97 protein-coding genes and 2 pseudogenes (2 of these 99 only partly in view) are annotated in these 114,047 nt (G+C 72.3%); 54 read left to right on the top strand and 45 right to left on the bottom strand.

Annotation, left to right across the window (positions count from 1 at the left end):
* Together ACZ7HQ_RS14590 and ACZ7HQ_RS14585 are read left to right on the top strand one after the other, a co-directional pair.
* Window positions 1-1,085, top strand: the 3' portion of a protein-coding gene (locus ACZ7HQ_RS14590; RefSeq protein WP_470988754.1) for a wax ester/triacylglycerol synthase family O-acyltransferase. Its footprint begins 247 nt before the window's first position; only the last 1,085 of its 1,332 coding nucleotides appear in the window; its start codon lies off the left edge, out of view; its stop codon occupies window positions 1,083-1,085.
* Between the two features lie 231 nt (window positions 1,086-1,316).
* Window positions 1,317-2,819 (top strand): SDR family NAD(P)-dependent oxidoreductase, encoded by a 1,503-nt coding sequence (locus ACZ7HQ_RS14585; protein WP_470988752.1) that lies wholly within the window; start codon window positions 1,317-1,319, stop codon window positions 2,817-2,819.
* Between the two features lie 31 nt (window positions 2,820-2,850).
* Here ACZ7HQ_RS14585 and ACZ7HQ_RS14580 read toward each other — a convergent pair whose 3' ends face one another.
* Window positions 2,851-3,204 carry a hypothetical protein gene (locus ACZ7HQ_RS14580; protein ID WP_470988749.1) on the bottom strand — a complete coding sequence of 118 codons (354 nt, stop codon included), beginning with the start codon at window positions 3,202-3,204 and terminating at the stop codon, window positions 2,851-2,853.
* Between the two features lie 491 nt (window positions 3,205-3,695).
* Here ACZ7HQ_RS14580 and ACZ7HQ_RS14575 point away from each other — a divergent pair, with 491 nt between their 5' ends.
* Window positions 3,696-3,869, top strand: coding sequence for a hypothetical protein (locus tag ACZ7HQ_RS14575; protein WP_470988747.1), 174 nt, complete (start codon window positions 3,696-3,698; stop codon window positions 3,867-3,869).
* A gap of 62 nt (window positions 3,870-3,931) precedes the next feature.
* Complete coding sequence (locus tag ACZ7HQ_RS14570; RefSeq protein ID WP_470988744.1) at window positions 3,932-4,417, top strand: GNAT family N-acetyltransferase; 486 nt, start codon at window positions 3,932-3,934, stop codon at window positions 4,415-4,417.
* Window positions 4,418-4,424: 7 nt separating this feature from the next.
* Here the strand turns inward: ACZ7HQ_RS14570 and ACZ7HQ_RS14565 are convergent, their stop codons facing one another.
* Window positions 4,425-5,774, bottom strand: coding sequence for an amidase (locus ACZ7HQ_RS14565; protein WP_470988741.1), 1,350 nt, complete (start codon window positions 5,772-5,774; stop codon window positions 4,425-4,427).
* A 219-nt stretch (window positions 5,775-5,993) separates the two neighbouring features.
* Between ACZ7HQ_RS14565 and ACZ7HQ_RS14560 the strand changes: the two are divergent.
* Window positions 5,994-7,535, top strand: a pseudogene (locus tag ACZ7HQ_RS14560) (alpha-L-fucosidase); the annotation flags it as partial.
* A gap of 76 nt (window positions 7,536-7,611) precedes the next feature.
* Here ACZ7HQ_RS14560 and ACZ7HQ_RS14555 read toward each other — a convergent pair.
* Window positions 7,612-8,637 (bottom strand): LacI family DNA-binding transcriptional regulator, encoded by a 1,026-nt coding sequence (locus ACZ7HQ_RS14555; RefSeq protein ID WP_470989008.1) that lies wholly within the window; start codon window positions 8,635-8,637, stop codon window positions 7,612-7,614.
* A 258-nt stretch (window positions 8,638-8,895) separates the two neighbouring features.
* On the opposite strand from ACZ7HQ_RS14555, the gene ACZ7HQ_RS14550 reads away from it, so the two are divergent.
* The 7 genes from ACZ7HQ_RS14550 (at window position 8,896) to ACZ7HQ_RS14520 (ending at window position 19,901) form a co-directional block, all read left to right on the top strand.
* Window positions 8,896-10,182, top strand: coding sequence for an ABC transporter substrate-binding protein (locus tag ACZ7HQ_RS14550; protein ID WP_470988738.1), 1,287 nt, complete (start codon window positions 8,896-8,898; stop codon window positions 10,180-10,182).
* 7 nt (window positions 10,183-10,189) lie between these two features.
* Complete coding sequence (locus tag ACZ7HQ_RS14545; RefSeq protein WP_470988735.1) at window positions 10,190-11,077, top strand: carbohydrate ABC transporter permease; 888 nt, start codon at window positions 10,190-10,192, stop codon at window positions 11,075-11,077.
* Window positions 11,074-11,979 (top strand): carbohydrate ABC transporter permease, encoded by a 906-nt coding sequence (locus ACZ7HQ_RS14540; protein ID WP_470988732.1) that lies wholly within the window; start codon window positions 11,074-11,076, stop codon window positions 11,977-11,979. The genes ACZ7HQ_RS14545 and ACZ7HQ_RS14540 overlap by 4 nt, the downstream gene beginning before the upstream one ends.
* 26 nt (window positions 11,980-12,005) lie before the next feature.
* Window positions 12,006-13,262, top strand: coding sequence for a glycoside hydrolase 5 family protein (locus ACZ7HQ_RS14535; protein WP_470988730.1), 1,257 nt, complete (start codon window positions 12,006-12,008; stop codon window positions 13,260-13,262).
* A complete protein-coding gene (locus ACZ7HQ_RS14530; protein ID WP_470988727.1) occupies window positions 13,259-15,289 on the top strand; it encodes an endo-beta-N-acetylglucosaminidase in 2,031 nt (676 codons plus the stop codon). Before ACZ7HQ_RS14535 ends, ACZ7HQ_RS14530 begins: the two co-directional genes overlap by 4 nt.
* A gap of 38 nt (window positions 15,290-15,327) precedes the next feature.
* Window positions 15,328-18,357 (top strand): alpha-mannosidase, encoded by a 3,030-nt coding sequence (locus tag ACZ7HQ_RS14525; protein WP_470988725.1) that lies wholly within the window; start codon window positions 15,328-15,330, stop codon window positions 18,355-18,357.
* An 89-nt stretch (window positions 18,358-18,446) separates the two neighbouring features.
* Entirely contained in the window at window positions 18,447-19,901 is a 1,455-nt protein-coding gene (locus tag ACZ7HQ_RS14520) for a fascin domain-containing protein (protein WP_470988722.1), read from the top strand.
* A 78-nt stretch (window positions 19,902-19,979) separates the two neighbouring features.
* Here the strand turns inward: ACZ7HQ_RS14520 and ACZ7HQ_RS14515 are convergent, their stop codons facing one another.
* The gene (locus ACZ7HQ_RS14515) at window positions 19,980-20,681 is read right to left on the bottom strand and encodes a FadR/GntR family transcriptional regulator (RefSeq protein ID WP_470988719.1); all 702 of its coding nucleotides are present in this window, start codon (window positions 20,679-20,681) and stop codon (window positions 19,980-19,982) included.
* A gap of 163 nt (window positions 20,682-20,844) precedes the next feature.
* Here ACZ7HQ_RS14515 and ACZ7HQ_RS14510 point away from each other — a divergent pair, with 163 nt between their 5' ends.
* The 8 genes from ACZ7HQ_RS14510 to ACZ7HQ_RS14475 are packed head-to-tail and all read left to right on the top strand — an operon-like array spanning window position 20,845 to window position 28,657.
* Window positions 20,845-21,909, top strand: a complete 1,065-nt coding sequence (locus ACZ7HQ_RS14510; protein WP_470988716.1) for a sugar ABC transporter substrate-binding protein — start codon at window positions 20,845-20,847, stop codon at window positions 21,907-21,909.
* Entirely contained in the window at window positions 21,906-23,396 is a 1,491-nt protein-coding gene (locus ACZ7HQ_RS14505) for a sugar ABC transporter ATP-binding protein (RefSeq protein WP_470988713.1), read from the top strand. Before ACZ7HQ_RS14510 ends, ACZ7HQ_RS14505 begins: the two co-directional genes overlap by 4 nt.
* Window positions 23,389-24,417, top strand: a complete 1,029-nt coding sequence (locus ACZ7HQ_RS14500; RefSeq protein ID WP_470988710.1) for an ABC transporter permease — start codon at window positions 23,389-23,391, stop codon at window positions 24,415-24,417. The genes ACZ7HQ_RS14505 and ACZ7HQ_RS14500 overlap by 8 nt, the downstream gene beginning before the upstream one ends.
* Window positions 24,418-24,452: 35 nt before the next feature.
* Window positions 24,453-25,793 carry an L-fuconate dehydratase gene (locus tag ACZ7HQ_RS14495; protein WP_470988707.1) on the top strand — a complete coding sequence of 447 codons (1,341 nt, stop codon included), beginning with the start codon at window positions 24,453-24,455 and terminating at the stop codon, window positions 25,791-25,793.
* Entirely contained in the window at window positions 25,790-26,548 is a 759-nt protein-coding gene (locus tag ACZ7HQ_RS14490) for an SDR family NAD(P)-dependent oxidoreductase (RefSeq protein WP_470988705.1), read from the top strand. The genes ACZ7HQ_RS14495 and ACZ7HQ_RS14490 overlap by 4 nt, the downstream gene beginning before the upstream one ends.
* On the top strand, window positions 26,545-27,516 hold the full coding sequence (locus ACZ7HQ_RS14485; RefSeq protein WP_470988703.1) for an aldo/keto reductase: 972 nt from the start codon (window positions 26,545-26,547) through the stop codon (window positions 27,514-27,516). Before ACZ7HQ_RS14490 ends, ACZ7HQ_RS14485 begins: the two co-directional genes overlap by 4 nt.
* A complete protein-coding gene (locus ACZ7HQ_RS14480; protein ID WP_470988699.1) occupies window positions 27,513-27,827 on the top strand; it encodes an L-rhamnose mutarotase in 315 nt (104 codons plus the stop codon). The genes ACZ7HQ_RS14485 and ACZ7HQ_RS14480 overlap by 4 nt, the downstream gene beginning before the upstream one ends.
* Entirely contained in the window at window positions 27,824-28,657 is an 834-nt protein-coding gene (locus tag ACZ7HQ_RS14475; protein ID WP_470988696.1) for an amidohydrolase family protein, read from the top strand. The genes ACZ7HQ_RS14480 and ACZ7HQ_RS14475 overlap by 4 nt, the downstream gene beginning before the upstream one ends.
* Here ACZ7HQ_RS14475 and ACZ7HQ_RS14470 read toward each other — a convergent pair.
* The gene (locus tag ACZ7HQ_RS14470) at window positions 28,645-30,066 is read right to left on the bottom strand and encodes a lipase maturation factor family protein (protein WP_470988693.1); all 1,422 of its coding nucleotides are present in this window, start codon (window positions 30,064-30,066) and stop codon (window positions 28,645-28,647) included. The two genes, ACZ7HQ_RS14475 and ACZ7HQ_RS14470, sit on opposite strands and share 13 nt — an antisense overlap.
* A gap of 128 nt (window positions 30,067-30,194) precedes the next feature.
* Here ACZ7HQ_RS14470 and ACZ7HQ_RS14465 point away from each other — a divergent pair, with 128 nt between their 5' ends.
* The 3 genes from ACZ7HQ_RS14465 (at window position 30,195) to ACZ7HQ_RS14455 (ending at window position 34,339) form a co-directional block, all read left to right on the top strand.
* Window positions 30,195-31,271: a DUF6777 domain-containing protein gene (locus ACZ7HQ_RS14465; protein WP_470988691.1), complete on the top strand. Its 1,077-nt coding sequence runs from the start codon at window positions 30,195-30,197 to the stop codon at window positions 31,269-31,271.
* Window positions 31,272-31,345: 74 nt separating this feature from the next.
* On the top strand, window positions 31,346-33,427 hold the full coding sequence (locus ACZ7HQ_RS14460; RefSeq protein WP_470988689.1) for a SpoIIE family protein phosphatase: 2,082 nt from the start codon (window positions 31,346-31,348) through the stop codon (window positions 33,425-33,427).
* Window positions 33,428-33,475: 48 nt separating this feature from the next.
* The gene (locus ACZ7HQ_RS14455) at window positions 33,476-34,339 is read left to right on the top strand and encodes an Fpg/Nei family DNA glycosylase (RefSeq protein WP_470988685.1); all 864 of its coding nucleotides are present in this window, start codon (window positions 33,476-33,478) and stop codon (window positions 34,337-34,339) included.
* 9 nt (window positions 34,340-34,348) lie between these two features.
* Here ACZ7HQ_RS14455 and ACZ7HQ_RS14450 read toward each other — a convergent pair whose 3' ends face one another.
* The 3 genes from ACZ7HQ_RS14450 to ACZ7HQ_RS14440 all read right to left on the bottom strand — a co-directional run bounded on the left by ACZ7HQ_RS14450 (window position 34,349) and on the right by ACZ7HQ_RS14440 (window position 36,415).
* Entirely contained in the window at window positions 34,349-35,005 is a 657-nt protein-coding gene (locus ACZ7HQ_RS14450; protein WP_470988683.1) for a zf-HC2 domain-containing protein, read from the bottom strand.
* 173 nt (window positions 35,006-35,178) lie between these two features.
* Entirely contained in the window at window positions 35,179-35,694 is a 516-nt protein-coding gene (locus ACZ7HQ_RS14445) for a hypothetical protein (protein WP_470988680.1), read from the bottom strand.
* A gap of 151 nt (window positions 35,695-35,845) precedes the next feature.
* Window positions 35,846-36,415, bottom strand: a complete 570-nt coding sequence (locus ACZ7HQ_RS14440; RefSeq protein WP_470988677.1) for a sigma-70 family RNA polymerase sigma factor — start codon at window positions 36,413-36,415, stop codon at window positions 35,846-35,848.
* Between the two features lie 215 nt (window positions 36,416-36,630).
* Between ACZ7HQ_RS14440 and ACZ7HQ_RS14435 the strand changes: the two genes are divergently transcribed.
* Entirely contained in the window at window positions 36,631-37,776 is a 1,146-nt protein-coding gene (locus ACZ7HQ_RS14435; RefSeq protein ID WP_470988675.1) for a CapA family protein, read from the top strand.
* Window positions 37,777-37,787: 11 nt separating this feature from the next.
* Here ACZ7HQ_RS14435 and ACZ7HQ_RS14430 read toward each other — a convergent pair whose 3' ends face one another.
* A complete protein-coding gene (locus ACZ7HQ_RS14430; RefSeq protein WP_470988673.1) occupies window positions 37,788-39,212 on the bottom strand; it encodes an amino acid permease in 1,425 nt (474 codons plus the stop codon).
* Between the two features lie 50 nt (window positions 39,213-39,262).
* Window positions 39,263-40,210, bottom strand: a complete 948-nt coding sequence (locus ACZ7HQ_RS14425; protein WP_470988670.1) for a LysR family transcriptional regulator — start codon at window positions 40,208-40,210, stop codon at window positions 39,263-39,265.
* Between the two features lie 82 nt (window positions 40,211-40,292).
* On the opposite strand from ACZ7HQ_RS14425, the gene ACZ7HQ_RS14420 reads away from it, so the two are divergent.
* Entirely contained in the window at window positions 40,293-41,579 is a 1,287-nt protein-coding gene (locus ACZ7HQ_RS14420; RefSeq protein ID WP_470988668.1) for an MFS transporter, read from the top strand.
* Here ACZ7HQ_RS14420 and ACZ7HQ_RS14415 read toward each other — a convergent pair.
* Window positions 41,515-41,991 carry a universal stress protein gene (locus tag ACZ7HQ_RS14415; RefSeq protein WP_470988665.1) on the bottom strand — a complete coding sequence of 159 codons (477 nt, stop codon included), beginning with the start codon at window positions 41,989-41,991 and terminating at the stop codon, window positions 41,515-41,517. The two genes, ACZ7HQ_RS14420 and ACZ7HQ_RS14415, sit on opposite strands and share 65 nt — an antisense overlap.
* A 594-nt stretch (window positions 41,992-42,585) precedes the next feature.
* Between ACZ7HQ_RS14415 and lysX the strand changes: the two genes are divergently transcribed.
* Window positions 42,586-45,864: a bifunctional lysylphosphatidylglycerol synthetase/lysine--tRNA ligase LysX gene (gene lysX / locus ACZ7HQ_RS14410; protein ID WP_470988662.1), complete on the top strand. Its 3,279-nt coding sequence runs from the start codon at window positions 42,586-42,588 to the stop codon at window positions 45,862-45,864.
* Here lysX and ACZ7HQ_RS14405 read toward each other — a convergent pair.
* Window positions 45,818-47,305, bottom strand: coding sequence for an MFS transporter (locus tag ACZ7HQ_RS14405; RefSeq protein WP_470988659.1), 1,488 nt, complete (start codon window positions 47,303-47,305; stop codon window positions 45,818-45,820). The genes lysX and ACZ7HQ_RS14405 overlap by 47 nt on opposite strands.
* 168 nt (window positions 47,306-47,473) lie before the next feature.
* Here ACZ7HQ_RS14405 and ACZ7HQ_RS14400 point away from each other — a divergent pair, with 168 nt between their 5' ends.
* A complete protein-coding gene (locus tag ACZ7HQ_RS14400; RefSeq protein WP_470988656.1) occupies window positions 47,474-48,310 on the top strand; it encodes a polysaccharide deacetylase family protein in 837 nt (278 codons plus the stop codon).
* A 37-nt stretch (window positions 48,311-48,347) separates the two neighbouring features.
* Here ACZ7HQ_RS14400 and ACZ7HQ_RS14395 read toward each other — a convergent pair whose 3' ends face one another.
* A complete protein-coding gene (locus ACZ7HQ_RS14395; protein WP_470988652.1) occupies window positions 48,348-49,028 on the bottom strand; it encodes a class F sortase in 681 nt (226 codons plus the stop codon).
* A 333-nt stretch (window positions 49,029-49,361) separates the two neighbouring features.
* Here ACZ7HQ_RS14395 and ACZ7HQ_RS14390 point away from each other — a divergent pair, with 333 nt between their 5' ends.
* Entirely contained in the window at window positions 49,362-50,117 is a 756-nt protein-coding gene (locus ACZ7HQ_RS14390; RefSeq protein ID WP_470988649.1) for a hypothetical protein, read from the top strand.
* Window positions 50,118-50,207: 90 nt separating this feature from the next.
* Here ACZ7HQ_RS14390 and ACZ7HQ_RS14385 read toward each other — a convergent pair whose 3' ends face one another.
* Complete coding sequence (locus ACZ7HQ_RS14385) at window positions 50,208-50,972, bottom strand: bestrophin-like domain (RefSeq protein ID WP_470988646.1); 765 nt, start codon at window positions 50,970-50,972, stop codon at window positions 50,208-50,210.
* Window positions 50,973-51,004: 32 nt separating this feature from the next.
* Entirely contained in the window at window positions 51,005-51,571 is a 567-nt protein-coding gene (locus tag ACZ7HQ_RS14380; protein ID WP_470988643.1) for a hypothetical protein, read from the bottom strand.
* Window positions 51,572-51,858: 287 nt separating this feature from the next.
* On the opposite strand from ACZ7HQ_RS14380, the gene ACZ7HQ_RS14375 reads away from it, so the two are divergent.
* The 3 genes from ACZ7HQ_RS14375 to ACZ7HQ_RS14365 all read left to right on the top strand — a co-directional run bounded on the left by ACZ7HQ_RS14375 (window position 51,859) and on the right by ACZ7HQ_RS14365 (window position 56,071).
* Window positions 51,859-52,809: an SCO0930 family lipoprotein gene (locus ACZ7HQ_RS14375; protein ID WP_470988639.1), complete on the top strand. Its 951-nt coding sequence runs from the start codon at window positions 51,859-51,861 to the stop codon at window positions 52,807-52,809.
* Between the two features lie 308 nt (window positions 52,810-53,117).
* Window positions 53,118-53,930, top strand: coding sequence for an SAM-dependent methyltransferase (locus ACZ7HQ_RS14370; RefSeq protein WP_470988636.1), 813 nt, complete (start codon window positions 53,118-53,120; stop codon window positions 53,928-53,930).
* Window positions 53,927-56,071, top strand: a complete 2,145-nt coding sequence (locus ACZ7HQ_RS14365; protein ID WP_470988633.1) for a putative bifunctional diguanylate cyclase/phosphodiesterase — start codon at window positions 53,927-53,929, stop codon at window positions 56,069-56,071. Before ACZ7HQ_RS14370 ends, ACZ7HQ_RS14365 begins: the two co-directional genes overlap by 4 nt.
* A gap of 7 nt (window positions 56,072-56,078) precedes the next feature.
* Here ACZ7HQ_RS14365 and ACZ7HQ_RS14360 read toward each other — a convergent pair whose 3' ends face one another.
* Window positions 56,079-58,895, bottom strand: coding sequence for a hypothetical protein (locus tag ACZ7HQ_RS14360; protein ID WP_470988630.1), 2,817 nt, complete (start codon window positions 58,893-58,895; stop codon window positions 56,079-56,081).
* A 64-nt stretch (window positions 58,896-58,959) separates the two neighbouring features.
* Window positions 58,960-59,844: a LysR family transcriptional regulator gene (locus tag ACZ7HQ_RS14355; RefSeq protein WP_470988627.1), complete on the bottom strand. Its 885-nt coding sequence runs from the start codon at window positions 59,842-59,844 to the stop codon at window positions 58,960-58,962.
* A 120-nt stretch (window positions 59,845-59,964) separates the two neighbouring features.
* Between ACZ7HQ_RS14355 and ACZ7HQ_RS14350 the strand changes: the two genes are divergently transcribed.
* The 5 genes from ACZ7HQ_RS14350 to ACZ7HQ_RS14330 all read left to right on the top strand — a co-directional run bounded on the left by ACZ7HQ_RS14350 (window position 59,965) and on the right by ACZ7HQ_RS14330 (window position 65,123).
* The gene (locus ACZ7HQ_RS14350; protein ID WP_470989005.1) at window positions 59,965-60,636 is read left to right on the top strand and encodes a succinate dehydrogenase; all 672 of its coding nucleotides are present in this window, start codon (window positions 59,965-59,967) and stop codon (window positions 60,634-60,636) included.
* Window position 60,637: 1 nt separating this feature from the next.
* Window positions 60,638-62,587 carry a fumarate reductase/succinate dehydrogenase flavoprotein subunit gene (locus tag ACZ7HQ_RS14345; protein ID WP_470988622.1) on the top strand — a complete coding sequence of 650 codons (1,950 nt, stop codon included), beginning with the start codon at window positions 60,638-60,640 and terminating at the stop codon, window positions 62,585-62,587.
* Window positions 62,584-63,333 (top strand): succinate dehydrogenase/fumarate reductase iron-sulfur subunit, encoded by a 750-nt coding sequence (locus ACZ7HQ_RS14340; RefSeq protein WP_470988620.1) that lies wholly within the window; start codon window positions 62,584-62,586, stop codon window positions 63,331-63,333. The genes ACZ7HQ_RS14345 and ACZ7HQ_RS14340 overlap by 4 nt, the downstream gene beginning before the upstream one ends.
* 147 nt (window positions 63,334-63,480) lie before the next feature.
* Window positions 63,481-64,251, top strand: coding sequence for a GNAT family N-acetyltransferase (locus ACZ7HQ_RS14335; RefSeq protein ID WP_470988617.1), 771 nt, complete (start codon window positions 63,481-63,483; stop codon window positions 64,249-64,251).
* Complete coding sequence (locus ACZ7HQ_RS14330; RefSeq protein WP_470988614.1) at window positions 64,251-65,123, top strand: lysophospholipid acyltransferase family protein; 873 nt, start codon at window positions 64,251-64,253, stop codon at window positions 65,121-65,123. Before ACZ7HQ_RS14335 ends, ACZ7HQ_RS14330 begins: the two co-directional genes overlap by 1 nt.
* Before the next feature lie 28 nt (window positions 65,124-65,151).
* On the opposite strand, the gene ACZ7HQ_RS14325 is transcribed toward ACZ7HQ_RS14330, so the two are convergent.
* From ACZ7HQ_RS14325 to ACZ7HQ_RS14315, 3 genes are all read right to left on the bottom strand, one after another.
* Window positions 65,152-67,503, bottom strand: coding sequence for an ATP-binding cassette domain-containing protein (locus ACZ7HQ_RS14325; protein ID WP_470988611.1), 2,352 nt, complete (start codon window positions 67,501-67,503; stop codon window positions 65,152-65,154).
* Between the two features lie 28 nt (window positions 67,504-67,531).
* Window positions 67,532-67,726: an antitoxin gene (locus ACZ7HQ_RS14320; protein WP_470988606.1), complete on the bottom strand. Its 195-nt coding sequence runs from the start codon at window positions 67,724-67,726 to the stop codon at window positions 67,532-67,534.
* 74 nt (window positions 67,727-67,800) lie between these two features.
* Complete coding sequence (locus ACZ7HQ_RS14315; protein ID WP_470988603.1) at window positions 67,801-68,805, bottom strand: LLM class flavin-dependent oxidoreductase; 1,005 nt, start codon at window positions 68,803-68,805, stop codon at window positions 67,801-67,803.
* 79 nt (window positions 68,806-68,884) lie between these two features.
* On the opposite strand from ACZ7HQ_RS14315, the gene ACZ7HQ_RS14310 reads away from it, so the two are divergent.
* Window positions 68,885-69,376, top strand: a complete 492-nt coding sequence (locus ACZ7HQ_RS14310) for a phosphatase domain-containing protein (protein ID WP_470988600.1) — start codon at window positions 68,885-68,887, stop codon at window positions 69,374-69,376.
* 4 nt (window positions 69,377-69,380) lie between these two features.
* Here ACZ7HQ_RS14310 and ACZ7HQ_RS14305 read toward each other — a convergent pair whose 3' ends face one another.
* A complete protein-coding gene (locus tag ACZ7HQ_RS14305; protein WP_470988597.1) occupies window positions 69,381-69,596 on the bottom strand; it encodes a dodecin in 216 nt (71 codons plus the stop codon).
* A gap of 213 nt (window positions 69,597-69,809) precedes the next feature.
* Here ACZ7HQ_RS14305 and ACZ7HQ_RS14300 point away from each other — a divergent pair, with 213 nt between their 5' ends.
* Window positions 69,810-71,063: an extracellular solute-binding protein gene (locus ACZ7HQ_RS14300; protein ID WP_470988595.1), complete on the top strand. Its 1,254-nt coding sequence runs from the start codon at window positions 69,810-69,812 to the stop codon at window positions 71,061-71,063.
* 1 nt (window position 71,064) lies between these two features.
* Here ACZ7HQ_RS14300 and egtD read toward each other — a convergent pair whose 3' ends face one another.
* Genes egtD through egtA form a run of 4 tightly spaced genes read right to left on the bottom strand, consistent with a single transcriptional unit; the run spans window position 71,065 to window position 75,483 of the window.
* Window positions 71,065-72,024 (bottom strand): L-histidine N(alpha)-methyltransferase, encoded by a 960-nt coding sequence (gene egtD, locus ACZ7HQ_RS14295; protein ID WP_470988593.1) that lies wholly within the window; start codon window positions 72,022-72,024, stop codon window positions 71,065-71,067.
* On the bottom strand, window positions 72,021-72,800 hold the full coding sequence (egtC, locus tag ACZ7HQ_RS14290; protein ID WP_470988590.1) for an ergothioneine biosynthesis protein EgtC: 780 nt from the start codon (window positions 72,798-72,800) through the stop codon (window positions 72,021-72,023). The genes egtD and egtC overlap by 4 nt, the downstream gene beginning before the upstream one ends.
* Complete coding sequence (egtB, locus tag ACZ7HQ_RS14285; protein ID WP_470988588.1) at window positions 72,800-74,137, bottom strand: ergothioneine biosynthesis protein EgtB; 1,338 nt, start codon at window positions 74,135-74,137, stop codon at window positions 72,800-72,802. Before egtB ends, egtC begins: the two co-directional genes overlap by 1 nt.
* Window positions 74,134-75,483 carry an ergothioneine biosynthesis glutamate--cysteine ligase EgtA gene (gene egtA, locus ACZ7HQ_RS14280; RefSeq protein ID WP_470988585.1) on the bottom strand — a complete coding sequence of 450 codons (1,350 nt, stop codon included), beginning with the start codon at window positions 75,481-75,483 and terminating at the stop codon, window positions 74,134-74,136. The genes egtB and egtA overlap by 4 nt, the downstream gene beginning before the upstream one ends.
* Before the next feature lie 285 nt (window positions 75,484-75,768).
* Here egtA and ACZ7HQ_RS14275 point away from each other — a divergent pair, with 285 nt between their 5' ends.
* On the top strand, window positions 75,769-76,629 hold the full coding sequence (locus ACZ7HQ_RS14275) for a TIGR02452 family protein (RefSeq protein ID WP_470988582.1): 861 nt from the start codon (window positions 75,769-75,771) through the stop codon (window positions 76,627-76,629).
* Here the strand turns inward: ACZ7HQ_RS14275 and ACZ7HQ_RS14270 are convergent.
* Complete coding sequence (locus ACZ7HQ_RS14270; RefSeq protein ID WP_470988579.1) at window positions 76,614-77,060, bottom strand: type II toxin-antitoxin system PemK/MazF family toxin; 447 nt, start codon at window positions 77,058-77,060, stop codon at window positions 76,614-76,616. The two genes, ACZ7HQ_RS14275 and ACZ7HQ_RS14270, sit on opposite strands and share 16 nt — an antisense overlap.
* A 184-nt stretch (window positions 77,061-77,244) precedes the next feature.
* Window positions 77,245-77,658, bottom strand: a complete 414-nt coding sequence (locus tag ACZ7HQ_RS14265) for a cupin domain-containing protein (protein ID WP_470988576.1) — start codon at window positions 77,656-77,658, stop codon at window positions 77,245-77,247.
* Between the two features lie 147 nt (window positions 77,659-77,805).
* Between ACZ7HQ_RS14265 and ACZ7HQ_RS14260 the strand changes: the two genes are divergently transcribed.
* Together ACZ7HQ_RS14260 and ACZ7HQ_RS14255 are read left to right on the top strand one after the other, a co-directional pair.
* Complete coding sequence (locus ACZ7HQ_RS14260) at window positions 77,806-78,507, top strand: helix-turn-helix transcriptional regulator (protein WP_470988573.1); 702 nt, start codon at window positions 77,806-77,808, stop codon at window positions 78,505-78,507.
* A gap of 53 nt (window positions 78,508-78,560) precedes the next feature.
* Entirely contained in the window at window positions 78,561-78,989 is a 429-nt protein-coding gene (locus tag ACZ7HQ_RS14255; RefSeq protein WP_470988570.1) for a hypothetical protein, read from the top strand.
* A gap of 6 nt (window positions 78,990-78,995) precedes the next feature.
* Here ACZ7HQ_RS14255 and ACZ7HQ_RS14250 read toward each other — a convergent pair whose 3' ends face one another.
* The 3 genes from ACZ7HQ_RS14250 to ACZ7HQ_RS14240 form a co-directional block, all read right to left on the bottom strand.
* Window positions 78,996-80,417, bottom strand: coding sequence for an amidase (locus ACZ7HQ_RS14250; protein ID WP_470988567.1), 1,422 nt, complete (start codon window positions 80,415-80,417; stop codon window positions 78,996-78,998).
* Window positions 80,418-80,530: 113 nt separating this feature from the next.
* Window positions 80,531-81,505 carry an alpha/beta hydrolase gene (locus ACZ7HQ_RS14245; protein WP_470988563.1) on the bottom strand — a complete coding sequence of 325 codons (975 nt, stop codon included), beginning with the start codon at window positions 81,503-81,505 and terminating at the stop codon, window positions 80,531-80,533.
* Between the two features lie 235 nt (window positions 81,506-81,740).
* Window positions 81,741-82,304: an NAD(P)H-dependent oxidoreductase gene (locus tag ACZ7HQ_RS14240; protein ID WP_470988560.1), complete on the bottom strand. Its 564-nt coding sequence runs from the start codon at window positions 82,302-82,304 to the stop codon at window positions 81,741-81,743.
* Between the two features lie 98 nt (window positions 82,305-82,402).
* Between ACZ7HQ_RS14240 and ACZ7HQ_RS14235 the strand changes: the two genes are divergently transcribed.
* On the top strand, window positions 82,403-83,083 hold the full coding sequence (locus ACZ7HQ_RS14235) for a TetR/AcrR family transcriptional regulator (RefSeq protein ID WP_470988557.1): 681 nt from the start codon (window positions 82,403-82,405) through the stop codon (window positions 83,081-83,083).
* A 376-nt stretch (window positions 83,084-83,459) separates the two neighbouring features.
* Here the strand turns inward: ACZ7HQ_RS14235 and ACZ7HQ_RS14230 are convergent, their stop codons facing one another.
* Together ACZ7HQ_RS14230 and ACZ7HQ_RS14225 are read right to left on the bottom strand one after the other, a co-directional pair.
* On the bottom strand, window positions 83,460-84,605 hold the full coding sequence (locus ACZ7HQ_RS14230) for an FAD-dependent oxidoreductase (protein WP_470988554.1): 1,146 nt from the start codon (window positions 84,603-84,605) through the stop codon (window positions 83,460-83,462).
* A gap of 38 nt (window positions 84,606-84,643) precedes the next feature.
* On the bottom strand, window positions 84,644-85,312 hold the full coding sequence (locus tag ACZ7HQ_RS14225) for a TetR/AcrR family transcriptional regulator (RefSeq protein ID WP_470988551.1): 669 nt from the start codon (window positions 85,310-85,312) through the stop codon (window positions 84,644-84,646).
* Between the two features lie 163 nt (window positions 85,313-85,475).
* Here ACZ7HQ_RS14225 and ACZ7HQ_RS14220 point away from each other — a divergent pair, with 163 nt between their 5' ends.
* A complete protein-coding gene (locus ACZ7HQ_RS14220) occupies window positions 85,476-86,477 on the top strand; it encodes a LacI family DNA-binding transcriptional regulator (RefSeq protein ID WP_470988548.1) in 1,002 nt (333 codons plus the stop codon).
* A 15-nt stretch (window positions 86,478-86,492) separates the two neighbouring features.
* Here the strand turns inward: ACZ7HQ_RS14220 and trxA are convergent, their stop codons facing one another.
* Window positions 86,493-86,870 carry a thioredoxin gene (trxA, locus tag ACZ7HQ_RS14215; RefSeq protein ID WP_470988545.1) on the bottom strand — a complete coding sequence of 126 codons (378 nt, stop codon included), beginning with the start codon at window positions 86,868-86,870 and terminating at the stop codon, window positions 86,493-86,495.
* A gap of 118 nt (window positions 86,871-86,988) precedes the next feature.
* On the opposite strand from trxA, the gene ACZ7HQ_RS14210 reads away from it, so the two are divergent.
* Window positions 86,989-88,419 (top strand): dihydrolipoyl dehydrogenase family protein, encoded by a 1,431-nt coding sequence (locus ACZ7HQ_RS14210; protein ID WP_470988542.1) that lies wholly within the window; start codon window positions 86,989-86,991, stop codon window positions 88,417-88,419.
* Window positions 88,420-88,427: 8 nt separating this feature from the next.
* Here ACZ7HQ_RS14210 and ACZ7HQ_RS14205 read toward each other — a convergent pair whose 3' ends face one another.
* Window positions 88,428-89,072, bottom strand: a complete 645-nt coding sequence (locus ACZ7HQ_RS14205) for a peptide deformylase (protein ID WP_470988540.1) — start codon at window positions 89,070-89,072, stop codon at window positions 88,428-88,430.
* 132 nt (window positions 89,073-89,204) lie between these two features.
* Between ACZ7HQ_RS14205 and ACZ7HQ_RS14200 the strand changes: the two genes are divergently transcribed.
* The 3 genes from ACZ7HQ_RS14200 to ACZ7HQ_RS14190 are packed head-to-tail and all read left to right on the top strand — an operon-like array spanning window position 89,205 to window position 91,976.
* Complete coding sequence (locus tag ACZ7HQ_RS14200; RefSeq protein WP_470988537.1) at window positions 89,205-90,605, top strand: PepSY-associated TM helix domain-containing protein; 1,401 nt, start codon at window positions 89,205-89,207, stop codon at window positions 90,603-90,605.
* Between the two features lie 36 nt (window positions 90,606-90,641).
* Window positions 90,642-91,040: a BlaI/MecI/CopY family transcriptional regulator gene (locus ACZ7HQ_RS14195; RefSeq protein WP_470988534.1), complete on the top strand. Its 399-nt coding sequence runs from the start codon at window positions 90,642-90,644 to the stop codon at window positions 91,038-91,040.
* 6 nt (window positions 91,041-91,046) lie between these two features.
* Window positions 91,047-91,976 (top strand): M56 family metallopeptidase, encoded by a 930-nt coding sequence (locus ACZ7HQ_RS14190; protein WP_470988531.1) that lies wholly within the window; start codon window positions 91,047-91,049, stop codon window positions 91,974-91,976.
* Between the two features lie 114 nt (window positions 91,977-92,090).
* Here the strand turns inward: ACZ7HQ_RS14190 and ACZ7HQ_RS14185 are convergent, their stop codons facing one another.
* The gene (locus tag ACZ7HQ_RS14185) at window positions 92,091-92,438 is read right to left on the bottom strand and encodes a tetratricopeptide repeat protein (protein ID WP_470989002.1); all 348 of its coding nucleotides are present in this window, start codon (window positions 92,436-92,438) and stop codon (window positions 92,091-92,093) included.
* A gap of 121 nt (window positions 92,439-92,559) precedes the next feature.
* Here ACZ7HQ_RS14185 and ACZ7HQ_RS14180 point away from each other — a divergent pair, with 121 nt between their 5' ends.
* The 5 genes from ACZ7HQ_RS14180 to ACZ7HQ_RS14160 all read left to right on the top strand — a co-directional run bounded on the left by ACZ7HQ_RS14180 (window position 92,560) and on the right by ACZ7HQ_RS14160 (window position 100,425).
* Window positions 92,560-95,796, top strand: a complete 3,237-nt coding sequence (locus ACZ7HQ_RS14180) for a tetratricopeptide repeat protein (RefSeq protein WP_470988528.1) — start codon at window positions 92,560-92,562, stop codon at window positions 95,794-95,796.
* A 66-nt stretch (window positions 95,797-95,862) separates the two neighbouring features.
* Window positions 95,863-97,275, top strand: a complete 1,413-nt coding sequence (locus tag ACZ7HQ_RS14175) for an FAD-binding oxidoreductase (protein WP_470988523.1) — start codon at window positions 95,863-95,865, stop codon at window positions 97,273-97,275.
* Between the two features lie 174 nt (window positions 97,276-97,449).
* Complete coding sequence (locus ACZ7HQ_RS14170) at window positions 97,450-98,277, top strand: ZIP family metal transporter (RefSeq protein ID WP_470988520.1); 828 nt, start codon at window positions 97,450-97,452, stop codon at window positions 98,275-98,277.
* Between the two features lie 355 nt (window positions 98,278-98,632).
* On the top strand, window positions 98,633-99,640 hold the full coding sequence (locus tag ACZ7HQ_RS14165) for an NADP-dependent oxidoreductase (protein WP_470988517.1): 1,008 nt from the start codon (window positions 98,633-98,635) through the stop codon (window positions 99,638-99,640).
* Entirely contained in the window at window positions 99,637-100,425 is a 789-nt protein-coding gene (locus ACZ7HQ_RS14160; RefSeq protein ID WP_470988514.1) for an SDR family NAD(P)-dependent oxidoreductase, read from the top strand. Before ACZ7HQ_RS14165 ends, ACZ7HQ_RS14160 begins: the two co-directional genes overlap by 4 nt.
* 108 nt (window positions 100,426-100,533) lie before the next feature.
* On the opposite strand, the gene ACZ7HQ_RS14155 is transcribed toward ACZ7HQ_RS14160, so the two are convergent.
* The 9 genes from ACZ7HQ_RS14155 to ACZ7HQ_RS14115 form a co-directional block, all read right to left on the bottom strand.
* Window positions 100,534-100,842, bottom strand: coding sequence for an EthD family reductase (locus ACZ7HQ_RS14155; protein WP_351240651.1), 309 nt, complete (start codon window positions 100,840-100,842; stop codon window positions 100,534-100,536).
* A gap of 41 nt (window positions 100,843-100,883) precedes the next feature.
* Complete coding sequence (locus ACZ7HQ_RS14150; RefSeq protein ID WP_470988511.1) at window positions 100,884-102,539, bottom strand: alpha-keto acid decarboxylase family protein; 1,656 nt, start codon at window positions 102,537-102,539, stop codon at window positions 100,884-100,886.
* A 25-nt stretch (window positions 102,540-102,564) separates the two neighbouring features.
* Entirely contained in the window at window positions 102,565-103,392 is an 828-nt protein-coding gene (locus ACZ7HQ_RS14145; RefSeq protein WP_470988506.1) for an MBL fold metallo-hydrolase, read from the bottom strand.
* A 42-nt stretch (window positions 103,393-103,434) separates the two neighbouring features.
* Window positions 103,435-104,460: a sugar phosphate isomerase/epimerase family protein gene (locus ACZ7HQ_RS14140; protein WP_470988999.1), complete on the bottom strand. Its 1,026-nt coding sequence runs from the start codon at window positions 104,458-104,460 to the stop codon at window positions 103,435-103,437.
* A 2-nt stretch (window positions 104,461-104,462) separates the two neighbouring features.
* Window positions 104,463-105,377 (bottom strand): myo-inosose-2 dehydratase, encoded by a 915-nt coding sequence (gene iolE / locus ACZ7HQ_RS14135; RefSeq protein WP_470988503.1) that lies wholly within the window; start codon window positions 105,375-105,377, stop codon window positions 104,463-104,465.
* A complete protein-coding gene (locus tag ACZ7HQ_RS14130; protein ID WP_470988499.1) occupies window positions 105,374-105,898 on the bottom strand; it encodes a hypothetical protein in 525 nt (174 codons plus the stop codon). Before ACZ7HQ_RS14130 ends, iolE begins: the two co-directional genes overlap by 4 nt.
* Window positions 105,895-107,007 carry a ferritin-like domain-containing protein gene (locus tag ACZ7HQ_RS14125; protein ID WP_470988496.1) on the bottom strand — a complete coding sequence of 371 codons (1,113 nt, stop codon included), beginning with the start codon at window positions 107,005-107,007 and terminating at the stop codon, window positions 105,895-105,897. Before ACZ7HQ_RS14125 ends, ACZ7HQ_RS14130 begins: the two co-directional genes overlap by 4 nt.
* Entirely contained in the window at window positions 107,004-108,929 is a 1,926-nt protein-coding gene (locus ACZ7HQ_RS14120) for a GMC family oxidoreductase (RefSeq protein ID WP_470988494.1), read from the bottom strand. The genes ACZ7HQ_RS14125 and ACZ7HQ_RS14120 overlap by 4 nt, the downstream gene beginning before the upstream one ends.
* Window positions 108,930-109,004: 75 nt before the next feature.
* On the bottom strand, window positions 109,005-110,426 hold the full coding sequence (locus ACZ7HQ_RS14115) for a glycoside hydrolase family 15 protein (protein WP_470988491.1): 1,422 nt from the start codon (window positions 110,424-110,426) through the stop codon (window positions 109,005-109,007).
* A gap of 908 nt (window positions 110,427-111,334) precedes the next feature.
* Here ACZ7HQ_RS14115 and ACZ7HQ_RS14110 point away from each other — a divergent pair.
* Window positions 111,335-111,813, top strand: a pseudogene (locus ACZ7HQ_RS14110) (transposase); the annotation flags it as partial.
* Window positions 111,814-112,335: 522 nt separating this feature from the next.
* Window positions 112,336-112,848 carry a DUF2231 domain-containing protein gene (locus tag ACZ7HQ_RS14105; RefSeq protein WP_470988489.1) on the top strand — a complete coding sequence of 171 codons (513 nt, stop codon included), beginning with the start codon at window positions 112,336-112,338 and terminating at the stop codon, window positions 112,846-112,848.
* A gap of 214 nt (window positions 112,849-113,062) precedes the next feature.
* Here the strand turns inward: ACZ7HQ_RS14105 and ACZ7HQ_RS14100 are convergent, their stop codons facing one another.
* Window positions 113,063-114,047, bottom strand: partial view of a phosphoketolase family protein gene (locus tag ACZ7HQ_RS14100; protein WP_470988487.1) — the end only. Its footprint extends 1,397 nt past the window's final position; the window shows 985 of its 2,382 coding nt (coding positions 1,398-2,382); its start codon lies beyond the right edge, outside the window; the stop codon is at window positions 113,063-113,065.

Below are 114,047 nucleotides of genomic sequence, written 5' to 3'. Positions count from 1 at the left end.
TGAACCACGTGCGCCTGCACGCCCCGACGGCCGACTTCCACGCGGTCGCCGGCCGGCTCATGGAGCGCCCGCTGGAGCGCGGCCGGCCGCCGTGGGAGGCGCACGTCCTGCCCGGCGAGGACGGTGTCTCCTTCGCCGTCCTCTTCAAGTTCCACCACGCCCTCGCCGACGGGTTGCGCGCGCTGAAACTCGCCGCCGGCGTCCTCGACCCGGTGGACATGCCCGAGCGCGCCCCGCGCGCCATCGAGCCGCCCCGTGGCCTGCTGCCCGACGTCCGCAAGCTGCCTGGACTCATCCCCGGGCTGGTCAGGGGCGCGCTGTCCGACGTGGGCCGGGCCCTGGACATCGGGGCCTCGCTCGCCCGGTCCACCCTCGGCATGCGGCCCGTCCCGGCACTGACCTCGGCCCCGAGCGGCACCCGCCGCACCGCCGGTGTCGTCCTCGACATCGACGATGTGCACCGGGTGCGCAAGGCGGCCGGCGGCACCGTGAACGACGTGCTCATCGCCGTCGTGGCCGGGGCACTGCGGCGCTGGCTGGACGAGCGCGGCGACGGCAGCAAGGGGGTGGCGCCCCGCGCCCTCATCCCCGTCTCCCGGCGTCGCCCGCGCACCGCCCACCCACAGGGAAACCGGCTCTCCGGCTATCTGATACCGCTCCCCGTCCACGAGCCGGACCCGCTCGGCCGGCTGGACACCGTGCGCACCGCGATGCTCCGCAACAAGGACGCGGGTGCCGACCGGGGCGCGGGCGCCGTCGCGCTGCTCGCCGATCACGTCCCGGCCCTCGGCCACCGGCTCGGCGGACCGCTCGTCGGGCAGGCGGCCCGGCTGTGGTTCGACATCCTCGTCACCAGCGTGCCGCTGCCCGGCGTGGGCCTGCGGCTCGGCGGCCACGAGCTGGCCGAGGTCTATCCGCTGGCGCCGCTCGCCCCGGGCCAGGCGCTGGCGGTGGCCATCTCGACGTACCGCGGGCGCGTGCACTACGGGCTCGTGGCGGACGCGGAGGCCGTGCCGGACCTGGACCGGTTCGCCCACGCGGTGTCGGCCGAGGTGGCGACGTTGCTCTCGGTGTGCGAGGCCTGATCGGGCCGCCGGCCGGACGGGGCTCCCACGGGCACCACCCGCACCACACGTACCACTCTCGGCTCCGAGTGCGGGTGGCCCCCGTGGCAGCACATGCGCCGTCGGCGACCGCCGGTCCCCGGCCCCGGCGAGACGGGTTTGGCGGCGAGCCCCTGCGCTCCGTAAAATTCCCCGTTCGAAAGCGGGCGCGAGTCGGAGCGCTGCGCGGGTGATCAGGGAAGCGGCAGCGCGATGACGGTGACAGAGGACGGCTCCATGGTCTCCATGGCCACGGAAGAGGTGGTCTACGGGCCGGGTATCGACCCCGAGCGGCTGGCCGTCTGCCTGAGCGTGCTGGAGGAGCTGGACCAGCTCGAAGTCGACCACCCGGACGCGATCAAGGTCCGCCGGGCCACCTCGCACATCTACCGCACGGTCAAGCAGCGCCGCCGTCAGGAGCGCCGCGCCGCCAAGACGGCGCACGACCGCGCCGTCACCGAGGCCACGGCCACCGGTTCCGCCGAGCGCATCGACGACGAGACCGAGGGCCTGCTGCCCAGCTCCAAGATCGAGGAGGGCAGGATCGCGGGCATACTCCAGCGCCCCCGCTCCTGCTACACCTGCAAGCAGCGCTACGTCGAGGTCGACTACTTCTACCACCAGCTCTGCCAGGAGTGTGCCGCCCAGAACCGCGCCAAGCGGGACGCCCGCGCCGATCTCACCGGCAAGCGCGCCCTGCTCACCGGCGGCCGCGCCAAGATCGGCATGTACATCGCGCTGCGGCTGCTGCGCGACGGCGCGCACACCACCATCACCACGCGCTTTCCCAAGGACGCCATCCGTCGCTTCAAGGCGATGGAGGACTCGGCAGACTGGCTGCACCGGCTCGAGGTCGTCGGCATCGACCTGCGCGACCCCGCGCAGGCCGTGGCCCTCGCCGAGCAGGTCACCGAGGCGGGCCCGCTCGACATCCTGATCAACAACGCCACGCAGACCGTACGCCGCCTGCCCTCCGCCTACGCGGCCCTGGTCGAGGGCGAGAGCGCCCCGCTGCCCGCCGGTGAGCTCCCCGCCCACCAGGTCATCGGTGCTTTCAACTCCGGCGCCGTCGACGGCATCGCCGCGCTCCCCGTCGGCGTCGGCGGCCTGGACGCGCAGAAGGTCGCCGACCTCGCCCTCGTCGCCGGCAACGCGAGCATCGCCCGGCACATCGAGGGCACCGCCATCGACGCCGGCGGCCTCGTCCCCGACGTCGTCGACACCAACACCTGGGTGCAGACCATCGACCAGATCTCGCCGGTGGAGCTGCTCGAGACCCAGCTGTGCAACTACACGTCCCCGTTCATCCTGATCAGCGCCCTGCGTCCGGCGATGGCGGACGCCGCGAAGAAGGCGTCCAGCGGCCGTGCGTACGTCGTCAACGTCTCCGCGATGGAGGGAGTCTTCAGCCGCGGCTACAAGGGCGCCGGACACCCGAACACCAACGCCGCGAAGGCGGCCATGAACATGGTCACGCGGACCAGCGCCCAGGAGATGTTCGACACGGACGGCATCCTCATGACCTCCGTCGACACCGGCTGGATCACCGACGAGCGCCCGCACTACGAGAAGCTGCGCCTCGCCGAGGCCGGCTTCCACGCCCCCCTCGACCTGGTCGACGGCGCCGCGCGCGTCTACGACCCGATCGTCCGCGGCGAGGCGGGCGAGGACCTGTACGGCGTCTTCCTGAAGGACTACGCGCCCGGCAAGTGGTGAGCGGAACCGGTCCCTGACCTGCCGTCAGGGATCACTCGACGGCACCGAGCCTGGAGTTCCGGGCCGCCACCAGCTCCAGCACGGTGCGCCAGTCCTCCAGGACGCCCGCGTCGAAGCCCGCCGTACGGCTCTCCTCGCGGGCCTGGCGCAGCCGCAGCACATCGTCGTCGGCCGGGCCCCCGTCCCCGCGGACCAGCCGGAACACCCGCTCCCCGAGCAGACAGCGCACCGCCTCGGCCGCGCCGAGGCCCTGGACCAGCCCCGCCACCTGGAGCTCCTTGTCGGCGGGGCGGCTGCGGCGCAGCAGCGCGGCGGTGCGCAGCGCGTGCTGGTGCCGTCCGGCGTACAGCAGATCCATCAGCTCCTCGACGCTGCGCAGCTCCATGCGTCAGTCCTTCCGCGAGACAGCCGTTGCCGTTCATCAGCAGATCATGGCGAGCTTGCGGCCCGGCCAACGGCACTTGAACTGCGCCGCGTCCGGGCAGATGCCCGACCGGGTTCGAAGAGATGTTCGCATAGGTGGGCCGAGTGGGTGATTCGTCGTGCTGGTCGTGTGGTGCGCCTAGTGCCAAATAGCGGCATATTGAGGGTCATTGGGGGGTAATCGGCGTCCGATAGTTACACCTTGTTTGCACTCCCTATCGAGCGGCGGGCCGCTCATTTGGTTAATCTGGAGGGGACGGGCAGCAGCACGGGGTCCCACCCACACCCATCGTCCGTCCCGGGGTGAGCCGGATGACAACGGCCTGCTCTGCACGAAGACCGGCGCCACCGCGTCCGAACTGGCCTTCCATCCAGACCCGAGCGGGCGTCGAGTGCCGGGGCACAGGTTGTCCGGCAGGCCCTCGAGGGTGACCGACACATAAGGAGTGCGCGGTGACACCGGAGAAGACGAATCGCGAACAGCGCCCCAAGGAACGCACGGAGCGCGCGGGCAGGCAGCCCGGAGAGCTCGGCAGCCTCGACGTGTGGGCCCGTTCGGCCCCGATCCGCCTCGCGGGATACGAGGACGACCTCGCCGAGCCCCACATCCTGCCCAGCGTGGACTGACCCCCGGGGTCGGACCTTCGCGATCGCCGCACGCATGGGCGTGACCTGACAGACTCACGCCCATGCTGATCAGAGAAGCCGGGGCCGGGGACTGGCCGCGGATCTGGCCTTTCTGGCACCGGATCGTCGCCGCCGCCGAAACCTACGCCTGGGACCCGGACACCTCCGAGGAGGACGCCCGCGCCCTCTGGATGCACCCGGCCAAGCGCGTCTACGTCGCCGAGGACGCGAACGGAACCGTGGTCGGCTCGGCCTACCTCACCCCCAACTACGGCGGCCCGGCCTCCCGTGTGGCCAACGCCGGCTTCATGGTCGACCCGGACCACACGGGTGGGGGAGTCGGTCGCGCTCTCGCCGAGCACGTCCTGGCCGAGGCCCGGGCCCACGGCTACCGCGCGATGGTCTTCAACGCCGTGGTCGAGACGAACCCCGCGGTCGCACTGTGGACCTCGCTCGGCTTCACCGTCCTCGGCACGGTCCCCGAGGCCTTCGACCACCCCCGGCACGGCAGAGTGGGCCTGCACATCATGTACCGGTCACTCGCCTAGCCGGTGCTCAGGGGCCCGTCTCCGGTGCCGTCCGCCGCCAGGGGCGCAGCCGCTCCAGTTCCTCCGCCAGCTCCAGCAGGACGGCCTCCGTACCCGGGCGCCCCACGAGCTGCACGGCGCAGGGGGCGCCCGAGGGCAGGGTGCCGAGCGGGACCGACATCGCGGGCCAGCCGGTCAGGTTCCAGGCCGGGGTGAACGGGGAGTACGCGGTGTTGGCCAGGATGTTGTGCAGCCAGCCGCGTTCGTGCCAGGGGCCCGCCTCGGGGGAGCGCCGGGCCAGCGCCGGGGTGAGCAGCACGTCGTACTCGGTGAAGAAGGGCGTCAGCCGGGCGCGCAGCCGCTCCCGGCTGTCTCCGGTGCGCACCGAGTGCACGAACCGCCGGCCCACCGCCGCGTGCACCCGGGTCCGCCGGGCCAGCCGTGTCCGGTCCAGGCCCTCGGCGTCCACCGCGGTGCCCGCCGTCCAGTGCCGCAGCGCGGTCACGCCCAGCGAGAGCGGATAGGGCGGCTCGGCCCGCCGCACGTAGTGCCCGGCCCGCCCCAGCACCGCGGCCGCCTCCCGGACCGCGCTCGTGTACGGCCTGCTCACGGTGACTCCGGCGACAGGGCTGCGCAGGGCCACGGCGATGCGCCGGGGTGCCGGCTCCTCCGTGCGGGGGAGGCCGGTGCCCGCCAGGACGTCCAGCATCAGCCGAAGGTCCTCGACCGTGGTTGCGAGCGGACCGTTCTCCGCCATGCCGAACCAGTCGCCGTTGCCGATCCCGGCCGGCACCACACCCCGTCCCGGCTTCAGCGTCACCAGGCCGCAGTTCGCGGCGGGGATCCGCAGGGAGCCCATCCCGTCGTTGCCGAGGGCGAGGGGGACGAGCCCCGCGGCCACCGCGGCCGCGCTGCCGCCGGAGGAGCCGCCCGCCGTGCGGGAGGTGTCCCACGGATTGCGGGCGGTGCCGTACGGTCCTTCCGTCGTGCCGAAGACACACAGCTCGGGCACGTTCGTCAGGCCCACGACCACCGCGCCGGCCGCCCGCAGCCGGGCCACCGTGACATGGTCCTCGGCGGCCGGGGTGTCGCGGGTCGCGGTGGAGCCGTCGCGGTGGGACTCGCCGCGCACCGCCAGGTTGTCCTTCACGGCCACCGGCACGCCCGCGAGCGGCAGTTCGGCCACATCGGCACGGGAGGCCACCTCGTCGGCCTCGGCGAGCGCCGCCTCGGCCCGTACCTTCCGGAACGCCTCGATCCGCCCGTCGAGCCGTTCGATCCGCTCAAGGTGCTCGGCCGCCACCTCGCGGGGCGTCACCCGCTTCTCGCGTACGGCGGCGGCTATCTCGGCGGCGGTCCGCCCGGCCCAGTCACCCACGGGCACTCCTCGGTCAGTCATCGGCTACTCGCTGGTACGAATCAAGGCGCAGGGAGAACTGTGCCCGGCCGGGCCGCGCACGTCGAGAGGCCGCTCTCACTCATGGCCTGGTCGTCCGATCAATGTGTGAAGTTCACTCCTCCGAAGCCCCGTTGACAGGGGGTGAGCCGCCGCCCAATCATCAGAGATCCGATGAATCGGAGTTATGGGGAGCCGCTCATGAGCACGTATCCCAGACGTCTGATCCTGGGCGCGGCAGCGGGCGCCACCGTCGCGGCCGCCCTGCCACTCACCGGCACGGCCTCCGCCCGGGCCGCCGAACAGCAGGGACCCTGGACCGCCGTCCCCGACCCGGTGCCCGTCCCGCTCGACACCCTCTACGACAACGACGGCATCGACACCGCCTCCGCACGCGGCGGTGACTTCGACGGCTCCGGCTACACCTTCCCCGGCGAGGAACTCCCCACCGGCCGGACCGAGGTCGACGGCGTGCCCTTCCAGTTCCCCGCCGCGGCCGCAGGCGCCCGCAACAACGTCGTGGCCCTCGGCCAGCGCGTCGACCTGCCCAAGGGCCGCCATCTGTCGGCCTTCTTCCTCACCGCCGCCAGCTACGGCAACGCCGCCGGCACGGCCACCGTCCACTACGCCGACGGCACCACCACCACCGCGGGCCTGAGCGGCTCGGACTGGTACGCGGCGGGTGGCCCGCTCTCGGCGCTCTACCGCTACCGCCCCGACGGCGGCAGGGACGAACACGGCGTCGGCATCGGCGTCTCGGAGGTCTGGCTCGATCCGCGCCGGGAAGCGGTCGCCCTCACGCTCCCCGTCACCAGCCCGGCCGAGGCGAACAAGGCGTCCCTGCACGTCTTCGCGCTCACCCTGCAACCCGCCGCCGAGGGACGGGCGTTGAGCCTGCGCGACCCGCACTCCACTCCCTCCCTGCTCGAACCGGCCGGTGCGCAGAGCGTGGAGGCCACGGTCGTCAACGCGGGTACCGTCGCCGTCCTGGCCGCGGACGGCGTCTCCGTGACCGTGGACGCCCCGGGTGCCCGCACGGTCCAGCCGGCCCGCATCCGCCGCCTCGACCCCGGCGAACAGACCCGCGTCCGCATCGGCGTCCGCAACAACCCGGACACGCCCCCGGGCACCCACCGCGAGGGCACGGTGCGGATCACCGGACGCGGTGCCCAGGCAGCGGCGCGGACAAGCGCGTTGACCCTCGGCACCGCCGACTACCAGCCCACCGAGACCTCCCTCTCCGCCCACCAGGCGCCGTACTGGTTCCAGGAGGCCAAGTTCGGCATCTTCATCCACTGGGGCGTCTACGCGGTGCCCGCCTGGGCCCCGGTCGGCAAGCAGTACGCCGAGTGGTACTGGGACCAGATGCAGGACCCGGCCAACCCGACGTACGCCTACCACCGGAGTACCTACGGCGAGGACTTCGCCTACGACGACTTCATCCCCCGCTTCACCGCCGAGCGGTTCGACCCGCGGGCCTGGGTCGAGCTCTTCCGCGACGCGGGCGCCCAATACCACGTCCTGACCTCCAAGCACCACGAGGGCTTCGCGCTGTGGGACACCAAGGTCTCCGACCGCAACGCGGTCAGGATGGGACCGAAACGCGACCTCGTGCGCGAACTCTTCGACGCGTCCCGGCAGCACGCCCCCGAACTCCACCGGGGCCTGTACTTCTCCATGCCCGAGTGGTTCAACCCGGACAACCCCTGGATGGGCCACGCCCCACGCAACCCGTACACCCTCCACCGGGAGCTGCCCGAGGACCTGGCCCGCGGCGCCCGGGCCACCGCCGAGGAGGGGCGGCCGCCCGTCACGGCTCTCAGCCGGAAACCTCGGTGCCGCGGGCGGCCGCCGCCGTGCTGCCCCGCACCGTCAGGCGTGGCACCGGTACCCGGACGGCCCGCGCCGGACCCCCGTCCAGCAGCGCCGTCAGCTCCCGTGCCGCCGTGCGCCCGAACTCCGCGCTGTCGCGGGAGAGCGCGGACAGCCAGGGTTTGACCATGCGGCACAGGGCGGAGTCCTCCCAGGAGACGACCGAGACGTCCTGCGGTACGGAGCAGCCGAGTTCGGCCGCTGCCGATACCCCGGCCACCGCCATCACGTCGTTGTCGTAGATCAGGGCCGTCGGGCAGGGCGTGGCGCGCAGCACGCGGCGGGTCACGGCCGCGCCCTCCGCGTCGGAGTAGTCGGTGGTGACCGAGCGGACCTCGGTCAGGCCCCTGCGCTCGGCCTCGGCACGCAGGGTGCGGATACGGCGCTGCGTGTGGGCGAGGCCGGGCAGCCCGGCGATGTGCACGATCCTGCGGTGGCCGAGTGCCGTCAGCTCGTCGACCACGGAGGCCATCGCGCCCGCGTCGTCCGCCCAGACGGTGGACAGCCCGGGGTGGCGTTCGTCCGGTGCGCCGCCGATCACCACCGCGGGCAGCCCCAGTTCGTCCAGCAGGCCGGGGCGCGGATCGTCGGCACGCGGGTCGACCACCAGGACGCCGTCCACCCGGTGCTCGGCCCACCAGCGCCGGTACACCGCGCACTCGTCGGCCACGTCCTCCACCACCTGGAACAGCAGGCCCAGGTGGCGCTCGGCGAGCACCTCCTGGATGCCCGAGACGAGCTGCAGGAAGAACGAGTCGACGCCGAGCGTGGCCGCCGGGCGGGCCAGCACGAAGCCGACCGTGGCCGCACCCTCGCCGGACAGGGCGCGGGCCGCCGCGCTGGGCCGCCAGCCCAACTGCTCGGCGACCCGGCGGACCCGGGCCCGGGTGACCTCGGAGACCCCGGGGCGGCCGTTGAGCGCGAAGGAGACCGCGCTCTCGGAGACCCCGGCCCGCCGGGCGATGTCCTTCATCGTGGGCCGGCGCGCGGGGGACCGTTTGGTCGACACGCTTCGCCCCCTTCCTGACGGTGCTCGCTAATGCGCTTGAGTGTCAGGACCCTAAAGCGCATTAGCGAACAACGGCAAGTTCTCGACCGAACCTCTCTGACCTGCACTGATGAGCGGCGGTTTTCTTTAGTTCGGATGACCGCATTGACTTTCTCCGAAAAGCGCGGGCAAGGTCTCTGGCGCCACGCCAACTGCCCGGCACAGCAAGGGAGCCGTGTCACCGTGCCCATGTCCCGCAGAGCCCTCACCGCCGCTGCCGTCGCCCTCCTCCTGCCGCTGAGCGCCTGCGGCTCCGGCGGTGACGGCGGCGGCTCGACCGACGCCTCCGGCAAGGTCGAGGGCGACATCACCTTCCAGACCTGGAACCTGCGCGCCAACTTCACGTCGTACTTCGAGGGCCTCATCGCAGACTTCGAGAAGAAGTACCCCGGCACGCACGTGAAATGGGTCGACCAGCCCGCCGAGGGCTACCCGGACAAGCTCAGCGCCGACGCCGGCGGCGGCACCCTGCCCGACGTCGTCAACGTCTCCCCGGACCTGGTCGCCCCGCTCGCCAGGGCGGGCCTCGCCCTCGACCTCGACAAGGCGGCGGGCACGTACAGGTCCGAGTACCTCCCCGGCGCCTGGGCCGGCCACCAGGTGCCGGGCATGAGCGGCACGTACGCCTTCCCCTGGTACCTGAACACCGGCCCGCTCTTCTACAACAAGGCCCTCTTCCGCAAGGCCGGGATCGACCCCGGCCGGCCGCCGAAGACGTACGACGAACTCTTCGCCGACGCCCTGCGGATGGCGCGGAAGAGCGGCGGCAAGGTCGCCACCCTCGCCAACGTGCCCACCATCGAGGACTTCGGGCGCTACGGCGTGACCCTGATGAACAAGCAGGGCACCGCGTTCGCCTTCAACGACGCCAAGGGGGTCGCACTCCTCACCAGGTACAAGGAGCTGTACGACGCCAAGGCGCTCGACCCGCAGGCGCTCACCGCGACCCCGGAGTCCTCCGGCAAGAAGTTCCTCACCGGCGCCGTCGCCATGAACCCCGGCAGCGCCCTCGACCTCGACAACTTCAAGAAGAACGCACCGAGCCTCTACCGGAACATCGGCATCACCGACCAGATCACCAGCACCGGGCACGTCAACATGTACGTGATGGGGGTGATGGTCAACTCCCGCACCAGGCACACCCCGGCCGCCGTCGCCTTCGCGCACTTCGTCACCGACGCGCGGAACCAGATGGCCTTCGCCAAGAAGGTCGCCATCTTCCCGAGCACCGCCGGCTCCCTGGACGACCCGTACTTCACCAAGGAGGACGGCACCGACGAGACCCGGGTGCGCATCGCCGCCGCCAGGTCCCTGAAGAGCGCGGTCAACTACACGCCCGTGCTGTTCAGCGACCAGATGAAGACCGCCCTGCGCAACGAGGTGGCCAAGGCGCTGCAGGGCAGGGAGAGCCCCCGGCAGGCCCTCGACAACGCTGTCAGCGCCGCCAACCGGCTCCTGGCGCAGGGCTGACCGGGTCATGGCCACGCCCCTGCGCATCAGGCGTCAACTCCCCGCCGGTCCCTGGCTGTTCGCCGCACCCGGGCTGCTCGTCACCGGCGCCTTCGTGCTCTACCCGTTCGTCTCGACCCTGGTGAACTCCTTCACCGACCGCCGCACCCTGCTCCCGGGCCACTTCGTGGGCCTCGCCAACTTCCGCGAGCTGCTCCACGACGACATGTTCTGGACCGGCCTGCGCAACAGCACGCTCTACGTCCTCGGGGTCGTACCCGCCCTCGTCGTCCTGCCGCTGCTGCTCGCACTGCTGGTGCAGAAGAACATCCCCGGCATCACCTTCTTCCGCTCCGCCTTCTACACCCCGGTCGTCGCCTCGATCGTGGTGGTCGGGCTGATCTGGGTGTGGCTGCTGGACGAACGCGGGCTGGTCAACTCGCTGCTGGAGACCGCCGGGATCGGCCGGGCCGGCTTCCTCAGCGACCAGTGGCTGCTCCTGCTGAGCGCGATGGCCGTCACGGTGTGGAAGGGCCTCGGCTACTACATGATCATCTATCTGGCCGCGCTGGCGAACGTGCCCCGCGAACTGCACGAGGCCGCCGCCGTGGACGGCGCCGGGCCGCTGCGCCGCTTCCTGTCGGTCACCGTGCCCGCCGTGCGGTCCACCATGGTCCTGGTCGCCGCGCTCTCCTCGGTCGCCGCCTTCAAGGTGTTCTCCGAGGTGTACCTGATGGCCGGCCCGAGCGGCGGCCCGGCCGGCGAGGACACCACGCTCGTCATGCTCGTCCAGCGCACCGGCACCGGCCTGACCGGCCGGGTCGGCTACGCCTCCGCGCTCTCGGTCGTCGTGTTCGCCGTCACCGTCGTGCTGATGCTGCTCGTGCTGCGCGCCGACCGCGGGGACGAGTCGTGAGCGTCCTGGAGAAGGTACGGCCCGAGCGGACCGTCACCCCGCAGCGGGAGCCTCGTGTCACCGACGAACACGGCCGCCGTGTCCGCGCCGGCGAGCTGGTCTGGCGCTACCTGCTCCTCCTCGCCGTCCTCGCGCTGACCGTCGGCCCGTTCCTCTGGCAGCTGTCCACCTCCCTCAAGGGCACCACCGAGGACATCTACAGCTCGCCGCCGTCGTTCCTGCCCGCCCACCCCACCCTGCACAACTACACGCGGGTCGCCGACACCATCCCCGTCTGGGACTACGCCCTGAACTCCCTCAAGGTCGCCACCGCCAACGTCGTCACCAACTGCGTCGGCTCGGCCCTCGCCGGGTACGCCCTGGCCCGGCTGCGCTTCCGCGGCCGGCGCGTGACCACCCTGGTGTTCGTGCTGGCGATGCTCGTGCCCGTCGAGGGGATCGTCATCGCCCAGTTCACCACCATGCGCGAACTCGGCCTGAACAACACCCTCATCGGTGTCGTGCTGCCGGGCGCGATCGGCGCGATGAACGTGCTGCTGATGCGGGGCGCCTTCCGCAACCTGCCGTACGAGATCGAGGAGGCGGCCTACGTCGACGGCGCCAACGTCTGGCAGCGGTTCCTGCGCGTCGCCCTGCCCTCGGTGAAGGGCACGGTGGCCGTCGTCGCGATCTTCGCGTTCATGGGCGCCTGGGACGACTTCCTGTGGCCGCTGATCGTGCTGAGCGACCCGTCCAAGTTCACCCTGACCATCGGCCTCAACTATCTGCACGGCACCTTCGCGAGTGACGAACGCCTCGTCGCCGCGGGCACCGTGATCGCCGTTGCCCCGCTCATCGCCCTGTTCGCGTGCCTCCAGCGGTACTTCTTCCGCGGGGTCGGCGAGGGCGCCGTCAAGGGGTGACCATGTGTACGCCCCAAGGACACTCCATGCCTCCTGCCGCGCGCTTCGGCGTCAACTACACCCCGAGCGAGGGGTGGTTCCACCACTGGCTCGACTTCGACCTCGACTCCGTGCGCGCCGACCTCGACGCGATCGCCGCGCTCGGCCTCGACCACATCCGTGTCTTCCCGCTGTGGCCCTACTTCCAGCCCAACCGGACCCTGATCCGCCCGCGTGCGGTCGAGCAGCTGGTGGCCCTCGCCGACGCGGCCGCCGAACGCGGCCTCGATGTCAGCGTGGACGGTCTGCAGGGCCACCTGAGCAGCTTCGACTTCCTGCCCGCGTGGACCCGCACCTGGCACCGGCGCAACCTCTTCACCGACCCGGACGTGGTGGACGGCCAGGCCGCCTGTCTGCGGACCCTCGCCGCCGCCCTCGCCGACCGGCCGAACTTCATCGGCATGACCGTCGGCAACGAGGTCAACCAGTTCGCCGCGGGCCCCCACCCCGACCCGGACCGCATCACCTCCGAGGAGGCCGGGCGGTGGCTCGTACGGATGCTGGCCGCCTGCGCCGAGGGCGCCCCGGGCCGGCTCCATCTGCACGCCTCCTACGACGCCGCCTGGTACCAGGACGACCAGCCCTTCACCCCCGAGCACTCCGCCCGCCTCGGCGACGTCACGGCCGTGCACTCCTGGGTGTTCAACGGCACCGCCCAGCGCCACGGCCGTGCCTCCGTACCGGCCGAGCACCACGCCGCCTACCTGGCCGAGCTGAGCAAGGCATGGGCGGACACACCCCACCGCCCGGTGTGGCTTCAGGAGGTCGGGGCGCCCGCACCGCTCGTGCCCGCCGAGCACGCCGCCGCCTTCGCCGAGGCGACCGTCGCCCACGCCCTCGACTGCCCCGACCTGTGGGGAGTCACCTGGTGGTGCTCCCACGACGTCTCGCGCGACCTCGCCGACTTCCCCGAACTCGAATACGGACTGGGGCTGTTCACCAACGACCGGACGGCCAAGGACCTCGCACGGGTGCTGGCCGACGCCGCACGCCGGCCGCACCCGGCCCCCGCCCCCCGCACGACGGCCCTCGTCGTCCCCGGTGATCCGGCCCGGCGCTCCCGCTGCGCCCCCGGCGGAGCCGTCTTCGACGCCTACTTCCGGCTCGTCGCCGACGGCGCCCGCCCCACCACCGTCCTCGACACCCGCGCGGACGACAAGGACCACCTCGCCGCGCGCGGCATCACCGAAGTCGTCACTCCCGGCCAGGTACTCCCCACCCCCCACGGAGGCACCCGCTCGTGAACCCCGCCAGACGCACGGTCCTGACCGCCGCCGCCGCGGCCGCCCTCACCCCCGCCCTGCCCGCCGTCGCCGCAGCCCGCCCCGGAGCCGCCGCGACCCCGCCGTACGCCTCCTACTGGTACCCGGACTCGCTCCCCTCCGGCAGTCCGGGCGCCGGCATCACCTGGCGCAGCCTGAAGAGCTGGCGCGCCGCCGACGACCCCGACCTCGCCTGCAACGCCGCCTCCGTGCCGCTCGCCGCCCGCATCACCCCGACGCCGGCGAACACCACCGCCCGCCCGGGCGGGGCCCGTGTCCAGGCCCTGGTCTCCTTCGGGCCGACGTCGAGCAACCCCTCCCAGGGCTCGGCCACCGCCGACTACTACGCCCTCACCCACTGGGCCTACCTGGACGAACTCGTCTTCTGGGGCGGCTCGGCCGGTGAGGGCCTGATCCTCGCGCCCAACGCGCCGATCGTGGACGCGGCCCACCGGCACGGTGTCCCGGTGCTCGGGAACATCTTCCTGCCGCCGGTGGCGTACGGCGGGCAGCTGCAGTGGACGCGGGACCTGGTGCAGAAGGACGCCGCCGGGCACTACCCGCTCGCCGCACAACTCGTCGCGGTCGCCGGGGCCCACGGCTTCGACGGCTGGTTCGTGAACGCCGAGACGGGCGGCGGGAACACCGCGCTCGGCCAGGCCATGCTCGGCTTCGTCAAGGAGCTGAGGACGCTCGCGGCGGCCGAGGGGCAGCGGGTGACCTGGTACGACGCGATGACCGTGAACGGGACGGTCAGCTGGCAGGGCGCCCTCGACAGCCAGAACCAGGCCTTCTTCCAGGGGGCCGACGACATGTTCGTGGACTTCCGGTGGAGCGCGGCCACGCTCGCGGCCTCGGGTACGAGGGCCGACCGACTGGGCCGCAGCCGCTACCAGTTGTGGGCGGGCGTCGACGTCGAGTCGGACGGGTCCGGCACGTCCGTGGACTGGGACGCGATCGTTCCGGCCGGCAAGGCGCACGTCACCTCGATCGGCTTCTACCGGCCGGAGTGGACCCGCAACCACCTCCCCGCCGAGCAGCGCGGCCCCGAGGACTTCCACGCCGCCGACGACCGCTTCTGGACCGGACGGTCCCTGGACCCGTCCCGGCCGGACCCGAGTGATCCATGGCGGGCACCGGCGGTGTCGGTCGCCGACCGCTCGACGGTGACCTCACTGCCGTTCGCGACCGTGTTCAACACCGGGCACGGGCTGCGCTGGTACGAGGACGGGGCCGTCACCTCGGACGCGGCCTGGAACCACCTCGGGCTCCAGGACCGGCTGCCGTCGCGGCGGTGGGTGGTGCGCACGGCGGGGGAGCGGCCGGCGGTCTCCTTCGACTTCGCCGATGCCTGGCGAGGCGGGAGCAGTGTGCTGGTGGACGGTGAACTGGATCAACCCGTGGTGGTGGACCTGTACGCGACCCGGCTGCCGATCGGTGTGAACTCGGTTGTCGAGCTGACGTTCCGGACCGAGGCCGGTGCCGTGAACGTCGAGTCGGCGGTGGCGACGGCGGAGCCGAGCGGGGCAGGGGGGACTCCGCCGTACACCTATCTGCCTGTGAACCCGATCAACAGCCGCATCCGGGTGAACGCGGTCAACGGCTGGCGGACCGTGACGCTTCCGCTCACCGGCCTGTCCGGCACCCTGCACGCCCTCGGCGTCCGGCTCACCGCCGTCGAGGGCCCGGTGCGCTGGCGCCTCGGCGGCCTCGCCGTCCACGACTCCGCCACCGCCCCGGCAGCGCCCTCCGGCGCCCGCGTGACCGCCGCGAGCGGCGGCGACCTCCGCCTGGCCTGGAACGCCGCCCCCGGCGCCGTGCGCCACTACGAGCTGCACCGCCTCCTGCCCGACGGCACCCGTCGCTTCCTCGGCGGCACCTGCCAGCAGGCCACCCACCTCTCCGGACAGGGACCCGAACAGGGAGAGACCACCGCACGGTTCGAACTGCGCGCCGTGGGGGAGCTCTACAACGCCTCGGCACCCGTCATCGTCACCCACCCCTGGTAAAGACCGCGATCACCCGGAACCCGCAGGGAGCACCCCGTATGCATGACGACCGCACTCTGGTGGAAGCCCGCCTCAGGCGGGTCCTCGACGAACGCATCCGCCCCGCCGTGTACCCCGAGTCCGTGCCGCTGCGGGTCGCGGTGTGGCACGCGCCCGGCGAGCCCGTTCCGGTCGAGGAGGGACTCATCGCCGAGCCGGAGCCCATCCAGATCGGCGCCCGGTGGGGTGCTCCCTGGGGCACCAGCTGGTTCCGGGTGACCGGGACCGTGCCCGAGGCGTGGGCCGGGCGGACCGTCGAGGCCCTGCTCGACCTGGGCTTCGACGAGAACATGCCCGGCTTCCAGTGCGAGGGCCTGGTCTACCGGCCCGACGGCACCCCGGTGAAGGGCCTGAACCCGCGCAACCAGTGGGTGCGCATCGGCGCGCCGGTCGAGGGCGGCGAGGAGGTGGTCCTGCACATCGAGGCCGCCTCCAACCCGGTCATCCTCGACTACCACCCCTTCGTGCCCACCCGGCTCGGCGACAGGGAGACGGCCGGAGACGCGCCCCAGTACACACTCACCCGCATGGACCTCGCCGTCTTCGACGAGTCGGTGTGGCAGCTGGTGCTTGACCTGGAGGTGCTCGGCGAGCTGATGACCGAGCTGCCCGTCGACTCCGCGCGCCGGCACGACATCCTGCGCGCCGTCGAGCGCGCCCTGGACGCCGTCGACCTGCAGGACGTGAACGGCACGGCGGACCGATCCAGGGACCGGCTCACCGGTGTGCTGTCCGCGCCCGCCGTGCCGTCCGCGCACCGGATCAGCGCCGTCGGGCACGCGCACATCGACTCGGCGTGGCTGTGGCCGCTGCGTGAGACGGTGCGCAAGGTGGCCCGCACGGCCTCCAACATGACCGCGCTGATCGAGGACGAGCCGGAGTTCGTGTTCGCCATGTCCCAGGCGCAGCAGTGGGCCTGGGTGAAGGAGCACCGGCCCGAGGTGTGGGCGCGCGTGAAGAAGGCCGTCGCCAAGGGCCGGTTCGTGCCGGCCGGCGGGATGTGGGTGGAGTCGGACACCAACATGCCCGGCTCGGAGGCGATGGCCCGGCAGTTCGTCCACGGCAAGCGATTCTTCCTGGACGAGTTCGGCATCGAGAACGAGGAGGCCTGGCTGCCCGACACCTTCGGCTTCGCCGCCGGGCTCCCGCAGATCATCAGGGCGGCCGGCTCCAGGTGGCTGCTGACGCAGAAGATCTCCTGGTCGCAGACGAACACGTTCCCCCACCACACCTTCCAGTGGGAGGGCATCGACGGCACCCGGATCTTCACCCACTTCCCGCCCGTCGACACCTACAACTGCTCCATGAAGGGCGGCGAGATCGCCCACGCCGCCCGCAACTTCAAGGACAAGGGCCGGGCCCGGCACTCCCTAGCGCCCACCGGGTGGGGCGACGGAGGCGGCGGCACCACCCGCGAGATGGTCGCCAAGGCGGCCCGGCTGCGCGACCTGGAGGGCTCGGCGGCCGTCGTCTGGGACACGCCCCGCACCTTCTTCGAGAAGGCCGAGGCCGAGTACCCCGAACCGCCCGTCTGGGTGGGCGAGCTGTACCTCGAACTGCACCGCGCCACCCTGACCAGCCAGGCGAAGACCAAGCAGGGCAACCGGCGCAGCGAACACCTGCTGCGGGAGGCGGAGCTGTGGGCGGCCACCGCCGCCGTACGCACCGGGTTCCCCTACCCCTACGAGGAGTTGGACCGGATCTGGAAGACGGTCCTGCTGCACCAGTTCCACGACATCCTGCCCGGCTCCTCCATCGCCTGGGTGCACGGGGAGGCGCGGGCGACGTACGCGCGGATCGCCGGGGAGCTGGAAGGGATCATCCAAGCGGCGCAGCGGGCCCTGGCCGGGGAGGGGGCCCGGCACCTGGTCTTCAACTCCGCGCCGCACAGCCGGCACGGTGCTCCCGCGGGAGGGGCCAGGACGCCGAGCCTGCCGCAGGGAACGCACGTGACCCCCCGCGCCGCGGGCGGTCACGTCCTGGACAACGGCCTGCTCCGCGTCGAGATCGACGCCCACGGCCTCGTCGTCTCCGCGTACGACCTCGACGCCGAGCGCGAGACCGTCGCCCCCGGCCGGGCCGCCAATCTGCTCCAGCTCCACCCGGACTTCCCGAACATGTGGGACGCCTGGGACGTCGACGCCTTCTACCGCAACACGGTCACCGACCTCACGGACGCCGAGTCGGTCGAGACCGGCGAGGACGGCGCGTCGGTGCGGATCGTACGGAGTTTCGGCGCCTCCCGGGTCACCCAGGTGCTGACCCTGCCGCCGGGCGAGCGGACGCTGGTCATCGACACCGAGGTCGACTGGCACGAGACGGAGAAGTTCCTGAAGCTTGCCTTCCCCCTCGACCTGCACGCCGAACGGTACGCGTCCGAGACCCAGTTCGGGCACGTCTTCCGCCCCACGCACACCAACACCTCCTGGGAGGCGGCCAGGTTCGAGGCGTGCAACCACCGCTTCGTCCACCTGGAGGAGCCCGGCTGGGGCGTGGCGGTCGTCAACGACGCGACGTACGGCCACGATGTGACCCGCTCGGTGTGCACCGAGGGCGCCCGCGGTTCGACGACCACGGTCACCACCGTTCGGGTGTCCCTCCTGCGCGCCCCGCGCTTCCCCGACCCCGAGACCGACCAGGGTGTCCACCGCTTCCGGCACGCCCTGGTCCCGGGCGCCTCGATCGCCGACGCGGTCCGTGAGGGCTGGCGGATCAATCTGCCGGAGCGGCACCTGACGGGCGCCCAGGAGGTCGCCCCGCTGGTCACCGTCGACAACGACGCCGTCGTGATCACGGCGGTGAAGCTCGCCGACGACGGCAGCGGAGACGTGGTGGTCCGCTTCCACGAGGCCCACGGCGGCCGGGCCCGGGCCACCCTCACGGCCGGTTTCGCGGTCGCGGACGTCATGGTGACGGACCTGCTGGAGCGGCCCGGCGGCGACATCGAGCCGCCCGCGCGCGACGGCGAGCGGATCACCGTACGACTGCGGCCGTTCGAGCTGGTGACGCTGCGACTGCGGAGGCGCTGACCAGCGGCGATTTCCCCTTGCCGTACAACTGTTCGCCCCCTTAGCCTCGGCACCGCCTGATCTTCACTTTGTCGTTGAAAAAAGGGACTATGCGAAGAATAACTCTGCTCCTGGCGGCGGTCCTGGCCGCGGTCGTGGGCCTGGTGGTCCTGCCCGCCACGCCCGCTCTGGCCGCCTCGGCCCCGCCGTCGTCCACCGGCCAGCGCTGGGCTCTCAAGGTCAACGGGCTGTACGTGGCCGCCGAGGTCAACGACTCGGGCGACCAGAACGGCAAACTCCGGGCCCGCTCGACGTCCGTGGGCAGCTGGGAGACGTTCTCGCTGCACACCGATCACATCGACGGCGCCGGCTACGGCACGACGATCACGCTGCGCAACGAGGAGAACGGCCTCTACGTCACCTCCGAGTTCGGCACCAGCGGCGCTCAGGCGGGCATGCTGCGCGCCCGGGGGACCAACACCGGTTCCTGGGAGCGCTTTTACGTCGTGCCGCAGAGTGGCGGGCAGTACGCCCTGAAGTCCGCCGCGAACGGCCTCTACGTGACAGCGGAATTCAATTACACCGGCGGTGACGCCGGGCTGCTGCGCGCCAGGTCGAGCTCGGTCGGCAGCTGGGAGCGGTTCACCTTCGAGAAGGTCGGTGGCACGGGTGACACGGCCGCCCCGCCGGCCTCGCCGGTGACGGCCTCCGGCCGGCACGACATCGCCTCGTGGAACCTGTGCGCGAACAACAACCCCAGTGCGGAGTGCAAGCTCCAGTACGCCGACGCCGACACCGTCGCCTCCAGTGTCGCCGGCGACCTGAGCACCACCCCCGCCGGCTACCTCAGCCACCGCCCAGAAGCCGTCTTCTTCCAGGAGATCTGCGAGAAGGCGGTGAAGCCGCTCGAACTTCAGCTCGAAAGCCACCTGGGCGGCGGCTGGGACGTGCGGTTCGCCCCCACCTACTACAAGGTCATCGACGAGAACGGGTCGACGGACTCGGTCCTCATGGCCCAGAAGAGCTGCATGGACAGCAAGACCGGCGCGGACCGGGGTGCGTTCGGCATCGCTCTCGCGGTCAAGGACACCAACACCTGGTACCGGGGCTACACGCTCCCCTCGCCCGACCTGAAGGAGCAGCGGCCCGCGCTGTGCGCGACCGTTCCCGACGACGGCACGGTCTACTGCAACGCCCACTTCAGCAGCGGCTCCTACTTCGTCAACGGCAAGCAGGAGGGTGACGACCCGGACAACAAGTTCCGCCCCCAGCAGGCCGACAAGCTCCGTTCCATCGTCGACGGCCTGAAGACCTCCGGGTACACGCCTTTCTACGGCGGTGACCTGAACACGACCACGGCCGACGTCTCCGTGCTGTCGAGCCTCTACACCTCCCGCCAGGAGTGCGGCCAGGCCACCCCGGACGCGCCGCACACCGGTGCGCCGACCGACGGCAACAACAAGATCGACTACATCTTCGGTCCGGCCGGCCCGAGCTACGGCTGCGAGGTCGTGGACCCCGCGCTCTCGGACCACCGCCTCCTCCACGCGACCGTCACGTTCTGACCGTCACGTTCTGACCGGCACGTCCCGTTGTGGACGGCGCTCGCCGAGCCGTCGTCCACAACGGGACGTACCCCGCCCTCACCCCCCGAGCTGCGTCCGCAGCCACTCCTCCACCTCGCCCACATGGGCCGCTGCCGCCGCGCGCGCCGCCTCCGGGTCGCGGGCGGCCAGGGCGCGGTGGATGGCGGCGTGTTCGCGCCGGGTGCGGGTGAAGGCGCCCTCTTCCTGGTAGCCGCGCCAGACGCGCGCCCGGAAGGTGCGCGAGGACAGGCCCTCCAGGATGGCGGCCATGGTCTCGTTGCCCGCGGCGGCGGCGATCTCGCGGTGGAAGGCGAGGTCGTGCGCGAGGATCTCCTCGGGGTCGTCGGTGGCGTTCATCGCGGCCAAGTGCTCCCCGACGGCGGCGAGTTGGTCCTCGGTGATGCGCGCGGCGGCCAGTGCGGTCGCGGTCGACTCCAGGATCCGGCGCACCTCGAGCAGCTCCACCAGGCGCGGTCCCCGGGACAGGTCCGCGACCACGCCGAAGGTCTCCAGCAGGTCGCCGGCCTCCAGCGCGGTGACGTAGATCCCGGAGCCGTGCCGCGCCTCCAGCACCCCCATCACGGTCAGCGCGCGGATCGCCTCCCGCATCGAGCTGCGGGAGATGCCCAGCCGGGCCGCGAGATCCCGCTCGGTGGGCAGCCGTTGGCCCGGCTCCAGCCGGCCCTCGGCGATCAGCGCCTTGATCTCCTCGACGGCGCGCTGGGTCACCGTGCCCTTCTGTGGGGCTGCCTCGTCCACGCCGCTCCTCCAGTCGCCGGGTGCGTCGCAGTGTATCCACGGGAGTGGTCCGACCACTAAGCGCAATCTGGGGGACTTTCTCCTGCACGAGGGTGTTGTCACGCTCAAGTGGTCTGATAAGTATGCGGCGTCTGCTCGAACACCCTCGACGAGGAGCCGCGAAATGGCCGCCAGCACTGTCAGGAAGCGCAGCAGGTCCCGGATCATCGGCGCGGCGGCCCTCGCCGCCGGCGCCTCGCTCATGCTCGCCGCCTGCGGCAGCACCAAGGACACCGCGGGCGCGGGCAGCGGCGGCACCGGCAAGGTCGGTGTGATCCTGCCGCTGCTCACCTCGCCGTTCTGGCAGTCGTACAACGACTACGTGCCCAAGATGGCCACGTCCGAGGGCGTCGAGGTGCTGAAGACGGTCAACTCCAACAGCGACCCCTCGCAGCAGATCACCGACATCGACAACGAACTCACCCAGGGCGTCAAGGGGCTGGTCGTCGCCCCGCTGGACAGCGCCGCCATCGAGGCCGGACTCGACCAGGCCGAACGCAAGGGCGTCCCGGTGGTCGCCGTGGACGTCGCGCCCGACAAGGGGAAGGTCGCCATGGTGGTGCGGGCCGACAACGTGGCCTACGGCGAGAAGGCCTGCGACTACCTCGGACAGCACGTCGGCAGCGGCAAGGTCGTGCAGATCATGGGCGACCTCGCCTCGGTCAACGGCCGTGACCGCTCCGAGGCCTTCCGGTCCTGCGTGAAGAAGAAGTACCCGAAGCTCAAGGTGCTGGAGATCCCCGCCAAGTGGGAGTCCGACACCGCCGCCGCCAGACTCGACACGCTCCTCAACGCCAACCCCGACATCAAGGGCATCTACCTGCAGGCCGGCGGCGTCTATCTCGCACCGACCCTGCAGACGCTCAAGTCCAAGAACATGCTGAAACCGGCCGGGCAGAAGGGCCACATCGCGATCGTCTCCAACGACGGCATCCCGCAGGAGTTCGACGCGATCCGCAAGGGCGAGATCGACGCCACGGTCTCCCAGCCCGCCGACGCCTACGCCAAGTACGGCCTCTCCTACATCAAGGCGGCGATGGCGGGGAAGACGTTCGAGCCCGGCCCGACGGACCACGGCTCCACGATCGTGAAGCTGCCCGGCGGCATCCTGGAGGACCAGCTGCCCGCGCCGTTGGTCACCAAGGACAACGTCGACGACCCCAAGCTGTGGGGCAACACGGTCAAATGAGTACACCGCTCGTGCAAGCCGAAGGCGTCGTCAAACGGTACGGCCCCACCCTCGCCCTCGCCGACGGCCGGCTCACCGTCCGGCCCGGTGAGTCGCACGCCCTGGTCGGCCGCAACGGCGCCGGCAAGTCCACGCTGGTGAACGTCCTCACCGGCCTCCAGGCCCCGGACGCGGGCACCGTCCGCTTCGACGGCGAGCCCGCGCCACCGCTCGCCGACCGGGACGCCTGGCGCCGCAAGGTCGCCTGCGTCTACCAGAAACCCACGGTCGTCCCCGAGCTGACGGTCGCCGAGAACCTGTTCCTCAACCGGCAGCCGACCGGCCGCGGCGTCATCAGCTGGCGCCGGCTGCGCCGCGAGGCCGCCGGACTCCTCGCCACCTGGGACGTGCGCGTCGACCCTGAGGCACGCACCGCCGACCTGAGGGTCGAGGACCGTCACATGGTCGAGATCGCACGGGCGCTGAGCTTCGGCGCCCGGTTCATCGTGCTGGACGAACCCACCGCCCAGCTCGACAACCGCGAGATCGAGCGGCTCTTCACCCGTATGCGCTCCCTGCAGGACTCCGGTGTCACCTTCCTGTTCATCTCCCACCACCTCCAGGAGGTGTACGAGGTCTGCCAGGCGGTCACCGTGCTCCGCGACGCCCGCTGGATCACCACCGCCCCCGTCGCCGAACTGCCGAAGGCGGCGCTGGTGGAGGCCATGGCAGGGGAGTCCGTCGCCGAGCAGGCCGTGCGGCGAGGGGCAGCCGACGCCCGTGCCCCCGTCCTGCTGGAGGCCCGCGGGCTCACCTCACCGGCGTACCAGGACGTCGATCTCACCGTCCGTCGCGGCGAGGTGGTCGGGCTCGCCGGCTCCAGCGGCAGCGGCAAGACCGAGCTGGCCGAGTCCTTCGCCGGACTGCACGTTCCGGCCGGAGGCACCGCCCGGCTCGACGGCGAGGAACTGCCGTTCGGTGACGTACGGGCCGCACTGCGGGCCGGGGTCGGCTGTGTGCCGCGCGACCGGCACGAGCAGGGGCTGGTGTCCGGCATGAGCATCGGCGACAACGTCACGCTGAGCGTGCTGGACCGGCTCGGCCGGGCCGGTTTCGTCGCCACCGACGCACGGCGTCGCTTCGCCGCCGGCCTGATCGATCGCCTCGACATCCACGCAGAGGGCCCCGACCAGCCCGTCTCCGACCTGTCCGGCGGCAACGCCCAGAAGGTGGTGATGGCGCGCGCCCTCGCTTCCGACCCCCGCCTGCTGGTGCTGATCAACCCCACCGCCGGTGTCGACGTGAAGTCCAAGGAGTCGCTGCTCGCCCGCATGGACAGCGCCCGCGACGACGGCACCGCCGTCCTCGTCGTCTCCGACGAACTCGACGACCTGCGCCGCTGCGACCGCGTCCTCGTCCTCTTCCACGGCCGTGTCGTCGCCGAGCACCCGGCGGGCTGGCGTGACCACGAGCTGATCGCCTCCATCGAAGGAGTTGACCATGGCTGACACCCGGGCCGCCCCGCCGCTCGCGCCCCCGAAGACCCCCGACGCCCGCTCGGCCCGGGCCGTCCTGCTCCGCCGGGCCCGCGAACTCGCCCTGGTACCGGCCCTGTTGCTGCTCATGGTGCTCGGCACGGCGGTCAACGACTCCTTCCTGACCGAGCGGAACCTGATCTCGATCCTCGGCGCCTCCGCCGCGCTCGCGATGGTCGTCCTCGCCGAGTCCCTCGTGCTGATCACCGGCAGGTTCGACCTGTCCCTGGAGTCGGTGGTCGGCATCGCACCGGCCGTCGGCGCCCTGCTGGTGCTGCCCGCGAGCCAGTCCGGCTGGGGCACCGGCTTCCCGGCCGGACTCGCCCTGCTCGCCGTTCCCGTGGTCGGCGCGGCCATCGGCGCCTTCAACGGCGTCCTCGTCGTGAAGTTCCGGCTCAACGCGTTCATCGTCACCCTCGCGATGCTCATCGTGCTGCGCGGCCTGCTGGTCGGCGCCACCAAGGGCAAGACCCTGTTCGGCATGCCCGACAGCTTCTCCTCGCTGGCCACCACCACCTTCGTCAACGTCCCCCTGTCCGTGTGGCTCGCCGCCCTCGCCTTCGCGGCCGCCGGGTTCGTGCTGAAGTACCACCGCACCGGCCGCGCCCTGTACGCGATCGGCGGCAACGCGGACGCCGCCCGCGCGGCCGGGGTCCGGGTGGACCGGGTCATGCTCGGCGTGTACGTCGTCGCGGGCGTGCTCGCCTCGGTCGGCGGCCTGCTGCAGACCGGGTACGTCGGCGCGATCAGTGCCAACCAGGGCCAGAACATGATCTTCACGGTGTTCGCGGCCGCGGTGATCGGCGGCATCGGTCTCGACGGCGGCAAGGGCACCATGTTCGGCGCCCTGACCGGCGTCCTGCTCCTGGGCGTCGTACAGAACCTGCTCACCCTCGCCCAGGTGCCCTCGTTCTGGATCCAGGCCATCTACGGCGGGATCATCCTCGTCGCCCTCATGATCGCCCGTGTGACGACGGGCCGAGCCCAGGACTGACGGACAGTCAACCACCGCTGACCGAAAGGACTTCAGTGTCCCAGGCCCCCGCCCGCGTCACCGCGGTCGACACCCACGACATCCGTTTCCCCACCTCGCGCGAGCTGGACGGCTCCGACGCGATGAACCCGGACCCCGACTACTCGGCGGCCTACGCCGTGCTGCGCACCGACGCCACCGACGGGCACGAGGGACACGGGTTCGTCTTCACCATCGGGCGGGGCAACGACGTCCAGGTCGCCGCGATCGACGCCCTGCGGGACCATGTGCTCGGCCGCGACGTGGCCGAGCTGTGCGCCGACCCCGGCTCGCTCCTGCGGGACCTGATCGGCGACAGCCAGCTGCGCTGGCTCGGCCCCGAGAAGGGCGTGATGCACATGGCGATCGGGGCCGTCGTCAACGCCGTCTGGGACCTCGCCGCCCGGCGGGCCGGCAAGCCGCTGTGGCAGCTGCTCGCCGACGCCGAGCCCGAGTGGCTGGTCCGGCAGATCGACTTCCGGTACATCGCGGACGCGCTCACCCCCGCCGAGGCACTCGGCCTGCTGAGGCGGGGCAGGGAAGGCGCCGCGGAGCGCCGGGCCCGGCTGCTGGAGCGCGGCTACCCCGCCTACACCACCTCCCCGGGCTGGCTCGGCTACGACGACGACAAGCTGAGCCGGCTCGCCGCGCAGGCCGTCGCCGACGGCTTCACGCAGATCAAGCTCAAGGTCGGCGCCGACCTCGACGACGACATCAGACGCTGCCGGGTCGCCCGAGCCGTCGTCGGACCGGGCATCCGGCTCGCCGTCGACGCCAACCAGCGCTGGGACGTGGACGAGGCGATCCGCTGGACCAAGGCCCTCGCCGAGTTCGGCCCGTACTGGATCGAGGAGCCCACCAGCCCCGACGACGTCCTCGGCCACGCCGCGATCCGCCGCGCCGTGGCCCCGGTGAAGGTCGCCACCGGCGAACACGTGCACAACCGGATCGTCTTCAAGCAGCTCCTGCAGGCGGGCGCCCTCGACATCGTCCAGATCGACGCCGCCCGCGTCGCCGGCGTCAACGAGAACCTCGCGATCCTGCTGCTCGCCGCCAAGTTCGGCGTGCCCGTCTGCCCGCACGCGGGCGGCGTCGGCCTGTGCGAACTCGTCCAGCACCTTTCGATGTTCGACTACCTGGCGGTCTCGGGCACCACCGAGGACCGGGTCATCGAGTACGTCGACCACCTCCACGAGCACTTCGTCACCCCGGTCGTCATCCGCGACGGCCACTACACGGCACCCACCGCGCCCGGTTACTCCGCCGCCCTGCGCCCGGAGTCCCTCGCCCGGTACACGTTCCCCGGCGGCGGCTACTGGGCCGCCGACCCCGACACCCAGAAGGGACAGGCCGCATGAGCGACTTCGAGGGTCTCAGGGCCCTGGTCACCGGCGGCGCGTCCGGCATCGGCCGGGCCACCGCCGACCTCCTCGCCGCCCGCGGCGCCCGGGTCGCCGTCCTCGACCGGAACACCACGGGCGTCGACAAGCCGCTCCTGGCGTACCGCGCCGACGTCAGCGACGACGCCTCGGTGCGCACGGCCGTCGAGCGGGCCGCCGAGGACCTCGGCGGTCTGGACGTCCTGGTCAACAACGCGGGGATCGGCGCCCAGGGCACCGTCGAGGACAACGACGACTCCGAGTGGCGGCACGTCTTCGACGTCAACGTCCTCGGCATGGTCCGCGCCGCCCGCGCCGCCCTCCCGCACCTGCGCCGCTCGGACCGTGCGGCGATCGTCAACACCTGCTCCATCGCCGCCACCGCCGGACTGCCCCGGCGCGCCCTGTACAGCGCCACCAAGGGCGCCGTGTACTCCCTCACCCTCGCGATGGCCGCCGACCACGTCCGCGAGGGCATCCGCGTCAACTGCGTCAACCCCGGTACGGCGGACACCCCGTGGATCGGCCGGCTGCTGGACGCGGCGCCCGACCCGGCCGCTGAACGCGCCGCCCTCGAAGCCCGCCAGCCCACCGGCCGACTGGTCTCGGCCGCCGAAGTGGCGGGCGCCATCGCCTATCTGGCGAGCCCCCTGTCCGGCGCCACCACCGGGACGGCCCTCGCTGTCGACGGCGGCATGCAGGGCCTCAGGCTCCGCCCGGCGGGCGGCCGGTGACCGCCCTCGGGCGCAGCGGCGTCGAGGTCACCCCGCTGGGCTTCGGCGCGGCGGCGCTCGGCAACCTCTACGCCCCGCTGGACGACGAGCAGGCGGGGGAGACGGTACGGGCCGCCTGGCAGCGCGGCATCCGCTACTTCGACACCGCCCCGCACTACGGCCTCGGCCTGTCCGAACGCCGGCGCGGCGCGGCCCTGCGGCACTACGACCGCGCCCACTACAGCCTCTCCACCAAGGTCGGCCGCCGCCTCGACCCCGCCGACGGCACCGGCGACGACCTGGCCCACGGCTTCTGCGTACCCGCCACGTACCGCCGCGTGTGGGACTTCAGCGCCGACGGCATCCGCCACACCCTGGAGGCGAGCCTGACCCGCCTCGGCCTGGACCGGGTCGACATCGTCTACCTGCACGACCCCGACGACCACGCCGAGCAGGCGTTCCGCGAGGGCTACCCGGCCCTGGAGAAGCTGCGCGCCGAAGGCGTCGTCGGCGCGATCGGCGCGGGCATGAACCAGGCCGGGATGCTCACCCGGTTCGTCCACGACACCGACGTGGACGTGGTCCTGTGCGCGGGCCGCTACACCCTGCTCGACCAGAGCGCCGCCACCGGGCTGCTGCCGGCGGCCGCCGAGCGCGGGGTGCCGGTGGTCCTCGGCGGTGTCTTCAACTCGGGTCTGCTGGCGGAGCCGACGCCCGCGTCGACGTACGACTACACCCGCGCACCGGGCGAGTTGCTGGACCGCGCCCTGCGCATGAAGGCGGTCGCCGAGCGGCACGGCACCACCCTGCGGGCCGCCGCGCTGGCCTTCGCGTCCGCCCACCCGGCCGTCGCCTGCGTCCTGCCCGGACCTCGCTCGGCGTCCGAAGTCCACGACTGCGCCGACCAGTTCGCGGCCGGCGTCCCCGCGCCGTTCTGGCAGGAGCTGCGGGAGTGCGGCCTGATGCCCCGAGAGGAGGGCCCCTCATGAGGATCGCCCTGCACACCAAGGTCCGCGCCGACCGGATCGCGGAGTACGAGGCCGCGCACCGCGAGGTGCCGGAGGAACTCACCGAGGCCATCCGCGCCGCCGGTGCCACCTCCTGGACCATCTGGCGCAGCCGGACCGACCTGTTCCACGTCCTGGACTGCGAGGACTACGCCCGTCTGCTCGCCGAGCTGGAGAAGCTGCCGGTCAACATCGCCTGGCAGGCCCGCATGGCCGAGCTGCTCGACGTGGTGCACGACTACTCCGCCGGCGGCGCGGACGCCGGACTGCCCGTCGTCTGGGAGCTGCCGTGACCGTCGACGCCCACCACCACGTCTGGGACCTCTCGGCACGGGACCAGGACTGGATCCCCCCGCACAGCCCACTCAGGCGCGACTTCACGCTCGCGGACCTGCAACCGGAGGCCCGCGCGGCCGGAGTGGACCGTACCGTCCTCGTCCAGACGGTCACCGTGGCCGAGGAGACCCCGGAGTTCCTCGCCCTGGCGGCCCGGCACGAGCTGATCGCCGGAGTCGTGGGCTGGACCGACCTCACCCGACCCGGCATCGCCGAGGAACTGGCCCGCCTGCGCGAACTGCCCGGCGGAGCGTTCCTGAAGGGCATCCGGCACCAGGTCCAGGACGAGCCGGACCCGGAGTGGCTGCTGCGGCCCGAGGTCCGCCGCGGGCTCGCGGCCGTGGCCGACGCGGGCCTCGTCTACGACCTCGTCGTGCTGCCCCACCAGCTCCCGGCCTGCACCGAGGCCGCCGCGTCCCTGCCCCAGCTGACCTTCGTGCTGGACCACCTGGGAAAACCGCCGATCGCGGCGGGGGAACACGCACCCTGGGCCTCCGCCCTGCGCGCACTGGCCGCCCTGCCCAACACCGTCGCCAAACTCTCCGGCCTGGTCACCGAGGCCGGCCCCGCCACCTGGTCCATCGCCGGCCTGCGGCCCTACGCGGACACGGCCCTGGAGGTGTTCGGCCCCGGCCGCCTGATGTACGGCTCCGACTGGCCGGTGTGCACCCTGGCCGCCAGTTACGGCCAAGTCTGCGACATCGCACGGGAGTTGACGGCAGACCTCGACGCGGCGGAGCGGACGGCCGTGTTCGAGGGCACCGCCACCCGCGCCTACGACCTCTGAGCCACCCCCGCCAGCCGGGTGGGCGGCATGTACTCACGCACATACGTGCGCTCCCAGCACGCGCCCGACTCCCGCAGCTCGCGCCAGGTGGTGTAGCGGTAGCGGAAGAGGCGGGCCCGGACATAGCGGGGCGGGGTGTCCGGCGGGAAGGGGGAGCGGCGCAGCAGGCGCAGCGTGTCGCGGTCGTTCTCCAGCAGCCGCTCCACCAGACCGCCGAACCAGTCGCCGGCGTAGCCCGGGGACAGCGCCGCGAACCACATCAGCCAGTCCAGGCGCAGATGGTACGGGGCGAACTGGCGCGGCCAGTGCCGGGTGTCACCGGGCTTGCCCCGGAAGGCGTACTCCCGCCAGTCCGAGTCCTCACGCGGTACGTCGTCCAGCGTGCCCTCGACCACCACCTCGTAGCGGACCCGGCTGACGCTGCCGAACGCGCCGTAGGTGTTCACGAGGTGCAGCGGATCGAAGGAGCGGTTCATGATCTGGCGGCGGGAGATCATGTTCACCACCGGGCGGTGGCTCAGGAAGAGCAGGAACGCGCCGACCGCCAGCACCAGGACCTCGTACCACAGCGGCGCCGACGGCACGGACGGCGCGGAGGCGGGGATGCGCAGCGCGGACAGCGCCAGCACGATGGTGATCCAGTTCAGCCAGGAGAAGTTGCCCGACAGCACCAGCCACAGCTGGGTGACGATCATCAGGGCGGCGGCGGCCGACGCGATCGGCTGCGGCGTGAACAGCAGCACCGGCACCACCAGTTGCGTGACGTGGTTGGCGGCCACCTCCACCCGGTGCAGCGGTTTCGGCAGATGGTGGAAGAACCAGCTCAGCGGGCCCGGCATGGGCTGGGTCTCGTGGTGGTAGTCCAGGCAGGTCAGCTTCCGCCAGCACGCGTCGCCCCGCATCTTGATCAGCCCGGCGCCGAACTCCACCCGGAACAGGATCCACCGCAGCAGGAACAGCACCACGACCGGCGGCGCCACCTCGCCGTTGCCGAGGAACGCGGCCAGGAAGCCCGTCTCCAGCAGCAGTGACTCCCAGCCGAACGCGTACCAGGTCTGGCCCACGTTGACGATCGACAGATACAGCGCCCACGGCACCAGCCACAGCAGGATCCCGGCCCAGAGCGGCAGCAGCGAGTCCGCGCCGGCGAGCAGGGCCGCCGACACCGTGCAGCCGGCCCACGCGCAGCCCGCGAAGAAGCGGTCGGAGTAGTGCAGATGGAACAGGCTCGGGGCCCGCTTGAAGGGGACCCGCGCCACGAACCGGGGGATCGGCAGCATGCCGCGTTCGCCCAGCAGGGCACGGAACTGCAGGGCCGCCGTCAGGAACGCGACCACGTACAGGGCGGCCAGAGCCCGCTGGAAGACCAGCCGGCTCAGCCAGTAGTCGGGAGCGGTGAACCAGTTCACGGCTGTGCGCGCCCTTCGTCGCGGCTGAACGCCGGTGTCGTCCTCTCATGACCTTCCCCGAGTTGCCAGCCCCACGGGAGCGATGCACACAATGGGGAGAAGTCACCCACAGTGATGGGGAGTGTACGGTGCGGATACCCACCGGATCCATCGTCATGGTCTGCGCCCTCTCGGTGGCGCTCCTCGTCGCCGGCTGCTTCCGCCCCGGCGTCAGGGCGGTCCGGTTGGGTGAGGAGGTCTACCTCCTGCCCGCGGCGGCCAGGGGCCCCGATCCCTTCACCGGCTCCACGGTCACCGGGGCCACCGCGCCGGGCCCACCCGACGCGGGCAGCGCCACCGCCCCCGCCACACGGGGGGCCGGTGCCACCGGGCCACCCCTCGCCTCCTCCTCCGGGCCGGCGCTGCGCGCCGCGCTGGTCGCCGCACCCGGGGACGCGGTGCGCGTCCTGTCCGGCGCCACCCCCGGCCTGTACGGCGGTACGGCGGGCGTCGCCGGCTGTGACGTCGAGCGGCAGATCGGGTACCTGACGACGGACCGGGCCCGGGGTGACGCCTTCGCCCGCGCGGCCGGTGTCCCCGCGAGCGGCCTGCCCGGCTATCTGCGCGGCCTGACCCCGGTGGTGCTGCGCGCCGACACCCGGGTCACCAGCCACGGCTACCGCGCAGGGCAGGCGGTCGTCCACCAGGCGGTGCTCCAGGCCGGCACCGCGGTCCTCGTCGACGACCGGGGCGTGCCCCGCGTGCGCTGCGCCTGCGGCAACCCGCTGGGGCGGCCCGCGCCGGCCCGCGGCGGCCTGGGCGCCCGCGGCAGCGCGTGGAACGGCTACCGGCCCGGCCAGGTCATCGCGGTGACGCCGGCGCCCCGGGCCGTCACCACCCTCACGATCGTCAACGCCGAGACCCGCACCTGGATCCAGCGCCGGATCGGCCACGACGTGCGTAACGACCGGGTCGTACCGGCGCCTGCCGGCGCCACCGCGGCCCCGCCCCCTCCCCGGCGGAGCGGGCCGGTGTCCCCGCCGGGTACGACCGGCAGGCCGCCGGCGGCCCTCGTCTCCACGGCACCGGACCCGCTCGCCGCGCGGACCACCGCGCCCCGGCCCCTCCATGCCGGCCCCCTCGACGGCCCGGGCCCGCGCGCCGGCTTGAGCCCACCCGCCCCCTCCGACCGGGCCGCCGCCCCCACGGATCTCCCCGACGGCTGAGCCGGCCGCGTACGGCCTGGAGTCGATCGGACGATCAGGTCGAAGAATCGCACGAATCCTGGCAAGGTGGGCCCATGGCAGAGCGGGGAGCGAGTGCCGTGTCACTGCCGGCGGACTGGCCCGCCCACCCGGATCCGATCCTGGCGCTCAACCGCATGGGCACCTTCGACTGGGACCTGGACACGGGTCTGTTCCACATGGACACCCAGGCGTACGAGGTGTTCGACCTGCTGCCCGAGGAATTCGACGGTCGCCCCGAGTCGCTGGCCGTCCGGGTGCCGCCGCCCGAGGCGGCCCGGCTGGACGCGGCGGTGGCGCGAGCCATCAAGGACGGCAGCGAGAACTACGGCACCTACTTCCGCATCCGCTGCCGCGACGGCACCCCGCGCTGGACCCACACCCAGGGCTACATCCGCCGCGACGCCACCGGCCGCCCGCGCAGGGTCGTGGGCATCGTCCGCGACGCCACCGAGGAACTCGCCGACAGCGCGGAACGCAGCCTGCGGGCCGTCCAGAACGAGGCCTTCCGCCAGCAGACGAACGTCGTCCAGGCCGTCTCCGCCGCCCTCGCCCACGCCCGCAGCGTCCAGGACGTCATCGACGCCCTCAAGGACACCCACGGCATCCGTCACCTCGGCGCGGCCAGCCTGGTGATGGGACTGGTGGAGGCCGGCCGGATCCGGCTCGTCGCCGAGGGGCCCGCCGGTGCCTCCGTCCCCGGCACCCAGGTCACCCGGATCGACGAGCCGTACCCGATGAGCGAGGTCGTCCGCACGCTCGTCCCGCGCTTCATCGAGTCCCCGGAGGAGTTCGCGGAGGGCTACCCGATCCTCTGGCCGTACATCACCGACCTGCACATCACCTCGGCCGCCTATCTGCCGCTGATCGCCCAGGCCCGCCCGATCGGCGGGATGGGCCTGCTGTACAGCGATCGCCGCGGCTTCTCCAGCGAGGAGCGCGCGGTCCTGGTCGCGCTCGGCTCCAGCATCGCGCAGAGCCTGCAGCGCGCCATGCTCTACGAGCAGGAGAAGGACGTCGCCCAGAGCCTCCAGCAGGCCATGCTGCCCCGCACCATCCCCAGCGTCCGCGGCGCCGACACGGCAGTCCGCTACCGCGCCGGCACCGCCGGGGGCACCCTCGGCCGGGACATCGGCGGCGACTGGTACGACCTGATACCGCTGCCCGGCGGCCGGGTCGGCGCGGTCATCGGCGACGTCCAGGGCCACGACACGCACGCGGCGGCGGTCATGGGCCAGCTGCGGATCGTGCTGCGCGCCTACGCCGCCGAGGGGCACCCGCCGGCCACCGTGATGGCCCGCGCCTCGGTCTTCCTGCACGAGCTCGACACCGACCGCTTCGCCACCTGCCTGTACGCCGAGGCCGACCTGTCCACCGGCGTGGTGCAGGCGGTCCGCGCCGGGCACATCGACCCGCTGATCCGGCAGGGCGACGGCACCTGCCACCGGGTCCTGGTCGAGGGCGGGCTGCCGCTCGGCCTGTCCGCCGAGTTCGGCCGCCTCGAGTACCCCGTCTCCACCCTCGAACTCGATCCCGGCAACACCCTGCTGCTGTGCACCGACGGGCTCGTCGAGAAGCCCGGCGCCGACCTCGACGACGGCATGCGCCGCCTGACGGCGCTCGTCACGGACGGTCCCGAGGACGTGGGGGCGCTGGCCGACCGGCTGATCCAGCTGGCCGAGGAGCGGGGCGGTGACGACGACGTGGCGCTGCTCCTGCTGCGCCGGCGCGTCCCGCAGGCCCCGCGGGCCGGCGGACGGCTCCAGCAGCACGTGGGCTCGGGCGACCCCGAGGCCCTCACCCAGGCCCGGCACCTGATCCGGGCCGCGGTGCGCTCCTGGGGCTACCGGGACCGCGCCGACGAGATCGAGCTGGTCGCCGACGAGCTGATCACCAACGCGCTGATGCACACCGAGGGCTCCGCGATCGTCACCCTGCGGGCCCTCGGCGACGGCGACCGGCGGCTGCGGATCGAGGTCGAGGACTCCTCCAGCGCCCTGCCGCGCCGCCGCGAGGCGGGGGAGGAGGGCGTCTCGGGCCGGGGCCTGCTCCTCGTGGAACGCCTCGCCGACGCCTGGGGCGTGGAGGCGCGCGGCGGCGGCAAGGCCGTGTGGTGCGAGTTCCGCCGCGATGACTGACGCGGTTCACCACGGGGAGTTGTCAGTACCGGATGGCACTCTGGACGTATGCCGGAACTGCCCGAGGTAGAAGCGCTCAAGGACTTCCTCACCGAGCACCTGGCCGGCCGCCGGGTGGCGCGGGTGCTGCCGGTCGCCGTCAGCGTCCTGAAGACGTACGACCCTCCGGTCACCGCCCTCGAGGGCGGTGCGGTGACGGCCGTGCGCCGGCACGGCAAGTTCCTGGACCTGGCGGCGGACAGCGGGCTGCACCTGGTGACCCACCTGGCCCGGGCCGGCTGGCTGCAGTGGAAGGACCGGCTGCCCGACGGCCCGCCCAAGCCGGGCAAGGGCCCGCTCGCCCTGCGCCTGGCCCTCGACAACGGCGCGGGTTTCGACCTCACCGAGGCCGGCACCCAAAAGCGCCTCGCGGTGTACGTGGTGCGTGACCCTCGGCAGGTCGAGGGCATCGCCCGGCTCGGCCCTGACCCGCTCGCGGCCGACTTCGCCGAGGAGCGGTTCGCCGCCCTGCTCACGGACGAGAGACGGCAGCTGAAGGGCGCCCTGCGCGACCAGTCCCTGATCGCCGGCGTCGGCAACGCCTACAGTGACGAGATCCTGCACGCCGCGAAGATGTCCCCGTTCAAGCTCGCCGCCTCCCTGACCCCCGAGGAGACCCGCCGGCTCTACGAGGCACTGCGCGGCACGCTCACCGAGGCGGTCGAGCGTTCCCGGGGCGTGGCCGCCGGACGGCTGAAGTCCGAGAAGAAGAGCGGACTGCGGGTCCACGGCCGCACCGGCGAACCGTGCCCGGTGTGCGGCGACACCATCCGCGAGGTCTCCTTCAGTGACTCCTCGCTGCAGTACTGCCCCACCTGCCAGACGGGCGGCAAGCCCCTGGCGGACCGCAGACTGTCGCGGCTGCTGAAATGAGCCCCGGTGTCACCGCGGCGCCTCGACGGAGACCAGGCGCTGTCCGTCCTCGGTGCGCACGTCGTAGCGGGCGATCTCCTCGGGATGCATCGTGGACGCGCCGAGCGTGGTGAAGGTGCCGGTGCCGTGGCCGGGCTCCATCCAGTTGCCGGCGACCTGCTCGGTGCCGTCCTGACCCACGACGACGAGCCGGCAGGCATGGGGGCCGGTGCCGTCCTTCACCCGTAGCAGCAGCCGGCTGCCCGTGTCCCCGTCGTCCGCCGTGACCTCGGCCCACACGCCGGTCCTCGGATCGGTCGCGGCGGTGACGTGCTCGGCCGGCTCCTGATGGGCGGTGAAGGCCACGATCCCCGGGCCGGCGACCGCCAGCACCACGGAGGCGGCCAGACCGTACAGAAAGCGCCGGCGGCGCGCCCGCTGCCGGTGCGCGACCTCGCCGAGCAGCCGGTCCAGCAGCCGGGGGCCGGGCTGTGCCATGGGGTGCACAAAGCGCGGCGTGGCCCGGCGGTACAGCATCAACTGCCGGGTGGCCGGCCCGAATTCGGTCACCCGTGCCGCGCACTGGGGGCACTCCATGAGGTGGTCCTCGAAGCGGAAGGCCTCCGCCTCGTCCAGCACGCCGAGCGCGTACGCGCCGACGTCGCGATGCCTTTCCAGGGACCTCATGCCGAATCCTCGTGCCGATGGGTGCGGGTGGGGTTACTCCGTGCACCCATCCGTACGCAGCCGACAGCCGAATCACTCAAGCCACCGCAGAATCCCGGACAGGAGATTCGGAGCCGCGCGGCCCGCGGATTGGTCCGATCGCGGAAAACTTCGGAAAGGACCTGGGCGGAGGGTCAGAACAGGTGGATCGCGAGGTGCCCCAGGGGCAGCCCGAGCCGCCACGCCGGGGTCCACACCTTCGGCCCGTCGTCCTCGCCGGTCACCGCACCGCCGCCCGGGACCGCGTCCAGGTCCGGCGCGAGCAGCTCCGTCTCCTCCAGCCAGCGCCAGGCGTCCGCCGCGAGAGCCAGGTCGGGCGACCGGGTGCCGGACCGCCCGGCCAGGTCGGCGAGCTCGGCCATGCGCTCGCGCACCCAGTCCCGCCACGGCTGGTCGTAGGCGGTCAGCGACAGCCAGTGCTCCAGCTGGGAGATCACCCGGATGCCGGACAGCTCCCCGTCGGTGTCGGACAGGAAGACGGTGAGCGCCAGCGCGTCCCGGCCGGCCCGGAACTCGAAGGACGTAGGCGGCATCAGATCGCCCGTGCGCAGCAGCTCGTCGGCGATGTACTCGGCGTACATCCAGGCCATGGGGACGGCCAGTTCACCGCCGTCGGTGCCGTCCGTGCTCTCGTGCCCTCTGTGCAGCATCCCTTCCTGCCCTTCCTCCGGTGCGTGCGCGTCGCCCGGGCTCCGTCGGGGTCATGGCCCCGGCCCGCCCGGAACGCGGATGAGGACAGCCCATTGCCCGAACGGGGGCCACAGCAAGGCGCTTTGCGAGAGCTTTGCTCTGTTGCCGGTTTCAGTGCAGGTCGGCCGTATAACCCGGAAGGACCCGGCGCAGGGCACGCAGCGCGTAATACGCGCGGGACTTCACCGTACCGGGTGGAACGCCGAGGGTCTGCGCCGCTTCCGCCACACTGGCCCCGAGGAAGTACACGAGTACCAGAACGTCACGGTGCTCCGGCGTGAGTGTCTTCACAGCCTCCCGGACGTCGAGCATCGCGGCGGCCCGTTCGGCGTGATCGGCGGTCACCCGCGCGTGCTCGGGGATCTCGGCGCCGGTCTCCGCAGGCCGTGCCCGCCGGGCCCGCCGGGCGTCGATCGCGAGCCGCCGGGCGACCGTCAGCAGCCAGGGCCGTACGGAGTCGAAGCCGGCGGCGTGCAGCGCCTCCGGGTGCTGCCAGGCGCGCACCAGGGTCTCCTGGGCGAGGTCCTCGGCGCGCTGCCGGTCGCCGTCGCAGAGCCTGAGCAGCAGGGTGAAGAGCGGTCCGCCGTGCTCACGCTGGAGCGCGGCCAGTTCATGCTCGGCGGTCGTGGCCCTGGGGGGCGATGCCGCCGTCGCGTGGACGAGTGGGGTTCCGGCCGTCATGGCCGTATGGCAGCGCAGGGCGCGGCCCGGGAACAGGGCGTGCGCAGGGCTCTGCGACGGACGGTCGATCGCGTCGGCGAACGGTCGGACGAACGGTCCGGCACAGCACCGATCGGGCTAATGACAGCGCTTGGACTGTTTATTCGGCGTGCCAGATTCGTACCCATATGCCCGTCACGGCATTGTCGGTAAATACGACATTCTGGGGTGAGCTGATGTTCGGACGCAGACAACAGATGGCCCTGGCCGTCACCGCCGTCCTCGCGGTCGCGGCCGCCTGCCAGAACCATGACCGCCAGGAGGCCGGAAGCGGAGGACCGTCCGGGGCCGCCGCCGGCTTCACCCTCGTCGCCTCCGGGGACGTCCTGCCGCACGCCTCCGTCCTCGACCGGGCGGCCCAGGACTCCGGCGACGAGGGCTTCGACTTCCGGCCCATGCTCTCCGGCGTCGAACCGGTCGTCTCCCGGGCCGACCTGGCGCTGTGTCACATGGAGACCATCTACGGCACCGACGGCGAGTACTCCGGCTACCCCGCCTTCAGAACACCGCCGCAGATCGCCCAGGGTCTCGCCGCGACCGGCTACGACGGCTGCTCCACCGCCTCCAACCACTCCCTGGACGACGGCGCCGACGGTGTCCTGCGCACCCTGGACGCCATGGACGAGGCCGGTCTCAGACACGCCGGCACCGCCCGCAGCGAGGCCGAGGCCGGCTCGGTCACCCTCCTCCAGGCCGGGCCCGCCAAGGTCGCGCACCTGGCGTACACCTTCGGCACCAACGGCATCCCGCTGCCCGCCGGCCGGCCCTGGGCCGTGAACCTCATCGACGAGCGGCGGATGATCGCCGACGCCCGCGCCGCCCGGCGGGCCGGCGCCGACGTGGTGGTCCTCTCCGTGCACTGGGGCACCGAATGGCAGGACGCGCCGGACCGGCTGCAGCTCGGCCTCGCCCGCCGGCTCACCGCCTCCACCACCAAAGGCCGGCCGGACATCGACCTGATCCTCGGCACCCACGCCCACGTCCCGCAGGCCTACGAGAAGGTCAACGGGACGTGGGTGGTCTACGGCATGGGCCAGCAGATCGCCGGCGAGATGTACAACGGCAAGGGCGTCCCGGACCCGCGCGGCAACGAGTCCACGATCGGCCGTTTCACCTTCGCCCCGCCCACCGCCCCGGGCGGCCGCTGGCGGGTCACCAGGGCCGAGTTCATCCCGCAGCTGTACGACCTCACCACCGGGCGCGTGCTGGACCTCAACCGGGCCGTCGCCGACGGCACCGAGCCGGCCGGGGTGCGCGACCGGATCCGGGACGTGGTGCTCAGCCGCGGAGCCGCCAAGGACGGCCTGGTCATGGGGGAGTGATCAGCCGGACTTCACTCCGCGGGCCGGCGCTCGGCCAGCACCGAACGCCGGTAGGAGTACCCGAAGTAGATCACGCAGCCGATCACGAACCACACCGCGAACCGCACCCAGGTCTGCCACTGCAGGAACGTGATCAGCCAGACCGAGAACACCACACCCAGCGCGGGCACCACCGGCATCCCCGGCGTGCGGAAGGTGCGCGGCAGCTCCGGCTGCCGGTAGCGCAGCACGATCACCGCCGTGCACACCACCACGAACGCCAGCAGGATGCCGATGTTGGTCAGCTCGGCCGCCTCGGCGATCGGGATGACCCCGGCGATGACGGCCGAGGCCACGCCGACGATCCAGGTCACCCGGGTCGGCACGTGCCGCGTGGGATGGGTCTTGGCGAACCACCTGGGCAGCAGTCCGTCCCGGGACATCGAGAACCACACCCGGGTCACGCCCAGCATGAACGTGAACATCACGGTGAGGATGCCGATGATCGCGCCCACCGCGATCACGTCCGCGATGCCGCTCAGACCCACCGACTTGAACGCCGTGGCGAAGCCGCTCTCCTTGTCGATGTGCTGGTAGTTCTGCATGCCGGTCAGCACCAGACAGGCCGCCACGTACAGCACCATCGAGATCACCAGCGAGTAGATGATCGCCTTCGGCATGTGCCGCTGCGCGTCCTTCGACTCCTCGGCCGCGGTCGACATCGCGTCGTAGCCGAACACCGCGAAGAACACGGTCGCCGCACCGGTGAACGCCCCGCTGATGCCGTACGGGAAGAACGGGTGGTAGTTCGCCGTGGTGATGTGGAAGACGCCCACTCCGATCACCAGCAGCACCACCAGCACCTTCAGCACCACCACGATGGTCTCGAAGCGGGCCGCGCTGCGGATGCCCAGGTTCAGCAGCCAGGCGATCAGCAGACACAGCACGACCGCGAAGAGGTCGACCCGGTGCCCCGCCCCGGTGCCCGGCGCGCCCAGCATCCAGTGCGGCAGCTTCGCGCCCATCGCCTCGACCAGGAAGCCGAAGTAGCCGGAGATGCCGATCGCGACGACCGCCACGATCGCGGTGTACTCCAGCAGCAGGTCCCAGCCGATGAACCAGCCCGCGAACTCGCCGAGCACCGCGTAACCGTACGTGTACGCCGACCCCGCCTTCGGGATCATCCCGGCGAACTCGGCGTACGACAGCGCCGCGCAGGCGCTCGCCACACCGGCGATCAGGAACGACACCAGCACCGCCGGCCCGGCCGTGCCGTTGGCCACCGTGCCGGCCAGCGTGAAGATACCGGCGCCGATGATGCCGCCCACACCGATCGCGGTGAGCTGCCACAGCCCGAGCGAACGGTCCAGCCGGGCGCCCTCGCCGACTTCGGTCTCCTCGATGTGTTCGATGGGTTTGCGGCGGAGAATCCCCTCACCCGCTCGGAGCCTGGCCATGTGCCTCACCTCTTCGCCGACGGCAACGGCTGACGGCGGATCATGATCTCTCAGGGGCGCCCCGCTGGGAAGACGCCACGCACGGCCCAGGCCGGTGTCCAGGTGCGGAACGCGGACCGGGCCGGCAACCGGGCGGCGAGATGGGCCCGCAGCGCGGCCAGCCCCGGATGGGCGTTGGCCGCCGCCCAGACCAGGGAGTGCGGATACACCGGCGTCGGATCGACGAGCGGGATGCGCCGCAGATCGTGCCCCGCGGGCCGGGACAGCGTGGTCCGCTCGCTGACGAGGGTGGCGAGCGAGGCGGATCCGGCGACCGCGTCGAGCAGCGGCTCCCCGCCGAAGCCGGGGACGGCCGAGTCGATGGTCAGCCCGAACTCGGCCGCGAGGGTCGTGTAGTACGCGGCCCACTCGGTGCCGTCCACGAGGCCCGGCATCCAGATCCGGTGCCCGGCCAACTGCGCCGGCGTCACCGACCGGGCCCCGGCGAGCGGGTGCCGCGTTCCGGTGAGCAGCTGCACCGGCTCGTCCAGTACCCGGACGGCCCGCAGCCCTTCCGGAAGCCGTGTGGTGACCGCGCGGATGGTCGCGTCGATGGTGCCCGCCCGCACGGCGGCAACGGCCGTGCTCGCGTCGAAGAGCGTGACCACGTCCAGGGGCGTGCCGGGGTGTGCCTCGTGGAAGGAGCGCACCAGGTCCGCCGGGGCCAGCCGGGCCCCGAGCACGTCGACGCGCAGCGCCCGCCGGCCCGGCCGCACCGAGGCCAGCGCCCGCTCCTCGGCCGTCAGCAGCTCCCGGGCGTGCGGCAGGAACGCCTGGCCGTCGACGGTCGGCTCCGCTCCGCGTGCGGTCCGGGTGAACAGCCGCACCCCGAGGTCCTTCTCCAGGGCCGCGATCCGCTTGGAGACGGCCTGCTGGGTGACGCCGAGAACGGCCGCGGCCTCCTGGAACTGCCCGGCCTCCACCACGGTGACGAAGGTGCGCACGGCCTTGAGGTCCACCCGGCACAGCGTACGCGTACAACCGATGGTTGTGGCTGCCGTCCCGCCGGTTGTTTGATTCCGGCCCGGCCTGCCGGTTTTCATGTCCGGGGTCAACGGGAGGTTGTGCGTGAAGCTGGGTCGGCGGTTCGGGTGGCTGTGGGGCGCCTATGCGGTGAGTGCGCTCGGCACCTGGCTCGCCTTCGACGCGTTTTCGGTGATCGCGGTCCTCGCGCTGCACGCGGGGCCGGCCGAGGTGGCGCTGCTCGCCGCGACCGGGCCCGCGGTGGGGGCCGTGGCGGCGATGCCGCTCGGGCCATGGGTGGAGTTCCGGCGCAAGCGGCCGGTGATGGCGGCGATGGACCTGGTCCGCTGCGCCGCCCTGCTCACCCTCCCCGCCGCCTATGCGCTCGGCGGCCTCGGCCTCGGTCAGCTCCTGCTGGTCTCCGTGATCGTCGCGGCGGCCGACATCACCTTCAACGCGGCATCCGGCGCCTTCCTGAAAGGTCTCGTACCGGCCGACCGGCTGCTCGCCGCCAACGCCCGGTTCGAGTCCACGAACTGGACGGCACTGGTGCTCGGACCACCCCTCGGCGGCGCCGCGATCGGACTGTTCGGGCCGGTCACGACGGTCGCGGCGAACGCGGTCAGCTTTCTGCTCTCGGCGCTCGGCATCCGGGCCGTCGGCGGCGGAGAACCGCGCCCCGAGCGGACCGGCGTCGAGCGTCTGCGGGCCGCCGACCTGTTCGAGGGCTGGCGGCACATTCTCACCAGCCCGGTCCTGCGGCCGCTGTTCTTCAACAACCTCGCGGCCAACGCCCTGATCATGGTCGCCATGCCGCCGCTGGCCGTCCTCATGCTCGGCCCGCTCGGCTTCGCCCCCTGGCAGTACGGCCTGGCCTTCGCCGTGCCGTGCCTCGGCGGCCTCCTCGGCTCCCGGCTGGCCGGCCCGCTCGTCGCCCGCCACGGACAGCAGCGGGCGCTGCGCACCGCGGGCACCCTGCGCGCCGTCTGGCCCCTCGGGCTGGCCTTCGTCCGGCCCGGACTGCCCGGCCTGCTGCTGGTGATGGTCCTGGAGTTCGGGGTGATCACCTGCTCGGCCGTCTACAGCCCGGTGTACGCCACCCGTCGCCTGGAGCGCACCCCGGACGACCGGGTCGTCCGCACCCTGTCCGCCTGGTCGGTCGCCGGCAAGGCCACGACGGCCGCTCTGACCGCCCTGTGGGGCCTGCTGGCGAGCCTCACCGGCCCACGCGCCGCCATCGCCCTGGCCGGCGTCCTGCTCCTGGCGACGCCGGCCCTGCTGCTGCGCGAACCCCGGGAGGTCACGGCACCACCGTCACCGGCCAGCGCCCCGCCTTCACCAGCCGCACCGCCACCGAGCCGATAATCCGGTGCCCGGCCTGCTCGGAGGCACCGACGACCACCGCGTCCGCCTTCAGCTCGTCGGCCGCCTTCACCAGTCCGTTGTAGGGATCACCGCGGAAGGTGTGGAACTCCCAGCGCACCTCGAATATCCCCTTGACCCGCTCGGCCGCCTCCCGGATGTAGGTGACCAGGTCCTCGGCGATCTCGTCGGTCGTCTCCGCCACCGGTGCCCCGAGCGCCGCTCCGGCCGCGAGCACCGGCTGCACGTACACCACGGCCAGCAGCGCGTGCTGCCGCCGGGCCAGCCCGCCCGCGTACGCCGCGGCGCGCAGCGAGGAGTCGGAGCCGTCCACCCCGACCACGATAACCTTCGGGCCGTCCGTGCCCCGCTCGAACTGGTGCGAGGGCGTGTGCTGCTCGTGCTGTTCCGTCACGACGCGAGGCTATCGGAATCCCCGCTTCCCCCAGAGCCGCGGGGCCGCGGGCCGCTTCGCCCCCGGAGAGACGACCGCTCGGGCCCGCGCCCAGGGCCGGCTCGCCGGGTGCCGGAGCCCTGCGGCGTCGGCTGGGGCGCTCTGCCGTGGCAGGCAGTGGTGGGCGGTGGCGGAACCTGGCGACGCCGACGAGTTCGCCCTCGACGCGCTCGGCGTCGGAGACCTGCGAGTGCCGGTCCGGGCATGTTGGCGTCGGGGCCGTGGCCGGGCTGTGCGGTGTCGGGCGGGGCGTCGCCGCGTTGTCGGCGGTGGCCGGAGTTTCATGCGATGGGGCCGCGGCGCCTTCGCCTCGCGGGCGGTGGCGGAGACTTGCGAGTGCCGGTCCGGGCTCTCTCGCCAGGCCGTGGTGCCCTACCTGCGGCGCTGCCCGGGCGGCGCCCCCGCCCGGCTGCGGTGTCGTAGCTCTGTGGCGCTGGTCCGCCGGGGTGCCGGAGCCCTGCGTCGTGCCCCCGTGCCCAGGTGACCCGTGCCGGGGCGGGTCGGCTGCTTCGTCTCGACGGGCGAGGGGCGCGCCGTCTTCCTACAGTCGGAACCATGACCGCCAGCGCCGAGCCCGACGCCCGGAGGGACCCGACGGCCCCGATACGCCCGGCCGCAGGCGGGCGCCTCGGCTGGGTGCCCGAGGCCTTCGGGACGCTCTTCGCCGCCCTCGGCCTGCTGTGCGCCGTGCTCGCGCTCATCGAACCGCTGCGCCGGCTGCTCCGCCCGGTCGCCCAGGTCCTCGACCTGCTGCTGGTGCCGATCAGCGCCAATCTGGCCTACGCCGTCTTCCTGTTCCTGCTGGCCGGCGCCACCGCCGCCCGCAAGAAGATCGCCTGGTGGCTGGTCGTCGTCTATCTCGGTGTGCTCGTCCTCACCGACGTCCTCGGCGTGGCCCTCGGCCTGTACGCCCAGTCGCTGCCGTCCCTGGTGCTGTGCGCCCTGCTGCTGCTCCTGCTCGTCGTGGCCCGCGGGGAGTTCTACGCCGCCTCGCGCCGCGCCGCCCTGTGGCGGGCCCTCGGTGTACTGCTGGCCGGGCTCGCCGTGGCGATCCTGCTGGGCTGGGGTCTCGTCCTGCTGTTCCCGGGCTCGCTGCCGGCGAGCCAGCACCTGGCCTGGGCGGCCGACCGGGTGTGCGGCGGACTGGTCTCGGCCGGCTCCTTCTCCGGCCGCCCGCCCCGCAAGGTCACGTTCGTGCTCGGCCTGCTCGGCGCCCTCGCCCTGCTCAACGCCGCCACCACCCTGTTCCGCTCCCAGCGCCTGGAAGCCGCCCTCCACGACGACGAGGAGGCCCGCATCCGCGCCCTGCTCGCGGCCTACGGCGAACGGGACTCCCTCGGCTACTTCGCCACCCGCCGCGACAAGGCCGTCGTCTTCTCGCCCAGCGGCAAGGCCGCCGTCACCTACCGCGTCGAGGCCGGCGTCTGCCTCGCCAGCGGAGACCCGGTCGGCGACCCGGAGGCCTGGCCGCACGCCATCGCCGCCTGGCTGGACGTGGCCCGTCGCTACGCCTGGGCGCCCGCCGTGATGGGCGCCTCCGAGGACGGCGCCCGTGCCTACGCCCGCGCCGGACTCGGCGCCCTCCAGCTCGGCGACGAGGCGATCGTGCACGTGGCGGCCTTCGACCTGGACGGCCGCGACATGCGGGTGACCCGGCAGGCCGCGCACCGGGTCCGGCGCACCGGCGCCACCTGCCGCATCCGCCGCCACGCCACCCTCACCGAACGGGAGATGGAGGAGATCGTCGACAAGGCCGACGCCTGGCGCGACACCGAGACCGAGCGCGGCTTCTCCATGGCCCTGGACCGGCTCGGCGACCCCGCCGACGGTGACTGCCTGCTCGTGGAGGCCCTCGGCGAGGACGGCCGCCTCCTCGCCCTGCTCTCCTTCGTGCCCTGGGGCCGCGACGGCATCTCCCTGGATCTGATGCGCCGTGACCGCGCCGCCCCCAACGGGGTCATGGAGTTCATGGTCGCCGAACTGTGCGCGGCCGCCCCCAAGCTGGGCGTGCGCCGGATCTCCCTGAACTTCGCCGTGTTCCGGTCCGTCTTCGAGGAGGGTGCCCGCATCGGTGCGGGCCCCGTCCTGCGGCTCTGGCGCCGCCTGCTGCTGTTCTTCTCCCGCTGGTGGCAACTGGAGGCCCTGTACCGCTCCAACGCCAAGTACCGCCCCGAGTGGTATCCGCGGTTCATCTGCTACGGCGAGACCGCCTCCCTCGCCCGTATCGGCGTCGCCTCCGGCATCGCCGAAGGCTTCGTCGCCGTACCGTCGTTGCGCAAACTCTGGGGAAAGGGGCACCCGAAGGCCGGGCAGCGGCCCGCCACCACAGCCGGCCTGCCGCCCCTGACGGCGCTCGGCCTCGACGGAGGGGACCAGGCCGGGCCCGCCGCCCCGGACGCGGGCCTGCCCGAACAGGTCCGCGTCCGGCACCGCAAACTGGACCGGCTGCGCGCCACCGGCACCGACCCCTACCCGGTCGGGGTCCCCGCACCCACCCACGCCCTGGCCGACGTGCCCCCCGACACGGACGTCACCGTCGCCGGACGGCTCATGCTGGTGCGCGACTTCGGCGGCATCGTCTTCGCCGTGCTGCGCGACTGGTCCGGCGACCACCAGATCGCCCTCACCCGCAGCGCCTCCGGTAGCGCCCTCGACCGCTTCACCGCCGGCACCGACATCGGCGACCACATCACCGCCACCGGCCACACCGGCCTCAGCGACAAGGGCGAACCCACCGTCTTCGTCACCTCCTGGCAGCTCACCGGCAAGTGCCTGCACCCGTTGCCGGACAAACGCCGCGGCCTCACCGATCCCGAGGCGAGAGTCCGCCGCCGCCACCTCGACCTCGCCACCAGCCCGGCCGCCCGCGCCGTGGTCCGGGCCCGCTCCGCCGCCGTACAGGCGCTGCGCCAGGGCCTGCTGGACCGCGGCTACGTCGAGGTCGAGACCCCCATGCTCCAGCAGATCCACGGCGGCGCCAACGCCCGCCCCTTCACCACCCACATCAACGCCTACGACCTGGACATGTACCTGCGCATCGCCCCCGAGCTGTATCTGAAGCGGCTGTGCGTCGGCGGCCTGGAGAAGGTCTTCGAACTCGGCCGCACCTTCCGCAACGAGGGCGTCTCCTACAAGCACAACCCCGAGTTCACCATGCTGGAGGCCTACCAGGCCCACGCCGACTACGGCGTCATGCTCGACCTCACCCGCGAGCTGATCCAGGGCGCGGCGACCGCCGCCTTCGGCTCCCCGGTGGCCCGCAGGGACGGGCAGGAGTACGACATCTCGGGGCCATGGCCGGTCAGGACGGTCTACGGCGCGATCTCCGAGGCGCTGGGCGAGGAGATCGGCCCCGGCTCCGAACTGCTGCGGCTGCACCGGCTGTGTGACCGGGCCGGGGTGCCGTACACCGCCGACGACGGGCCCGGGGACATCGTCCTCGAGATGTACGAGCGGCTCGTCGAGGAGCGCACCGGGCTCCCCACCTTCTACAAGGACTTCCCCACCGACGTCTCCCCGCTGACCCGGCAGCACCGCACCGATCCGCGGCTCGCCGAACGCTGGGACCTGGTCGCCTTCGGCACCGAACTGGGCACTGCCTACTCCGAGTTGACCGACCCCGTCGAACAGCGCCGGCGGCTCACCGAGCAGTCACTGCGGGCCGCCGGCGGCGACCCGGAGGCCATGGAGCTGGACGAGGACTTCCTCCAGGCCCTGGAGTACGCGATGCCCCCGACCGGCGGACTCGGCCTCGGCGTCGACCGGCTGGTGATGTTCCTCACCGGGCTCACGATCCGGGAGACCCTGCCGTTCCCGCTGGTGCGCCGCCGCTGACGCCCGGGTCCGGGGCGGTCGTCCGGTCCGCGCGCCGGGGCAGCGTGAACAGGGCCACCGCCGCGGCGGCGGCACACAGCGCCGTCCCCAGTTCGAAGCAGTCGCGGAACGCACCCGACAGGAAGGTCTCGAACTGCTTCGTGCGGGAGATGTCGATCGCCCCCCATCGCTGCTGGGCGACCGTGACGATCCCGATGAACAGCGACGCGCCCAGGCCGGCGCCGAGCTGCCGGGAGGAGTTCAGGCCCCGGGGCAGCGCACCGCTCCCGGACCGCGCGAAGCCCACGGGCAGCGCGAGCACACCGCAGCCGAAGCCGATCAGCAGCAGCGGCAGCAGCACGTCCGCGGACCGGTAGCCCGCGCCCGGCAGAGCGAGCAGGACGCAGCCGACGGCCGCCACGGCCGAGGCCGCGGCCACCGTGGCGCCGAGCCCGACACGGACCGCGAGGCCGGGCAGTGCCAGACAGCCCAGCACCACCGCGGCGACGGCGGGCAGCAGGGCCCAGCCGACCTGTACCAGGGCGAGGCCACCGACCACCTGCAGGGCGTACGTGAGGACGAGGACGGCACCGGACAGGCACGCGGCCAGCAGCGCCACCACCGTGTACGCGCCGAACGCCGCCCGCTCCCGGTGCAGGCGGGACAGCAGCTCCGGCATGCCCTCGCCGCGGCCGAACCAGCCCAGCACGGACGGCACCAGCGCGCCGGCGACGGCGATGCCGACGACCGTGGTCGCGGACACGCTGCGGTCCCCGAGCCAGTCGGCGAACCAGGCCAGGAAGCCCAGCGGAACGACCGCCAGCGCGACACCCCCCACCCGGCGCCGGGCCGCGGGCTCGGGCGCGGACTCGGCCAGCGCCGGCGGGACCAGCAGCAGGAGCAGCGCCCCGGCGGCGGCCTGCACCCAGAAGATCGTGTTCTCCGTCTCCGCGGCGTCCAGCAACAGGGTGCACGGCAGGAGCGCCGCGGGAGTGGCGCAGGCCACGACCGTGAAGTGCACGTTGAGCGCCCGGTCCCGGCCCGGGCCGGCCGGATGCGTCGCGTCGATGAGGGCCAGCGCACCGGCCGTCACCGCCGCCGCCGCGATGCCCTGCAGTGCCCGCGAGGCCATCAGCACCCAGGCGGCGGAGAACACCGCGGGTGCCGCCGCGGCGAGACTCGACAGCGCGAGTCCGCCCATCAGCACCCGCCGCTGCCCGAAAGCCCTCCCGAGGGCCCCCGCGAGCACCGGCAGTGCGGCGAAACACACGCTGTACGCGGACAGAAGCCAGGTCAGTCCGGCGAGGGTCATGCCCCGGTCGGCCGCGACCAACGGCAGCGCCACCGCGAAGGCCGTCGTGTCGAAGACGACCAGGAACTGGGCGGCGGCCAGCAGCACCACCGCGAGCGCGCCGCGCGGTACGCCGCCCGGTCCCGTGTTCGTTCCCCCGTGTGCGGCCACTTCGGCTCGACCCCCGTGTCCCCGCTGGCAGTTGTTGTGGGGTGTCTGCCTATCAGAAGCGCGCGCGGCCGGCCACCACCGCCCCCGTGCTCCGCCGTCCGGGTGCATTCCTGCGACCGCGCCGTGGCGTTGCGGTGCGCCGGAGACCGGCGGGGCGACTGATGAGTCATGCAGAATGATCAGCTCTTCACGCGGCGCCGGATGCTCCTCGCCGGTGCCGCCGCGCTGGGGGCCGCGGGCACGGCCGGAGCCTTCCTGGCGAGCGGCGCCGGCGAGACCACCGGGAGTGCCGCCGCCCCCGTCGCCGGCCCGCAGGCCCGTCAGGTGCTCAAGTCGTCCGCCTTCCGGCTCCAGCCGCTCACCGGTGACGGACCGCCGCGTGCCGCGCCGAGCAAGCTGAAGGTCCGCAAGGAGCCCATTCTGCGGATCTCCGGGCGCGGCCGGCACATGATGCTGACCTTCGACGACGGCCCCCACCCGGACTACACCCCGCACATCCTGGACACCCTCGCCCAGTACGACGTGCGGGCGATGTTCTTCGTGTGCGGCGAGTGCGTCGTAGAGAACAAGGAGCTGGTGGCCCGGATGGCCGAGGAGGGCCATGTCGTCGGCAACCACACCTGGACGCACCCGCTGCTGACGACGCTCAACCGCAAGGAGATCCGCTCCGAGATGGAGCGCACGAGCGACATCATCGAGGACACCTACGGCCAGCGCCCGCAGTGGTTCCGCGCCCCCTACGGCGCCTGGAACCGGGCCGCGTTCCAGCTGGGCGCCGAGATGGGCATGGAGCCGATGGCCTGGACGGTCGACACCACCGACTGGGAGACGCCGGGTACCCGCGTCATCATCGACCGGGTGGAGAGCGGGGCCGCCCCCGGTGTCGTGGTGCTCTCGCACGACGCCGGGGGAGATCGCTCGCAGACCGTCCACGCGATCCGTGAATGGCTGCCGTATCTCCTCGACTCCGGATACCACCTGACCGTGCCGCGCAGACGCGTGTGAGCACGGCGGGGCGAACCGCCCGCCGGGCCACGGTGGTTCAGTTCACCGCGACCAGGCGGGCGAAGACGACGACGTTTCCGTCGTAGCCGTTCTGCTTGGAAAATCCGCCACCGCAGGTGATGACCCGCAGTTCCGGTGCGCCCTTCGAGCCGTACACCCGGTCGCTGGGGAAACTGGCCTTCGCGAAGACCTCGACGCCGTAGGTTTCGAACACCGCGGTCCTTCCGTCGTTGCGCAGGACCTCGATGCGGTTTCCCTTCTTCAGGGCGCCGAGTCCGTAGAACACGGCGGGGCCCTGTTTGTTGTCGACGTGTCCGACGATGACGGCGGTGCCGTTCTCGCCGGGCGAGACCGTACCCGTGAACCAGCCCGCCAGGTTGGGGTCCTCGGGCGGGGGCGCGGCGACCCAGCCGTTCGCGTCCAGGCCGACGGGCGTGACCGGGGCGTCCACCTGGATCGCGGGAATCCTGACCCGGTCGACGGCGGAGAAGGCGAGCGGCGTCGGACCCGCGGTGAACGTACCCATGCCGGTACGGGTGTCCGGGGCCGCCGCCGAAGCGGGTTGCGGAGGACTGACGTCGAACTCCCCTGAACCGTTGCGGATGAGCGCGAGGCCGGTCAGCACAAGAAGCGCCATCACACCCCACGGGGCGCGCCTTTTCCGCCGCTCCTCCGCTTCGGCAAGCTCGGACAGCTTGGACAGCTCGGACGCAGACATTGGCCATCCCCTCTCGACACGGTCGTCGCCACGCCCATCGCGCATGGGAAAACGCTAAATCCCGCGCAGGGGCCGGTCGGCGGGGCAAGTGGCGAACGGGTGGCTCGCGGGCCCTGTGGTGCGCCATCCGAGTTGCCGTTCCCAGGAATTTTCTGACGGTCCGTGACCTGCAGGAATATCAGATTGTGTGCTTTTGGTTCGGCGTGTCGCCTCACCAGGACGGACCATTCTCGACATGCGGGCGTGTTCCGCGCGCTTGAGGGTCTTCCCGGGAGGTGTTTTCTCGCCGATCCACCGGGGACGGGACCCGGGGCGCCTCCCGCGGAGGATCACATGCGAAACCAACGTGCCCTGGCGGCGGCGTGCACCGCGATCGCCGCTCTCGGGCTCGCCGCCCCTGTGGCCGTCGCGGACGGCATGGGCAACGGCGGCGGCCCGTCCAACCCCGGCGTGGGGGTGGCCCCAGGCACGGGCGTGGCGCCCGGCGTGGGGGTGGCGCCCGGCGTCGGCGTGGCGCCCGGCGCGGGCCTGTCCCCGGACAGCGGCTTCAGCGGCAACTTCAACATCAACGGTCACTTCAACAACGACGGTCGCCGCGGTGAGGGCCGGGGCCGCGGTGAGGGCCGCGGTGAGGGCCGGGGTGAAGGCCGGGGCGACGAATTCGGTGAGCATGGCGGCCGGGGCGACGACTTCCGGGGTCCCCGGGACATCTTCGCCACGCCCCACACGGTCACGGCCGGCGCCCGGCTCACCATCACCGTGGAGGGCTGCCGCGGCGGCACCGCCACCTCCCGCGTCTTCCCTCCCACCCAGCTCAACCCGTTCAGCGACGACACGTCGCGCGGCACGACCTGGATCGACCACGACGCCCGTCCCGGCCAGTACTCCATCACGGTGCGCTGCGACGGCAGATCCCTGACCCGCCCCGACGCGTTCACCGTCATCGGTGGCGTCCAGGGCGGTTTCGGCGGCAGCGTCTCCACCGGTGCCACACCGGCCGACATGGCCATCGGCAGCGGTCTCCTGGCCTCCGCCGTCCTCGGGGGCGGCACGTTCTGGTTCCGCCGGCGGAACGAGGGCCGGATCTGACAGGGCCGGCGCGGCCGTCGCCCCGGTCCCTCCAGGGAGCCGGGGCGACGGCGGTCAGTGACGAGCGGCCGGACGCGGCCCTCGCGGGGACTATCCGCCGATGCCCGGGAAGAGGTTCACGAACGGTTCCGCGGTCACCGCGATGCCCCGGCTGTAGGGGGCGTCGAAGTCCCAGATGAGGAACAGCATGAACGCGATGGTCGCGGAGAACAGCCCGGCCAGGACCAACTCGCGTCGGGTGCGCCGGATCTGCAGCGCGAACACCATGCCGATGGTGATCAGCGCCCCGGTGAGCAGGCCCCACCACACCACCGGCGGCATGGTGGCACCGGTGGAGTCGGCGCGTGCGTTGCGCGCCTGGTCGGCGGCGGTGATCTGGTCCAGCACCGGCTGGTAGGCCTGTGCCTCGAAGTCGTTCTTCGGCTGGTAGTCGGTGACGTCCTGGCGGACCTTCTGCAGCAGTTCGGCGCCGCGGTCGGTGACCCGCCCGTCGTCGGCCATCGTCTTCCACTCGTGGTGCACGACATAGGTGGCATAGGCGGTGACATCGTCCCGGATCCGCTCACGGACCTCGGTCGGATAGACCCGGACCCGCTCGGAGATCTCGTGCAGCGCCTGGGCCTCGGACTGCACGTGGTCCTGGGCGGAACTGCGGGCCTCCCACACGCCCGCGATGGCCAGACCCAGGACGATGGCGTACACGACGCCGATCCACATCGTCATGTACTCGATGACGTCAGGGGTCTCGTTGGGATCCTCGTCCTCGGGGGCCCGCTTGTGCCGTACGAGGGTGATGACGATCACCACGGCACAGGCCCCCAGCATCGCCAGGACGAGAACAAGCCAATCCGACAACAGGTGCCTCCAGAAGTGAGGATGCCGGCGCGTCAGCGCGGGCGCAGGGCCGCGACGGCGACGATCGCCGGGACGGTGATGAGCAGGACGTAGGTGACCGGCGTGGTGTGGTCGGGTGCGGTGTGCGCGGTCGGATGCGGACGGTACGCCGGATAACTCACCCGGGTCACCAGGGGCCGCGGGGTGGGCCTCGGGGGCGGCGTCGGCGTGGGGGTGGGCGTCGGCCGCGGTGCCGGCGGCGCCGGGGCGGGCCGGGCCGGCGGCTTCGGTTTCGGCCTGGGGTGCGGCGCCGGGCGCGGTGCCGGTTTCGGTGCCGGTTTCGGAGTCGGCTTCGGCGGGGGCGGCTTCGGCACCGGGGGCGGCGTGGGCGTGGGGGTGGGCGTGGGCGTGGGGGTCGGTTCCGGGCACGGCGGTGGGACCGGCCAGTGGCGGTCGCCGGCATAGGCCACCGCCGCCGTGCCGTCCGGGCCCGTGGAGGCGTACGCACAGGCGTCCGCCGACGCGCTGCCGGCCGGGCAGCCCACCAGGGTCCAGGTCAGCGTCACCAGGGCCAACGCCCGTGCGGCGGGCGCGCATCGGGTCACTTCGGGTCCATGCACGACGAAGATCATGGGCTGCCGAACCAGGTCGTACGCCGTAGTGCGACCGGATTGCTCCGAAGGGGGGACATCGGGCGATCAACGGTTTGAATCAGTGAAGTGTGCCGTTGGCGGACATGTACGCCCGTACGAGCCCCTGCCGCCGCACCAGTCACAGGATCCGGAAAGAAATTCCCGAAGAACTTGCCCTCCGCGTTGAACGCTGCGCCCCCCTCGGTGCGTACCCATGGCCGTGCGGGCGGCCCGGCAGGTCGCTGCAACATCCAGGCGATGATGGGGAGTTGGAAATGAAGACCTCATGGCGGACCGCCTCACTGGTGGCCACGGCCGCCTCGGTGCTGGCGCTGACGACGGCGTGCGGTCAGGGCAACAGCACCACCCCGGCGTCGGCGGCCCAGAACGTCGGGGCCACCGCGCCCGCGGGCAGCCCGACCACCGGTGCGGGCACCGGAACGGGCAACGGCTACGGTGCCGACGGCAACCAGGCCTCCAGCTCCCCGGCGCAGTCCGCCCCCGCGGGCAAGCTGACCGTGGCCGCCAACCCCGACCTGGGCAACGTACTGACCGACGGCTCCGGCCTCACCCTGTACCGGTTCGACCAGGACACCGCCGATCCGCCCAAGTCGAACTGCGCCGGCGACTGCGCCACCACCTGGCCGCCGGTGCCCGCCGACGACGCCAGCGCCGGCATCGACAAGGCGCTGATCGGCGAGGTCACCCGCGCCGACGGCACCAAGCAGCTCACCATCGGCGGCTGGCCCGCCTACCGCTACGCCAAGGACGTCAACGCCGGTGACGTCAACGGCCAGGGCGTGGGCGGCAAGTGGTTCGCGCTCGCCCCGAACGGCAAGAAGGCCTCCCTGGCCTCCCTGCCGGGCCTGTCCGTGCGCAAGGACCCCAAGCTCGGCGACATCGTCGTGGACAAGAACGGCAGGACGGTCTACCGCTTCCTGAAGGACAAGGCCTGGCCGAAGTCCGTCTCGAACTGCACCGGGGCCTGCCTGGAGAAGTGGCCGGCCGTCGGCATCGTCAAGCCCGAGGACACCAAGGGCGTCAAGAAGAAGGGCCTGATGGGCTTCATCCGTCCCGACGGCGTGAAGCAGATGACCGTCAACTGCTGGCCGATCTACACCTTCTCCGGCGACAAGGCCCCCGGGGACACCAACGGTCAGGGCGTCGGCGGCACCTGGTACGCCGTCTCGCCCGACGGCAAGCCGGTCGGCGCGCCGGGCAACTAGATCACCTCCCCAGGGTCGATCGCCCCGCCCGGCCCGGAGCGCCACCGCTGGTCCGCCCCCTCCGCACCGCACGGAGGGGGCGGACCTTTCCGCGCGTCCGAAGGGGCGCGCGGATGTGCGCGGCCGGCCCTCCGCGACGCCGCACTCGCAAGACGGGCAAACCCCGGCACACGCGACAGCGACTGCGCAGGCAGTGACCGGGAACGGACGGTCAATTTCCGGTTCGGGTCGCTCCTTTGCCGGGCGATCAGTAGCCTCTGCTCGAACACCGGATCGCCTGCCCCTGCCGTCTGCCTCTGGAGTGATACATGGAGCGCCCCGCCTGGGCCCCCCGCAGCATCGACATCTCGGTGCCGAGCGTCTCGCGGATCTACGACTACTACCTGGGCGGTTCGCACAACTTCGAGGTGGACCGGGAAGCGGCCCGCAAGGCGATGGAGTTCATGCCGGGCCTGCCGAAGATCATGCAGGCGAACCGGGCGTTCATGCGCCGCGCCGTGCGCTTCGCGGCCGGTGAGGGCATCACCCAGTACCTCGACATCGGCTCCGGCATCCCGACCTTCGGCAACGTCCACGAGGTGGCCCAGGCGGCCGTGCCGGGCGCACGCGTGGGCTACGTCGACCACGACCCGGTCGCCGTCGCGCACAGCCAGGCGGTACTCGCGGGCAACGACGCCGCGGACGTGGTCGCCGCGGACCTGCGCAAGCCCCAGGAGATCCTGTCCAGTCCCCAGGTGGAGCGGCTGATCGACCTGAACCGGCCGGTCGCGCTCCTCCTCGTTGCCATACTGCACTTCGTGGAAGACGCGGACGACCCCTACGCTGCGGTGGCCGGGCTGCGCGACGCGCTCGCGCCCGGCAGCCTGCTGATCCTCACCCATGCCTCGTACGAGGGAATCCCGGTGCCCGCCGAGCGGGCCGAGGGCGCGGTGGACGTATACAAGGACATTCGCAACCCGCTGATCATGCGCTCGCGCGACGAGATCGCGCGGTTCTTCGAGGGGTACGACATGGTGGAACCGGGACTGGTGCCGATGCCGCACTGGCGCCCCCAGGCGGCGCCGGAGGACGAGGACCCGTTCGCCTTCTCCGGATTCGCCGGCGTGGGGCGTACGGCGTGAGCGCCGAGCCGGACGGGCCGGAGGACAGACTGCGCCGGTTCACGACGATCTGGAGCCGCGCGGTCTACCCGGTGACCTCCACGTCGCTGACCCGGGCCGAGTTCGAGGAACAACTGCTGCCGCTCGCACGCCGGTTGAGCGAGCTGCTGCGCGCGCACGGCTTCGACGCCGACGGTGCGAAGACGGTCGGCGCCGCGCTGGTCGACGCGCACTGCACCGACCCCGAGGCGCTCGCCCGGACCCTGGACTGCGTCGACGCCTATCTGGTGCTGTACTGCGCCGAGGACGGCCCGCAGGACGAACCCCGCATGCGCTCCTCGCGGTTGCAGCACGCGATGGCCGCCGGGTACGCCGAGGCGCTGCGCCGGCGCACGCTCGCCGAGCAGGAGTCCATCGCCCAGGCCGCGTTGGAGGCGCAGGGCCTGGTCGCACAGGCACTGCACGCCAGCGAGGCCCGCTTCCGCGCGGTCTTCGAGGGCGCGGCCATAGGGATCGGCATCGCCGACCTCGACGGCAACGTCCTGCAGGTCAACAGGGCGCTGCTGCGCATGTTCGCGCTCTCCGAGCCCACCCTGCGCGGCCGCCGCGTCCAGGACTGGGTGCACCCCGAGGACGCGCCGCAGACCTGGAAGCTCTACGACGAACTCGTCCGCGGCGATCGCGAGCACTACCACCTCGAGAAGGCCTTCAACCGGCCCGACGGCACGGTCCTGTGGACCAACCTGACGGTCTCCCTGCTGCGGGACGCCGACGGCAGGCCGCAGTACCAGCTCGCGCTGATGGAGGACACCACCGAGCGCCGGCTGCTCAACCTCCGGCTGCGCTACGAGGCGACGCACGACGCGCTCACCGGCCTGCCCAACCGCACGCTGTTCTTCGAGCGCCTGGAGAAGGTGCTGAACGCGGGCGAGGGCCAGCGCTTCGGCCTGTGCTACCTCGACCTGGACGGCTTCAAGACCGTCAACGACAGCCTGGGGCACGCGGCCGGCGACCGGCTGCTGGTGGAGGTCGCCGACCGGCTGCAGTCCTGCGCGACCGCGCCCGGCGAGATGGTGGCCCGGCTCGGCGGCGACGAGTTCGTGGCCCTGACCACCGGCCCCGGCACGGCGCGCACCGTGGACGAGCTCGCCGAGCGCATCATGAACGCCCTGATCACCCCGATCAGCATCGACGGCCGGGACCTGATGGTGCGCGGCAGCCTCGGCATCGTCGAGGGCCCGGCCGGCGAGCGCACCGCCGCCGAGGTGCTGCGCAGTGCGGACATCACCATGTACCGGGCCAAGTCGGCTGGCGGCAACCGCTCCGAGCTCGCCGACCCCGAGGCCGACGCCCGCGCCATCACCCGCCACGGTCTGACCACGGCCCTCCCGACGGCCCTGGAACGCGGCGAGTTCTTCATCGAGTACCAGCCGCTCGTCCACCTCGGCGACGGCAGCGTGCGCGGCGCCGAGGCCCTGGTCCGCTGGCTGCACCCGCAGCACGGCGTGCTCGGCCCCGACCGCTTCATCCCGCTCGCCGAACACACCGGCCTCATCGTCCCGCTCGGCCGCTGGGTCCTGGAGGAGTCCATCCGGCAGGCCCGCGCCTGGCGAGAACGGCACGGCGAGGACGAGGCCGCCGGGCCGCTGCGCATCAACGTCAACCTGTCACCCTGCCAGCTCAGCCATCCGCGCCTGGTCCAGGACACCGTCGACATCCTGGAACGGGCCGGGGTGGCGCCGGAAGCCCTGTGCCTGGAGGTCACCGAGTCCGCGCTCATCGGCGCCGACGACGACCTGCTCAAACCCCTGCACCGGCTCGCCGAGATGGGCGTCGACATCGCCCTGGACGACTTCGGCACCGGCTACTCCAATCTCGCCAACCTGCGCCGCCTGCCGGTGCGCATCCTCAAACTGGACCGCTCCTTCACCCGGGGCATGCAGCAGTTCCCCGCCGACCCCGTCGACCTGAAGATCGTCGAGGGAATCGTGTCCCTGGCACACAGCCTGGACCTCGCGGTCACCGTCGAGGGTGTGGAGACCGGCGTCCAGGCGGAACAGCTTCGGATACTGGGCTGCGACACGGCCCAGGGCTGGTACTACGCGAGGCCGGGTCCACCCGAGCGCCTGCACGACCTGGCTCTGGTGGACGCGACGGGCTGAACGGGTCTCACGGCTGCGTGGTGGCGGTCTCCGACGGGGCCGGACGCGGCGGCGTCTGCGGTGTCGTCAGCTGGTCCGCCCAGGCGGTCGCGAGCACGGTCACGGCCGCCGTCACCGCGGCGACCAGTACCGTGCTGACCGGCGCGGCCAGGGAGGAGAGCCGGCGGAAGTTGCGGACGTGACCCCACAGCAGGTCCGCCCGGTGCACCAGGCGGACCTCCCAGTACAGCGCGAGCCCGAGCGCGAGCACCGCGGTCTGGGCGAGCAGCAGGAAGACGGTCAGCACCGCCTGGTCGAGCGGCAGCCGCAGCCGCGGCCACAGCAGCAGCAGTTGGACCGGGGCCATCGCGGCCAACAGCCGGCCCGCCTTGGCCACCGGCCCGCTGCCGCGGATCCACGGGTACAGGTAGCCGTAGACGAACCCGTGCGCCAGCCACACGCACGTCGTGCCGCCCGCGACGGTCACCACCTCCAGCAGGCCGCTGTAGCCGCGTCCCCGCCAGGACGGCCAGGCGGTCCACGGCAGCGTGAGCACCGCGGACGCGGCAGCGGCGGCAACCCCGTTCGACCAGGCCGGCCAGCCACCCGACCCGCCCAGCGCCACCGACCGCAGCCGGGCCGTCTCCCGGGCCGCGTCGGCCGCCGTCGGGCCGCGCAGGCTCCGCCAGGTCCGCTCCCACTCCTCGGGCCGCACACTGGCGTCCCCGAGGTTTCCCCGGGAGGCGGTGAGGAATCGGTGCCTGCCCTCGGCGTAGAGCAGGGACCGGGCGAGGGAGTGCGTCAGGCGCGTGTGCGCGGCGCCGGAGAGGGCGTGCAGCCGCTCGGCCCGGGCGCGGCGGCCCCGGGGGAGCAGGAGCCGGGTACCGCCCCAGGCGGCGAGCAGCGCACCCGCCGTGGTGGCGTGCGGGAGCTGGCTCTCGGGGTCGCCGACGACCGGGGCGGCGGCCGCGAGGAGCAGCAGGGCGGCACCCGAGGTCCGCGCGGAGGGCGCCCAGCGGCCCTGATTCCGGCCGCAGTTGCTCATATGGGCGATCAGGGCGACGGTGGCGGCCAGCCAGCACAGTTGCAGGGCCGGGGCCAGGACGCGGACTCCGAGCGTGACGTCGGTGCCCGGTGTCTCGCCGACGAGACCGATGAGCACGGCGGGGAAGGGGCCGCCGCCGTGGGGCGTGCCGTCGGGAGGCGTCGCCCACCACGGCAGCAGGACCGTGATCAGCAGGGGCACCAGGCCGATGAGCGTGCCCCGCGGCAGCCGGGCGACGGGGCGGACGAGCCGGCGCAGGAGCAGCAGGAGCAGACCGGCCCAGGGTACGAGCAGCAGGTACGTCAGGGGACCGGAGCCCAGGACGGCGCCGGGGGAGTACAGCAGGGCCGGGTCGTAAGGCCGCTCCGTGTCGAGGAGGAGCGACGCCGGCAGGGACTGCAGGCACACCGCCGCCGCGGCCGTCGCCCCGGTGACGACGGCCGCCGGGCCGGCCCAGCGGCGCAGCGGACTCCCGGCCGGCCACAGCCGGAGCGCGAGACCGACCAGCGCCGCGACCGCCGACGCGGCCGCCAGGCAGGCCAGTCCGGGCCGCAGCCACCGGCCGCCGCCCATCACCACGGTTGTCACCGGAAGGGCCGCCGCCGGCAGGGCCAGCAGCAGTGGCGGCCTCAGCGCCGGCGCGCCCGGCCGCCGCGGACCGTACAGCGCGTACGCGATGAGCAGGGGAAGGGTGAACAGGCCCAGGGCGAGGAGAGCTCCCTGCAGCAGCATCTCCCCGGCCAGGCCCACGTAGAACACGGCGGTGCTGTCGTACTGGCGGGCCACGTGCAACCAGGAGGCGCCGTCCCACACACCGGTGGAGAAGAACCACAACGGCAGGGCCAGCACCGTGCCGGCCAGCGGCAGGAAGGTGAGGCCGGCGGCCCACAGCAGCGCACGCCGTCGGGCGGGGCCCGTGGACGCCCGGGCACTGGCGTACAGGGCGGCGAGTGCCGTCGTGAGCAGGGCCGCCGCTGTGATCAGGGCCTTGCCGTCCGCCGGCCGGGCTCCGGAGGAATCGGCACCCGGCGGAACCAGGTACACGGGCTGTGCGCTGCCGGAGAGGAGCACGGCGGCGTGCGCGGCGGTGATGTCCCGGAACGTGACCGAGTGGTCGGTCTGCACGTCCGGGCGTCCCACCAACCGTAAGTACCAGCCGGCGGGCGTGCGCAGACTCCAGGACCAGGAACCGGCCGGCCAGGCCACCTTGTGGCCCTCGGCGTCCGTCAACGGGCCACTCAGGGAAAGCGTGAGGAGCACGTCCGCCGCCGGTCTGCTGCGGGCATCGGTGTGCTCGGCGCTGACCGTCACCCAGGGGCTGCCGGGCCGCTGGGTCAGCGTGCACCACGAAGGGTGCCCGTCGCCGGACCCGCCGAAGAGCCTGGAGTTGCGGCTCGTCTCGAAGCCGCCGGGCAGCATGTCGACCACCGATCCGATTCCTGGGGGGGGGGGGTACTTCCGCAGATGCTCGGTGAGCGGGTCCGAGGCCCGCAACCGCAGCCGGTAGACGGTGCTGAACTCCCAGCGACCGGCGCGTCCACGCCGGATCTGCACGGCGATCTCCCCACTGCTGCCCTTGCCGGGCCGGACGTCGGGGGCGAGGTCGTCCGCCCTCTCGACCAGCCGGGACGCCATTTTTTCCTGTTTGTCCGTGAGTCGCATGTACGCCCGGTCCTGCGTCACCAGTCCGTCGGCCCACTGCGCACATGCCCCCACCAGGCACACCACGGCAGCCCCGACGGCCAGCAGCGCACCCAGCATCCGGACGCGCCGGACGACCACCACCCCAACCCCCGGCACCGGCTTCCCCCTCCCATGCCCGCCGCGCCACTGTAGAGCCGACCGGCCTCCGCGGGAGGCGACTTCAGCGTTCCAGGAGCATCCGCTGAAGTTCCCGCGCAGCCCTCGGCGGAGCCACGTCGCTGCGGTGCGCGAGCGCGATCGTCCGGTGCAACCCGGGACGGGCGAGCGGCGTCACCCTGAGCCCCAGCCCGGCCCGCGTGGCCACCATCCGCGGTACCACGGCCACGCCCAGCCCGGCCCGCACGAACCCCAGCACCGCGTCCATCTCGCCCCCCTCGACGGCGAACTCCGGCTCGAACCCGGCGGAGCGACACGCCGCCACGGTCAGCTCCCGCAGGTCGTAGCCGTGCCGGAACATCACCAGCCGCGCGCCCTCCAGATCGGCGATGTCCACCGTCCGGCCACCCCGGCCGGGGGCCGGCGCCTCGGGCGAGGAGACCACCACCAGCTCCTCCCGCAGCAGCTCCACCGTCGACAGCGCGGGCGCCGGCGTGGGCAGCGGCAGGACGATCAGCGCGAGATCGAGGGCGCCGCGCGCCAGCTCCCGCACCAGGTCGTGCGAGCCGCCCTCCTCGATCAGCAGCTGGATACCGGGATAGCGGTCGTGGAAGGCCCGCAGCACGTCCGGCAGCAGGCCCGTGCACAGACTCGGCGTCGCCCCCAGCCGCACCCGGCCCCGCCGCAGCTGCACCAGCTCCTGGACCTCGTACCGGGCCGTGTCCGCGTCGGCCAGGATCCGCCGGGCCAGCGGCAGCAGCGCCTCGCCGGCGTCGGTGAGCGTGATGTTGCCCCGCGCGCGCAGGAACAGGTCGGCGCCCAGCTCCCGCTCCAGTGTCCTGATCTGCTGCGACAGCGACGGCTGGGCGACATGCACCAGCTCGGCGGCGCGGGTGAAGTGCCGGGTCTCGGCGACGGCGACGAAGTACTGGAGCTGCTGGAACTGCATACGGCAATGATAGCCAGCGGCTATGGAAACGAGCTGGACCATGTCTTGGACCGATCGGCTCCTCCGCCCCTAGCGTGCTGTTCCATGGCTCTGGCAACGCGGACGGACCGACGGCCGTCCATGGCGCGCACGATGTGGGACTCCTCCGTCGGCAAGAAGACCGTGATGGCCGTCAGTGGCCTGATCATGCTGCTGTACCTGGTGGCGCACATGATCGGGAACCTGAAGATCTACTTCGGGGCGGGCGAGTTCAACCACTACGCCCACTGGCTGCGCACCGTCGGCGAACCCTTCATGCACTACGAATGGACGCTCTGGCTCATCCGGATCGTCCTCGTCGTCGCCGTGGCCGCCCACGCCACCTCCGCGTACCAGCTCAGCCGCCGCGACATCAGGGCGCGGCCCAGCAAGTACGTGCACTCAAGGCCCCGGGCGAACTACGCCACCCGCACCATGCGCTGGGGCGGCGTCATCCTCGGCCTGTTCATCGTCTGGCACATCCTGGACCTGACCACCGGCACCGTGCACTCCGGCGGCTTCCAGGCGGGCCACCCGTACCAGAACGTGGTCGACACCTTCTCCACCTGGTACGGCGACGTCATCTACATCGTCGCGATGCTCGCGCTCGGCCTGCACATCCGGCACGGCTTCTGGAGCGCCGCACAGACCCTCGGCGTCGGCAGCCGCGCCCGCGACCGCGCCCTGAAGACCGTCGCCAACGTCCTCGCGCTGCTGCTCACGGCCGGTTTCATCGCCGTACCCGTGGGCGTCATGACCGGAGTGGTGAGCTGACATGACCGAATACGTGAACTACGCGACGGGCGAGCCGGTCACCGACTCCAAGGCCCCGTCCGGCCCGATCCACGAGCGCTGGGACAAGCGCCGCTTCGAGGCCAAGCTGGTCAACCCCGCCAACCGGCGCAAGCACACGGTCATCGTGGTCGGCACCGGCCTGGCCGGCGGCTCCGCCGGTGCCACCCTCGCCGAACAGGGCTACCACGTCGTCCAGTTCTGCTACCAGGACTCCCCGCGCCGCGCCCACTCCATCGCCGCGCAAGGGGGCATCAACGCGGCGAAGAACTACCGCAACGACGGCGACTCGATCCACCGGCTGTTCTACGACACCGTCAAGGGCGGAGACTTCCGGGCGCGCGAGTCCAACGTCCACCGGCTCGCGCAGATCTCGGTCGAGATCATCGACCAGTGTGTCGCCCAGGGCGTGCCCTTCGCCCGCGAGTACGGCGGTCTGCTCGACACCCGGTCCTTCGGCGGTGTCCAGGTCTCCCGCACCTTCTACGCCCGCGGCCAGACGGGCCAGCAGCTGCTGCTGGGCGCGTACCAGGCCCTCAGCAGGCAGATCGCCGCAGGCAACGTGGAGATGCACCCGCGCACCGAGATGCTGGACCTGATCGTCGTGGACGGCAGGGCGCGGGGCATCGTCGCCCGCGACCTGATCACCGGGAAGATCGACACGTACTTCGCGGACGCCGTCGTACTCGCCAGCGGCGGTTACGGCAACGTCTTCTACCTGTCGACCAACGCCATGAACTCCAACGCGACCGCGATCTGGCGGGCGCACCGGCGCGGCGCGTACTTCGCGAACCCCTGCTTCACGCAGATCCACCCGACCTGCATCCCGCGCACCGGCGACCACCAGTCCAAGCTGACGCTGATGAGCGAGTCGCTGCGCAACGACGGCCGGATCTGGGTGCCGAAGGCCAAGGGCGACAGCCGCCCGCCGAACCGGATCCCCGAGGACGAGCGCGACTACTACCTGGAACGCATCTACCCGTCCTTCGGCAACCTGGTCCCGCGGGACATCGCCTCCCGCGCCGCGAAGAACGTCTGCGACGAGGGCAGGGGAGTGGGCCCCGCCGGGCAGGGCGTCTACCTGGACTTCGCCGACGCCATCCGGCGGATGGGGCGCAAGGCGGTCGAGGCCAAGTACGGCAACCTCTTCGACATGTACCAGCGGATCACCGACGAGGATCCGTACGAGGTGCCGATGCGGATCTACCCGGCCGTGCACTACACCATGGGCGGCCTGTGGGTCGACTACGACCTCCAGACCACCGTCCCCGGCCTCTTCGCGATCGGCGAGGCCAACTTCTCCGACCACGGCGCCAACCGGCTCGGAGCCTCCGCGCTGATGCAGGGCCTGGCCGACGGCTACTTCGTGCTGCCCGCCACCATCAACGACTACCTGGCCCGCAATCCCCACCAGGATCCCGTCACCGCCGAACACCCCGTGGTGCAGGAGGTGTTGGCCGAGACCGAGGACCGGCTCAACCTGCTCCTGTCCGTCGACGGCGACCGCACCCCCGACTCCTTCCACCGTGAAGTCGGCGAGCTGATGTGGGAGTTCTGCGGCATGGCCCGCACCGACGCCGGGCTGCGCAAGGCCCTGGAGCGCATCCCGCAGATCCGCGAGGAGTTCTGGCGGCGCATCAAGGTGCCCGGCACCGGCGAGGAGTTCAACCAGTCGCTGGAGAAGGCCAACCGGATCGTCGACTACCTGGAGCTCGCCGAGCTGATGTGCCTCGACGCGCTGCACCGCGCCGAGTCCTGCGGCGGCCACTTCCGCGAGGAGTCCCAGACCCCCGACGGCGAGGCCGCCCGCAGGGACGACGAGTTCGGCTACGCGGCGGCCTGGGAGTTCACCGGCAGCGGTGCGGCACCCGTCCTGCACAAGGAAGACCTGGTCTTCGAGTACGTCCATCCCACCCAGCGGAGCTACGCATGAAGCTCACCCTGCGCGTCTGGCGCCAGAAGAACGCCGACGCCGACGGAGCGATGTCCACATACGAGGTGGACGGCATCTCTTCCGACATGTCGTTCCTGGAGATGCTGGACGTCCTCAACGAACAGCTCATCCTGTCCGGGCAGGAGCCCGTCGCCTTCGACCACGACTGCCGCGAGGGCATCTGCGGCGCGTGTTCCCTCGTGATCAACGGCGAGGCGCACGGGCCGGAGCGGACCACCACCTGCCAGCTGCACATGCGGTCCTTCGAGGACGGCGACACGATCGACATCGAACCGTGGCGCGCGGCGGCCTTCCCGGTGATCAGGGATCTCGTCGTGGACCGTTCGGCCTTCGACCGGATCATCCAGGCCGGCGGTTACATCACCGCGCCGACCGGATCCGCGCCGGAGGCGCACGCCACGCCGGTGCCCAAGGCCGACGCCGACTTCTCCTTCGAGCACGCGGAGTGCATCGGCTGCGGGGCGTGCGTGGCCGCGTGCCCCAACGGGGCGGCGATGCTGTTCACCTCCGCCAAGGTCAACCACCTCAATGTGCTGCCCCAGGGGGCGCCCGAGCGGGAGACGCGGGTGCTGGACATGGTGGCGCAGATGGACGCGGAGGGGTTCGGCGGGTGCACGCTCACCGGCGAGTGCGCGACCGCCTGCCCGAAGGGCATTCCGCTGGTGTCGATCACCAGCATGAACAAGGAGTGGCTGAGGGCCACCCGCAAGGTGGGGAAGAGGTAGGGACCCCGGCGTTCAGCATTCCCACATCCGCTCTCCTGGCGCCGGTCACGTGCAGGCCAACCGGCATCGGAAGAACAGGAGCGGCGGGCCGTGCCTCACCGGCCCGCCGACCCTGTCGCCGAACCGGCCCGTGACCAGGAGTGAGCCATGACCGGCGTTTCCACCCTCGACCGCCCCCCACAGCCCGCGGCACCGACCCGCTACACCGTCGCCCTCGCCCGCAACGAGGACGAGGTGCGGGCCGCCCAGCAGCTGCGGCACGACGTCTTCGCCGGTGAGATGGGAGCCCTGCTGGCCACGCCGCAGCCGGGACTCGACGTCGACGCCTTCGACGCCTACTGCGACCACCTGCTCGTCCGGGACACCGTGACCGGGCAGGTCGTCGGCACCTACCGGCTGCTGCCGCCGGAGCGGGCCGCGGTCGCCGGGCGGCACTACTCGGAGGGTGAGTTCGAGCTGTCCGCCCTCGACCCGATCCGTCCCGGGCTGGTCGAGGTCGGCCGCTCCTGTGTGCACCCCGACCACCGCGACGGCGCCGTCATCGGTCTGATCTGGGCCGGCATAGCCCGTTACATGGTCGACCGCGGGCACGAGTGGCTGGCGGGCTGCTGCTCGGTGCCGCTCGCCGACGGCGGCACGCTGGCGACGGCCACCTGGGAGCGGGTGCGCGCCAAGCACCTGGCACCCGAGGAGTTCCGGGTACGGCCGCTGCTGCCGTGGACCCCGAACGCCGGGGTCCCGGCCGGGCACAGCGAGCTGCCCGCTCTGCTGCGCGGCTACCTCCGCCTCGGTGCGTGGGTGTGCGGCGAGCCCGCGCACGACCCGGACTTCGGGGTCGCCGACCTGTACGTGCTGCTGCCGATGCGCCGGGTGAACGCGCGCTATCTGCGGCACTTCCTCTCCCTCGTGCCGGCCTGATGAGCGTCTGGCTGCCCAGCGCGCCCTGCACCCCGGGCGCCTGTGTGGAGCCGGCCCCGGCCGCCGCAGCCCTGCCCCGGGCCGTGCTGCGGCTGGCCGCGGTCGCGGTCCTGGTGCTGGCCGGGATCGCGCTGTCCCCGCTCGGCGGGAGGGTCCCCGCCGAGTGGGTCAGGCGGTGGTGCCGGGCGATCGTGCGGGCCATCGGCGTCCGGGTGCGGTTCACCGGTGCCGCCGCACCGGCGGGCGGGCTGCTGCTGGTCGCCAACCACGTCTCGTGGCTGGACATCCCGCTGCTGACCGCCGTACGGCCCGCCCGGATGCTCGCCAAGACCGAGATCCGGCAGTGGCCGGTGGCGGGCGCGCTGGCCGCACGCGGCGGGGTCCTGTTCATCGAGCGGGACCGGATCCGCGCCCTGCCCGAGACGGTCGCCCGGATCGCCGAGGCGCTGCGGGCGGGCGCGGCGGTGGCCGCGTTCCCCGAGGGCAGCACCTGGTGCGGGCGCGCCCACGGCCGCTTCCACCGGGCCGTCTTCCAGGCCGCGCTCGACGCGGGCGTGCCCGTGCAGCCGGTGCGGCTGCGCTACACACAGGAGGGCGGCACGACCGGCACCGTCGCCGCGTTCGTCGGCGAGGACACCCTGCTCGCCTCCCTGTGGCGGGTGGCCCGTACCCGTGGCTTGATCGCCGAAGTGGAGGTACGACCGCTGATCGCACCGGACGCCCACCCCGACCGCCGTGCGCTCGCCACAGTGGCCCAGCCGGTCGCCGCCGAGCCTGCCTGGACCCACGCCGCCCTGGTGGCGGACGCCGGGCAGGGGCGCCCCGCAGGGGCGCGGGGAACCGCGCGACCGGCCACCACGGTGCCGCGGTAGAGCGACGTCAAGCCGGCACTCACCCGTGTCAGGGCATCACCCGAGCCAGATAAGGCGCCGTGACACTCCCCGCCGCCCGCGCCACGCGCTCCGGCGGCCCCGACGCCACGATCCGCCCGCCCCGGTCACCCCCGCCGGGGCCCAGGTCGATCACCCAGTCGGCGCCCGAGACGACCGTCATGTCGTGCTCGACCACCACGACCGTGTGCCCGGCGTCGACCAGCCCGTGCAGCCGGTCCATCAGCACCTCCACGTCGGCCGGGTGCAGCCCGGTCGTGGGCTCGTCCAGCAGGTAGAGCGTGTGGCCGCGGCGGCCCCGCTGCAGCTCGCTCGCCAGCTTGATGCGCTGGGCCTCGCCGCCGGACAGCTCGGTCGCCGGCTGGCCGAGCCGCAGGTAGCCGAGGCCCACGTCGAGCAGCGTGCCGAGGCTGCGGACGGCGGCCGGGACGTCCGCGAAGAACTCCGCGGCCCCCTCCACGGTCAGGTCCAGCACCTCCGCGATGTTCCGTCCCCGGTACGTCACCTCCCGCGTCTCGGGGTTGTAGCGGGCGCCACCGCACTCGGGGCAGGGCGCGTAGGTGCTCGGCAGGAAGAGCAGCTCGACGCTGACGAAACCCTCGCCCTGGCACGTCTCGCAGCGCCCGGCCGCCACGTTGAACGAGAAGCGGCCGACGCCGTACCCGCGGGTCCGCGCCTCCTCCGTCTCGGCGAACACCTTGCGCACGACGTCGAACAGACCGGTGTAGGTGGCCAGGTTGGAGCGCGGGGTGCGGCCGATCGGCTTCTGGTCGACCCGGACCAGCCGGTCCACGCCCTCCAGGTCCTGCGTCAACTCGCCGATCAGCGTGGACTTTCCGGACCCGGAGACCCCGGTGACGGCGGTGAAGGCGCCGAGCGGGAACTCGGCCGTCACGCCGCGCAGGTTGTGCCGGGTCACCGGACCCACCTTCAACCAGCCGCGCGCCGGGCGGACTTCACGCGGCGGCCCCGGCGCCTCGTCGAAGAGGAAGGCGGCCGTCGCCGACTCCTCGACCGACGCCAGTTCGGCCGGCGGCCCGCTGTACAGCACGCGCCCGCCGTGCTCGCCCGCGCCGGGGCCCACGTCCACCAGCCAGTCGGCGCCGCGCACCACCTCCAGGTGGTGCTCCACCACGAACACCGAGTTGCCCGCGGCCTTCAGCCGCGCCAGCACGGTCAGCAGGGCCTCGGTGTCCGCCGGGTGCAGCCCGGCGGACGGCTCGTCCAGCACGTACACCACGCCGAACAGCCCGGAGCGCAACTGCGTGGCCAGTCGCAGCCGTTGCAGCTCGCCCGCCGACAGGGTGGGGGTGGAGCGGTCGAGGCTGAGGTAGCCGAGGCCGAGCTCGACCACCGGTGCGATCCGGGATGTGAGGTCCCGGGTGAGGACCCGGGCGGTCTCGGTGCCGCCCTCGCCGCTGTCCTCGAGCAGCGCGGCGAGGTCGGTCAGCGGCAGCGCGGCCAGTTCGGCGATGGTCCGGCCGCCGAAGGTCACCGCAAGCGCCTCGGGCCGCAGCCGGCTGCCACCGCAGACAGGGCAGGGCGCACTGGTCAGGAAGCGTTCCGCCTTCGCCCGCAGGGAGGCGGACCTGGTGTCCGAGAAGGTCTTCAGCACATAGCGCCGGGCGCTCATGTACGTGCCCTGGTACGGCCGTTGGATGCGGTCGGCCTCCCGCACCGGATGGACGGTGACGACCGGCTGCTCCTCCGTGAACAGGATCCACTCCCGTTCCCGTGCGGGCAGCTCGCGCCAGGGCCGGTCCACGTCGTGGCCGAGCGTGTCGAGGATGTCCCGCAGGTTCTTGCCCTGCCAGGCGCCGGGCCAGGCGGCGATGGCTCCCTCGCGGATGGACAGCGAGGGATCCGGCACCAGCAACTCCTCGGTGGTGCGGTGCACCCGCCCGAGGCCCTGGCACTCCGGGCAGGCACCGGCCGCCGTGTTCGGCGAGAACGCGTCGGAATCGAGCCGCTGCGCGCCCGGCGGGCGGTCCCCGGCGCGCGAGAACAGCATGCGCAGGGAGTTGGAGAGGTTGGTGACCGTGCCCACCGAGGAGCGCGAGGTGGGCGCCGAGCGGCGCTGCTGCAGCGAGACCGCGGGCGGCAGCCCGGTGATCTCGCCGACCTTGGGCGCCCCGACCTGGTGGATCAGCCGGCGCGCGTACGGCGCGACCGACTCGAAGTACCGCCGCTGCGCCTCGGCGTAGATCGTGCCGAACGCCAGGGACGACTTCCCCGAGCCGGACACGCCGGTGAACACGGCCAGTACGTCCCGCGGGATGTCCACGTCGACGCCCCTGAGGTTGTGCTCACGGGCTCCGCGTACGCGGATGCAGGGGTCCTGCGGGTCGTGGGGGCTGTGCATGAGGGGCAACTCTATCCGCCCCCGTGCGCTACGACTGCGGCGGGTTGTCCCGGTTCGGGCGGGTGCCGAACTCGTCCCTCAGCTTGTCCTGTCCGGTGTCGACCTGCGAGCGGTACTTGTCGCCGGTGCGCTGGTCGACGTAGTCGCCGCCCTTGTCGATGCCCTTGTCGGCCATGCTTTCATGGCCCTTGAGCATGCCCTTGATCTTGTCCATGAAGGACATGGCAGCCCTCCTCGTCGCTTGAGGCTTCCCTTCCCAGGGTCACCGGCCCCGGCCGGGTTCGCATCCCGAGCCCTTCAGCGGGCCCCGAACAGTGCGGCGAGCCGCCGGTAGGAGTCCAGCAGGGCCGTACGGTCGTAACTGCTGGTGGTGATCAGGACCTCGTCCGCGCCGGTCTCCCTGAGCACCGTCTCCAGTTCGTGGGCGACCTGTTCCCCGGTGCCGGCGAGGTGACCGGCGAGTGAGGCCTCGTAGAAGCCGCGCTCCTTGACCGTCATCGGGCGGGCCTCGGTCTCCTCGGCCGGCGCGAGGGGCGGGAAGGTGCCGTGGGTCCGCGCGTACGCCATCGCCCAGGCCTCCGGGACCAGCAGCCGCCGCGCCTGTGCCTCGGTGCCGGCGACCGCGACCGTGCCGGAGATCACGACGTACGGCTCGGACGCCCACGGGGACGGGCGGAACAGGGAGCGGTACTCCTCGATGCCGCGCAGCATCTTCTCGCGGCCGCGCAGGTCGCCGATCACCATCGGCAGTCCGGCACGCGCCGCGATCCGCGCGCCCTCGCCCATGGCCAGCACGAACGGCGGCACCCGCAGCCCTTCCGCCGGGCGTGCCCGCACCCCGGCCGGCGAACCGCCCTCGAACCAGCCCAGCAACTCGCCGAGCTGTCCCGCGAAGTCCTCGGCGACCTCCTTGTCCCTGCCGAGGGCCTTGCGCACCCCGTCGGTGAAGCCGACGGAACGCCCGAGCCCCATGTCGATCCGGCCGGGGAACAGGGACTCCAGGACACCGAACTGCTCGGCGACGACGAGCGGTTGGTGGTTGGGCAGCATCACGCCGCCGGTGCCGACCCGGATCGTACGGGTGGCCGAGGCGACCGCGGCGGCGAGCACGGTCGGCGCGGAACCGGCGACGCCCGGCACGCCGTGGTGCTCGGACACCCAGAAGCGGTGATAGCCGAGCGCCTCCGCCTCCCTCGCCAGCGCCACGGTGTCCCGCAGGGCCTCGGCGGGCGGGCGGCCCGCGCGGGTGCGGGAACGGTCGAGGACGGAGAACCGGGTCCGGGCGATCACTGTGCTGCTCACGCAGGGTTCAACGCCGTGGGACGCAGGGGATTCCCCGGGGCGTTGCCATGAGTCCCGGGTCCCTGGCTAGGGTGGGCCCGTGACCGACAGCAACGGGCTTCCGCTCGCCGTGTTCGACCTCGACAACACCCTGGCCGACACCGCCCACCGGCAGCACTTCCTGGAGGGCCGGCCGCGGAACTGGGGCGCGTTCTTCGCCGCCGCGCCCGAGGACGCGCCGCTCGCCGAAGGGGTGGCGCTCGCGGCGGACAGCGCCCGGGAGTGCGAGGTCGTCTATCTCACGGGCCGTCCCGAGCGCTACCGCCCGGACACCCTGGAGTGGCTCGCGCGGCACGGGCTGCCCGAGGGGCGGGTGTACATGCGGAGCAACGCCGACCGCAGACCGGCCCGGTTCACCAAGCTGGAGATCCTGCGCCGGCTCGCGCGGGACCGGGAGGTCCGGGTCCTCGTGGACGACGACGAGCTGGTGTGCGACGACGCCGAACGCGCCGGGTTCACCGTGGTGCGGGCCCGCTGGGCGGCCAAGTCCGCCGCGCTGGAGGAGGCGCAGGAACGCGAAGGGCGTACCTGACGGCTCAGTCGCCGTCCTCGATGCGGAAGCCCACCTTCAGGCCCACCTGGTAGTGCTCGATCCGCCCGTTCTCGATCTGGCCGCGGACCTGTGTCACCTCGAACCAGTCCAGGTTGCGCAGGGTCTGGTCGGCGCGCGCGATGCCGTTGCGGATGGCCTGGTCGACGCCCTCGTGCGAAGTGCCGACGATCTCGGTGACCCGGTAGGTGTGGTTCGTCATGCGGGTGCTCCTCTCGTGTCACGCCGTACTCCACGGTGCCGCATCCGCGCCCGGACCGCACGGCGGTCGGATGCCTACCGTGAGTAGCCCTTGACCCTTCGCGTTGGTCCATACCAAAATCCAGCACACCCGTACGAGCCTCGCCGCTCGTCCCCCCACGTCGGGTTCCCTCTCCCTGTCCGCACCGCCCTGCCAGACAGAACAGGACCCCTCGTGAGACGTCGTCTGCTCGCCCTCGTGTGTGTCACCGGTTCCCTCGTCAGCGCCTGCGGGATGCTCCCCGGGGAGCACGGGCGCAAGACCGTCACCGTGTGGCTGATGAAGGACAGTGCCTCCGACGCGTTCCTGCGGCGCTTCACCGCCGACTTCGAACGCACCCACAAGGACCTGCGCCTCGACATCCGCATCCAGGAATGGACGGGCATCGTCGACAAGGTCCGCACGGCGCTCAGGAGCGACGCCGGTGACGGGCCCGACGTCATCGAGGTCGGCAACACCCAGGTGCCGCTGTACGCGGACGGCGGCAAACTCGCCGACCTCACCCTGGAGTCGATGCGCGACTGGGGCCAGGACAGGTGGCTGCCCGGCCTCGCCGAACCCGGCAAGGACGGCAACCAGCAGTACGGAATCCCCTGGTACGCGGCCAACCGCGTCGTCGTCTACCGCAAGGACCTGTTCGAGGCGGCCGGTATCACCCGCCCCCCGAGGACCCGCGAGGAGTGGCTCGCCGACACCGAGAGGCTCAACTCCGGCGGCAACCAGGGCATCTACCTCGCCGGACAGGACTGGTACACCCTCTCCGGCTTCATCTGGGACGAGGGCGGCGACCTCGCCCGGGAACGGGACTACAGGTGGAAGGGCACCCTCGACACTCCGGCCGCGCTGCGCGGCATGGACTTCTACCGGCGGCTGCAGGCGCTGGGCCGGGGCCCGGTGGGCGCGGACGAGGAACATCCGCCCCAGGCCGGGGTGTTCGCCGGCGGCAAGGTGGCGCAGATCGTCGCCGTACCGGGGCTCGCCCAGTCGATCGTGCAGCGGAACCCGGACCTGAAGGGCAAGCTGGGGTTCTTCCCGGTGCCCGGGAGGACCGCCGGGCGCCCCGGCACCGTGTTCACCGGCGGCTCCGACCTCGTCGTCGCGGGCAACACCAAGGACCAGTTCGCCGCGACCGCCGTCGTCGGGGCGCTCACCGGCGCCAAGTGGGACACCGAACTCGCCCGCACCATGAACTACGTGCCCAACAAGACCACACTGGCGAGCGCCGTCGCGGGCGAGGAAGGGGTCGCCGCCATGGCCGCGGGCGCGGCACACGGCCGGGCGACCCCCAGCACCCCTCAGTGGGCCGACGTCGAGGCCGACAACCCGATCAAGGAGTACATGACCCGGGTGCTGACGGGCGCGGACCCGGCGACGGAGGCCCGCCGGGCCTCCGCCAGGATCACCCGGGCGCTCACCCCGGACGTCTGACTCACCCCGCCACGCTCAGCGACAGCGCGAACCGCCCCTGCGTGTCCGTCCACCAGTGGGTCAACTCCAGCCCCGCGGCGGCCAGTTCGCCGGTCACGCCCGCTTTACGGAACTTCGCCGACACCTCGGTGCGCAGCTCCTCGCCCGCCGCGAAGTCCACGGCGAGGTCCAGCGCGGGCACCTTCACGGTCTGCGCGGTACGGGAGCGCAGCCGCATCTCGATCCACTCGTGCTCGGCGTCCCACAGCGCCACGTGGTCGAAGGCGTCCGGGTCGAAGTCGGCGCCCAGCTCGCGGTCGACGACGGCCAGCACGTTCTTGTTGAAGGCGGCCGTCACCCCGGCCGCGTCGTCGTACGCCCGGACCAGCACCCGCTCGTCCTTGACCAGGTCCGTGCCGAGCAGCAGCCCGTCACCCGGTGCGAGCAGGGAGCGTACGGAGGCCAGGAAGCCGGCGCGTTCGGCGGGCAGCAGATTGCCGATCGTGCCGCCGAGGAAGGCCACCAGCCGGGGCCCGGGAGTCGCGGGCAGGGCCAGCGGGGCGGTGAAGTCGGCGATCAGCGCGTGCACCTCGAGGTCCGGGCGTTCCCCGACGAGCGCCTTGCCGGCCTGGGTGAGGGCGCTCTCGCTGACGTCGACCGGGACGTACGCCGCCGGCGCGAGCGCGTCGAGGAGATGGCGCGTCTTCTCCGAGGAGCCCGAGCCGAGTTCGATCAGCGTGCGGGCACCGCTGGCCGCGGCGATCTCACCGGACCGGGTGGCGAGGATCTCCCGCTCGGCGCGGGTGGGGTAGTACTCGGGCAGTGCGGTGATCTGCTCGAACAGCTCGCTGCCCCGGGCGTCGTAGAACCACTTGGGCGGCAGCCACTTGGGGTGGACGGTGAGGCCGTGCCGGACGTCGGCGCGCAGCGCGGCGTCCGTCGCGTCCTCGGGGAGGGTGCGGGTGACATGCAAGGGGCTCACGTACAGGGCTCCTTCGATGGTGCGGACGCCGGATCCTCCAGCGGTGCGAGCAGCACACCGGCGCGGCTCGCGGTGAGCACGGTGCGGTCGGGGACCTCCTGCCAGAGCGGGTCGTCGTCGTGGGGCTCGGAGGCGACGACCGTGCTCCGGCCGGGCTCCGTGCGGTACCAGAGGGTGTCGCCCCAGGTGGTGGCGGCGATCGTCGCGCCGTCCGTCAGCAGGAGGTTGAGCCGGGAGGCGGGGGCCGCCCCGGCCAGCCGGCGAACGGTCTCACCGAGCGCCTGGTCCGGCTCGTCGCCACTCCTGAGCCGGTGCAGGACCAGCGCCCAGACGAACGCCGAGTCGGTGCGGGCCTGCAGCGACAGCAGGTCGACCGGGGGCAGGGCGGACACCAGCGGGGCCGCCGCGTCGGGCCAGCCCGCGACGGCGCCGTTGTGGCTGAACAGCCACCGGCCCGACGCGAAGGGCGCCGCGGCGGCCTCGGCGTCGGCGCCCGCGAGCGTCGCGTCCCGCACGGCGGCCAGGACGGCGCCGGAGCGCACCACCCGGGCCAGGTCGGCGAAGGACAGGTCCGCCCAGATCGGCCCCGCCCTCCGGTAGCGCGCCGGGACCGGATCGTCCGGGGCGTACCAGCCGACGCCGAAACCATCGGCGTTGACCGTTCCGTACCGCTGCCGCCGGGGCGCCCACGACTGGCGCAGCAGACTGTGCTCGGGCTCCACCAGGATCCGGCCGAGCGGTACCTCGGGCCCCACGTAGGCCAGGTGACGGCACATCAGACGCCCTCCGAGCGGGCCGTGCGGAACCCGGAGAAGATCTGCCGCCGGACCGGGTAGTCCCAGTTGCGGAAGGTGCCCCGGCAGGCCACCGGGTCCACGGCGAACGAACCGCCGCGCAGCACCTTGTGGTCGGACCCGAAGAACACCTCCGAGTACTCCTTGTACGGGAAGGCCGCAAAGCCCGGGTACGGCAGGAAGTCGCTCGCCGTCCACTCCCACACGTCGCCGATCAACTGCCGTACGCCGAGCGGGGACTCACCGGCGGGGTAGCTGCCCGCCGGGGCGGGGCCGAGGTGCCGCTGGCCCAGGTTGGCGTGTTCCGGCGCCGGGTCCGCGTCACCCCACGGGTAGCGCCTCGAGCGGCCCGTGGCCGGGTCGTGGCGGGCGGCCTTCTCCCACTCCGGCTCGGTGGGCAGCCGGCGCCCGGCCCAGCGGGCGTAGGCGTCGGCCTCGTACCAGCACACATGCAGGACCGGCTCGTTCGGCGGGACCGCCTCGGTGACCCCGAAACGGCGCCGCAGCCAGCGCTCGCCGTCCCGGCGCCAGAACAGCGGAGCCGTGACCGAGTGCTGCTTGATGTGCGTCCAGCCCTCCGGGGTCCACCAGCGTTCGGTGTCATAGCCACCGTCCTCGATGAACGCCTGGTACGCCGCGTTCGTCACCGGCGTGGTGTCGATCCAGAACGGCGCCACCTCCCGGGTGTGCGCCGGGCGTTCGTTGTCCAGCGCCCACGGCTCGGCCGAGGTGCCCATGGTGAACGGGCCGCCGGGGACGAGGACCTCGGCCGGACCGGTGAACAGCGGGGCCGGCTGCGGATCCGGGGCGGTCAGGGCCGGTGGGCCCTTCCTGAGCTGATGGGTGATCAGCATCGTCTCGTCGTGCTGCTGTTCGTGCTGGGCGATCATCCCGAAGGCGAACCCGGCCTCGGTCAGCCGGGTGCCGTGGAAGTCCGCCTTCTCCAGCAGGTCCATGACGCGGCCGCGCACCTCGCCCGCGTAGTGGCGGGCCTCGGCCGGTGTCAGCAGCGGCAGCGAGGGCCGCTCGGCCCGCGGGTGCTCGAAGGCGTCGTACAGGTTGTCGATCTCGGGCCGCATGGCGTCCCGGCCGCCGACCGCCCGGAGCAGCCACAGCTCCTCCTGGTTGCCGATGTGCGCGAGGTCCCACACCAGCGGGGACATCAGCGGCGAGTGCTGGGCGGTGAGGTCCGGGTCCTCGACGCGGCTCGTCAGCAGCGTGGTGCGGTCACGGGCGGTGGTCAGCGAGGCCAGCGCGCGCTCGCGCAGCGCCTCGGCGTCCGCGTCTGTCGTCGCGGTGTCGGTCTCGGGGGCGGTCATGTGCGGATGTCCTTCCTCCCGTGGGCGGTGGGGGTGCCCCCGGTGCGGCCGGGCGGCGACGGGAGCAGGCCGCTGCCCTCCAGCCGGTCCAGCAGGTCGTGGGCCGGGCAACGGCCCCGGGCGACATAGCGGTCCCGGTACGCGGCCACCGCGCCGATCACCTCGGCGGTGGCGCCGAGCCGGGGCAGGGCCTCCAGCGCCGCCGCGAAACACAGGTCGGCGGCCTCGCGCAGTTCCGGGTCGGCGAGCCCGCGCCGGGCCGCGTCGGTCCACAGCGGATTGTGCGGCGCGGGCAGGTTCAGGGCCCGCTCCGCCAGGGGTTTCACGCTCCGGTACGCCGTTTCGGCGGCCTCCGGATCGTCGAACAGCGCGGCCGTCACCGCGAGCGGCACGATCCAGCCGTCGTCGCCGGGCTGCGCGTCGATCATCCGCAGTTCCAGATGACCGCGCGGCCGGACCGGCGGGAACAGCGTGGTCAGGTGATAGTCGAGATCGGCCCGGCTGGGCGGCCGGGGCGACCGGGAACGGGTCCACTCCCGGAAGGTGAGTCCCTCGGGCACGTCCCACGGCCCGCTGTCCCGGCGTACGCACATCACGGGCGCGTCCAGCACATGCCGGGCCCAGGCGGCCCGTGGGTCGCCGTCCAGCGGGGGAGCGCCCGCGTGGCCGGCGCCGATCTCCATCCACAGCAGCTGCCGGGTGGACAACCACCCCGTCGGCTCGCTGCCGAGCAGTGGGGAGTTGGCGAACGCGGCCACCAGCACCGCCCCCAGCTGATGGGCCAGCCACCAGCGCCGCTCGTGTCCGAGCGGGCCGGGTTCCTCATGGCCGGCGTCGATGCAGACCTGCACGGAGGCGGAGGTGCACATCATGTGACGGCCCGCCGGGCCGGTGCGGTCCAGGCAGGTCTCCATCGCGTCGTAGCGCGGCTCGTGCAGGAACCTGCGGGGGGTGTGCCAGGGGTCGTGTCCGATGCCGACCAGACCGAGACCCTGCTGGGCGAGTACGGTGCGGACGATGTCCAGGTCGGCGGAGACGGTGCCGATGCACTCCATCAGGGAGGCGGCGGGCGGCGAGCTCAGCTCCAGCTGGCCGCCGGGTTCCACGGTGAGCGGCGACCGCAGGGGCACGGCCCGCAGTGCGGCGTACACCGCTTCGAGTCGTTCGGGTGTCACGGGGAGCTGCGGCATGCGCAGCTCGTGTATCAGCCACTCCAGCTCGACACCCAGCGCGCGGGGTGGCCCGGTCTTGAAGCAGATGCCCCGGACCAGGGCCTCGACCTCGGCTTCGGTGACGGCGGTGCGGTGGTCCGTACAGTCACCACCGTCACTACGTGAATCGGACATGTCGGGATCCTCCTGAGATTCCACCATGCCACCGGCCCGGTTCGAGCGTAGGGGCGGGCCGGCGCGCGTTCCACCCAAGACCCTCGAGCCGATTCGCACAAGGGTGCCCCAGCGGACGTCCCGGATCGGTCATCTCCGTTTCCGTATGCGTTTCCAGGCTGTTCCGGCGGTCCGGGGGCGGGAAACTCCGTTGCACCGCATCACCAGCATCACCCAGGATGCGTGCATGAGCACGACGGGGGAGACCGCGCGGGCCGCGGTCACGGCGTCCACGGGGGTGGCGCCGTGAGCGCGCGCCTGCGCGGGATCGCCGCGGAGACGGAGCAGATCGTGGCGGCGGGCCGGTACCGCGCGCCGGACGGCCGGGAGGTGTCCCTCGCGGCGGCGATCGAGGCCGCGCGGAGTGGAACACGGATGTTCGGTCCGGAACCGGTTTCCGTACCGGAACCGCTTCCGGTGCGGCAGACGGCCACCGTTTTCGAGGTCACCGGGGAGAGCAGTCTTGAGGCCGCCCGCCGGCTGGCCGGTGCTCCGGTCGCCGTCCTGAACTTCGCGTCCGCCCGGAACCCCGGCGGTGGATACCTCAACGGCGCCCAGGCCCAGGAGGAGGCCCTGTGCCGCGCGTCCGCGCTGCACACCTGCCTGCTGGCGGCCCGCTCCTTCTACGACCACCACCGCGCCCACCGCGACCCGTTCTACACGGACCGGGTGATCCACTCACCGGCCGTCCCCGTCTTCCGTGACGACCGGGGCCGGACGCTGGCCGAGCCGTACCTCGCCGGCTTCCTGACCGCGGCCGCCCCCAACGCGGGCGTCGTACGGCGGACGGAACCGCAGCGCGCCGGCGCGCTGCCGGGCGCCCTCGCGATCCGCGCCGAGCGGGTGCTGGAGACGGCCGCCGCCCACGACTACCGCCGGCTGGTGCTCGGCGCCTGGGGCTGCGGGGTGTTCCAGAACGACCCGGCGCAGGTCGCCGGCGCCTTCCGGGGGCTGCTCGGCACCGGCGGCAGGTTCGCCCGCACCTTCGAGCACGTGGTGTTCGGGGTGCTCGACCGGACTCCGGGCACGGTGGTCCGGGAGGCGTTCGCACAGGCGTTCCCGAGGGCGCGGGCGGGCGCTGCGTACGCCGGTCAGGTCCAGCCGTAGCGCTCGTGCAGCCGCTGCCGGACGAGGCTGAACCGCATCCGGTCCAGCGCGCACGCCTCGCGGCGCATGCCCTCCTCGTGCAGCCGCAGCACACGGTCCACGTCCACCCACGAGTCCCGGCCCGACCGGTCCCACGGTCCGCTGCCGATCGCGACCCACTCCCGGTCGCCGTCGTGCCGCTTGCTGGACAGCTGTACGGCGAGGAAGGCGCCGGCCGCCTCCCGGGCCACGACCAGCACCGGGCGGTCCTTGCCCCGGCCGTCGTTCTCCTCGAACGGCACCCAGGTCCACACGATCTCGCCGGGGTCCGGGTCGCCGTCGTGGGCCGGGGAGTACTCGGTGCGCACCCGGCCGACCTCGCGCGGGTCGGCCTCGGCGGTCGCGTGGGGGCCGTACCGGCCGGGGACGTTCTCATCGGTAAACGTGGTCACGCAGGCACCCTAGTGGGCCGCGCCACCGGCACAACCGGCGCCCACCCCCCATGCGTTGGGCCGACCGGCCGTGACGGAGCGTCGCCGGTGACGTGGTGGCCGTCAGGCGTCCGGGGCGTCGCCGGCGGCGGCTGGCCAGAGGGGGGCCGGCGCTGGCCGCCGAGGCGGTGGTCCGTGCGGCCGGTCAGGCGTCGGGGCCCGGGCCGATCCGCATGCCCGGACGGCGCTGATGCACGGTCACATAGACCAGCCCCGCCGCACCGGCCGTGATGCTGCGCGGCGCGCCGTGCGGCAGCCAGACCAGGGAGCCCTCGGTGAGCGGCTGGGGCTCGTCGGCGGGACCCGCGCCGAGCACGCCGCACCCCGCCACGACCAGGAGCATCACATCCAGCTGTTGCTCGGTGTGGGCCGTGATCCGGCCGCCCGCCGCGAGCCGCACCACGTTGGCGTCGAGCTGTCGTCCGCTCTCGGCCAGCTTCCACAGCACTCCGCCCGGCACCGGCGGGGCCTCGGCCAGGGCCCGGGTGTCGCACAGCACGCGCGGATCCGCCGCCGTGGGGCCGTTCGGCCCGGTGCCGATCGCGGACCGCGACGTCATCTGGTGATCCCCTCGACTCTTCCGTATCCCGGACGTCTCCGGCCATCCCTGGATACCGGTACCGACTGCTCGCCCCCTGCCCCACTCTACAATTAATCCATGTAGGGTTCGTAAAAAATACGCGCAGGTGGGGGAGGAGGTCCGGAGATGGCCACACGCGACAGCCCGCGCCGCCGAGAAGTGCTGGACGTACTGCGCGCCGCACCCGCGCCGCTCGGCGTCGCGGAGACGGCCGAGCGGATGGGCGTCCACCCCAACACGGTGCGCTTCCACCTGGACGCCCTGATGGCCGAGGGTCTGGTCGAGCGCCGGGCGGAGTCCGCCCCCGGACCCGGCCGGCCGCGCACCGTCTACACCGCACGTCCCGGCATGGACCGCGGCGGCACGCGTGACTACCGGCTCCTCGCGCGCATCCTGCTCAGCCGGTGGGCGTCCGCCGATCCGGCGACGGCGCGGGCGGAGGCGATGGAGACGGGCCGGGCGTGGGGTGGATTCCTCGTGGAGCCGCCGGCACCGTTCGAAGAGCCGACGGCCGGCCGCTCGGTGGCCGCACTCCTCGCGCTGCTGGACGAGCTGGGCTTCGCACCACGGCCGGAAGGAGCGGACGGGACCGGCGGGCCGCCCCGGCGGATCCGGCTGCGGCACTGCCCCTTCCTGGAACTCGCCGAGGAGCACGGGAAGGTGGTGTGCCCGCTCCACCTGGGGCTGATGCAGGGCGCGTTGGCCCGGCTCGACGCGCCGCTGACGGCAACCGGCCTGGAGCCCTTCGCGGAACCCGGCTCGTGCGTGGCCCACTTGGCCGGGACCACCGCCGACCCGGCCCCCGCCCCCGCGGCCCCCGCTCACTGAACCCCACCGCCGAACCCCACCCGCCGCACCCGGCGGAGAAAGGCCCCACACCGATGAACGCCACGGTCGCCGCCACCGCGAGCGCGGTCACCTTCGTCTGGCTCGGCATGGTGCTGGCGATCTCCTTCCTGGAGGCACCGCTGAAGTTCCGCGCCCCGGGCGTGACCATCCCGGTCGGTCTGGGCATAGGCCGACTGGTCTTCCGCGCGCTGAACGCCGTCGAGGCGGCGCTGGCCGTCGTCGTGATCGCCGCGATCGCCGTGGGCGGCGCCCCGGCCGGGACCACGGCCCTGGCCGCGGTCGTCGCCGTGCTGCTCCTCGTCCAGCTGGCCGTCGTGCGGCCCTTGCTCAACCGCCGCTCCGACCGCATCCTCGCGGGCGAGGAACTGCCCCGTTCCCGCAGCCACTTCTGGTACGTGGGACTGGAGGTCCTCAAGGTGGTGGCCCTGATCGCCCTGGGAGTCGGCCTGTCGGCGGCGTGAGGGCCGTCAGGCGGCCCGCGGCGCGGGGGAGGGCTCCGGCGGCCGGTGTTCGTGCCAGCGCAGTTCCGCCTCCAGCTGGGCGGCGACGGACACCAGCAGCGGTTCGCTGTGGGCGGGCCCGAGCAGTTGCGCGCCCACGGGCAGCCCCTCACCGACGAACCCCGCGGGCACGTTGACGCCCGGCCAGCCCAGCACGTTCCACGGCCAGGCGTACGGGCAGGCGGCGATCATCGCGCGGTCCGTGGCCAGCCCGCGCAGCCCGTGCAGGGCGCCGATCCGGAGCGGGGGAGCGGCCGTCGTCGGCGCGAGGACCACGTCGTAACGCCCGAAGAACCGGCCGATACGGCGGTGCAGCACCGCCTCCGCGCGCCGGGCCGCGCGCAGTGGAGCACCACCGAGCAGCCGGCCGAGCCGGGCGGCGTCCCGGGTGCGGGGATCGAGCAGCGCCGGGTCCGGGGCCTCACGGACCCGGTCGGCGATACCGGCGGTGGCACGCGGCACGAAGGTCAGCCCGATCTGCCCGTACGGCGGATCGGCCTCCTCGACATCGTGCCCCAACGCGGCGAGCCGCTCGGCGAGTTCGACGACGCGGGCGCGGATCTCCGGGTGCAGCCGGGCCGGTACGGCGGTGAACGGCGGCTTCAGGGACAGGGCGATGCGCAGCCGGCCCGGGTCGCGGCCGACCGCGTCCGCCACGGTCAGCGCGGGCGGCCGGTGCGGGTCCCGGTCGTGGTTGCCGCTCGCCGCGTCCAGCAGCAGGGCGGCGTCGGCGACGGTCCGGGCGAGCGTGCCGTTGACCGTGATGCCGTGGAAGGACTCGCCGCGCGGCCAGGTCGAGATGCGGCCGCGCTGCGGTTTGATGCCGATCAGGCCGGTCCACGAGGCCGGGATGCGCACCGATCCCGCGCCGTCCGAGCCCAGCGCGGCGGGCACGAGCCCGGCGGCGACGGCGGCGGCCGAGCCGCCGGAGGAACCCCCGGGTGTGTGCCCGGTGTGCCAGGGGTTGCGGGTGTCCCCGAACGCCGGCCCCTCGGTGAACGGCCACTGCCCCAGCTCGCACGTGTTCGTCTTGCCGACGATCACGGCGCCTGCCGCGCGCAGCCGCCGTACCGCCTCCCCGTCCTCGGCGGCCGGCGGGAACGTACCCGCGCAGCCGAACGCGGTCGGCTCGCCGGCCACGTCCATGTCGTCCTTCACCGCCACCGGCACCCCGAGCAGGGGACGTCGCGTCCCGGCGGCCAACTCCCGGTCGGCGGCCTCCGCTTCGGCCAGCGCGGCCTCGGCCCGTACGATCCGGAAGGCGTTCAGCGTCCCCTGCGTGGCCTCGATCCGGGCCAGCGCCCGCTCCACCAGCGCACGGGAGGTCACCTCTCCGTGGGCGAGCGCACGCCGGGTCTCGACGAGACCGGCGGAAGGGTCGTGCGGCATGAGCGACCTCCGGGAGGTTCCGGGAACGGTGTCTACCGAACGGTAACCTCAGCGGGGCGGTGACCGTGGGGGTTTCGCGCGGTGGGTCAGGCGCCCCGGCGACGGGTCCCGTCTCACCGGCCCAACAGCCTCCGCAGCCAGGCGAGTCGTGCCTCTCGTGCCGCACGGGACAGAGCGGCCTGGGGGGCGAGGGTGTCGAAGCCGTGGAAGGCGCCCGGCCAGATGTGGAGTTCGGCCTCGCCGCCGGACCGCCAGATGCGGGACGCGTAGGCGACCACCTCGTCCCGGAAGGTCTCCGCGGAACCGGCGTCGAGGTAGGCCGGGGGCAGGCCGGAGAGGTCGTCGGCGCGGGCGGGGGCGGCGTACGGCGGGACACCGGGGCCGCCGCGGCGGTCGCCGAGCAGCGCCGTCCAGGCCGTCTCGTTGGCGGTGCGGTCCCAGACGCCGGTGCCGGCCATCTGGCGGCTGGAGACCGTGTCGTTGCGGTCGTCGAGCATCGGGGCCATCAGCACCTGGCCGAGCGGGCGCGGACCCTGCCGGTCCCGGGTGAGCAGGGTGAGCGCCGCGGCGAGACCGCCGCCGGCACTGGCGCCCACGACGACGATCCGGTCCGGGTCGCCACCGAGCTCCCGCGCGTGCCCGGCGGTCCACAGCAGACCCGCGTACACGTCCTCCACCGGTGCCGGGTGCGGGTGTTCGGGGGCGAGCCGGTACTCCACCGAGACCACCACCGCGCCCAGTTCGCGTGCCCACGCCAGGGGCTGGTCCACGCCGGCCCGGTCGGTGCCGAGCATCATGCCGCCGCCGTGCACGTGGTACAGCACCGGCAGCGCGGCCGTGGACTCGGTGCGGGCGGGGCGGCAGAGCAGCAGGGAGACGTCCGGGGCGCCCTCCGGGCCCGGTACCGCACGGTCCTCCGCCTCGAAGGCGCCGTCCAGGGTGGGGTCCAGCAGACCGAGCAGTTCGCTGCCCGTGGCCCGGGCGGACGCCAGCTCGCCCAGGGCGAATCCGGGCGCGGCGGCGTCCCCGAGCAGTTCGAGCGCGGCGGCGAGTTCCGGGTCCAGGGGTGGGGGGTCCAGGGGCGGCATGGGGTCTCCCGACGGGTCCTGACGTACGAGCCGGGGGGCGCGACGTGCGGCCGACCTCGCGCGGTGGTGCGCGGGCGCGGTGGCCGCGACCGTTCGCACGGCTCGTGGGCGCCGTGTGCGCCCCTCGGACGCGTACCCCGTGTCAGCGCCAACCGGTTCGACTTCCCCTCGGAAAAAGCGCATGGGGAAAGGGGGCCGGCCGCGAGCGGCCCGCCCCCTTTCACGGTGACACGGCTCAGGCGGCCGCGACCTCGCCCACGTTGCCGTGCAGACGGGCGACGACCTCGGTGAGCTGAGCGGCGACCTCGGCGTCGTCGACCGGGTGGGTCTCGGCGAAGCGGGTGACCGAGCCCGGGATGGACAGCTTGATGTCCTCGATCACCTTGCCGCCGGCGATGCCCACGGCCTTGCGGGTGTCGTCCTGTGCCCACACGCCGCCGTACTGGCCGAAGGCGGTGCCGATCACGGCGACGGGCTTGCCGCCGAAGGCGCCGGAGCCGTACGGACGCGACAGCCAGTCGATGGCGTTCTTCAGGACGGCCGGGATGGTGCCGTTGTACTCGGGGGAGAAGAGCAGGAAGGCGTCGGCTGCCTGCGCGGCCTCACGCAGCTTCGCGGCGGCGGCCGGGACGCTGCCCTCGACGTCGATGTCCTCGTTGTAGAAGGGGACGTCGGCCAGGCCCTCGTACAGCACGACCTCCGCGCCCTCGGGAGCGACCTTGACGGCGGCCTCGGCGAGCTGGCGGTTGTGGGAACCGGCGCGGAGGCTGCCGACGAGCGCGAGGATGCGAACAGACATGGGAACTCCAAGAGGCTGAAACATCGCTGTTACGATCCGGACCAGGGTCCGGTTAGTGTCTACCACCCTAAGCGGACCGCGGTCCAGTTTTGTTCCCGATGCTTTACGCTGTCTTCATGTCCAGCGCCCTGCCGCCGTTCCCGCCGTCCGGTGAACCCTTCGACGCGCCCCAGTTGCTGGAGGTCGGCACGGCGCCCGAGGAACCGTGCCTGCGCGCCGACGCGGCGCGCAACCGGGCCCGGCTGCTGGACGCCGCCGCCCGGCTGATCGCTGAGCACGGGGTGGCCGGGGTGACCATGGACGCGGTGGCCGCGGCAGCGCGAGTGGGTAAAGGGACGGTGTTCCGGCGCTTCGGTGACCGCACCGGGCTGCTGATGGCGCTGCTCGACCACTCCGACAGGCAGTTGCAGGCCGACTTCCTGGGCGGGCCCCCGCCGCTGGGCCCGGGAGCGCCGCCCCTGGAGCGGCTGCGGGCGTTCGGTGTGGCGGTGCTGTACCGCTCGGCCGAGCGGCTGGACCTGCAACTCGCCGCCCAGACCGAGCCGACCCGCCGGTTCTCCCACCCGGCCTACCAGGCCCTGCGCACCCATGTCGTCATGCTGCTGCGGCAGATCGTGCCGGACGCCGACTGCGACCTGCTCGCCCAGACGCTGCTGGCCTCGCTCGACCCCGCGCTGATCCACCACCACACCCGGCAGTGCGGGATGCCCATGGAACGGCTGGAGACCGGCTGGATCGACCTGGTCGCCCGCGTGACCGCCACCCCACCGCCGCACTGACCTTCCGCCGGCGACCCTCGGCCCAGTGGCCGCCGCCCGCGCTGCCCGGCGAACGACGCGCACAGTCCCGGTCAGCTGCGGTTCGGTGACGAGCACCCGCCCTGAGCGCGGCTCAACCGGTGCGGTCCGCGAGTGCCCGCGCCTGCTGCCGGTCGGCCGGTGCGGTCCGCGACCCCCGCGCTGAGCCACGGTCGGCCGGTGTGGTGCCTGGTCGTCGTGCCGGGCGCCGGATCAGCCGGTGTGGTCCGGCTGGTGGCGTGCTGAGCGCCGCCGGCCGCTGCGCGGTGGCGAACGCCCGGGCTCACTGGCGGTCTGTGGCCGCCGCACCGTGACGGACGGTGCGTTCGCGTCCGTCGCCCAGAGCCGCGACGTGCGGTCAGGCGGTCCGGACCGTGAACATGTCGAGCAGGCCCTGGGGCGCGTCCGGGCGGAACAGCAGGGCGGCGTTGTGTGCCGACTCCGCGGCCGACACCTCGGCGCGCCGGAACATCCGGTCCTCGTAGGCGGCCAGCGCGGCCTCGGTGTCCCCGGGGTGCGCGGCCAGGGCGAGGCCCAGTTCGGCGCCGTCGAGCAGCGCCAGGTTCGCACCCTCGCCCGCGAACGGCGACATCAGGTGCGCCGCGTCCCCGAGCAGCGTGACCCCGGGCACCCGGTCCCAGCGGTGTCCGACCGGCAGCGCGTGGATCCGCCGGGGCACCAGCGGCCCGTCCGCGTCGGCGACCAGGGCCCGCAGGCTCTCGTCCCAGTCGTCGAACTCCTTCAGCACCGCCGCCCTCGCCGCCTCGGTGTCCCCGAAGTCGATGCCGTCCAGCCAGTCCTCCGCCGCCTCGACGGCCGCGTACACGTGCAGGCTGCCGTCGCTCTCGCGATGCGCGAGGAAGCCCCGCCCCGGGCCCAGCGCGAAGAGCATTCCGCCACCGACGACCCTCGCGCTCGCGGGGTGGCGCAGATCCGCCTCCACGAGGTCGGCCTCGACGAACGACACCCCCGTGTACGCCGGCCGGGCGGGGGAGAGGAGCGGGCGGATCCGGGACCAGGCGCCGTCCGCGCCGATCAGCAGGTCCGTCGTGAACGCGGTGCCGTCGGCCAGGGTGACCTCGTGCCGGCCGCCGCCCAGCGGGCGGGCGCCGGTCACCTTGGCGCCCCAGCGGATCGTGTCCTCGGGCAGCGAGCCGAGCAGCAGTTCGCGCAGGGCGCCACGGTCGATCTCGGGCCGGCCGCCCGAGCCGTCGTCGTCGGCGGCGAGCCGCACGGTGGCGTGCCGGTCCAGGACCCGCATGGCCTCGCCGCCGGCGTGGACACGCACGAGGAACGCCTCGTGCAGCCCGGCGGCCCGCAGTGCCTCCTGGCCGGAGTCGTCGTGGATGTCGAGCATGCCGCCCTGGGTCCGGGCGCTCGGTGAGGGGTCCAGGTCGTAGAGGGCGGCCGGTATGCCGTGCACATGCAGGACACGGGCGAGGGCGAGCCCGCCGAGGCCCGCGCCGACGACGGTGATCCGGTGGTGGGGCGTGCTGGTGGTCATGGGGTCTCCCGGCGGAGGGTCGGACACGGATGCGTGGTTCAGCGGGACACGGGCACCGCGGTGCGCTCGATGCCGTTGACCAGGGTCTGGAAGGCCCACGACACGCGGGCCTCGGGCGTGCCGGAGAGCAGCTCCTCGGCGCTCGCGGCGATGTGCGGGTGGGTACCGGCGGGCGCCTCGCGCAGGGCGCGGGACAGTGCCCGCCAGTCGTCCAGCGGCTCCTCGCCCGCGTGCTCGGCGGCGGTCGCGGTGGCCTGCTGCAGCAGCAGGTCGACGCCCCACGCCGCCTGCGCGCGCGGCACCCCGCCGGAGTCGAGCAGGCCGAGCAGGGTCTCGATCAGACGCAGATAGTTCGGGCCGTTCGGCCTCGCGGTGAGCGCCGAGCGGGCGAGGCTCGGATGCTCCAGCAGCATCGCGGTGTAGGCGGTGAGCACTGCCTCCAGCCGCTCCCGCCAGTCCCCCTCGGCCGGGGCGGGCGCCACCGTGCCGAGCAGCTCGTCCAGGACCGCCGCGTGCAGTTCGTCGGTGTTGCGGACGTAGACGTACAGCGATGCCGGGCCGGTGTCGAGTTCCTGCGCCAGGCGCCGCATGGTCACCTTGCGCAGCCCTTCCGCGCGCAGGATCGCGACGGCGGCGGTGACGATGCCCTCCCGGGTCAGGGCGGGCTTGGCGGGGCGCTCACGACGGGATCGAGGGGAAGCGGTCATGCCTCACGGTAACGAACATGTTCGTTACGAACAAGTTCGTGGCGATCGTGTTCGTGACGAACATGTTCCTACCTGCCGTCGATGTGCCCCAGTTCGTCGAAAGGTGAACCACGTCGCCCCGCCTGCGCCCGGCCCCCGCCCCTCTGCCAAGATGCGGTCTGTCATGGTGCAGATACCGAACACGCCCACGAGCGCCGACGTGGCCCGCCTGGCCGGCGTCTCGCGCGCGACCGTGTCCTACGTCCTGAACAACACCAGCGCCGTACGCATCAGCGAACCGACGCGCCGGCGCGTGCGCGAGGCCGCGCGTGAACTGGGCTACGTCCCCCACGCCGCCGCCCGCAGCCTGCGCGCCGGACACAGCCGCATGGTCCTCATGCCCGCCCCGGCCATCCCCGTAGGCCCCCTGTACGGCAGGTTCCTCAACGAACTGCAGTGGGCGCTCGGCCGGCTCGACTACACCGTCGTGCAGTACGGCACCGTAGGCCTCCAGGGCGACGAAGCCGCCCGCGCCTGGGCGGAGTTGCGGCCGGTCGCCGTGCTGGTGCCCGGTGCGGAACTCGGGCCGCAGGGCGTCACCGTCCTCAAACGCTCCGGCGCCCGTGCCGTGGTGACGCTCGGCTCGCAACGCGTCGACGGCGCGCACGCCCTGCTGATGGACCACGACGCCGTCGGCCGGAGCGCGGGCGCCCACCTGTACGCCCGGGGCCGGCGCCGGATCGGTGTCGTGGTGCCCGAGGAGCCGGGACTGGCGGCCTACTCCCGGCCCCGCCTCGCCGGAGTGCGCCAGGCGCTGCAGGGCACGGACGCCGCGGTGACGGAGCTGCCGCTCGCGTACACGGAGGAAGCCGCCGCCCGACTCGCCTCAGGATGGCGGGAGTCGGGTCTGGACGCGGTGTTCGCCTACAACGACGAGTACGCGATGCTGCTGATGCGCGCCCTGCAGGACGAGGGCCTGCGCATTCCCGAGGACGTGGCCGTGATCGGCTCCGACGACCTGATGCTCGGCCGGCTGCTGCGCCCCCGCCTCAGCACGGTCCACATCGAACTGCCCTCGGGCCGCGACCTGGCCGAACTCGTCGACCGGGCGGTGCGCGACCCCGGCGGCGAGCCCGAGGTGCACACGGTGCTGGGTGCCTCGGTGATCCAGCGGGAGTCCAGCTGACCCGCCGCCCGACGGTTACTCGGGGCTGCCGCCCTGCTGGGCCGCGATGCTCTTGCGGACCTCGTCCATGTCCAGGCTCCGGGCCTGCCCGATGATGTCCGTCAGGGCGGGCTCGGGAAGGGCGCCCGGCTGCGCGTAGACGGCGACCTTGTCGCGGACGATCATCAGGGTCGGGATCGACTGGATGCCGAAGGCCGCGGCCAGCTCGGGCTGCGCCTCGGTGTCCACCTTGCCGAACACGAGGTCCGGATTGTCCCCGGCCGCCTTCTCGTACACGGGTGCGAACTGCCGGCAGGGCCCGCACCACTCCGCCCAGAAGTCGATGAGAACGAACTCGTTCTCCGTGACGGTCTGGTCGAAGTTCTCCTTGGTCAGCTCCACGGTGCTGGTCATGGCGTACTCCTCGTTCCTGGGTGCGGGCGAAGCCGTGGGCACAACACGGCCACCCGATGACGTATTCCGCGCCCTTACCCGTGTGGCCGTGGCGCACACCACCCACCAGACTGACCCCATGACGGAAACGGAAACCATCGCGTACGACGTCGTGGTGATCGGGGGCGGGCCCGTGGGGGAGAACGTCGCCGACCGCACCCGCGCGGCCGGGCTCACCACCGCGCTCGTGGAGAGCGAACTGCTCGGCGGCGAGTGCTCCTACTGGGCGTGCATGCCCAGCAAGGCCCTGCTCCGGCCGGTCATCGCGCAGGCCGACGCGCGCCGCCTGCCCGGACTGGCCCAGGCGGTCCAGGGTCCGCTGGACACCCCGGCCGTTCTCGCCCGCCGGGACGAGTACACCTCCCACTGGAAGGACGACGGCCAGGTCGCCTGGCTGGAGGGCACCGGTGCCGACTTCCACCGCGGACACGGGCGCCTCGCCGGACCCCGTACGGTCACCGTGACCGCGCCCGACGGCACCGTCACGACCCTCACCGCCCGGCACGCCGTGGCCCTCTCCACCGGCACCCGCGCCCAGCTGCCCGACCTGCCCGGCCTCGCCGAGGTGAAGCCCTGGACCAGCCGCGAGGCCACCAGTGCCCAGGCCGCGCCGGGCCGGCTGATCGTCGTCGGCGGCGGGGTGGTCGCCACCGAGATGGCCACCGCCTGGCAGGCACTCGGCTCCCGGGTCACCCTGCTGGTGCGGGGCAAGGGCCTGCTGAACCGGATGGAGCCGTTCGCCGGTGAACTGGTCGCCGACGCGCTCACCGAGGCGGGCGCCGACATCCGCACCGGCACCTCCGTGGAGTCCGTCGCCCGTGAGAACGGCACGGTCGTCGCCGTCACCTCCGCCGGCGACCGGATCGAGGCCGACGAGATCCTCTTCGCCACCGGCCGCGTTCCGCACACCGACGACCTCGGCCTCGACACCGTCGGCCTGGAACCCGGCTCCTGGCTGGACGTCGACGACACCCTCCGCGTCACCGGCACCGACTGGCTGTACGCGGTCGGCGACGTCAACCACCGCGCCCTGCTCACCCACCAGGGCAAGTACCAGGCCCGCATGGCCGGAGCCGCCATCGCCGCCCGCGCGGCCGGCGACCCCGTGCCGGCCGAGTCCTGGGGCGCCTGCGTGGCCACCGCCGACCACCACGCCGTACCCCAGGTCGTGTTCACCGACCCCGAGGCCGCCGCGGTCGGCCTCTCCCTCGCCGAGGCGGAGCAGGCCGGCCACCGAGTCCGCGCCGTCGACGTCGAGTTCTCCTCCGTAGCGGGCGCCGGACTCTACGGCGACGGCTACAGGGGCCGCGCCCGCATGGTGGTCGACCTGGAGGAAGAGATCCTGCGCGGGGTCACCTTCGTCGGCCCCGGCGTCGGCGAACTCATCCACTCGGCGACCGTCGCCGTCGCCGGGCAGGTCCCGGTCGGCCGGCTGTGGCACGCGGTCCCGTCCTACCCGACGCTGAGCGAGGTGTGGCTCCGGCTGCTGGAGGCGTACCGGGACAACTGAGCCCGGTCCTAGGGGAGTTCAAAACCGAGGGCCTCGGCCGCCGCCCGCGGCGTCGGCTGGGCCCACAGCGCCGTCACCGCCTCGTTCGTGGACAGGGAGCGCGGCTCGGCGCGGTCCAGGTAGAGCGTGCCGTCCAGGTGGTCCGTCTCGTGCTGGACGATCCGGGCGGGCCACCCGGCGAACACCTCGTCCAGCGCGCGGCCGTGCTCGTCCTCGCCGCGCAGCCGCACCTCGGCGTGCCGGGCCACCACCGCCTGCCAGCCCGGCACGCTCAGGCAGCCCTCGAAGAACGCGGCACGCGCGGTGCCGACGGGCTCGTACGCCGGGTTGACCAGGACACGGAACGGCTGCGGGACCCGGCCCCGGGCCACCGCCACCTCCTGGGGCACCGGCGCCGGATCCTCGATGACCGCGATCCGCAGCGGCACGCCCACCTGCGGCGCGGCCAGACCCACACCGGGCGCGGCGTGCATGGTGACGCGCAGCGCCTCGATGAAGCGGGCGAGCAGGGCGGGGCCGAGCTGACCGTCGTACGGCTCGGTGCCGTGCCGCAGCACCGGCTGCCCGGCGGCGACGACGGGCAGGGGGCCGCCGGCGGCGAGGAGTTCCTCGACCCGCTCGGCGAGCGCTGCGTGATCACGGGGAGCTGCCATCGCGTCAGCATGCCATGCCCACCCGGCCCTCCCTGTGGCACAGGTCACCAGAGCCCCGGGGAACTCCGCCCCTTGGCGGCCCGGCTACTGGACCGTCCCCGCTTCCCCGCCATGTCCCCGGAGAACCCCCCGATGACCTCCGCTCCCCCCGCCGGCAGGGTCGAGACGTCCGGCCCGGCCACCCGGAGCCGCTGGGCCCCCCTGCGCCCGCTCGTGCTGCGCCTGCACTTCTACGCCGGTGTGCTCGTCGCCCCCTTCCTGCTGGTCGCCGCCGTCACCGGACTGCTGTACGCGGGTTCGTTCCAGGCCGAGAAACTCGTCTACGGCCATGAGCTGACCGTTCCCGCCGGGAAGAGCGAACTGCCGGTCTCCGTCCAGGTCGCCGCCGCTCGCAAGGCCCACCCGGAGGGCTCCCTCGCGGCCGTACGCCCCGCACCCGAGCCCGGCGCCACCACCCGCGTGCTGCTCTCCGGCGTCAAGGGGGTCGACCCCGAGCACACCCTCGCCGTCTTCGTCGACCCCCGCACCGGCCAGGTCCGCGGCGCGCTCGAACAGTACGGCTCGACCGGCGCGCTGCCCCTGCGCACCTGGATCGACGAACTCCACCGCGATCTGCACCTCGGCGACACCGGCCGCCTCTACAGCGAGCTGGCCGCCAGCTGGCTCTGGGTGATCACGGCCGGCGGGCTGGTGCTGTGGTTCTCCCGCCGCCGCGCGCAGCGCAAGGTGCGCGGGACCGGCGGGCGGCGCCGCACCCTCGGGCTGCACGGCACGGTCGGGGTGTGGACCGCCGCCGGGTTCCTCTTCCTGTCGGCGACCGGGCTGACCTGGTCGGCCTACGCCGGCGCGCACATCGACGAGCTGCGCACCTCACTGGGCCAGGCCGCCCCGTCCGTCTCGGCGGCCGTGACCGTCGGCGAGCACGCGGGTCACGGTACGGCGGCGGGTGCGGGCGGCGCCGCCGCGCCGGGTGCGGGCCTGGACAAGGTGCTCGCGGCGGCCCGTGCCAGGGGGCTCGGCGACCCCGTGGAGATCGTGCCGCCCGCCGATGCGCACAGCGCCTACGTCGTACGGCAGGTCCAGCGCAGCTGGCCCGAGAAGCAGGACTCCGTCGCCGTCGACCCGGCCACCGGCAAGGTCACCGACGAACTCCGGTTCGCCGACTACCCGGTGCTCGCCAAGCTCACCCGCTGGGGCATCGACCTGCACACCGGCGTCCTCTTCGGGCTCGTCAACCAGATCGCCCTCGCCCTGCTCGCGCTCGCCCTGATCCTGCTGATCCTGTGGGGCTACCGCATGTGGTGGCAGCGCGGACGCGGCTTTGCCTTCGGCCGGCCCGTTCCGCGCGGCGCCTGGGCCGAGGTGCCGCCGTACCTCCTGGTCCCGGCGCTCGCGGCCGTCGCCGTACTCGGCTGCTTCGTGCCGCTGCTCGGCATCCCACTGGCCGCCTTCCTCGCCGTGGACGTCCTCCTCGGCGAGATCGCCCACCGGCGCGGCCGACGGGCCTACGGGAGTGCGCCCGGCATGAAGTAGCGTGGTCAGGCAGGCCGACGCCGGAGGGAGACGGAGATGGCGCGGGAAGGCGGCCGGGCCCGGCGCCGCGGACAGGGCGAGCTGGAGGGGCAGGTCCTCGGCGCACTGCGCGAGGCGGACGGACCGGTCACCGCGGCCTGGGTGCAGCAGCGCCTCGGCGGCGACCTCGCCTACACCACCGTCGTCACCATCCTGACCCGGCTCCTCGCCAAGGACGTCGTCGCCCGTGAACGCCACGGCCGCTCCTTCCTGTGGACGCCGACGGCCGACGTGGCCCGTCTCGCCGCCCTGCGCATGCGCCGCCTGCTCGACGGCGAACGGGACCGCGAGGCGGTCCTGGCGAGCTTCGTCACCGCCCTGCCCCCGGGCGACGAGGAAATCCTGCGGGCACTGCTCGAGGCCACGCACACGGACGGCGCGGGTACGGAAGACTGACCGTCCATGGGGGTCTTCGTCTTCCTGCCACTGGTGCTGCCGCTGTCCGCCTGGCCGGTCGCCCGCCTCGCCGAGACACGGCTGCACCCGCGCACCGCGACCCGGCTGCTGACGGCGGTCGCCGTCGTCATGGCCCTGTGCAGCACCCTCTGCCTGGCCCTGCTCATGGTGGTCGGCACCGCCCAGCTGCCCGGCAACCCCTTCCCGGACGGCTGGACCGACCCGCAGGTACGGGCCGCCGTCCCGTACGACGACATCGCCGGCCGGGCCGCCATCCCCGTACTCGCCCTCGTCGCCGCCGGCTGCGCCCGCACCCTGCTGCGGCACCTCCGGGTCACCCGGCGCGCCCGCCGGGTCCTCGCCGCGCTGCCGGGCCGGGCGGTGGCGGTCCTGCCCGACAGCGCTCCGTACGCCTACGCCCTGCCCGGCGGCCGGGGCCGCGTCGTCGTCACCACCGCGCTGCTCGCCGGGCTCGCTCGCGCCGAGCGGCGCGCCCTGTTCGCCCACGAACGCGCCCACCTGGCCGCCCGCCACCACCGCCATCTGCTCGCCGCGCACCTGGCCGCCCGGGCCAACCCGTTCCTCCGTCCGCTGCGCACCGCCGTCGTGTACACCACCGAGCGCTGGGCGGACGAGGAGGCGGCCCGGGCGGTCGGCGACCGGCGCGCCGTCGCCCGGGCCATCGGCAGGGCGGCCTTGGTCTCGGCCGGCACACCGGCCCCGACTCTGCCCGCGCTCGCGGCCACCGGTCCCGTGCCGCGCCGGGTGGCCGCGCTGCTGGCCCCGGCGCCCGTGGCCCGTACCTGGCCACCGGCCTTCACCTCGGTCGGCCTCGCCGTGTGGGGCGCCGCCGCCGGGGCGCTGGCGTCCGCGATGTCGTCGGCGAACTCCGCCGTCACCCTGTTCCTGCTCCTGCGCGCGACGGCCTCGCTCTGACCCCGGAGACGGCGTTCTCGGTACGGGCCCCGACCCCGGACACCTGGCCCGGCTTCGCCCTGTTTCGAGAGCCGCCGTTTCACCCGCGCCGGGAACCCGGGCCCTCCGTACACCTCACTCCTGCGGGAAGTCGCCCCCGAGCGCCGAGGCGATCCGCAGGTGCCGCTCCGCCTCCTCGTGCCGGGCCTGCCGCTGGAGCGTACGCCCCAGCATCAACCGGGCGTAGTGCTCCACCGGCTCACGCTCGACGATGACCCTCAACTCGGCTTCCGCACGGCGCAGTTGGGCCGAGTGGTAGTAGGCACGGGCCAGCAGCAGCCGGGGGCCGGTCTGCTCCGGCACCTCCTCGACAAGACCGGTCAGCACCCGCGCCGCGCCCGCGTAGTCCTTGGCGTCGAAGAACTGCCGCGCGCGCTCCCAGCGCTCGGCCGGCGTGCCGTGCTCGTAGTACGTGGTCTCCACTTGCGTCTCCACTCGTGACCTCCTTCGCCCGCCACAACGGGAGACAGTTGTTCAATATTCCACCAACTGGTCGCGGCGGAGCCGGCCGGCCGGGGGCGGTAGCCTGCTGGTGAGGGCAGCCATGGCCGATGAGGTGCGCATCCGGCTCCTCGGCGGTTTCGCCGTGACGGTCGAGGACCGCCCGGTCGCCGCCGGGGCGTGGCGGCTGCGCAAAGCCCGGACCCTGCTGAAACTGCTGTGCCTGGCACCGGGCCACCGCATGCACCGCGATCGGCTCTACGACCTTCTGTGGCCGGACCTCGACCGTCCGGCCGCGGCCAACAACCTGCACCAGGCGCTGCACTCCGTACGGCGAGCACTCGCCTCCGCGGGCGCGGCGGCCGATGTCGTGGTCCTCCGCGACGACATGGTCCTGCTCGGCCCCGACGGCGGCGTACGCATCGACCTCGACGCGTTCGACGAGACGGCCCGGCGGGCCCTGGAGGGTGGCGGAGCCGCGGACCACCGCACCGCCCTCGCCCTGGCCGCGCCCGGTCTGCTGCCCGAGGATCGGTACGAGTCCTGGGCCGGTGAGGCCGCCGAGGCGCTCCGGACACGGTGCACCGCACTGCGGCTGGGGCTCGCCGAGACGCTGGAACGCGAGCGTCACCAGGCCGACGCGATCGAGGTGCTACGGGCCCTGATCGCCGAGGACCCGCTGCACGAGCCCGGCCACCGGGCCCTGATGCGGGTCCTGGCCGGCGCCGGACGACGCCGGGAGGCGCTGGCCGCCTACGAACAGCTGCGGGACGTACTCCGACGCGACACCGGCGCCGACCCCGACCCGCAGACCCGCCGCCTCTACCGCACGCTGCTGGCCGACTCGGTCGAGGCGCCGGAGCAACCGGGGAAACTCCCACGGCACCCTCTGCCCGCGCCCGCGACCGCCCTCATCGGCAGGGAGCGCGAGATCGCCGAGGCCGAGCAACTGCTCGCGCGGGGCAGGCTGCTGACCCTCACGGGGACCGGCGGCTGCGGCAAGACCCGGCTCGCCCTGGCCGTCGCGGAACGCCGGCGCGAGGACTTCCGGGACGGGGCCTGCTTCGTGGACCTCGCCGCGCTGGCGGAGCCCGACCTCGTACCCGAAGCCGTCGCCGCCGCGCTGGGGGTGCACCTTCCGCCGTCAGGCGACAGCCTGGCCGCCCTGGTCGCACAGCTGGGCGGCCGGGAGATGCTGCTGGTGCTGGACAACTGCGAACACCTGATCGACGCGTGCGCGTCCCTGGCGACACGGGTCATCGCAGACTGTCCGGGCGTGTTCGTCCTCGCGACCAGCCGGGAGGCCCTGCGCGGTTACGGCGAACGCACCTTCCGGGTGCCCTCGCTCGGGCTGCCGGACCCCCGCCGGCTGCCCACCGTGCCGGAACTGGGCCGATTCGCCGCCGTACGGCTGTTCGTGGAGCGGGCCGCCGACGCCGACCCGGGGTTCCGGCTGTCCCCGGAGAACGCGGCCGCCGTGGCCCAGATCTGCTTCCGGCTCGACGGCATGCCCCTGGCCCTGGAGCTGGCGGCGGCCCGGGTGCACGTCCTGGCGCCACGGCAGATCGCCGAACGCCTCGACGACGCACTGACGTTGCTCAGCCGGGGCAACCGGCGCGGCGTGACCCGGCAGGAGACCCTGCTGGCCACGCTGGAGTGGAGCCACCGGCTGCTCGACGAGGAGGAACAGCGCCTGCTGCGGCGGCTGTCGGTCTTCGTGGGCGGGTTCTCCCTCGCGGCGGCCGAGGACGTGTGCGCGGACGGCACGCACGGCACCGGGGTGCTCGACGTGCTCGGCCGGCTGGCCGACAAGTCCCTGGTCTCGGTGGAGGCCCGGCGGGACGAGGTCCGCTACCGGCTGCTCGAGACGATCCGGCAGTACGCCGCCGAGCGCCTGCGGGCCGCGGGGGAAAGCGCCGCCACCGAGGCCCGGCACCGGCGCTTCTACCTGGCACTCGCCGAGGCCGGGGACCGTGAGCCGCCCACCGGTGTCTCGGGGGCGGTGCCGCTGGAGCTGGAGGCCGAGCACGGCAACCTCCGGGCCGCCCTGCGCTCCCTGCTGCGCCACGAACCGGACGGCGCGCTCCGGCTGGCCACCGCCCTGCGCTCGTTCTGGCCGGAACGCGGGCACCTCGCCGAGGGCCGGCGGTGGCTGGAGGACACCCTGGCCGCCGCACCGGACCCCTCCCCACACCGGGCCAGGGCACTGATGGGACAGGCCGTGCTGGCGGTCCGCCTCGGTGACGGCTCCCCGCTGCAGGACATCGCCGAGCAGATCGTCCAGGCCCACCGGCGCCGGCCGGACCGGGCTGCGCTCGCCCACGCCCACTGTCAGCAGGCGATCCTGCTCTGGATGCGCGGGGCGTGGCACAGCGCCGGCACCGCCCTCGACCTCGCCCGCACCCTCGCCCTCGACGCGAGCGAGCCGTCGGTCCTCGCCGCCGCCGCGCATCTCGAGGGTGTCTGGGCCGTGTGCCGCGGCGCGGGCCCGGCGGCCCGTAGGGCCTGTGCGGAGTGCATCCGGCTGCTGGACGACGTCGAGGCCGGCACCGAACCCTTCTTCCCGGTCATGACACCGGGCTACGCCGTCGAGTGCGACGAGTGCGACGAGGCCGGGCGGGTGTCGCTGTACTTCGAGGAGACCGTACTCGCCGGCCGCACGGTGGGCCCGGCGAGGGCACGCGGCTACGCCCTGGCCAACCTGGCATGGGTGAGCCGCGTCGACGGCGACACCGGCTCAGCCGTCATGGCGGCCGAACGCAGTGCCGACTGCTTCCGCGCGCTCGACGACCCGCACGGAGAGTCCCTGGCCCTCAACCTGCTCGGCAACCTCCACCGCGGCCACGGCGACCCCGACGCGGCGAGGACGTACCTGCGGACGGCACTGGCGATCAGGCGCCGGCTCGGCGACCGCCGGGAGGAAGGCATCACCCTCGGTTGCCTCGGCCTGCTCCAACTCGCCGACGGCGACACCGAAAGCGCCCGCGCGACCTTCGCCCGGGTCCTCGCCGGCTTCGAGGAGACCGACGACATCCCCGGCACCACCAACACCCTGCTCCATCTCTCCCAGGTCGCCCGGGCCGCCGGTGACCGGGAGCGGGCGCGTACGCTGCTGACCCGCGCCCAGCGTCTGGAGCACGTCGCCGGATCGCACCCCGCCGCCGGATGGGCCGCCCTCATGCTGGCGCAGCTGCTGTGGCAGGCGGGCGAGCGCGAGGCCGCCGACGCGACGGCGGCCCGGGCCGGCGACCTCTTCGCCCACCTCGGCGACACGCGCGGCCCGGCCGTTCTACGGCGCTCGGCGGCACGGGCACACACCGGCAAAGCGGCTGCTGAGTGAGTGCTAAGAGACGCTCCCTGCGGTCCTGGATGTCAGCGGAAAGGCACGCACACCAAGGAGTCGGCCATGTCGATCGACACAGCGAGGGGCATCCTGGGGGACGCCACCGTCGCCGAACTGGAGGCAGGCCTGCGCGGCAGCGTCGTCCGTCCCACAGACGCCGCGTACGACCAGGCCCGGGCGGTCTGGAACGGGGCCCACGACAAACACCCGGCCGTGATCGTGCGCTGCGCCGGGACCGCGGACGTGGTCCGCGCCGTCGAGTTCGCACGCAGCCAGGACCTCCTCGTCGCGGTGCGCGGCGGCGCGCACAGCATCGCGGGATTCTCGACCTGCGACGACGGGATCGTCATCGACCTGTCGCCCATGAAGGGCGCCCTCGTCGATCCCGCGGCCCGCCGGGTGACCGCCCAGGCCGGCATGACCTGGGGCGACCTCGACCACGAGACCCAGGCCTTCGGACTCGCCGTGACCGGCGGCCTGGTGTCCGGCACGGGCATCGCCGGATTCACGCTCGGCGGCGGCGTGGGCTGGCTGCTGCGCCGCCACGGGCTGGCCTCCGACAACCTGACGGCCGCCGAGGTCGTCACCGCGGACGGCCGCGTGGTCCGCGCCGGACCGCAGGAGCATCCCGACCTGTTCTGGGCCCTGCGGGGCGGCGGCGGCAACTTCGGTGTCGTCACCTCCCTCGAGTACCGGCTGCACCCGGTGGGCCCCCAGGTCACGGCCGGCCTGATCGTCTATCCGCTCGAGGAGGCCCGGCGGGTCGTCACCGGCTGGCGCGAACTGATCGGGGACACTCCCGACGATCTGACGACCCTCGTCAACCTCACGACGGCGCCTCCGCTGCCGTTCCTGCCCGAGGAGGTCCACGGCACCCGGGTCGTGGCCGTGCTCGGCATGCACGCGGGCGACCTGGCGGCGGGCGAGGCGGCCGTCGGCCCCCTGCGCACGCTGGGAACCCCCATCGCCGACGTCATGGGACCCATGCCGTACACCGGGATGCAGTCCCTGCTCGACCCGCTCTGGGCGGCCGGTGCCCACAACTACTTCACGTCGGCGTTCATCGAGCCGTCCGACGCCGCGATCGACGCCGTACTGCGGCAGCACCTGGCGACCCCCACGCCCTCCAGCGAACTGCATCTGCACCAACTGGGCGGCGCGTTCGCCCGCGTTCCCGCCGATGCCACGGCCTTCAGCCAGCGGGAGCCGGGCGTGCTGTGCAACGTGATCGCACGGTCCCCGGACGCGGCGGGCTTCGACAGCCACGTCGCCTGGGCCCGCGGGGCACGCGAGGAGATCGCACGCCACGGCCACGGGGCCATGTACGTCAACTTCACGGGTGACGCGGCCGAGGACAGGGTCCGCGCCTCCTACCCCGCCGCGGTCCACGCACGGCTGGTGAGCGTCAAGGACACCTACGATCCGACGAACCTGTTCCGCCTCAACCAGAACATCCGCCCTTCGACCACGGTGTGACCCTCACCTGTCACTTGCGCCATCCGCACGACGTCGGTGGGGATGGCGCCCGACGGAATGGCGCGTGCAATGACTTCCCCAAGCTTCGCTGAAGCCGCCCTCCGTGACTTGTTAGGTAAGCCTTGCCTGGCTTACCTTCTGTGCGCTTCCTGTGCACGTCAGACCGGAGTCCCCATGTCCAGCGGCAACATCGCCCTGCTCGGAGCCATCGCAGGCTTCACCATCTATCTCGGCCTTCCCATCGGCCGCCTCCGCACCCCCACACCCCGGCTCAGGGCGGGCTTGAACGCCGTCGCCATCGGCATCCTGATCTTCCTCGTCTGGGACGTGCTGACCCACGCCTGGGAGCCCATCGACGAGGCGCTGGGCAAGCACACCTGGGGAACGGTGGCATCAGGGGGCTTCACGCTGACGGTGGGCCTGGCCGCCGGCCTCGCCGGGCTCGTCCACTACGACAGCTGGATCGCCCGGCGCCGCGAGGCCGCGTCCCGTCCCGCGGGCCCCGGTGCCGCCGCCTCCGCCGAGCTGGCGCCGAAGACCCGCAGTCAGGCCGGTTCGCTCGCGCTGATGATCGCCACCGGCATCGGTCTGCACAACTTCGCCGAGGGCCTGGCCATCGGCAACTCGGCGGCCCAGGGTGAACTCTCCCTCGCCCTCCTGCTGATCATCGGCTTCGGCCTGCACAACGCCACCGAAGGCTTCGGTATCGTCGCCCCCTTGGCCGCGGAAGGCGAACGCCCCTCCTGGCTCACGCTGCTGTGGCTCGGCCTGATCGGCGGCGGCCCCACCTTCCTGGGTACCCTCGTCGGCCAGCACCTGGTCAGCGACACGCTGTCGATCGCCTTCCTGGGTCTCGCCGCCGGCTCGATCCTCTACGTCGTCATCGAGCTGCTGGCGGTCGCCCGCAGGGCCGCACTCAAGACACTCACCACCTGGTGCATCCTCCTCGGCCTCCTCCTCGGCTTCGCCACGGACGCGGTGGTGACGGCAGCCGGAGCCTGAACCAACCAGCAGCCGGTACGGGCCCGGGTGCCGCCGTGACGCGAGGGCGGCGCCCGGGTCGGTCGCGCTGCGCTCATGTCCCGGGCCCGGCGCGGGTGGGACTGCTCCGGCCCGGAGCGCGGCACCACGCTGGTGACCACTCCGGCCGGGCATACGGACCAGCCGTTTCGAGGAGCTGACCGGCACCAGCCTGGATGCCCCGGACACCGCGGTGGAGCTCAGCTGGGCCTTGGCGGCACGCGAGCTGAGGACGCCGTCCTGTCGGTCGCGTGGATGATATGTGGGGAATATCACGGCCACCCACGTACCTACTGGTCGGTATGGTCACCACGGAGCCGCAACAACAGGAGGCGTGATGTCCACGACCAACCGCCAGATCCGTCTGGCAGCCCGCCCCGTGGGCGAAGTGAAACCCGAAGACTGGGAGCACTGCTCCGCTCCGCTCGCGGAACCGGGCCCGGGCCGGTTCGTGGGCCGGACGCGCGTCATCTCCCTGGACCCGGCCATGCGGGGCTGGCTGGACGACCGCCCCTCCTACCTGCCGCCAGTCGGCATCGGCGAGGTGATGCGCGCCGGATCGGTCGTCGAGGTCACCGCATCCGACCACCCCGGCTTCCAGCCCGGCGACCACGTGGTCGGCACGTTCGGCGTCCAGGAGTACGTGGTCTCCGACGGCCGGGGCGCGATGAAGATCGACACCTCCCTCGCCCCGCCCGCCACGTATCTGGGGGCGCTGGGCATGCCCGGCATGACCGCCTACTTCGGCCTGCTGGACGTCGGCGCGCTGCAGGACGGCGAGACCGTCGTGGTGTCCGGGGCGGCCGGCGCGGTCGGCACCATCGCGGGGCAGATCGCCAAGGCCAGGGGCTGCCGGGTCGTGGGCATCGCCGGAGGGCCGGAGAAGTGCGCCATGCTCACCGGCGAACTGGGATTCGACGCGGCGATCGACTACCGAACCGAGGACGTCAAGAAGGCACTGCGCGAGCACGCCCCCGACGGCATCGACGTCTACTTCGACAACGTCGGAGGGGACATCCTCGACACCGCCCTGACCCGGCTGGCGATGCACGCGCGCGTCGTGGTCTGCGGCGCGATCAGCCAGTACAACAACGCCACGCCCGTCAAGGGCCCCTCCAACTACCTCTCGCTGCTGGTGCGCCGCGCCCGCATGGAGGGCTTCGTCGTCTTCGACTACGCCAAGCGCTACGCGGAGGCCGCGCAGGAGATCTCCGCCCTGATCGCCGCCGGCCGCATCAAGGTCAAGGAACACGTCGTGCGGGGCACCGTCGACGACTTCCCCGCGACCCTGCAGATGCTCTTCCGCGGTGAGAACGTCGGCAAGCTCGTGCTGGAACTGGCATGACCGCCACGCTGCCAGGAGAGCAGCGGGACGCCGTCTCGCTCCACGGAAAGGTGGCGATCGTGACCGGTGCCGCCAGCGGACTGGGCCGGGCCTCGGCGCTGGCACTGGCGAGGGCGGGCGCGCGCGTGGTCGTCGCCGACCTCGACGCGCGGGGCGGCCGCGAGGTGGCCGACCTGGTCGACGGGCACTTCCACGCCTGTGACGTCTCCGACCTCGACGCCAACCGCGCTCTGGTGGAGTTCACCCAGGAGCGGTACGGCGGTGTCGACATCGCCCTGCTGAACGCGGGGGTGGCGACCGGATGCGGCGTCGGCGAGGACTTCGACCCGGCGCGCTACCGCCGGGCGATGGGCGCCAACCTCGACGGCGTGGTCTTCGGCACCCACGCGGTGCTGCCCGCGCTGCGGGCTCGCGGCGGCGGGTCGATCGTGGCGACGGCGTCCCTTGCGGGCCTGGCGGCGGTGCCCCTCGATCCGCTGTACGCGGCCAACAAACACGCGGTCGTGGGACTCGCACGCTCCCTGGGGCCGGCTCTCGCCCCTGACAACGTCCGCTTCAACGCGGTCTGCCCGGGGTTCGCCGAGTCGCGCATCATCGACCACCTGCGCGACATGCTCTCCGAGCAGGGACTGCCGGTCATCCCGGCTGAGGCCGTCGCGGACACGGTGCTGCGGATCGTCACCGGCGACGACACCGGGCAGTGCTGGTTCATCCAGGCCGGCCGCGAACCGGAGCCGTTCCGCTTCCGCAACGTCCCCGGTCCGGCCAGGCCTGTCGGCGTCTGAGGGTTCGTCGGGGGTGGGCCCAGCGACGACCGGGCCCACCCCCACCGGCGTACGGAACCGCCCCGTCTCGTCGGGACCGTGCGGACGCGACGCCTCTGAGGATCGAGATCAGACGTCCTCGACGTCGGTGAAGAGGAGCCGTACACCGCCGGTCGCCAGCTCGAAGACCTTGGCGACAAACGCCGACGCCTCTTCGGTCGTCACCGCCTTGCTGGCCGTGGCGTAGTCGGTGAAGTACAGGTCGAGTACGCGATAGGCGGGCGTCGGGCTGCCGTCCTCCTTCGGCCAGACCTTCGCGCTCTCGATCCTGGTGACTCCGGGGATCTTCTTCGCCAGCGCGATCTGCTCGTGATGACCCGCCTCGAAAGCCTCGGGGGACTTCGGGTTCTCGTAGACTGCGGTGATCTTCGTCGGCATGGTGTCTGCTCCTTGATCGTTCCTGCTGGTGGGCTTTCCTGCTACTGGGTCTTCCACTTCGCGTTGTCGGGGATCGTTTTGTCGGGCACTCGCACCTGGATGATGGACGGACTGCTCGAGTTCTCCAGTGCACCCGTCACGGCATTACTCAGCTCTCCATACGTGCCGACTTCCCACCCCCGACACCCGAAGACCTCTGCCAGCATGCTGTAATTCCAGCGGTGCAGCACGCAGGGCTTGTAGAACGGCTTGTCAGAATGGAACACCCCCGCATCGGCGAGCCACTGCTCCACGGCGTAAACGCCGTTGTCGATGACGAAGATGATGGGATTGAGCTGGAACCTGGTCTGCGTCGAGAGACATTGGGCGGTCATCTGGAAGCCGCCGTCGCCCGAGAACACCATCACCCTTTGACTGGGCTTCTTCGCCAGGCAGATACCCGTCGCGGCCGGCGCGCTGTAGCCGATCGAGGAGTACGACGACTGAACGATGAACCCTCCCGGGGCGGGTACATCGAGCAGCAGGCTCCCGAAATAGTTCATGCTCGCGTCGCTGCTGATGACGGTGTTCCGGTCGACGTACCGCTGGATGAACTCGTAGAACCCCTGGTACGTGATGATCTCGGAGGGACTCATGGCAGGTGCGCTGCGTGCCGGACGCTCCGGGAGCTTCCGGGACTTGGGCGTGATCTTCTCCGCCAGAATGCCGCTTATCAGGTGCTCAAGGGCCACATGCCCGCCGAAGAAGGTGCCGAGCTTGACCGCGTCGAACGACGCGAAGGCAGTCTTGTCGTAATCCGGCTCCCAGCCAAGGGAGTTGATGTCCGTCAGCCACACGCCGAGGGCGAGCACGAAGTCGGAGGCGGCAACCAGCTCCGTGACGGCCTCGGACGAGGCCTGGCCGTCGAGCACGCCGGCGAACAGCAGATCGTCCTCGGAGAGGACGGCCTTGCTGAGGAGTTCCGTGACGAAGGGGATGTTCAGCTGCTGGATCAGGCGCGCGGCCTTGTCCTGCAGGCCGAACCGGTCGACCTCAGGACCCACCCAGATGAGAGGGTTCTCGGCGCTTTCGAGCCTCGCGCGGATCTGGGCGACCGACTGGGTCAGGCTGTCCCGGTCCGACAGGGGCTTGGCCGGCTTGAGGACGCCCCTGGGCGGCTCACACTCGAGGTCGACCATGTCCTGGAGCAGCTCGATGTAGACCGGGCGGCGCTCGGTGATGCACGTTCTCAGCGCGTGGTCGATCAGGCCCGGCGCGAGCTCCGGGGTGTCGATCCGGATGGCCGCGGCCGTGACGTGCTCGAAGGACTGGAGGTCGGTCTCCCGCCCGGTGATGAAGTGGTGCGCGCTGAAGCCGGTCTGCTCGAAGATGATGGTCTTCTTGATGCTCGGCGTGCCGTTGATCAGAACGAGCGGCACCTTCTCGACGTAGGCGCCGGCGACGGCGTTCACGGCACACAGCGCGCCGGCGGAGTAGGTGACGCAGAGGGCTCCGATGCCCTTCAGCCGCGCGTATCCGTCCGCCGCATAACCGGCGTTGACCTCGTTGACCTCCTCGATGATCTCGACGCTGCTCGGCGCGACATACCGGTTCAGCCAGTCGATGGAGTAGTCGCCCGCGATGGCGAACAGGTGGTCAAGACCCAGCTGGTGGAGCCGGTCTACCAGGTACTGCCCGACCGTGCAGCGCTCAGCCATGGCGTAACTCCTCTGTGATCAGTGGTCAGTATTCGCTTGCACCGCCGAACAGCCGGGGCAGGTAGATGTCGAAGATTCCCGGGCACTTGCGCTCCGGATACCGCTGCAGCAGGAAGTCCTTGAAGGCGGCGCCCGTGAGGCCGTCGCCTGCGGCCTCACGGGCCGCGGAGAGGTACTCGATGTTGCGGGCGACCTCGTTCTTGTCGGCGGGAAGGCCGTGGCCTGGCAGGAAGAGCTCGTACTCCGACACCAGCAGGTCCTGCAGCACCCGGATCCAGTGGCCCAGGTGTGATGTCAGATAGAGATGGGTGCCGCTGTAGAGCAGGTCCTGGGCGAAGTACACCCCCAGTTCCGGAAGCCCGATGGTGAGATGGAAGTCGATCTCGGTGTCCGTCACCCGGTCCAGGACGTAACGGACCCCGTCGATCGTCTCCTGCCCGGGACTGGCGACCTGCTTGGGGACGACGATGTGCTCCGGGAGGAGGCCGCCGAGCTTCCAGTGGTCGCTGAGCGACTCCTCCCCGTGCTCGTGGATGAAGGTCATGGTCTCGGAGAGCGCGTAGACCGTGACGTCGGGGAACGCGGCGCCCAGGCCGAACCAGTGGTCGGGGTGCCGGTGGGAGAGATACAGCCGGTCGATCGGCTTGCGCAGGCTGTCCGCGTACGCCCTGAACTCCCTTGCATAAGGAGCGAGGAACTGTCCGTCGACGAGTACGAGGCAGTTCCTGGACTCGACGATGTGCGTCGCGTTCGCGATGTTGCCGCCGCTGAAAGAGGAAACGAAGGTGTGAATACGGACGTCGCCCGCCTGTTTCACGACCATGACGATGGGGTCCGACATCTGAGCCGGCATCCGGGACCTCCCCGATAGGGACGGGACGAGAAAAGGGCGGGGCTATGCGGCGATGCGCGTGTTCAGTTCCTCCAGCGCCGCTCTTGCGACGTCGTAGGCGCTGTCCACGCCCCGCACCGGGGCGTCCTCGCCGGGCCGCCAGAAGCGCCTGCGCGCCATTCGCATCGAGCTGACGAACGGCGGGATCGCGTTGAACACCTCGACGAGGTACGGCCCGCGGTACACCGGCTCGACCTCGCTGCGCACAAGGTCCCAGGGAATCCAGCTGTCCTTCACCGCTCCCCGGTCCGGCGCCGAGATATGGACGTAGTGCAGCCGGTTCTGCCGTACGGCCCGCGCGATGTTGTTCCGGAAGACCGAAGGACCCTGGCTTTCCATCAGGACCTGCGCGGTGTCGATCGTCACGCCGCCCTGCGGGTGTTCGAGCCCCTCGAGGAAGTCGAGGACCTCCGAGACCATGTTGGGCGGGGGAGTCTCCCAGCTCTTCACGGGCTCGATGGCGAGCTTCACCTCCCGGGCCGCGGCGTACTCCGACAGCTCCTCGAAGACTCCACGGGCCGCGTGAAAGCGCGGCTTCATCCACTCCTGGAGGTCGTCGCTCCACAGCGGCTCGCCGTCGTCCGTGAGCGGGAAGACGCCGTAGGGGTAGAGGAACGGACCCGACATGATCGTGTCGCCGCCACCCAGGGCCCGGGTGATGTCGACGCGTGACTTCAGATAGGAGAGGGCCTGTGCACGCTGCTCCCCGTAGGGCGAGGTCGGGTCGAAGGTCCGCGTGGTCCCGACGTTGGTGGTGAACCTGACCTCTCGCAGGCCCGCCTGGTCGAAGGCCTTCCGCAGGCCGATGTAGCTGTCGAGCTCGAGCTTGTGGTCGACGGTCGTGGGCCGGGCGGCGATGTGCACGTCGAAGCCGGCGTAGCCCATTTCGGTCAGGGCCTTCAGATGGGTGATCAGGATCTGGGTGTACCGGGTGTCCTGCGGACGCAGATCGGCCGTGAACATGAAGAAGCTGAAGTACACGTCCCGCTCGACGTTCGGTTGGAAGCCCCGCGCCAATGTCACGTTCATCGTCACCAGCCCAGGATGTCGGCGAGGTAGGCGCGGGCCTTCTTGGCGTACTCGAGCGGGTTGGCCTTGTTCGGATCCTGCTCGGCTTCCACCACCAGCCACCCCTGGTAACCGGCGTCGGCCAGGACTTCGAGTATGGGCCGGAAGTCGATCGCGCCGTCTCCGGGCACGGTGAAGACGCCGAGCTCGACGCCCTCCTGGAACGACAGGCCTTCTTCACGCACCCGGCTCACGACCTCGGGCCGGACGCTCTTCATGTGGACGTGACCGATGCGGTCGGCGTAGGCCCGGACCAGGTCCAGCGGGTCGTCGCCGGCAAAGGCCATGTGGCCGGTGTCGAGCAGCAGATGCACCAGGTCCGGGTCGGTCGAGGCCATCAGCCGGTCGATGTCGGCCCGGGTCATGACGCCGGTGCCCATGTGGTGGTGATAGCTGAGCTTCATCCCCGCCGAGCCGGCTATCTTGCCCAGCTCGTTCAGACCCGAGGTCAGGGCGTCCCACTGGGCGTCGGTGAAGACCGGGCGGTTGGCGAACACGTCAACGGGAAGCAGGTGCGACGAGGCCCCGAACTCGGCCACGACCAGCTCGGTCCCGCCCAGTGCCTTGATGTGGGCCAGCGTCTCCTCGAAGGCGGCGATCGTCTTCTGCCGCATCTTGCCGATCGTGAAGTACGTGCTGGTCCAGGGCTCGGACACCCGCAGGCCGCGGAGATCGAGGGCGGCCTTGAGCTCGGCGGCGTCCGAGGGGTACTTGTGCCCGATGCTGCAGCCCTGGAAGCCGGCGAGTGCCATCTCGCTCACGGCCTGGCCGAAGGAGATACCGGCGTCGATGGTGGGGAAGTCGTCGTTCCACCACAGGGTGCAGCAGACGCCGAGCTTCACCTTGTCCGGGCTGAGGCGGTCAGCCAACTCTGTCATCGTGTCGCCCCTTTCAGGTAGCGGTCCGCGATGCGGGGTGGCTGGGCCCAGGAGCCGTATCCGGGTGCCTTGGCACCTGGAGGATTGGCCCCGATGGCCCGCCACAGCAGCCCCTCCTGGTAGGAGGCGGCGGTAACCGTGGAGGTCTCGGCCGATGTACGGGCCCCGTAGCGGTCGGTCCACTCGGGTGGCAGCGCGTACCACATCCCGGCGTACCAGAGCTTGATGACGTTCCGGGCCACCGGGCCGAGCCGGTCGTCGCTGAAGATCCGGTGGCGCAGGGCCCGGTCGAACAGATCCCGGTCGAGCGGGGTCCGGGCATGGCTTCCGGCGCCACCGGCCGCGTCGGCCCGGGCCGCCCGGTGGGCGTCCAGGAGGGCGGCGACGACCTCGTCGCCGCAGGCGGCCCGCACTTTCGCCAGATACGTGTGGGCCATGCCCGTGCCGAGCAGATCGGTCTCCTCGAAGGCGGTGAGGTCGACCGACAGGACGAGGAACTCCTCGAACGACGGGGCGGTCATCGCGTCACCGCCTGGGCTGTCCCGCCGGCACCCGGTGAGGCCTGCGGACCGGACCCGGCCGCGGCCGCGATCTCGAAGGTGGGAGCGGCGTGCAGACCGTCGCTGCCCGGCAGGGGGTTGCGGATCAGCCTGTTGAACCCGTCGCGCAGGCGGAACATGTCACAGACGGCCTCCTGGAGGAGGCCTGGCCGCCCGTTGAACGCCTCGGTGAGCAGGGCGAGGAAGGCCCCGTAGTCGACGTTGAAGTCCCGGGCGACACGGGCGAGTTCCGAATCCGCCGGGAAGTCGGCCAGCCGGGCACTCACCTTCACGTTGTACACATCGTCCCAGGAGATGCTCAGCGGGGGCCCCGAAGGCGAGTCGGGGCGGTCGCCCACCTGGTAGTAGCGCCCGAGCTGCAGCTGCCGGAAGCGGTAGTAGTGGGCCAGCTCTCCGTCCGCGTCGTAGATGCCTGAATCGAGGCCCTCGCCCTGGGCGGCGATGAAGCGGAGCGCCCGCTGGGCCGATTCCAGGTCGGAGACGACGATCATCCCCCCGCCGCCGGAGTAGAAGTACTCGGGCCCCACCTGCAGGGCCGGATCCCCGCAGAAGAGCCCGGGGTCGCCGGCCGACACCTTCTCGAGCCCTTCGATGATCTCCTCGTAGAACTCGCCGATGCTGTAGAAGTGCATCCCCTCGGCCGTCGGGCTGGAGACCAGGAGCGGAGTCCCGCCGTGCGATGACTTCACCAGCCGTGAGTCGGCACTGGGCGCCTTGCCCGGCCGCTCGATCTTGCAGAACGTCTCCACCGCCTCGGGGGAGAAGGGCCGCAGGTCGACGGTGAAGTCGTCCTCGCCGTCCGGCAGGTAGGCCGGATAGGACGGCACGAAGCCGGGTCGGGTCAGGTCGGGCTTCCCGCCGATGGCGTTCAGGACGTTGGCGACGAGGGTGAGGTGCAGCATCTCCTCCACCGCGGCCACCCGGATGATGTGGGCGGCGTCGGAGTTGGTGGTGGAGCGGATGGAGTAGTACGCGGTCAGGTACGGGGGGATGGTCGCGTGCTCGAGCGCCATCGCCGCGTGCAGGTAGCTGATCAGGTCGTCACGGTTCTCGATGGTCGACTCGGTCACCGGGCCGCCTCCTGAGATGGGTGCTGGGTGGCGCCGGCCGAGGTGACCTCGATCGGTGCGGTCTCGGAGTCGAGCTGGGCCAGCATGGCCCGGGTGCTGCGCAGGCACAGGGCGGCGATGGTGAGCGTCACGTTCGACGTGCCCACGGTGGGCATGCTTCCCCCGCCGACCATGTACAGGTTCTGGTAGTCCCAGCACCGCTGATCCGCGTCGACCACCGAGGTCGACGGGTCGCGGCCCATCACATGGGTGCCGGCGAGATGGTTGCCCCCGCGGATCTCGTACCCCTCGCCGTCGTGGACGGCGTAGCCCCAGAAGTTCGGGTCGTACGCGGTGTGGTCCTCGGCCCCGAGGCGGGCGAAGATCCGCCTCGACAGCTGCCGGGCGTACGCCACCCCCCGCATCGTGTACTCGGGGATGTCGTAGGTGAGGATGGGCCGCATGTTGCCGAGCTTGTCGGTGAAGTCCGGGCTCACGGTGACCCGGTTGCTCGGGTTGGCGGGGACCTCGACCATGAACGCCAGCTGAAGCTGGCGGGACACCCGGTCCACGAGCCCCTGGCGCAGGGACTCGCCGTAACGGCCACCGGAGTCCACCAGGTCGATCAGGTCGGTCATCGGCGCGCCCCGGGCCCAGCCCCACCCGTCGTTGTGGATGTCGACGCTGAACGCCGCCTGGCGGCTGCGGAAGCGGCCCCCGCGCAGGTCGGTGATGCCACCCGTGCAGTTCGTGCCACGGAAGGTGCCGGCCACCTCCGGCAGCAGCCCCCACGCCAGCAGGTAGGCGTGGTCCATGAAGTTCCGCCCCATCAGGCCGCTCGAACCGCGCAGGCCGGAGGCCAGCATCAGCCGGGGGTTCTCCACCGCGTTGGCGGCCAGGATGAACAGCCGGCCGCGGGCCCGCGCGGTGGTGAAGCCGGGGCTGTCGGGCCGGTCGTAGCGGCGGTACTCGATCTCGGTCACCCGGCGCGTGTGCTCGTCGACGTGCACCTTGTAGGCCACCGCCTGGGCCACCAGGTCGACCCGGCCGCTCTGGAGGGCCACGGCGAGGGTCTTGCCGGCGTTGTACTTGGCCTGCACCGGGCAGATGGGCACACAGTTGTTGTTGCCCTGGCAGCGTTCGCCGACCTCGACCTGGTACGTGCTCACGGCCCCTTGCGGCACATACCCCTTCCCGCCGTCGTAGGCCGGGTTCGGTATCCCGTTCCGGCCCTGCGGGAACGGCCGGACCCGCAGCTCTCGCTGCTCCCCGTCGAGTTCGACCGGCATTCCGTCGAGGTCCTTGGCGACCATCTGGTCCAGGTAGGACAGGGGCAGCCCCTTCATGGGGAACACATAGCCCTCGTCGAAGGTGATCCCGAGGTAGGCCTGGTCCTCCACGTCGGCGGAGACGCCGATCTCGCGTTCGGCCTCGTTGTAGTACGGGGAGAGGTCCTCGTAGGTCAGCGGCCAGTCGGTGCCCTCGCCGTAGAGCGTCCGCATCCGGAAGTCCTCCGGCAGCATCCGCAGCGTCTTGCCCTCCCAGTGCATGGTGGTGCCGCCGAGGACCCGCGTGTACGTCGTGTCGGTGGCGAGGGGGCCGCTCTGGACGATGTAGGCCGAGGCGTCGGGCGCACCCGGGGTGATGCGCCGTGCGTCGGTGCCGCGGGGCATCGGGGCGTTGGCGACGTCCGGGTAGGGGGCCTGGTTGTCCTTGCTGATGGCCGAGTAGAACCGGTCGAGGTAGCTCTCGTAGCCCCTCAGGGTGAGGTCCTCGGCCGGGCCCGCTTCCAGTATCAGCACTCTCCTGCCGGCTTCGCTCAGCCGCGCGGCTATGAGGGCGCCGGAAATCCCGCCGCCGACGATGACGGCGTCGTAGAGGTCCCCGGCCGCCGCCGCGGGGTCGGTGCGCTTCGCCGCCCCGTGAGGGAACTTCGCGTACATGGAGCAGTCACTCCTCCTCTGCCAGGCGCAGCCGGGACCGGTGTGGCGGCCGGAGCCCGGGTCGGCCGGCCACGGTCACACGGCCTCGGCTCGGGCGCGCATGGCGGACAGGTAGGCGGCGTAACTCCACGTCAGGTTGCGGACACTGCGCTGGTAGCCGGTGGTGCCGTCGAACTGCTCGGAGAGCTCCAGGTGGTCGCTGTGGTAGATGACGGCCATCACCATGGCGTCACCGGTGGCCGTCAGGGCGACGGCGGCCGCCGCCGGTGCCGTCGACGCGTCGATGCCGGACTGGGCGAAGAAGGGTGCGGACAGGTCGTCGACCGGGACCTTGCCGCTCGACTTGATCACGGTGGCCAGCTTGTAGTGCAGCTCGGCCACGTTGCACGTGGAGAGGGCCCAGGGGTGGCCGCCGAGGACCGGGTGCGCGGTGTCACCGTCGTAGACGTCTCCCGGGTAGCGGCCGAACATCGGCCCGATGCCGAACTGTTCCTTGTCCGACTTGTTGATCGGGTAGAAGGCGATGCCGCCCTCTTCCCACTGCGAGCGCAGCTGGGCCGCGGTGGCCAGCATCTTGGTGTCGATGACGGGAACGGCGCCGTAGACGGCCGCCTGGACGATGTCGATGTTCGGGTCGTACCCCTCGGCGACGGGATTCTGGGGCGATGGCTGGGACCCGTCACCGGGGTCGGCCATCATGCTCACGTACTTGCTTCCGTCCCAGTGGCCCGCGAGGGCCTCGCGCAGCCAGTCGATGGCGGGCCGCAGTCCGGTCGGCTTGTTGATGCCGACGATCTTCGAGGCCTTGATCTCCTCGAAGCAGCGCAGCTGGGCGGCCCGGGCGAAGAAGCTGTACCCGCTGTGCTCCTCCCACAGGTTCGTGGTGGGGTCCTTGTAGACGCCGAGGAGGAAGGCCACGTTCGAGTTCACCAGGTCGACCGCCCGCTTCTGGGTGCCGAGGTCGAGCTGGTCGTAGGCGGCCAGGATGGTGATCGTCTGCAGGGCCGGACCGTCGTTCTGCTCGGTCCACGGGCGGGCGTCGCCGGCGATGTTGAAGCAGGCGTGACCCTTGGTCGGCTGGGCGTTGGAGTGGCAGAGGTCCGCGAACGACACGTAGTCGTTGAGCGTCTGCACCGTCCCGCCCGGGCTCACGGGCATGTGGGCCTTCGCCACCTCCATGGCCGTGATGGCCCCGTCCCGCACCCAGTTGAAGACGTAGTCCTCGTCGATGCCGGGAGTCAGGGCCGGGAAGGACGGGGCGGCGATGATGCAGCCCGGCTTCGAGTCGCGGGACACGTCGCCCGGCGACTGGGGATCGCTGTAGACGAAGCCGTCGCTCGCGATGTTCCGGAACATGAACGTGTACATGATCGGCACGAGGGACGGCAGATCGACCGCTCCCGGGGCGAGGGAGGTCTGAACGCTCGCCCGCTCCCGGGAAGCGTCGGCCGGCCGGTGGGTGCGCGTGCGCATGTCGGGCGTGGTGGGCTCGGACATTGCTGAACTCCGTTATCTTTCGGGCGGTTCGATCGGATCCGGCCGGCTGTCGGCGTCCTGGCCACGCGGAGAGAGAGGGCTTGGAGCCGAGTGCGTCCATGGGCTGCCGCTACGGCGCGCGTCGGTCATCCGGCGCGAGCGGAACCGGACGGACGGCGCACGAGGGTGCGGATTGTTCACAGCGGTTTCGATGTTCAGGCTGCGAGTTGGTGCCGCTGCTGGTAACGCTTGACGCGCGGACCGCTGCCGCGTGACCGACGACGCTCGGGAACCGTCGGGATCGCCGAGTGGCCGTGGGCGCCGGGCCTCGGGCCCGCGCCGGCGCTCCGGCCGACTCTGCCGGCTCGGGGCGCAACCTGCGTATCGCGGCACCCCGGCGGTCACACGGGTGCGGCCGGCCTCTCGTGAGCCACGGGACTTCCCTTGACCGGACGACTTCCGGTGACCTGAACGGGCATCAGAACCACTGCCGGTGCACGACTTCTCAGGCGGCGCGGAGCCTCGCGGGACTCCGGCGGTGTCCTTGGGGGCGCGGCGAGGAGAGGGGCGGACGACAATGCCGTCAGGCCGGCGATGACACCCTGAATCAGGTGTCCGAGTCCACGCCTTTCCCGTAATCGCGATAACAGGGAATTCATCCCTCCATCCCCCCGTTTTCTTAGAAAGCGCGCGATGCAGAGACTTTCCGGCAGCAGGTCCCATGGCAGCTTTTCGCTGAATATGCCACTCGGTGTGCCCCTATCTTGGCGTACCGCAGGCTACAGCCAGCCGGATAGGCGCCGCAATAGAAAACTCCGATGTTGCGTATGAGGTTGGAGTAATCTGGTGTAGCTTCCTGTTGCATAACTGTGCGCTAAATCCCCAGGGTGGGACCGTGTCCTATATGGCAGTTGATCGTTGAGCCGGGTATGGGGCGGGGCACGTGGAGTTGGATTGTTCCGGATGGCTTGTGGGAGATCGCCAGGCCGTTGATTCCGGAGGACCGGGCACGGCCGCAGGGCGGCGGGAAACAGAACACGCCTGACGAGACGCTGTTCGCCGCGATCACCTACGTACTGGTGAGTGGCTGCGCATGGCGGGCGCTGCCCCCGTGTTTCGGGATCTCCAAATCGACCGCCCATCGCCGGTTCATGATCTGGTCGCGGGCCGGTGTGTGGAACCGGCTGCATGAAGCGGTTGTGCACCGACTGGACGATACGGGGCTGGCCGACGTCTCCCGTGTGGTCCTCGACTCGGCTCATGTCCGCGCTGAAAGAGGGGCGCACCCACAGGCCCGGATCCCGTGGACCGGGGTGAGCCGGGTCCCCAGATGCACGTCCTGCCGGATGCGCACGGACTGCCCCTCGTCGCCGGCGACTCGGCCGCCGACGTCCCCGGCAGCGTCGGACGGTTCGGCTTCCGGGCCCGGCGGCGCCCCGCGGCTCTGAATCCGCACGGTTGATCACGGAGGGGCAGGTGTCGGCAGCGGCCCTCTGCTGCTGCAGAACGGCTCCTCGAACTGACCATGTAGGACACGGCCTTGGCAGCTGTTGCCGTCGCCGACGGCCTCTGCCAGGGGGGACGTCCCCGCCCGGAGCGATGGGTGGACCGGGCCCGACGACTGCTCATCCACCTCGGGGGCGCGCGGGTCGATGACCGGGGTACGTTCCGGGAGGTGAGGGGTACGGCGCGTCGATTCCGGCAGTCGTGGGCCCGGCAGCTGCTCCACTCGCCCGCCCGGTCGTCGCGGTGCTCCCCTGCCGCACAAGGCCGAGCAGCTCTTCGGCCACGTCGGCAGCCGGTCTCAACCCCGTGCCGGCCGGGCCGCACGGTGTCACCACGCTCGACGCCGCGTCCGGCTCGACTGAGAGGCAACTGAGAGTTTCCTGTGCCACGCTGACGCGCCCCTTACCTCCTCAGGAGCGCCTGAATGAGTCTGATCAACGGTCTGCCCAGCCATGTCCTGCTGGTCCACGTGGTTGTCGTGCTGATACCCCTGACCGCTCTGGCCCTGGTCGCGGCCGCGCTGTGGCCGCGCGCCGCCCGGCGGCTGGGCCCGCTGCTGCCCCTGCTCGCACTCGTCGCCCTGGTCAGCGTGCCGCTGACCACGCACGCCGGCGAGTGGCTGGAACGGCACGTGGACGACGATGCCCTGGTGCGCCGGCACACCGAGCTGGGCGACGGCCTGCTGCCGTGGGCCCTGGGCCTGTTCGTGCTGGCGGCGGTCGTGTGGTGGACGGGGCGGCGCGCTCCGGCGGAGCCTGGACAGGGCGGCGGCACGCGCTGGTCCGCACTGCCCGTACGGATCGTCGTGGGCGTGCTCTCGCTGGCCGTTGCGGCAGGGGCGGTGGTGGACGTCTACCGGATCGGCGACTCCGGGGCGAAGGCAGCATGGCACGACGCCTACTCGAAGACGGCGACAGGATCAGAGGACGGTTCCTGAACCGGCGCGGGCCCGCTTGCCCGCGTCCCGAGGCAGACCGCACGTCGCCCTGCCGGGGCTGATCGGAGGGCCGAATCGTCCTCACCGCTGGTCGCGAACGCGGCAGGGAACGGCCGGCGGCCTTCAACGGACGGCGGCCTTCAACGGACGGGCGGTGAGGGTCGGCAGCGCGGCGATCACTGTGTATCACCGCGGCGGGTCCGACCCCCGATGCTCAGCTGTTCCAGCGCCACTCGGCGACCTCCGGCAGGTCGGTGCCGTGGTCGCGGATCCAGGCGTGGTGGCGGGTGCGGGCGTCGGCCATGGCCTGGCGTACGGCGGCGGCGCGCACGGCCAGGCCCGGGACGCGGTCGATGACGTCCATGACGAGGCGGTAGCGGTCGAGGTCGTTGCGTACGACCATGTCGAACGGGGTGGTCGTGGTGCCGGACTCCTTGTATCCGCGCACGTGCAGGTTCTTGTGCCCGGTGCGGCGGTAGGCGAGGCGGTGGATGAGCCACGGGTAGCCGTGGTAGGCGAAGATCACCGGTTTGCCGGTGGTGAACAGCCCGTCGTACTCGAAGTCGGTCATCCCGTGCGGGTGTTCCTCGTGGGGCATCAGCCGGGTCATGTCGACCACATTGACCACCCGCACCGCCAGGCCGGGCAGGTGCCGGCGCAGCAACTGGGCGGCGGCCAGCACCTCCTGGGTGGGTACGTCACCCGCACAGGCCAGGACGACGTCCGGCTCGGCGCCGTTCTCGGTGCCCGCCCACTCCCAGATCCCGGCGCCGCGTGCGCAGTGCACCCGGGCCTGGTCCATGGACAGCCAGTCGAAGCACGGCTGTTTGCCGGCCACGATCACGTTGACGTAGTCACGGCTGCGCAGCACATGGTCAGTGACGGACAGGAGGGTGTTGGCATCCGGCGGCAGGTAGACACGGACCACCTCGGGGCTCTTGTTGAGGACGTGGTCGACGAAGCCGGGGTCCTGGTGGGAGAAGCCGTTGTGGTCCTGGCGCCACACGTGCGAGGTGAGCAGGTAGTTGAGGGACGCGATGGGGGCCCGCCAGGGCAGCTCGCGAGAGGTCTTCAGCCACTTGATGTGCTGGTTGACCATCGAGTCGACGATGTGCACGAACGCCTCGTAGCAGGAGAAGAGTCCGTGCCTGCCGGTCAGCAGGTATCCCTCCAGCCAGCCCTGGCAGAGGTGTTCGGAG

This window comes from Streptomyces sp. NPDC037290 (assembly GCF_055603245.1).
Note: the sequence above shows the minus strand (reverse complement) of the source record. Positions and strands in the feature narration are given on the sequence as shown.

Coding starts and splice junctions, on each gene's coding strand:
- ACZ7HQ_RS14585 (WP_470988752.1), top strand. CDS start 1,317: ATGACGGTGACAGAGGACGGCTCCATGGTCTCCATGGCCACGGAAGAG.
- ACZ7HQ_RS14580 (WP_470988749.1), bottom strand. CDS start 3,204: ATGGAGCTGCGCAGCGTCGAGGAGCTGATGGATCTGCTGTACGCCGGA.
- ACZ7HQ_RS14570 (WP_470988744.1), top strand. CDS start 3,932: ATGCTGATCAGAGAAGCCGGGGCCGGGGACTGGCCGCGGATCTGGCCT.
- ACZ7HQ_RS14555 (WP_470989008.1), bottom strand. CDS start 8,637: ATGAAGGACATCGCCCGGCGGGCCGGGGTCTCCGAGAGCGCGGTCTCC.
- ACZ7HQ_RS14545 (WP_470988735.1), top strand. CDS start 10,190: ATGGCCACGCCCCTGCGCATCAGGCGTCAACTCCCCGCCGGTCCCTGG.
- ACZ7HQ_RS14535 (WP_470988730.1), top strand. CDS start 12,006: ATGCCTCCTGCCGCGCGCTTCGGCGTCAACTACACCCCGAGCGAGGGG.
- ACZ7HQ_RS14525 (WP_470988725.1), top strand. CDS start 15,328: ATGCATGACGACCGCACTCTGGTGGAAGCCCGCCTCAGGCGGGTCCTC.
- ACZ7HQ_RS14520 (WP_470988722.1), top strand. CDS start 18,447: ATGCGAAGAATAACTCTGCTCCTGGCGGCGGTCCTGGCCGCGGTCGTG.
- ACZ7HQ_RS14510 (WP_470988716.1), top strand. CDS start 20,845: ATGGCCGCCAGCACTGTCAGGAAGCGCAGCAGGTCCCGGATCATCGGC.
- ACZ7HQ_RS14505 (WP_470988713.1), top strand. CDS start 21,906: ATGAGTACACCGCTCGTGCAAGCCGAAGGCGTCGTCAAACGGTACGGC.
- ACZ7HQ_RS14500 (WP_470988710.1), top strand. CDS start 23,389: ATGGCTGACACCCGGGCCGCCCCGCCGCTCGCGCCCCCGAAGACCCCC.
- ACZ7HQ_RS14490 (WP_470988705.1), top strand. CDS start 25,790: ATGAGCGACTTCGAGGGTCTCAGGGCCCTGGTCACCGGCGGCGCGTCC.
- ACZ7HQ_RS14480 (WP_470988699.1), top strand. CDS start 27,513: ATGAGGATCGCCCTGCACACCAAGGTCCGCGCCGACCGGATCGCGGAG.
- ACZ7HQ_RS14460 (WP_470988689.1), top strand. CDS start 31,346: ATGGCAGAGCGGGGAGCGAGTGCCGTGTCACTGCCGGCGGACTGGCCC.
- ACZ7HQ_RS14455 (WP_470988685.1), top strand. CDS start 33,476: ATGCCGGAACTGCCCGAGGTAGAAGCGCTCAAGGACTTCCTCACCGAG.
- ACZ7HQ_RS14450 (WP_470988683.1), bottom strand. CDS start 35,005: ATGAGGTCCCTGGAAAGGCATCGCGACGTCGGCGCGTACGCGCTCGGC.
- ACZ7HQ_RS14445 (WP_470988680.1), bottom strand. CDS start 35,694: ATGCTGCACAGAGGGCACGAGAGCACGGACGGCACCGACGGCGGTGAA.
- ACZ7HQ_RS14440 (WP_470988677.1), bottom strand. CDS start 36,415: ATGACGGCCGGAACCCCACTCGTCCACGCGACGGCGGCATCGCCCCCC.
- ACZ7HQ_RS14435 (WP_470988675.1), top strand. CDS start 36,631: ATGTTCGGACGCAGACAACAGATGGCCCTGGCCGTCACCGCCGTCCTC.
- ACZ7HQ_RS14430 (WP_470988673.1), bottom strand. CDS start 39,212: ATGGCCAGGCTCCGAGCGGGTGAGGGGATTCTCCGCCGCAAACCCATC.
- ACZ7HQ_RS14420 (WP_470988668.1), top strand. CDS start 40,293: ATGTCCGGGGTCAACGGGAGGTTGTGCGTGAAGCTGGGTCGGCGGTTC.
- lysX (WP_470988662.1), top strand. CDS start 42,586: ATGACCGCCAGCGCCGAGCCCGACGCCCGGAGGGACCCGACGGCCCCG.
- ACZ7HQ_RS14400 (WP_470988656.1), top strand. CDS start 47,474: ATGCAGAATGATCAGCTCTTCACGCGGCGCCGGATGCTCCTCGCCGGT.
- ACZ7HQ_RS14395 (WP_470988652.1), bottom strand. CDS start 49,028: ATGTCTGCGTCCGAGCTGTCCAAGCTGTCCGAGCTTGCCGAAGCGGAG.
- ACZ7HQ_RS14390 (WP_470988649.1), top strand. CDS start 49,362: ATGCGAAACCAACGTGCCCTGGCGGCGGCGTGCACCGCGATCGCCGCT.
- ACZ7HQ_RS14375 (WP_470988639.1), top strand. CDS start 51,859: ATGAAGACCTCATGGCGGACCGCCTCACTGGTGGCCACGGCCGCCTCG.
- ACZ7HQ_RS14370 (WP_470988636.1), top strand. CDS start 53,118: ATGGAGCGCCCCGCCTGGGCCCCCCGCAGCATCGACATCTCGGTGCCG.
- ACZ7HQ_RS14355 (WP_470988627.1), bottom strand. CDS start 59,844: ATGCAGTTCCAGCAGCTCCAGTACTTCGTCGCCGTCGCCGAGACCCGG.
- ACZ7HQ_RS14350 (WP_470989005.1), top strand. CDS start 59,965: ATGGCGCGCACGATGTGGGACTCCTCCGTCGGCAAGAAGACCGTGATG.
- ACZ7HQ_RS14345 (WP_470988622.1), top strand. CDS start 60,638: ATGACCGAATACGTGAACTACGCGACGGGCGAGCCGGTCACCGACTCC.
- ACZ7HQ_RS14340 (WP_470988620.1), top strand. CDS start 62,584: ATGAAGCTCACCCTGCGCGTCTGGCGCCAGAAGAACGCCGACGCCGAC.
- ACZ7HQ_RS14335 (WP_470988617.1), top strand. CDS start 63,481: ATGACCGGCGTTTCCACCCTCGACCGCCCCCCACAGCCCGCGGCACCG.
- ACZ7HQ_RS14330 (WP_470988614.1), top strand. CDS start 64,251: ATGAGCGTCTGGCTGCCCAGCGCGCCCTGCACCCCGGGCGCCTGTGTG.
- ACZ7HQ_RS14325 (WP_470988611.1), bottom strand. CDS start 67,503: ATGCACAGCCCCCACGACCCGCAGGACCCCTGCATCCGCGTACGCGGA.
- ACZ7HQ_RS14320 (WP_470988606.1), bottom strand. CDS start 67,726: ATGTCCTTCATGGACAAGATCAAGGGCATGCTCAAGGGCCATGAAAGC.
- ACZ7HQ_RS14305 (WP_470988597.1), bottom strand. CDS start 69,596: ATGACGAACCACACCTACCGGGTCACCGAGATCGTCGGCACTTCGCAC.
- egtC (WP_470988590.1), bottom strand. CDS start 72,800: ATGTGCCGTCACCTGGCCTACGTGGGGCCCGAGGTACCGCTCGGCCGG.
- egtB (WP_470988588.1), bottom strand. CDS start 74,137: ATGACCGCCCCCGAGACCGACACCGCGACGACAGACGCGGACGCCGAG.
- egtA (WP_470988585.1), bottom strand. CDS start 75,483: ATGTCCGATTCACGTAGTGACGGTGGTGACTGTACGGACCACCGCACC.
- ACZ7HQ_RS14265 (WP_470988576.1), bottom strand. CDS start 77,658: ATGACGTCGCGGTCCGCGATCGGCACCGGGCCGAACGGCCCCACGGCG.
- ACZ7HQ_RS14260 (WP_470988573.1), top strand. CDS start 77,806: ATGGCCACACGCGACAGCCCGCGCCGCCGAGAAGTGCTGGACGTACTG.
- ACZ7HQ_RS14255 (WP_470988570.1), top strand. CDS start 78,561: ATGAACGCCACGGTCGCCGCCACCGCGAGCGCGGTCACCTTCGTCTGG.
- ACZ7HQ_RS14250 (WP_470988567.1), bottom strand. CDS start 80,417: ATGCCGCACGACCCTTCCGCCGGTCTCGTCGAGACCCGGCGTGCGCTC.
- ACZ7HQ_RS14245 (WP_470988563.1), bottom strand. CDS start 81,505: ATGCCGCCCCTGGACCCCCCACCCCTGGACCCGGAACTCGCCGCCGCG.
- ACZ7HQ_RS14240 (WP_470988560.1), bottom strand. CDS start 82,304: ATGTCTGTTCGCATCCTCGCGCTCGTCGGCAGCCTCCGCGCCGGTTCC.
- ACZ7HQ_RS14235 (WP_470988557.1), top strand. CDS start 82,403: ATGCTTTACGCTGTCTTCATGTCCAGCGCCCTGCCGCCGTTCCCGCCG.
- ACZ7HQ_RS14230 (WP_470988554.1), bottom strand. CDS start 84,605: ATGACCACCAGCACGCCCCACCACCGGATCACCGTCGTCGGCGCGGGC.
- ACZ7HQ_RS14225 (WP_470988551.1), bottom strand. CDS start 85,312: ATGACCGCTTCCCCTCGATCCCGTCGTGAGCGCCCCGCCAAGCCCGCC.
- ACZ7HQ_RS14220 (WP_470988548.1), top strand. CDS start 85,476: ATGGTGCAGATACCGAACACGCCCACGAGCGCCGACGTGGCCCGCCTG.
- trxA (WP_470988545.1), bottom strand. CDS start 86,870: ATGACCAGCACCGTGGAGCTGACCAAGGAGAACTTCGACCAGACCGTC.
- ACZ7HQ_RS14210 (WP_470988542.1), top strand. CDS start 86,989: ATGACGGAAACGGAAACCATCGCGTACGACGTCGTGGTGATCGGGGGC.
- ACZ7HQ_RS14205 (WP_470988540.1), bottom strand. CDS start 89,072: ATGGCAGCTCCCCGTGATCACGCAGCGCTCGCCGAGCGGGTCGAGGAA.
- ACZ7HQ_RS14200 (WP_470988537.1), top strand. CDS start 89,205: ATGACCTCCGCTCCCCCCGCCGGCAGGGTCGAGACGTCCGGCCCGGCC.
- ACZ7HQ_RS14195 (WP_470988534.1), top strand. CDS start 90,642: ATGGCGCGGGAAGGCGGCCGGGCCCGGCGCCGCGGACAGGGCGAGCTG.
- ACZ7HQ_RS14190 (WP_470988531.1), top strand. CDS start 91,047: ATGGGGGTCTTCGTCTTCCTGCCACTGGTGCTGCCGCTGTCCGCCTGG.
- ACZ7HQ_RS14180 (WP_470988528.1), top strand. CDS start 92,560: ATGGCCGATGAGGTGCGCATCCGGCTCCTCGGCGGTTTCGCCGTGACG.
- ACZ7HQ_RS14175 (WP_470988523.1), top strand. CDS start 95,863: ATGTCGATCGACACAGCGAGGGGCATCCTGGGGGACGCCACCGTCGCC.
- ACZ7HQ_RS14170 (WP_470988520.1), top strand. CDS start 97,450: ATGTCCAGCGGCAACATCGCCCTGCTCGGAGCCATCGCAGGCTTCACC.
- ACZ7HQ_RS14165 (WP_470988517.1), top strand. CDS start 98,633: ATGTCCACGACCAACCGCCAGATCCGTCTGGCAGCCCGCCCCGTGGGC.
- ACZ7HQ_RS14160 (WP_470988514.1), top strand. CDS start 99,637: ATGACCGCCACGCTGCCAGGAGAGCAGCGGGACGCCGTCTCGCTCCAC.
- ACZ7HQ_RS14155 (WP_351240651.1), bottom strand. CDS start 100,842: ATGCCGACGAAGATCACCGCAGTCTACGAGAACCCGAAGTCCCCCGAG.
- ACZ7HQ_RS14150 (WP_470988511.1), bottom strand. CDS start 102,539: ATGGCTGAGCGCTGCACGGTCGGGCAGTACCTGGTAGACCGGCTCCAC.
- ACZ7HQ_RS14145 (WP_470988506.1), bottom strand. CDS start 103,392: ATGCCGGCTCAGATGTCGGACCCCATCGTCATGGTCGTGAAACAGGCG.
- ACZ7HQ_RS14140 (WP_470988999.1), bottom strand. CDS start 104,460: ATGAACGTGACATTGGCGCGGGGCTTCCAACCGAACGTCGAGCGGGAC.
- iolE (WP_470988503.1), bottom strand. CDS start 105,377: ATGACAGAGTTGGCTGACCGCCTCAGCCCGGACAAGGTGAAGCTCGGC.
- ACZ7HQ_RS14130 (WP_470988499.1), bottom strand. CDS start 105,898: ATGACCGCCCCGTCGTTCGAGGAGTTCCTCGTCCTGTCGGTCGACCTC.
- ACZ7HQ_RS14120 (WP_470988494.1), bottom strand. CDS start 108,929: ATGTACGCGAAGTTCCCTCACGGGGCGGCGAAGCGCACCGACCCCGCG.
- ACZ7HQ_RS14115 (WP_470988491.1), bottom strand. CDS start 110,426: ATGTCCGAGCCCACCACGCCCGACATGCGCACGCGCACCCACCGGCCG.
- ACZ7HQ_RS14105 (WP_470988489.1), top strand. CDS start 112,336: ATGAGTCTGATCAACGGTCTGCCCAGCCATGTCCTGCTGGTCCACGTG.